Here is a 115,343-nt window from a genome sequence, read left to right as displayed (position 1 = left end):
CAGGTAAGAGCCTCCATCAGCCACCACTTTGACTGCTTCAACAAGCGCGTCGGCATCCATTTCCTTCAGCAGGTAGCCGCTTGCTCCAGTTTTCAAGGCATGTGTTACATAGTTCTCATCATCATGGATGGAAAGGATGATGACCTTTGCATCCGGATATCTTTCGACTAGCTGCTTTGTCGCTTCAACACCATTGGTTGTAGGCATGTTGATATCCATGATGATAACATCAGGATTATATTCCTCTACCAGACCTACAGCTTCAGTGCCATCATCGCCTTCAGCTACAACCTCGAAAGTTCTTTCAAAATCAAGTATTCGCTTTACCCCTTCTCTGAATAGCTGATGATCATCTATAATGACGATTTTTGTAGTCATTGTGTTACGCCTCCCTAAATCTCCTGTTATATTTATCTATTATTGATTAAAAGGAATTTGTATTAGCACGACCGTTCCGGTGCCTATTTTTGAATCAATCGTAATTTGCCCTTCCAGCAGCTCCACTCTTTCCTTCATGCCGATGATGCCGAAGGATTCATTTTTGCGCTGGTCTGGATTGAAGCCTTGGCCATTATCCTTGATGACAGCTGTAATGCCTGCCTTGGATAGCTCAAGCTTCACAATGATTTCTTTGCTCTTGGCATGTTTAAGTGCATTCTGTACAGACTCCTGTATCAGCCGGAACAAGGCAACCTCATAATTGGAAGGAAGCCTTCTGTCCTCTCCAATATTGATAAATTGAATTTTTGTATCCTTATGGTACTCTTCAATGGTCTGAAGATACTTCTTAAGAGTAGGAACAAGCCCGAGGTCATCAAGAGCCATCGGCCTGAGATCATAGATGATCCTCCTGACCTCATATAAAGCATTTCTGACCATCTTTTTCAGGCTCCGGATTTCGCCGAGCGCTTCGTCTCCGCCCCGCTCCCGGTATATCCGTTCGATAAGGTCGGAGCGCATCATCACATTGGCCATCATCTGGGCCGGCCCGTCATGGATTTCCCTTGAAAGGCGTTTGCGCTCTTCCTCCTGGGCTTCAATGATCTTCAGCCCAAAATCCTGCTTGAGCTTCGCGTCTTCCAGAACTTCGCCAACTTGCTTCAGATCGCTCATCATATAATTCATGACTACCGATATCTGTGAAACAAGCTTTTCTGCCCGTTCTATGGTCTCCGTGATGCCATGCAGCCTTCTTTCAATATCATCGCGGCGGTCCCTCAGCTGCTTCTCCTGCTGCCTGTTCATCGACAATTCCATTTGCAGCTGATGTGCCTTTTCATATGCTTCACGGACTTCAGACTCCGTGTAGTCCTTAAAATGCATGCTTACTTCTGAAAGCCGTTTTCTGGCAAACCTCGTCTGCCCTTCCAGCCTGTCCCCGTTATCTATTGTCTCTATAACTAATTGTTTAACTTCTTTAAGTTCTTCTGCTAAAGTTTCATAGTCCTGTCTGCACTTTTCCCCAATTCTGAATATCTCATCTTTACTATTGCCTACAGTGTCGATCATTTTTTCCAGAATTAGATCAAGAGTGATTGTGTCAATTTTTTTTCTTGTCATCTAAGTACCTCCATTGCCCAGTCAGCTTATGACTATACGCGCGGCATAACGATAGCATTGAAAGACAGATGTTTAAATCAAGCTATTGCCCAAGTACAGCGGCTAGGCATGAAGCTGGTCAAATGAAAACCCTTCCGGCATTCTGTCACTATTTTAGCGTGAAATAGAAAGATATACTATATTATACGTATGAAAACTATACCAAATACGCTAAAATTCGGTAAATAGACATAGCTTATGTAAGAAAACTGCGCCTAATATCCTACTTCCCAAAAAGCAATATTAGTATTTTATAATAGAAATAGAGTAGTTCAGTTTCTATTACACCGGAAATAGGCCCACTTAAATACTATTCTGCAATAGTTGAAAAGTAATTTTGAATAATGTTTATTATAACATGCAAAAAAGACGCCTATATTAAAGTTTTATTACAATCGGAATAAAAAGAAATTCAGCGGATATTGTCGAATTATAATAAGGGACAGGGCAATATAAAGGGAATATAGAGAATCTGCCGCAGAATATAAATAAGAGCAGAAAGGAAGCTAATATGCTGGAAAGATACTTAACAGTCAAGAGTGGCGGGGAACATGAACTGGTGATTCAAAAATCAAGATTTATCACCCATGTATCAAGGGCAGAATCAGAAGAAGAAGCTTTGGAGTATATCCAATCCATTAAAAAGAAGCATTGGGATGCAAACCATAATTGCTCGGCATATATGATTGGCGAGAATAACCTGATCCAAAAAGCGAATGATGATGGAGAACCGAGTGGAACAGCCGGGGTTCCTATCCTTGAAGTGCTAAAAAAGAAACATCTAAAAGACACTGTAGTGGTTGTAACACGCTATTTTGGGGGCATAAAATTAGGGGCTGGAGGGCTTATCAGGGCATATGGCAAATCTGCTTCTGAAGGGATAAATGAAACAGGCATCGTTGAACGCAAATTGATGAGAGTAATGAAGGCTCAAATTGATTATACCCTGCTAGGGAAAATTGAAAATGAACTCCGCTCCTCTGTATACCAGATTAAAGAGATTAATTATCTCGACAAGGTGGAAATAGCGGTTTTTGTCGAACAGGCGTCTGTAGAAGCCTACAAAGATTGGTTCATTGACCTCTCGAATGGCCAATGCCGGCTGGAGGAAGGAGACCTGCTTTACCTGGAGGAAGATGTTTCATGAATTGCGCTTAATTTTCATTTACGAAAATTGAAGTTTTCTGTAAAATAAACTATTGCATAGATATTTGGTACTAATCACAATAAAAAGTAGGGATATTACTATATGGCTAAATCTAGATCTATGAGGAGAAAGAAAAAGCTGCGCTTCTGGCGTGTCTTTGTCCTTATAATACTTTTAATTGTCTTGGGCGGCGGATCTTATTTCGCTTATGATATTTTGAGCAATGCAAAACAGGCCACTGATGATATATATCAGGAGCTCAACCCCGATAAGGTAGCCACCCACAGGGAAGAAGAAGTGCAGGTGACAAAGGATCCATTCAATGTCCTTCTCGTCGGACTCGAAACACAGGAAGGCGGAGCGCGTTCCGATGTATTAATGCTCGTAACCGTTAATCCGCAGACTGAAGATGTATACGTACTAAGCATCCCCCGGGATACAAGGCTCTATATCCCAGAGGTCGGATACAAAACAAAGATAACCCATTCATATGGAAATGGCGGAATAGAAACAACGATTAATGCCGTCCAGGATTTGCTTGATGTGCCGATTGATTATTATGTAACAACAAATTTTGATGGATTTGAGGATATTGTCGATACTCTCGGCGGTGTTACAGTTGATGTTCCTTTTACCTTTAAGGCACAGCTTACAGAAAGCCTGAAATGGAAAACTTATCATGAAGGTGAGATGGATCTGAACGGAAATGAAGCACTTGCCTATGTGAGGATGCGGAAGACAGATCCAAAAGGAGATATGGGGCGCAACGAGAGGCAGCAGCAGGTCATCAAGGAGATTGTCGATAAGGGGACTTCTTTCAGCTCTATTACAAAAATCGACGATATCATGGACGATCTTGGCAATAATGTCAAAACGAATATACCGCCGTCGAAGTTCGTCAGCTTTGTAAAGCTCTATTCTCAAATAAGAACTACGCCGATCGAGAATCTTTCCATTAAAGGATATGATGAATATATTAATGACGCCTATTACTATATTCCATATGAAGATTCCCTTGCAGAGTTAAGCAATACTTTGAACACTGCGCTGGATAGCAGCACTCCATATCAGAGCAGTTCAAACAGCTCCGATACAGCATCAGAATATAATAGCCAGCATTAATCCTGACCGGCTCTTCATGAGCCGGTTTTTTTGCACCTTCATATATTGGTACAAATTCCCTACCATTTTCCTAAATTCTATTTCCTTCTATGGGTTGGAAGATTTGACAATTTTCGATAGAATAGGATATGCACCAATATTTTGTCCATGGAGGTAAAAACGTGAAAAAAATAATTGCTTCTTCAGTTCTTGCCACTGCTGCTTTGTTTCCTATCCTCATGCAGGCTGAAGATGCTAAAGCTGCCAATCTTCCTGCTAGTATGTCTGTAGATCAAAAGGTAGATATCCGCAAAGGAGCTACTAGTTCTTATCCCCTAGTCACAAGCCTCTCTACCGGAAAGAACGTCACGGTAGTTGATGAGTTCACAAATGCCAACGGGGAACTCTGGTATCGTGTCGATCTTGGAGCTGAAAAAGGATGGGGCTTAGCCGCCCACTTCACTGCCCCTCAGTCCGGTTCAATAGAGAACGGAAAGATGGGTGTAATCAGCGGAGATAACGTCAACATCAGAAAAGGGGCCACCACTTCCTATGCAGTGGCTGCTCAGCTGTCCAAGGGGACCTCTGTCAAAGTAATTGACAGTTTTAAAAATGCCAATGGAGAGCTATGGTACAGAATTGAAGCTGGTACAGCAACAGGTTGGGTAATAAAGGATTATGTCTCGCCTGCTCCCGAAGTGAAACCTCCCCCTCCAGCAGTGGAAACCAAAACTGTCCAGGCTGATAATACGCCAGTAAGAAAAGGCGCAACAAATTCGTATGCTGCTGTTACATACCTTGCTAAGAATCAGCAAGTCAAAGTAATTGACAGCTTCACAAATGCCGCAGGAGAGAAATGGTTCCGAGTGGATTTAGGCTCAGTGAAAGGCTGGGTAGCCGAATCGGCTTTCAGCGCTGTAAAGCCGCCGAGTCCGTCTAATCCGGCACTTCCAGCCGTGGGAAGCTATGTATATAGCCAGGCGAGTGGAATAGATGTTAGAAAAGGGGCAACAGATTCCTATGCATCTGCTGCCAAGCTCACAATCAATCAAAAAGTAAAAGTAATAGATCAGTTTGTTCATAGCAGCGGGGATGCCTGGCTGAGAATTGAAGTCAGCTCTTCCCTTATGGGGTGGGTCCGGGCGGAATCCGTCAGCACTGAACAATCGCTAAATATTAATTTATATGTAAGTGTCGATGTAGCCAATCTGCGCAGCGGCCCTTCAACAAGCCATTCCGTTGTCGGCCAGGCTAAAAAAGGCGACAGCCTAAAAGGAATCGCAACAGCCACTGACTCATCCAATGCTGTCTGGTATAAAGCTTTGACCAGCTCGAACCAGACTGTTTGGGTACATCAATCCGTCGTATCAAAGCAGCAGCCTTCAGCACCTGCCCCTATCGGCGGCACAAAGATTGTAGGAACCAGGAATGCTGTCCTGTACTCCGGGGCCACTTACCAATATAAAGTGACAGAACGGCTTGCGTACAACAGCAAGGTCACAATCCTTGGTTCATTTGTCAATGCAAATGGAGAACAATGGCTCAATGTTAAGAGCTCTACTGGAAGAACCGGCTGGACTCCTGCACATGAGCTTGTATCATCATTGAATGATCATCAGTATGTTTTTGCCAAGAGCGGAGCTGTTCTGCGCAAGGGGGCAAATTCCAAATATGCGGTAAGCTCTTACCTGAAAGCCAACGAATCTCTGATTGTACTTGGAAGGCTGAACGGATGGCTCAACGCGGAAAACAGCAGCGGCAGCAGAGGATGGGTCCTTGAAAGCCAGACATCGACTGTTTCTTCAAAAGGCCTGTATGCCCCGTCTGTTACTTCTTCAGGAGCAGATACTTATTTAACGTGGCAGAAGCCGATGAGCTTTGACATTTCTTATTCTGTCCTTTCTTCCAACAGGCTTAAGCTGACTGGAGGCATGACAGATGTAGAACTTCCTTCAGGCAGCATCAAAGGCATCAAGTCTGTCGAAACCTTTGCTTCCGGTGCCCAGGAATCAGTGGTGCTTACCTTTGAGCCAGGCTATACATTTACATTAAGGGATTATAAAGACAAAGTATCGGTAAAAGTGATCCCCAACGGGCTTTTAGGCAAGAAAATCATTATTGATGCAGGACATGGCGGCAAAGATACTGGGGCTATCGGGCCTACAGGATTAAGAGAGAAGGACGTGAACCTGGGAACTGCGCTTCTTCTGAAGGCTGAACTGGAAAAATACGGTGCCATCCCTATCCTGACAAGAAGCACAGATATCTTCCTGGAGTTGTCTGAAAGGACTGCAATCGCAAACAAGTCTGATGCTGATGCATTCATTAGCATTCATGGAGATTCTTTCTCCTCGAGCTCCAGAGGATCAACTACTTATTACAACTCAACAGTCAATTTCAACGGTCCGCGAAGCAGGACGCTCGGGGAAGCTGTGCAAAAGAGCATGGTATCTTCACTGGGTACCTATAACCGCGGAGTTAAAGAGCAGAACTTCTATGTTAATAGAATGAATGAGCTGCCAAGCGTATTGGTAGAACTCGCTTTCCTATCCAATCCAAGCGAGGAAGCATTATTAAAAACTACTGCTTTCCGCACGAAAGCAGCTGTCGGGATCACTAAAGGGCTCGAACAATATTTTAATAACTTCTAAGCTATAAGTTTACGAGAATGATTGGGGCTACAGACCTGTACCCCCAATCATTTTTTAATAAACATACCAGGGGGTCAATGATGAAACATACAAAAAAAATAATAGCTGCCGGTGCTTTAACTATCGGTATAGGTACCGGGGCGGCCTTTTCTTCGCCAAAAGGAATAGATGCCGCAAGCAATGTTGTACTTGCGAGTGTTGATTGGGTCACTTCCCAGCTTAATCCTGTCAAGTCAAAGGTGAGTGAACTGGAAACGAAGTTGAATGCCCAGCAGCAGGAAATCAATGCGCTGAAAGCTCAGCTGGCACAGACCGGAACGCCTGTAACGCCGCCGCCTGCCACACAGCCGCCAGCATCTGGCCTGCCTTCTGCCGTTTATGCGAACAAGAGCAGTGTCAACATCCATTCCGGGGCTACTAGAGACTATAAGATCATTGCAGTAAAAACAAGCGGAAGCTCTCTCAAGGTCATTGATTCCTTCACTTCTTCCAGCGGTTTATGGTATCGTGTCGAGCTCTCTGCCTCTGTCAAGGGATGGGTTCACTCCAGCGACGTATCCACACAAAAGCCTTCTTCGTCTGTGCCAAGCCAGGTAGTTACAACAGGGGAAGTCAATCTGAGAAAAGGAGCTACAACCAGCTACTCGGTCATCCAGCTGCTTCCTAAGGGAGCTGTGGTAAATTACATTTCTGCTTTTACAAATGCCAAAGGCGAGAAATGGTACAATGTTGAAACCTCAGCAGGAGTGAAAGGCTGGATTATTGCGACTCATGGCGAGGTGAGGTAAAGTGAAAAAGCTTTTGGCAATCATTCTTGCTTTTTCGCTGTCAGGCTTTTCACAGGTCCCGGCAGCAAAAGCAGCTGAGGCTGTTAAATACTCTAATGAAGTAAAAGTTTCAGTGCAGCTGGCAGCCAGCCCCTCAATCACAACAAACGGGGATTATCAGCTTAAAAATAAGGATACCGGAGTTATCACAAGCATTCCGGCTCACACTTCTGTTTCATTTAAAAAGGATACCAAAGGCATTACGGCTTCTTTCGGCACTTTTACCCAATCTTCCGGCTCTGGCTTCAATCTTGAAGAAATAGCAGGAAGCGGAACATCAGTGGGAAAGTTGAGCAACGGAATTTCTTACAGGGGCAGCTTTTCCCTTGCGCCAAATGGAAGCAGTATACAAATAGTTAATTATCTTGATATGGAAGACTACCTGAAAGGAGTCGTTCCTAATGAAATGCCTGCTTCCTGGCATAAAGAGGCTTTAAAAGCACAGGCCATCGCTGCCAGGAGTTATGCGGCAAATATGATGATGCTGACAACTACAGCAACAAGCCAGGTTTACAGGGGCTATTCAGGCGAAGATGGGCGTTCCAATATTGCCATTCAGGAAACGGACGGACTTCTGGTAAAATACAATGGAAAGCCTATCCAGACTTTCTTTTTCTCGACTAGCGGCGGTAAAACGGCCAATGTCGGCGATGTCTGGAATTCTGACCAAAAGAACTTTCCTTATCTGGTTTCTGTAGATGATCCTTATGAAACTTCAGTTTACAAAAGCTGGTCTGAGACGTTTACTCCTTCTCAGATTCTGGCCTCATTTGGGTTTACAGGGAGCTCTGTCGTACTATATGATATCCAGCTCACTAAAACCGGGGCTAATGGCGAGGTCAGCGCAGTAACAGTAAAGACCTCTGCTGGCGATAAAACAGTCAAAGGAAACGAATCAGTGATCAGGAAGCTGTTCCCGCTGTCCAATTCCAGTGTCTATAATATGCTGTATTCCAACTGGTTTGACATCCAATTATCAGGCGGACAGCAGGCTTTATCGGTTCAGACTTCCACTGGTACTGAAACTGTTACAGACTTGAAGGGCCAGAGCGTTCAGACAGCCTCCGGGCAAATAGCTCTGGATGGCTCACCCGTTTCAATCCAGACTTCTGGAGGCATCGTTTCGAATGAAGGCAGCTCTGGGGTTACCTCCATCACGGTTACCGGAAAAGGATGGGGCCACCGGATCGGCATGAGTCAATATGGTGCAAAAGGATATGCAGAACGCGGCTGGACAGCCGAACAGATATTAACCCATTATTTTAAGGGAACCACGGTCTCGAAATAGAAAAAAGCCAATTCCACTCAGGAATTGGCTTTTTCTTTGGAAGCACCGGAAATTCTCGCAAGAAGCTCGTCAACGATGCTTTTCCACGAATATTCATCAATTGCCAGTCTGCGTCCATTGCTGCTCATGATTTCATATTGGTTTTCCGAAACATTCATGAGCTCTGAAACAGCAGCAGCTATCCCCTCCGGATTTTCAGGCGGGGCAATTCTGCCGCAATCATGTTCCTCCAGGATTGCCGCACTCTCTCCATCCCCACAATAAAGGACCGGAGTCCCTGTAGAAATCGCAGGGAAAATCTTTGAGGGCCTTGCTCCTTTGAATAGCTCTATGTTTCGCAGTGATACAACACTATAGTCAGCTATCGAGAACATAGTAGGCATTTCTGATACAGGAACAGACCCGTAAAACGTTACGTTATGAAGGCAGAGCTCTTCTTTTAGGGCAAGCAGTTTGTCTTTTTCCTGTCCGTCTCCTACAAACACGAAATGGGCATCAGGATCAGTTTCTTTCAAGATGCTTGCAGCACGGAGGACAGAGTCCAGTCCCTGTGCATAACCAAGGGCACCGGCATACATAAAGATCTTTTTGCCTGCTAAACCAAGTTCATTGAGCAGCTCCATGTTTTTGGGAAGAGGTATAAACGTGTCAGTATTTACCCCGTTAGGCAAAAGGAAGACATCTTCAGGTTTCTTCCCTTTATTGATCATATAATCGCGTATGCCTTCAGTGGCAGTAGCAATCTTCCATGACTTCTTGTACAGGAACCTTTCCAGCTTTTCGGCAAGCCTGATAAAGGATTTATTCTTTAATATTCCAAGCTCCACTGCTGACTCCGGCCATATGTCAGCCACATTGAATACAAATTTCGCCCGCTTCAGCTTGGCGCCGATATAACCTGTGATGCCAAGGAACAGCGGCGGTGAATTACAGATGATCACGTCTGTTGGCTTCGACTTGATAATTGAATAAAACGCACTGAAGGTAAAAGAAAAATAAGATGCAAGCCTTTTCCAGAAGCTCCCCTTTGGTGAAGGATAAATCCAGGAGCGGTGGACAGGGATGCCATCCCATTCTTCATACATATAAAATTTCCCTTTATACTCATCAGGAATGATTCCCCAGGGATGATGCGGGAAAGCCGTGAGAACTTCCACTTGGTGCCCGCGGCTGAGCAGCTCCTTGCTCACTTCATATACCCGTATTTGGGGAGCCCCGGTTTCAGGGGGGAAATGCTGACAAAGATAGATTACTTTCATGAACTTAACCCCATTATTTTCTTATGATTTGCTTAAGGTAACTCTCCAGCTTGTCCTTTAGATCCGGCCTCTTTAATGCATAATCAATCGAAGCCTGGAGGAAGCCGAATTTGTCGCCGACATCATAGCGGCTGCCTTGAAGGATGTAAGAATAAATTGATTCCGACTCCAGAAGCTTGTCAATGGCGTCGGTAAGCTGGATTTCACCCTTTTTATCAGGCTTGATGGTCTCCAGCATATCAAATATGGCCGGCGTCAGCAAATAGCGCCCGACTATGGCTTGCGTGGAAGGAGCTTCTTCCACTGCCGGCTTTTCTACAAGGCTTTTAACTTTATACAGCTGGCCGGACTGATCTGAATAATCGACGATTCCATACTTATTCACTTCAGACCGAGGGACCTCGTTGCAGCCCAGAATACTCGATTGTACAGTATTGTATTGATCAATCATCTGTTTGAGGGCAGGCACCTCACTGTCGACAATATCATCCCCCAGCAGGACAGCAAAAGGTTCATTGCCAATGAACTTTCTTGCACAAAGAACGGCATGCCCAAGACCGAGCGGCTCCTTCTGTCTGACATAGTGGATATCCACCAGATTTGAAATCTTTTCAACAACCTCGAGCATTTCTTCCTTGCCTGTCCGGTCCAGCAGCATCTCTAGCTCGACTGACTTGTCGAAATGGTCTTCAATTGCGCGTTTATTCCGTCCTGTTACAATGATGATATCTTCAATGCCCGACTCTACAGCTTCCTCAATAATGTATTGAATAGTTGGCTTGTCCACGATCGGCAGCATTTCCTTTGGCTGTGCTTTTGTTGCAGGCAGGAACCTTGTCCCCAGTCCTGCTGCAGGAATTACAGCTTTTTTTATCATGAATTCATCCCCTTTGACAGTGTCTCTTCATATAGTTTCAGCATACCATCGGCATTATCTGTCCAATTATAATTTTCCTTTACATGGACAATTCCGGCATCACCCATCTTGCGCCGCTCTTCAGGATTATCTATAAGCGCAAAGATTGCCTTAGCCAATTCTCCCGGATTTTCCTTCGGCACGACATAGCCTGTCCTGCCCTCGATTACCACCTCGGGAAGGCCCCCTACATTCGAAACAACCGCAGGGACACCGCAGGCCATTGATTCTACTGCCGCAACACCGAAGCTTTCGCTGTCTTCTGTTGAAGGAACTGCAAAGACATCAATTTTATTGATATACTCTGGTACAGCATCATTCGGTACTCTGCCAGTAAAAGTCGTGGCCGGAGAAATTCCAAGCTGTTCTGCCATCTCCTCATATTCTGCTCTTTGCGGACCATCTCCCACGATGAGCAGCTCTGTGTTCCGATTTTTTTTATGGATTTCAGCAAAAGCGGTGATGAGATCGCCTATTCCATATTTATCTGATAAAGCTTTAACTGTCCCAATCGTAATGGCATCAGGTGTGCGCAGCCCTTCAATGGGACGGAATTTCTTCATGTCGACTCCAAATGGCGTAACAAATACTTTTTTATTTGTATACTTATTCGTTTCCTTCGCCATAATATGGCTGGTGGAACAGATGACACTTGCTTTTTGGAGCGTGTAATCCACAATCTTTTTGTTGATGGATCCCTGCTGAGGGAATTGGAAAATATCCCTTCCCCAGACCGACACGTAAAATGGCTTAAAATCAGCAAGTGCACCGACGAGCCCATAGCTCGAAACATAATGGGCATGAAGGATATCGGGCTTAAATTGCCTGATCGCTTTCTTTACTGCGAACACGCTTGAAAAGTATGACAGTTTGCCTGGCAGTAGCTTTGGCAGGACAATTGTATCTATCTCCCGGGCATTCTCCTCGGAATAATGGTCCGGAAAGGTTGCCACCCTTACGTCAATCCCATTGTTCTTATAGTATAATGCCCATTTATGTGTATGGATGGAACGGCTGGGCGCCAAAATCAATACTCTCATAGTTCCTCCTTTACCAGCGTGTTCTTGACTTTTTCTACTCTTGCCAGCCAGGAATGCTTCTTCATAAAGCTATTCCTGATATTTTCCCTGAGGCTGTCCGACTGCTCAGCCATATTCTTTATAGCCTTTGCCATAGATTCAGGGTTATCTTCACAGATGATCCCATAGCCATCTGCTTCTATGATCTGCTTTTGCGCCTCGCAGTTTGTGGCAACAAGCGGAAGATCATTAGATAAGTACTCGACAAGCTTAACCGGTACTGAAAAGTCATTGTACGTGCTTTTATATCTTGGGATAAATGCGAAATCCATTTCTTTGTACAACTCATCCAGTGTCTCTCCGCTTATATGCTTGACCTGGACATTTTTCTTCATAATAAGCTCTTTTTTCTTTTCGGAAAGCTTTTCAAACTCATCTTCCCTGCAGACAATCGTCAGGTCAAGGATTTCCTGCTCACTGTTGGCAAGCTCCATAGCTTCGAGGAGAAGGAACAGCCCGTAGTCCTCATTATTAATCCCGCCGACATATAAGCCCTTTTTGACTCCTGGGCTGCGAACTGTACTGGTATCAGAACCTCTGTATTTGCCTCCGGGAGGAAGTGCGATCTTTTCCCTTGAAATGTCCACATAAGCGCCCATAGCATCACTCGGCAGAAAGATAGCCTGGCAATATTTGTCGTAAAACTTTTCTTCCATCCGGTATATTGTTTTCATGACGGCTTTTTTAATTCCCTTTAAAGGATATAGCTCATCAAATTTCCAATATACATCTCTGTAAAAAACGCCAACAGGAACTCGCCGGCTTTTAAGGAATTTCATCACCTTTGTATCGACAAAAGGCCTCTGAGGTTTGTGGCCAGGATCTGTAAGCCAAAATGGGATGGTCTGGTTCTCCATGTAACAGAACCAGATATCATCCAATTTCCCCTGCTGCTTCCATTCATCAAACATAGCATCTCTTTCGGCTGAAGTGCCTGACAGAAGGAGGATTTCTACTTTTTCTCTTTCCCCCCACTGTTTAAATGCCCGATGGATTTCTATAGGACGCAGCTTAGATCCGCTGTTGGCGTTTTCTGCAAGCCTGAATGGATAATATAGCAAAACTGATTTCATAAAGCTTCTCCTTATAATTGGTTGCCAGACTTCCTCTTTAGATAAAAGGAAGCGAGATCTTCCCTGAGTTTAATGAATAAGAGGATGCCGGCAAATAAGAATGTAATAAAGATCCAAATAGGATTAAAGAGAAAATCTGTAAATCCGCCAACCAATGTACGTGGAATATTGATTGAGAAATAAATGAACAGACATAAAAGTACCGGATTCTTAGGCAGCCTTATAAAGACAATGTACAGCAGCTGCACGAATATCCCTACGTACAAGGTGCCAAGGAAGATACCCATATAGCCAAAATTGGCATATGCTTCTGCAATATAAAGAGTATTCAGCACACCGCCGGTGCCATCTGCAACCCTTGCTGGGAATGCATTGGCCATTACAAGCCTTGCAGATCGGACCTGTTCCATATCAAACCAGCCAATCAGGATGGATGGAAGGCTGCTTCCATTCAAGAATGGAATGGACTCACCAAAAATATTCAAGTGCAGAAAGGTCGGAGCAATTTGCGCAAGGATGATCCTGCCAATTGGGCCGGACGAATAAGAGAAATAGGAACCCAGGTCATCGACACCCTGGATAAATATATACATAAGGATAACCAGGGTGCCACCGCTGATACCATAAAGGTAGATTTTCCATCTGTTCAGAACAAGAGTGCCGCTGTATATCCTTACAAAAATAAACATGATCGCGTAAAATATAATCGGCGATTTGGCCAGGTCATATACACTGATCAGTACGGCAAAAACAAACAAGGCCATAAACAAAAATATCCACTTTAGCTGCTTTGTTTTAGCTGCATATACATAGGAAATCAAAGAAAGTAAAGGCGTCAGGGCAATCGCGAATATATTTCGCACATATACATTTCCGCTAAAGTTGCGAGCTGCTTCTATCCTCAGTTTGCCAAGCTCCGAAAAATTGCCTTTCAGCAGCTCTATCAGCGGAACCTGGACTGTTTTCAGCAAGGTATACATGACAGCCAGCATGCAAATGACAGATAGTGCAAGAAAAATGAGATAAAATTCATTTTTCTTGCCGCTGGAAACAATCTTTATCGGTTTGCTTATATAAGCATTAAATTCTTTTTTTGCATCAAAACCGGCCAGCTTGCTGACGACATACATCGTAAGCGGCAGCATAATCATTACAAAAGATACAGCTCCAAAGCCGATCCATCTGTATGCATCATGGTCCAGCTTATTAATCATATAGTAATGATCGATATCCAAAGCAATCAGCAGGCTGCCGATATAGCAGGACACAAACAAAGAATAGTAAAAAATAAGCGAGTTTAAATTTGGCTTAAATAGCGACAGGCTTCCGGATATCCTGTAAAACAGGGATACAGAAATGAGTGTGACAGTCAGCCAAATCAAAATTGCGAGCATACATGGACACCTACTTTATCTTTTGCTGATCAGCTCAGCAATTTTTTCGGAAGCTTTTCCATCTCCAAAAACTTCTTTGTATTGCGGTTCCACCTTTTTATTGGCAGCTTCCACAATCTTGGCAGTATCTGTCCCTGTAAGGATATTGGCCTCCCCGGCAAGGGTTTCAACCCATTCAGTCTGTTCCCTGACGGTTACGCAAGGAACCTTCATGAAGTAGGCCTCTTTCTGGACGCCGCCAGAATCTGTAACGATTTTTTTGGAATTGGCCACTAATGTCAGCATATCCAGGTAGCCAACAGGATCGATAACTTTCAGGTTAGGGATATCTTCCAGGCTGATACCATAGGAAGCAAGCTTGTGCTTTGTCCGCGGATGGATTGGCCAAACTTTCATATCCTCTATTTGTGAGAAGGCTTCAAGGATGTTTTTCATATTGTCAATATCATCAGTGTTTTCTGCACGGTGTATGGTAATCAGGTGATAGCCTTTTTCGGTCAGGCTGTTCTCTGAAAGTATTGAAGATTTCTCTGCTGCCAATTCGCGATTATACAGCACAGCATCATACATAACATCACCGATATTAAAGACATTATGGGTAATGTTTTCATTCTTCAGGTTCTCAACAGCTGTATCGGTCGGGCAGAAAAGGAACTCAGAGACATGGTCGGTCATGATGCGGTTTACCTCTTCAGGCATCTTCTTATTGAAGCTTCTCAAGCCTGCCTCGATATGGATGACCGGTACATGGAGCTTAGCGGCAACCAGCGCACCCGCAAGTGTTGAATTCGTGTCCCCATACACCATCAGATAGTCTGGAGTCTCTTTTAATACAATCTCTTCAATCTTTGCAAGCATTTCGCCTGTCTGCTTTCCATGGTTTCCTGACCCTACACCTAATTGATAATGCGGCTTCGGGATGTGGAGCTCTTCAAAAAAGATATCAGACATATTGGCATCGTAGTGCTGTCCGGTATGGACAATGATTTCATCCATATGGCGGCTAAGTGCTCGCGAAACAGGGGCTGCTTTAATGAATTGGGGTCTGGCCCCAAGGATAGTAAGTACTTTCATCAGGAATCACCTTTCAGGCTTTTAATATAGTCTTTAACCAAAAACGAATTTATATTATAAGGCTGTGTATATTTTATCCTATCCTGCTTAAAGGAAAGTTCAGCTAAGTATTTGGGATAGCTTTCATAAATACCATACCATTCCATCGGTTCTGTATAATACTGCTGGTAAAGCTTCTTCTTGTTATACAGCTTCTTTGCGGTATGATAGAATGCTCCATACTTTTCCTTTAGGGAAGTTTCCTTCCCAGCGGGCTGGGCGGGCTTTGGAAAATAGTCAGGATACATGATATGAAGCGTATAGTCGTATAAATATTTTTTAAAACGCAGGCTCACAGGGACCTTGAGGAAGAAATCCATCAGGCGGTCGTCCCAAAGAGGGATTTCCCAGTCTTTCTGATAGTATTCATAAACCCTTACAGAGTTGATGATGAATTTCGCCTGCCTCTCCTTCCAGTCCCAGTATTCAAATAATGCGCTGGCCTCTTCATTCGACTGGTATGGCAGGCTCCCGAATGATTTTTTAATTTCTGCGACTATATCCGATCCGCTCTCTTTGATTCCACGTCCCATATCCCATAGTTTATGGTGCTTCTGGAGAATGAAATCCACCACATCATCCCGGGAAAACTGCCTGTCCTCCGTAATCTCATAGGCTAAGTGGCTTCCTGCTATGAAATCACCGGAGTGGCCTGGGACGAATACATATTGGTCATCATTTTCTTTGACAATTTGGGCTACTGCCGGCCAATCCTGCAAATGGGCCATGGAAGATCCATTAACAGCAAAGTCGACATAACTTTTCCATTCCTTGGATTGATACCACTTTTCCCATTTTTCTTTTTTATATTCAATGAAGGTCCATTCAAAACCAAGTTTGTCGGCTATATCTTTACTTACAAGCGACTCTTTATTTCCTCGCTTGCCATAGGTGAATGATTTGATATTCTTGACGCCGAACTCCTTGAGCAGAAGGGCGATGATTCTGGAGTCATATCCCCCGCTCAGGGGAAGGATAGGCGTTTTGCCTTGGATACGTTTGGAAAGATCCTCAAACACCGTATAGAAAAGGTCCTTCAACTCCAAGCTGAACTCTTCAAGAGTCTTGTTCTCCGGGTGGTGATAGTATTGATAATACTCTTCTTTTTCTACAGATCCACCCTCTGTTATTTTAACATAAGACCCTGCTTCCACCTGAAACAAATCGTTATAAAGAGTCCGGTCATTTGCAGTGAAACCTGTCAATATGAATTCTTTTACCGAAGTTTCATTATAGCTTCCCCCGTTATGGCCGGAAATCTTATCTGTGATCAGCCAGCTGTCCCCTTCTTTGGCATAAAATAAGGGAATGCTCCGTTTCCGGTCTGCAATGGCAACCATGCCATCTCCAGTGTTAAAGGCTATGGCAAATTCTCCTCTAAGTTCTGCCAGGTGCTCAAGGAAGAAGTTTGGAGCACTGCCGATATCCTTAAGGTTATCAGCAGTATAGACTATACCCTGATATTGTATATATCCGCCAAAATGAACGGTACCGGTGGGAAAATTCACTTCTTTAATTAAATGTTTATTATGAATGAGAATATGATGGTCCATTACGTGATCACCTATCTACTTATAAAGTTTCCTTCGCGCGTTTACCTCTCAAATCCTTATCCACACGTGACAGGAGCATGATGGCAATGTAAGCAAGCCATACATAGAGGATATAGATGGAGGGCAGGCCGCCTTCCTGAATATAGACAATGGCAAAAACAGATGCAAGTGCCGACATAAATAAAAATGCCATTTTCGCAAATGACACCGGTATAAAATACAGCTGCTGGCTTTTATAAAAGATATAAGTAATTGCTATCAGATAAGAAACCAAATAAGCTGCAACGCTGCCCCATATGGAGAAGGCCGGTATCAGCAAAAAGTTCAGCCCAATATTGATGACTGCTGCCATGCCAAAAGCATATGATATAAGCTTTGTTTTCTTGGTAAAGAAAATTCCCACCGAGATGATCATATAGTAGAAATTCAAAAATGTTGCTGCAGATAATACTGCCACATATTTATATGCTTCATGATATTTATCACTTAAAAGTGTAATGATCCACGGCATAAAGGTTGCCACAAAGAGAATGCCGAAACCGCCAACCAGCAGGATAGCATAATACAGTTTAGAAAATAGGACAGGACTGTCCTTTTTTTCTTTAAGCGACATGGAAAATGGCCTCCATGCCATCTGGACCCCGCTTGTCAGCAGAGTGATCAGGGTTGCAAATTTTATCGCTGTTCCGTAAATCCCCACTTCCCTGAAAGAAGAGAACTCTTTAAGGAAGAAAACATTTGCATTGACGATAACCCAAAATGCCAGCGATGCAGGAACAAGCGGAGCAGCATACTTCAGGATTTCCTTAAGTATATCTTTGTTGAACGAAACTTTAAGATACTGGATGCTTGGCTTCAAAAGCAGGAAGATGATAATAGCACCGCTTGCAATCCTGCCGTAAAGTATGCCCTCGACTGAAGGAGAAATAAACTTTAGGAAAGCATATGAAAGCAAAGCGATCAGCAGCATTTTAAGAATCGTGGTGATTACTACCTTCTTCGTAAAAAATTCATATCGCAGTACTGTCAATACAAGTGCAATCACCGTATCGAGCAGCAGCACACCTGCGGCTATGTACAGCAGGTAAAACAGGCTCGGATCATCGAGCATCACCTTAGAAAGCCATGGTCCTGCAGCCAGGACTACAAGCCCTGTAAGCATAACGACCATGAGTCTGAAGGCCATTACTGTCCTGACATACTGCAGCTTTTTCTTCTTATCTTCAGTATCAAAATAATAAAAAGCAAGAGCGGAATCAGTTCCAAAGATAACAATGAAAGTGAGCATTGAAGTGATCCGGTCCAAATAATCCAGTACTCCGTATTCTGCCGGATCAGGCAGAAAAGAAGTGTATATCGGCAGCATGATAAAAGCAATCAGCTTCGTTCCTACGTTCATAAATGCGTAAAGGAGCGAATCCGCTCCTAAACGCTTAATCTGGGCGAGCACCCTATAACAGCTCCCGGTCATCTACATTACGTACAAATTTTGCCGGGACGCCTTTAACAAGCGCCTTTGGCTCAGTATCTTTTGTCACCAATGCTCCGGCTGCTACGAAGGTCTCTTCTTCAATTGTAATTCCAGGAAGAATGATGGAGGCTCCGCCAACGCGGGCTCCTTTTTTCACTGTTGCACCCTTGATTTTATCAAAGCGCTCTTCTGTCCGGCCCATGAAGTTGTCATTGGTCGTCGTGACACAAGGAGCAATAAAGACTTGCTCCTCAAGGGTAGTATAGGCAGTGATATAAGAGTTGGATTGGATCTTTGTGCGGGTTCCAATCTTCACATAGTTTTCAACAGTAACTCCTCTGCCGACAATCACATAATCGCCAATTTCAACATTTTCCCTGACGCTTGCCAAATCAGCAATCAAAGTATTTGCTCCGATTACAGCTCCCCTGTAAATGACACAGTTTGCACCGATTGTCACTTCTTCGCCAATGGCAAGGGCAGGAATGTCGCCGCTCAATTTTACTGTGCTTGTTTTTGCCGGTTTTGGCGGCTTCCCAACCACCGCACCGTCTGCAATCGTTGTATTATCGCCAATAGTAGTACCTTCATGTATCGTTACCCTATTCCCGACGATTACGTTTTTTCCAATCTTGACGTCTTTCTCGATTACTGAAAAATAGCCAACCTTAACGGATGCATCCAGTGTTGCTGTAGAATCGATAAAATTCATAACAGATCTCCCTTTAGGTAGTGATTAAAGTTTAATGTATTTGTTTGGCTTCTCTACATCTTTCAGTGCATTGCGTGTATCAAAGATTACTTTGCTTTCCTTTGCAATGGCAGCATAATCAAAATCGCTGTGATCAGTCGTAACAAGGACAAGGTCAGCTTCATTAAGAAGTTCGTTAGTCATTTCAACCGTTTCAATTTTCTTGCTGCATGCTTTAAATGAAGATACATAAGGATCGACAACTTTATAATCAGCACCGTGATGCTCCAGCAGTTCAACAATTTTCAGCACTGGGGACTCACGCACATCGTCGATGTCTTTCTTATAAGCAACACCAAGGACTGCCACTTTGGCACCGCGAAGAGCTTTTCCATCTTCATTCAGGACTTGCATGGAACGTGTAATAACATACTCAGGCATGCTGTTATTGATTTCACCGGCTAGTTCAATCAGCCTTGTATGGTAGTTGTACTCACGAGCCTTCCAAGTCAGATAGAAAGGATCGATCGGAATGCAGTGCCCTCCAAGTCCTGGTCCAGGATAGAATGCCATGAATCCATAAGGCTTTGTTTTTGCAGCATCGATTACTTCCCATACATCAATCCCCATTTTTTCGCAGAGGATCGCCATTTCATTGGATAATGCAATATTGATATGACGGAACGTATTTTCAAAAATCTTTTCCATTTCTGCAATGGCAGGGCTTGATACTTCATGTACATCACCTTCAAGTACATTGCGGTAAAGTGATGCTGCCACTTTTGTACAATTTTCAGTGATTCCACCGACAACTTTCGGCGTATTTTTTGTTTTGAATTGCTTATTCCCCGGATCTACACGCTCAGGTGAGTAGGCGATGAAAACAGTTTCACCTGTTACCAGACCTTTTTCCTCAAGGGCCGGCTTCACAATCTCCTCAGTTGTGCCAGGATACGTAGTTGATTCAAGAACAACCAGCATGCCTTCATGTGCATACTTAGCGATTTCTTTTGAAGAACTTTCAACATAAGATGTATCCGGCTGCTGATAGATGTCAAGAGGAGTAGGCACACAGATGGCTGCAGCATCAACTTCCTGGATGCGTGCATAATCCGTTGTAGCAACGAGCTGGCCGCTCTTGATCATATCTGCCAGGTCCTGGTCCACTACATCACCGATATAGTTGATTCCCATATTAACCTGTTCAACCCTGGATGCCTGTACATCAAAACCGATGACCTTGTAGCCTGCTTTAGCTTTTTCAACAGCAAGCGGCAAGCCAACATAACCAAGGCCCACAACACCGATGACAGCTTCTTTATTTTCAATTTTATTAATTAAAGATTCATAAGAATTCATTATATTCTTCTCCTTTATTGAATAAAGACTTTTTTTCCGGTTTCAGCGGATTCTAAAATAGACAGTATTAATTTTACCGGAGCCAATCCATCTTCGCCAGTTACAATTGGGTTACGATTTTCTTGCACAGCCTGTACCATATCTTCGATGATCCACTGGTGGCCAGGTTTCCCGAAAGGATCTGCCTTCACCTGCTCCTTGGCTGCCTGGCTTTCTTCCTCACTCACACCCTCGATATCCCAAGTCTCGATAAAGTTCGCCGTCCTTCCGCTGACCTTTACAGACGCAGTTTCTCCGAAAATAGAAAGAGACTCCTCCAGGTTCTTTGGATAAATCGTAGTGGCTGCTTCAATAACGCCTAAAGCACCGTTTTTAAATTGCACTACTGCTGCTGCAACATCCTCTGTCTCGATTTTGCGCAGACGGGTTGCGGCCATTGCCTGTACAGACTCTACAGGGCCCATCAGCCAAAGCATAAGGTCAAGGTCATGGATTGCCTGGTTCATTAGCACTCCGCCGTCAAACTCTTTCGTCCCCCGCCATTCTGCCTGGTCAAAATAAGCCTGGTTCCGATTCCAGCGGACTGTTGCATTAGCGTGGCTAAGCTTTCCAAAAGCACCGGCATCCATCTGCTCCTTAAGAAGCTGGACAGCAGGACGGAAACGATTTGGATGGACAACCGCCAGCTTCACACCATTCTCCTTTGCATAGCCAATCATGTCGATAGAGTCCTGAAGCTTCAATGACATCGGCTTTTCAACGATGATATGCCTTTTATGGTCCGCAACGATTTTCGTCAATCGTGCATGCAGTCCGGAAGGTACACAGATGTTCACAACGTGGATCTCCGGATTTTCAGCAAGCATTTCGTTAAGGTCTGTATATTTTTTAACATTTTCTCTTTGTACTTCTTCAAGACGGCCGGGGTTTGTGTCACATACTGCGAACAAGTTTGCCCCTTCAGCGTTTTCAATGGCATCCATATGCTTTTTCGCAATATGGCCCATCCCTACAATGGCAAAGTTAATCATGATTGTAATATCTCCTTGCTTCGATAATATATTTCCAAAAGATAAGGAATACAAGGGTGAAAAGGACACCCAGGATTAAGCCTGCAATGGTCAGTTCAGTTCGGTTTGTGTCTGCCTGATTGACTTGATTAACGATTACTGATGGTTGTTCGAATACTGCTAGGTCGTTCGTCACTCGCTGTGCAGCTACTGTTGCCTCAGACAACTCATTTTGAGCGGCAGTATATCTCAGTGTTAAATCTTGATATTGAAATAACGGCAGGTCCCTCTCCAGGATCGGATCCATCGCCTGGATAGATTTCTCCAGCTTATCAGCTCTGGCTATGAGCCCATCACGGTATTCCTCCGTTACTTTTTTCCGGAATTCATAATCCTTAACCAGAGCGTTTTCAATTCTTTCTGACATAGCAGTAAGATCCTTTTGAAGCTCCTTGCGGTCATCCTGCTTTATTTTTATCTTCACGTAGCTGTCACTGGAAACGAAGACTTCAATTTCACCGTCTACACCTTCTCCAAAGTTCGCAACAATATTGTCAGGATTAGTTAATCCCTTCTGCTTAATGGAACCTGTAAAAACAGTCGCATTGCCTGTATATTTCGCATCTGTAGAAATAACATAGGAAGCAGCAAGTCCAAGCAAAGCGAAAATAATGGGAATAATCAGGAAAGACCATTTCTTTTTCCAGAAAAATAATAAATATTCATATAAAACAAACTTTTTTTGTTCTGCCAATCAGAGCACCCCTTCTTTCTTCAGTCCCGCATGAATGTATGTGTGTTTTTTTGAGCAAGTAAAGAAACGCCCCCTATCGGCGACGTTCCTTATATATTATTTGTTGAAGAATTGAGCAATCTTTTCTACTACATATTCCTGCTGCTCCGGCTTCAGCTCAGGGAACATCGGCAGTGAAAGTGCTTCTGCAGCTGCCTTCTCGGAAATAGGAAGGTCCCCTTCTTTATAGCCAAGGTTTTGGAATACAGGCTGGACATGCAGCGGCAGCGGATAATAAATCATGGTTGCCACCCCTTCATCCTTCAAGAAAGACTGCAGTTCATCACGCTTGTCCACCCGGATTGTGTATTGGTGGAATACATGGTAATTGCCTTCCTTCTCAACTGGAGTCGCCACAAGATCTCCAACTCTTTCATTCAGGAGCTTAGTATAATAAGCGGCTCTTTCCCTTCTCATTTCACTCCAGTCATTCAAGTGAGGGAATTTCACATTCAGCACTGCAGCCTGCAGTTCATCAAGGCGGCTGTTGTAGCCAAGAACATGATGGTAGTATTTAGGCTTGCTTCCATGAACACGGATAACCCTGCAGCTTTCAGCAATCTCATCATCATTTGTTACAATCATGCCTGCATCGCCATAGGCGCCAAGGTTTTTGGTCGGGAAGAAACTGTATGTTGCGGCTGTACCAAGCTCACCAACTGTCTTCCCATTATGTTTGGCACCAATTGCCTGGGCAGCATCTTCAATAACAGCAAGGCCATGCTTATCTGCGATTTCACGGATGCGCTCCATATCTGCCATTTGCCCATAAAGATGGACAGGAATGATAGCCTTTGTTTTATCTGTAATAGCTTCTTCGATTTTTGCAGGATCAATATTGAAAGTAACCGGGTCAATATCGACATAAACCGGCTTCCCTCCTGCTCGTACAATCGCTCCGCCTGTAGCAAAGAATGTGAAAGGAGTTGTAATAACCTCATCCCCGTCCTTTACACCTGCAGCCTGCAATGAAATATGTATGGCATCACTTCCATTACCGCATCCGATACCATGGGCAACATTGCTATATTCTGCTACATCTTTTTCGAGTTTTTTCACATTATCGCCAAGGATGAATCGGGAAGAGCTCATTACTTCATCGAGAACCTTCAGCATTTCATCTCTTAAGCCTTGGTATTGTTCACTTAGATCCAGCATAGGGATTTTCATAAAAGAATTCCTCCATTTTTGCGTTTGAAATACGAATTTTATTTTATCACAACGGAAGGCGAAATTAGACATAATTCGATATCCATTTATGACAAATTAAGAAAAAGAGCAAAGGCAATTGATCAGGCAGCATATTAAAAGCTTTTTTTCCTTATAAAAAGCCGTTTGCGGGTCGTCCACAAACGGCCTATTATTATTGTCTGCCAGTAACTTTACGGTATATCTTGATGACAGGCTTATACCTTTCATGCACAAGACCGATTGTTTCTGCCAGTATTTCCGTAATAAGCAGCAGTCCAAAGATGATCAGTAAACTGCCCCATAGCGTTTGTGTTGTGAATAGTATGGCACTTACGCTAAAAAGAATACCAAATCCGTAAATAGTCAGGACCGTTGTACGGTGTGACAAACCCAGCGCCAGCAGCCTGTGATGCAAATGGGACTTATCCGGCGAGGAAATCGGCCTTTTATTGACAATTCTTCTTAATATTGCATAAGCTGTATCGAAAATGGGAACACCTAAAATGATGATCGGGACAATGAAACTAAATAGAGTTACACTTTTATACAGGCCGAGCAGAGACAGGATGGATATGGAATATCCCAGGAACAGTGCTCCTGTATCCCCCATAAAAATTTTGGCCGGATGGAAATTATGGAACAGGAACCCAAGTGTGCTCGCAAGCAGGATCAGGGACATCATCAATATCATCGGCTTCCCTGCGATTCCCGCAAGAAGGGCAATCGTCGCTATGACGATTGACGATATACCGGCAGATAATCCATCAAGCCCATCAATTAAATTAATGGCATTGGTGATGGCTACAATCCAGATGACTGTAATCGGATAGGTCCAGAAGCTCAGATCAAATGTGCCGATAAACGGAATCGTCAATAAGTCAATCGTCAGTCCGCTTCCCACCACGGCAGCTGCAGCAAGCAATTGGCCTGCAAGCTTATATTTGGCTGAGAGCTCATATTTATCATCCAGGATCCCCACAACGATAATAATGATGGCACCAACTGAAATTCCAGTTATCTTCTCGTTATGAAGGCCACCGACGAAGTAGCCTGCAAGAACACCGATGAATATGGCGAGCCCTCCAAGACGCGGCATGATTCTGGAGTGGACTTTTCTCTGATTCGGTTTATCGACCGCCCCAATCATATGTGCAAATTTTATTACCAGCGGCGTAATCAATATTGAAACAGCAAAAGCAGCTATAAAAGCGGCTATATATTTAATATCCAAATGAATCCACCTTTTTAGAAGATTTATATGGTGCCTTAAATTTAATCAGAATCATCGTATCACATTTTATAAAGAATTCAATTATTTTCATTATCCTAAATATTCCGACGAGGCATTATTCCTTCTTTCTCTCTCATTATCACCCCAAACAGCCCTAAAGTCTCTATAAAATTTCGACCTCAAATGGAAATTCCCTCTAATATAGACGGCTAAACAAAAAAAAAGTTACAATCTCATAGATTATAAGGTATTATGTCAAAAATTAACTGAGGAATTGCCATAAAAATATATTATACTACATAATATGGTATAATTTAGCTAGAAATAAAGCTTAGGAGAGAGCAACATGATTTCATTAATGAAAAGGATATTTAATGAAGATTCCGCTGAACTCAAACGTCTATATAAACATGTGACTAATATAAACGGGCTTGAGAAAAAAATCAAAGCGCTGTCTGACAAAGAATTGAAAGAATCGACATCCTACCTCAAAGAAAAGCTCGCCGGCGGTGCAACTGTCGAAGACATAAAAGAAGAAGCTTTCGCCATCGTCCGGGAGGCTGCCAGACGGGTTCTGGGTTTAAGGCACTATGAAGTCCAGCTTTTAGGCGGACTTGTCATGCTCGAAGGTGGCATCGCCCAAATGCAGACCGGTGAAGGAAAAACTCTTGTAGCCACCCTTCCAAGTTACCTTAAGGCATTGGAAGGCAAAGGCGTCCATGTCATCACTGCCAATGAATACCTGGCTAAAAGGGACTTCGAGCAAATGGGCAAGGTATTTTCATTCCTTGGACTGGAAGCAGGCCTGAATATTTCGCAAATCAGCGAGCAGGAAAAACGGCAGGCTTATGAAGCAGATATCACTTATGGTACAGGCACAGAATTCGGCTTTGACTTCCTTCGCGATAATATGGTCTCCAATATAGAAGAGAAAGTCCAGCGTCCCCTTCACTATGCAATTGTGGATGAGATTGACAGCATCCTGATTGATGAAGCACGGACCCCGCTTATCATTGCAAGCAAATCTGATATAGCAACAGAGCTATTTTACATTACCTCTGAAGTCGTTAAAGACTTTAAAGCAGGTGTAGAGTATGACTTCTACCCTGAAACAAAACAGATCAATCTTACGGATGAAGGGGCCACAGCCTTCGAGAAGGCATTCGGCCTGGAAAATCTGTATGATGCAGAACACCGTGAACTTCTGCACAACATTATGCAAGCCCTCCGTGCACATGTAGTCATGAGAAAAGATGTCGACTATATAGTCAAAGGAGACGACATTCTCCTTGTTGACCAGTTCACAGGCCGCATCATGGAAGGCAGGACATTCAGCGACGGCCTTCACCAGGCCATTGAGGCAAAGGAAGGCGTAACCGTAAAGGAAGAAAACCAGACACAGGCATCAATAACTGTCCAGAACTATTTCAGGATGTATGCAACACTTTCCGGCATGACAGGCAGTGCCTTGCCTGCTAAGAAAGAGTTTTTTGAAACTTATTACCTTAAAGTTGTAGCGATACCGACCAATATGCCTAATGCCCGGATAGATCAAGATCCCCTCGTTTATGCAGATTACCGGTCCAAGGCAGCTAAGATCGTTTCTGAAGTGGACAGGCTCAATAAGCTGGGACGGCCTGTTTTAATCGGTACAACATCGATTGAGCAATCTGAAAAGCTGTCTAACCATTTGGCTGAAGCCGGAATACCACATCGGATCCTGAATGCGAAAACAGAAGAAGATGAAGCAAAAATCATATCTAAAGCCGGCCAGGAAAAGCAGGTGATGCTGTCCACCAATATGGCCGGGCGCGGAACCGACATCCTTCTCGAAGAAACGGTGAAGGAGCTGGGCGGCCTGCATATTATCGGGACAGAGCTGCATGAAAGTGCACGGATTGATATGCAGCTGAGGGGAAGATCCGGACGCCAGGGCGACCCGGGCTCCACTCAATTCATCATTTCCCTTGAGGATGACATTTTCAACAGCTATGACAAAGAAGAATATGATAAATGGAAAAAGAAGATCAAGACGGACAGCAGCGGCCTGGTCATCGCGCCGAATCCTGTTAAATTTGTAAACAAAGTGCAGGAAACAGTTGAGAGTTCCCACTTCTCTGCCCGGAACCACTTATTGAAGCTGGATGACGTTGTAGACCAGCAGCGCAAGATCATCTACAAAAAGCGGGATCATATACTGGAAGCAGGCAGCTTTAATGAAACGCTGAAAGAATCTCTGAAAAAGCATTTAGAAAGGCTGGTCGACCAGTACTGCCCTGAGAGCCAGCTGCCGGAAGATTGGGCCATCGGCGGCCTGTATGAAGAGCTGGCCATGATTCTGGGAGAAATCCCTTTCCCGGAAAACTCACTGGAAGGACTTGAAAAGAAAGAGATTCAAGCCAAACTGGACGAGCTGCTTGAAGAATACAATAAGGTTCTGGATTCACTGGAAGAGAATGCAGAATTCCAGAATCAGATCAAACTGATGATGCTTCAGACCCTGGACCGCTCCTGGGTTGTTCATATGGAGCTTATGGTTCAAATGCGTGAAGGCATCAATATCCGCGGCTACGGCCAGGAAGATCCGTACAGGCTTTATGAAATGGAAGGTTTCGATGAATTTATGCACTTCCTCGCAGAACTTGATGCAAAGTACAGCAGGCAGGCACAATATTGTATCAGGCAGTTTCTTGAAGAATAGAGTTTGAACAACAGGGAGGAGACGATTATGGGATTATTCAGCAAGAAAAAGAAACATACAGAACAAACGCCAGATGATGTCCCTGCTTTAGGCGGGCATGGCGGAGATCCAAACCCTAATGCCGAAGAAACGGGCATTAAAACGGCATTATCTTACCATCCGGAATGGGAGCTCACTCCCCAGGAAAAGTATGTGCTCCAATTTAATCACCAAAAGCTGCCCGGGCTTCAGCCCAACCAGCTTTCAATCAACGGGATCAATCTTTATGAATATGAAGACGGGTTCGTCGTTACAGCTTTTTTGCAGAGCACACTTCCCAAGCCGGTTTCTTTTGAGATCATGGATTTGGTCATTGTAGATGAAGAAGGCAATCCGCTGGCCCGGAAAAGCTTTGAAATGGATTTATTCGGAGAACTGCCTCCACAGACCTGCAGACCTTGGAGATTCCTTTTCAATAATGAAGACAAACTAGCAGAGGACATTCCTGCTAAAGGCTGGAAGCTCGTTTTTGAACTGAAGCAAAAGTCTCTTGCCGGCCTTGAACTTGATCTTGAAGAAAGCTGGAAAGAGTCGCTTGGTGAAGAACAAAAGAATAAATTGCAGGAGTTCGTCAAGAATCTTCCTCCTTTGAAGGAGGGTGAAGTGAACTTTATGGGCCTTGAGGCAAGGCAATCCGAAAACAGAAGCATCCCAGTGACCCTGCTGGTCCGTAATGCAAGCAACCGAAGCATCTTCCTTGAGCACCTCCCGCTTGCACTCGAAGATGCTTCAAATGAAATTGTTGCACAGGCAGGCTTTGCACTCAATAATCTTGAAGTGAAACCTCATACATGCAAACCATGGACATTTGTATTCCCTGAAGAAGCGATCAAAAAAGAGCAGATTGACCTCAGCAAATGGAAGGCATATGTGCCGAATCAATAAAAAAAGTCATTTCCCCTGGCGGGAAATGACTTTTTTATTGGCTGTGGGGTCAGACACCTACTTTGGAACTGTTTTTATAGAGGTTACGATCCATTCATTATTAATATAATCGATCGTTGCTACAAAATCATTTTTTCCATCCAAATCGCTATCCTGGAATTGTGTTATTTTATACTGACGCTTGTTTATTTTCTCGGTCTCATATGGTAAAAAGTCCCAAAACATCATCGGTGGCTCTGTATGATTTATATACACTCCGTCTGGTTGTTCATAAAATACATAGCCGTAATGGTAAGCTGCAAGTTCTTTTTTCATGACTCCATTAAATTCACTGAACAAGTCATCCAAGGTATTGTATGAAGTCAATTTATAATCCTCCGTCGTCTCACTTGTATAAATCTTTTCCTCAATGGACCTTATTTGAGAAAATATCTTTACAACATCCGGGCCTTTTACAGGAGTATCCTTCTCCTGCTGTTCCGGGGAATCTTTCTTAGGGGCTTCGACAGCCTTTATTTCCTTTTCTGCAGTGTCTTTCTCTTGTTCATTGCTTTCCTGAACAGCGGCCTTGCTATGATCCTCATTCTGCGGTTTATTCGGCGGCTCACTCGTATTAGGTTTTTCTATGTTTTTATCAGGGATCAAAGGATCAAACCCTTTTTGCTCTAAAATGGAGGCAGTAATTTTAAGCATTTCTTCCTTAGAAAGATTGCCTTCCTGTTCTACTGCCTGATAAAATCCCTCATCTTCCCATAGGATAAGTGAATGTTTATCAGTAAATTTATAGAAAGTCCCTGTCAGGCCGCTGGCAAGCTGGATTTCCTCAGTAACAGCCTTTTTATCTTTAACAGGATGCTTTTTTTGCATTTTATAAGCAAAAAACTCTGCCTTATTTAAGCTATTTTCATAAACATGTTCATAAAGTTCATCATCACCAGCATGTACATGCTTATGACTGTATGATTCCGGAATATATTTTGGCGGCACCAAAACGGGCTTTTTCTCTTCTGCTGCCTGCTGTTTTATATGAGCAGAATCAGTAGAAGGACTACCAGTGCCGTCTGAAATATAAGCAAAAATCCCTGCCGCCGATGCCACCGCGAAAGCTCCGCTTAAAAATATAGGGACCATCCTCTTTACTGGTGCCTGTTTATTTCTTTTACGGGTCGTTATTTCGTTTAACACTGTTCTCTTCATCTCATTTGTGAATTTGAATCCTTCTAACTCGCTTTCAAGCATTTGACTTTTGATCCTGCTCATTTCCTTTTCCATAAAAGTAGTCCTCCCCCCTGTCCTCAACGATATTTTTCAACAGCTTTTTCCCCTTGAGCATGCGGGATTTAACTGTATTTAAATTCAAGTCGCAGACTTCGCTGATTTCTTTCTGAGACAGCTCCCTGAAAAAGTAAAGGAATATGACCTCCCGATATTTAACAGGCAGCCTGAAAACAGCATCAACAAGCTCATTCCGTTCAGCTTCTTGGATATATTCGTTTTCAGCTCCTGATTGGCTCGATGTGAAAAATGAGGATATATAATCAGTCACATGAATTTTGCGGTTATACCAGCTTTTTAAGTAATCTTTGCAATGATTGACTGCCACCCTGTACATCCAAGTCTCCAAAGCTGATTCTTCTTTAAAGGAATCAAGCTTTTCATAACATTTTATAAATATCTCCTGTGCCAAATCCTCTGCTGTCTGCCTGTTTCGCACATAGGAGTAGGCAAGGTGAAGGACTTCTGTGCCATAGCGGTTCATCAGATCAGTAATGATCTCTTTTTTATTCACTTTTCTCCCCCTCCCGTAATAATTTACAGGAATATCAATACTTTGTTTATTTTACAAATTTTAGACGATCTTAAGGGAAGAAAAGTTTAAAAAGATTGTGGTAATTATAACCAGAAGGCCTGTCTTTTTAGAAAGACAGGCCTTTGGCTTATTTTAAATTTGAGGAGGCAATATATCCAACTTTATTGGTACCCTGAATTTGAACCTTATACCAAGTGAAAAGATTGAAACGGTTCGAATCTTCGAATATCCCGTCCTGGATAATGACCTTTGTTCCTGCAGGAAGTGATTCATAAGAGCCGCCTGTTGCTGGCTGCTGCCTGAAGTTACCTCCGCTTGTCAAAGACACAACATCACCCGCCTTGTACAGCTGTGTGGATTTTGTTTTGCTGACTGTCTGGTAAAGCATCTTTGTTTTAAAATCCATTAATCCGTTCGGGTAAGTAATCGATAGCTGTGATTCTGGAATCAGTGCCGGCTTGACCTGGGCATATTGCTCGATATTCGCATACACTTTTTCCTGATAGGTCTGTCCGGTGGTATGTGCTGGATCATTCCTTGATGACAGGCCGTTGTATGCTAGAATAGCAAAATACCAATTTTCGAGGATATTTTTTTCATTGTCATTGATGACCGGAATCCTGCTGCCTCCATAATTCCATTTCTCAAGAAGTATTTCTGCACCTACCTGGATATTGTAGCGTGTGTCGAATTTCAGCCTTTCTAAATCATAATCGGTTACAGCATCTCCTAAAGTTACCTGCATGATTCCAATGCCGCCGTCCGGAGAGATAAATGGAGTTCCGTCGTTATTAAACTGCTGGAAGTTTCCGTTCTCTGTTATTGCAATGCCTTTCAGCACTTCTGCAGGAATATTCTTCTTCAAAGCTTCCGTTGTTAGTGCAGCTTTAATTTCAGGTACAGACAACTCAACTTTTACAGGTACATCAGTTTCTCCCAGATCATATTCCTCTCCCAGCTGCTGTAGTCTGCTGTTCAATGCCGAGCGGTGCTCTTTATATTCTACTAAAGGAAGCAGTTGTTTTACTTCGTTGAAGTATTCTAAAGCGCTTGCCCTGTCGCCAGCTGCAAGAGCAGCTTCCATTTCATCAAGCTCCATTTTGACAGTAATGGCATTCTTAATGCTGTTGCGGACTGTTTCAGCACTATATTTGTAGTTGTTCCTGATCAGATCCCTCGTAGACTGTCCATATACTCGATCAAGGAGTACTCCCTGTTTCCTTATCTCTGAAGATAAAGAATGATAGGCAGCTTCAAGTTCTTCGTTTACTTTGTTTGATTTTATAAGAACTGAGAGTTGATTCTTCTTTTCTGTAATCTTCTCACCGGCTGTTATGGCGTCGATATAATACATGGCTCTATTTATATGAAGCTTCGATTCTTTTTCAAGTATACTTCTTAGTGACACTGCATTCGCAGGCTTGCTTGAATTAATCATAGCTAAAGCCTTTGCATTAGCGTCCTTAGCATCATTATACTGTTTCCATGGCCTTGTCTTGCCATCCCCGGACCCTTCAATTGAAATAGCCCATTTCAGCACGGTCGCCTTGTTTTTTGCATCAGTCATATAAGCGTTTAAGTTTGACGCTCCCAGGGTATTTTTTGGAATAAGAGAAAATGCCATCAATAACACTAGCATTCCAGCTATCAGCTTTTGCACTCTATTATTCAAAATAGTCTCCTCCTCAAAATAAAAGCCTCCAAAAAAGGAGGCATGAAATTTTTATAGTTCGTAGTAGTCAATATGCTCCGGCATATTGGTAATGTACATGCTGCTTCCGAGTCCATATTGGCCTCCGTACATTGTATCGTAAACATAAACGCGGTACTTTTCACCCGGCTTCAGAATCCTGACCATCTCTAGTTTATTGCTGCTGTTTCTCTTCCATAGATTAATAGGTTTCTTGATTTCCACTATGCCGATTTGGCCGCTCTTAACAGCAAGTCCGCGGAAATTCCCATCAGCATGAAGGGAAGCTGCTTTAGGAGCCTCCTGGACGTATCTTTTCGCACCCAGATATCTGCTCTTCCAGTAGTAAGGATCTTCAATGCTGCTGATTGAAATCCCTTTGGTGGCATCAGCATGGATAAACTGGCTGTCACCAATATATATACCTGAGTGGGATGGACCTGGTTTATATGTTTCAAAGAAAACAGCATCCCCCGGCTTCAAATCGCTTTTTTCAACAGGTGTGCCTGCAGAAAACTGATCTGAAGAAATCCTAGGAAGATCGACATTATATTGGCTGTATACATATCTTAAGAATCCGGAACAGTCAAAGCCTGAAGTTGTTGCCCCTCCATAAACATAAGGAATTCCTATTAAATTTTTGCTGTAGCTCACAATATCTTCGTTTAAACTGGATGCTTGTGCAGTTGCCGCCCCTGCAAAAATAGGCAAAACCAAACTTGCAGATAAAACTAATTTCGCTAATCTTCTCATATGTACCCCCAAAATGATAAAAATGCTGTCAATTTTTATCTCTCTGAAGGTAATTTTACCTTATTTTCTGTAATTTTCTTATTTCATTTATATTAAAAAAGCCCTCTAATATTTCATTTATATTACAAATGAATAGAATTAGAGGGTTCTTTTTCTCTATTTTGGAGTGAAGTAGTTTTGTGAATAGTAAGGAAGTCCTTCTTTATCCGTGAAAGCAACGCCAACCCCTAGGTTTCTCCATTTTGGATCAAGAATATTTTTTCTGTGTCCCAGAGAATTCAATAAAGCTTCATGTGCAAATATACTGCTATAATATCCCATTGCTATATTTTCCCCTGCAGCCGAATAGCGCACGCCTTCTTTTGTCATTCTCGTAAAAGGGGTTTCTCCCCGAAGGTTATTATGGGCAAAAAAATTATGCTCCGCCATATCCTGGCTGTGCTTGCGCGCAGAACGATCAGCAAGCATATCTCTAGTCACAGCTCCAAAGCCGTTCCTTACACGTATGCTATTGGTTAAATCAAACATGGTGCGTTCGAAAGCAAGCTGCAGGCTGACCGTAGGAGGACCGAAGAATCCTGTCTTTCTTTCTTCCATTTCCTGTTTCAGCATCTGGACTGCAGTTACCTTTCCTGCATTATGGACATCGTAAAATACTGTGGCTATGTTTCCTTTGATAGAAAAATAATCTTTCTCTGCAGTTTGTTCCAAATTGTAGCGGGTATATCCCTTAACAATATAGCTGATGGGACTTCCCAGACTATCCCTCGTATCAGCCTTCGAAGTGCCAATTGTAATACCTGAGCCGCTCTTTAGCTGTCCGGAATTAGTATAAAACCCTTCAACCTTATTAGATTTATCATAGGAAATGAGGATAAAGTTTTTATAGTTTTGGTGATACACATTCCACAGAGAACTATATTCATTGAGCTGCCTGTCCTTTTCCCTGCCTAATAGCCTTTCAACATCAGCCTTGGGAGTGCCGATCGTTATTCCGCTTACCGAAAAAACAGAAGCATCTTGGCAATTCAGCAGACTTAACTTGGCCTTTGAAGGAGTCTGGTAAAGGACACTGCTGTCCTTCTTAACAAATAACCCTCCTCCTAAACCATAATAGCCATTTTTGTAAGAGTAGACCCGATACTCTGCATCTTTTAAAAGCAATTTTGCCGGTTTTATGCTGCTGCTTAAAGTATAGCTTTGTACATTCTTTAAAATGGTCACTTTCCCGATTTGGCCCTGTTTCAGTTCAGTCTTTCCCCACATGACTCTATCAGGACAGCTTTCACTGGCAGAGGCTTGGAACTGGAACCCGAAAAAAGCGCAGGCGAATATGGCAGCCACGATTACTAGCCTTTTCAAATTAATCCCCCTATCATTTTTCTTTTTCTATAGACATCTTTTTGCTTATTGAAACATAACAATCACAGATTGTTCACTCAAGCGGCAAAAGTATGAACTTTCACAATGGAAGAAAACTATAACAAAAGACCTGACCCGGCTGAAGATAGTATCCTCAGCCATCAGGTCAGGCCCCTTTTTTACTTATGAGAAATCCGGCCAGTTCTTTTGATAAAGATCACCCTTAATTTGTTCAAGGGTTCTGTATCTGAACGGCATCATATCGCCAGAGTCCTTGTCCACATATTCCAGCGCAAGTTCCAGTGGGATAAGGTTAAATTGATCCTTTACTTCTGACAGGAAAAAAGCATCCTGTATTTTACCGCTCTTTTTAGAATCAATTAACAGAAATGCCGGGTAAAATGTGCCGTCTTTAGCTTCCAATATCGCTTTGGCGCTCAGGAACCCTTTCGGCTCTTTCTCAATGTTATCATTCGCTGTTTTATCCAAAGCCTTTTGAGCCCAGACCTGGCGCTTATAGCCTCCAATGATTTTGGGAGGTTCCTTCTCAAACTGCTTCCTGATTTCATCAATGTTATTTTGGCTTGGTCTTAATGACATTCTTTTCCCTCCAAAGAAAAAGGGTTCTGTAAATTAATATCTAATATAAAAAATATTATCGCTTGTAATAGAGTACCATAACCCCTTATACAAATCAAACCAATGAAAAAAGGGGTCAGACCCCTACTTTAGACCCACAAGTCACCCGGGGTGCTAAGTAAGGGGCCAGACCCTATTTGTATACTGCCTGAATCTGGTCTATATAGATAATTCCACCATTTTTATTAGAATCACTGACCTCCATGTAGCGTACTGGTGTGTCAATTGACAGCGGGAGTGCCAAACCTTGGGGAACCGCTGCTTCGACATACTTCCAGCCCGTCCAGTTTAGATCTTTAGTAAAATCAAGCTGGATTTCTTTATTCTTTCCGTCCTTCAGCTGCATTCTCAGCCAATGTCCCTTGCCATCGCCGTAAACCCACATTCCAATTTTCTTTGGATATCCCTTTATCTGGATCGGCTTGGCGGCATCAATATATGCACCTGAAGTTCCGGATGTACCATTAAAGTCATAAGCAAGCTTTGCAGCGTATTTTCCTGTCTTGCTTTGTGCGGCAGAGGACTCTGCACTCACACTTTTATAACGGGCACCAGAGGCTTTATAATTTCCAAACCCTGCTTCAAAGCCTTCAAGCAGGATTGGCTCAGGAGTGCCGACTGTCACATTGATTTTAGCTGATAATTTTCCATGGCTAACGGTAATGATCCCAGACCCATTTGTATTTCCTGCCTTAAACTCTCCATTTGTTATTGTTCCAATATTAGGTGACACGCTCCATTTAAAAGCAGAAGGGTCTGTCAGTACAGCCTTGCCCTTGTATATACCCTGAGGCATTATTTTGTACGAGTTATTTTTTTCAACAATTATATCTTTCTCCTGAACTAGCAGCTGGTCCAGAGTATTGATGATCTTGACTTTAACTTTTCCGGAGACCCCTCCAGCGGTCACAGTCATTTCGCTGCTGGCAGTATTCCCCAATGCTGTATAACTGCCATCAGCATTCTTCCTTAATGCCGGCGAAGTGAATGCCACTGGCTGTGGTACCGGAACAGCATTATAAAAGCGGTCCATTCCTTTAATAGTAAGACCCATATTGCTATGAGTATAATTCGCACCAGCAAACAGTGTAACTTCACCAGGTGATAGAATCAGCTGGTTGAGAGGGCCGTTTAAATATTTGCTGATAAACAGCAATGAATTAGAAACCGATCTTTCCCTGCCATCTGAAGGTTTGTTCTGAATCGTCACCTGGCTGTCTCCATATTCCCTGGAAACGAGAGTGGAAGAACCCCCTCCATCAAAAGTGAACGCATTGACAGCTCCTAAATCTTTCATTAGCGCTGCCACTTCCGACAGGCTTAGACCTACACTTTGTGAGGTACGACCATCAATAACAGCAGTAACGATGCTTCCATCTGCTTTAATGCCGATAGCAGATCTTGGATGAACGCCTGCAACGGTTTGCGGGATAACCTTTCCGTTTCTTACAAGATGATATCTTCCGCTGATGGCCTCTTCAACCTGGTTCCACTCAGCTGAATCAAATACCGCGCTTACCTCTACCTTATCTCCTGCCTTTATTGTCTGCAGGTATTGGCTGGCAAGATGATGCCCGGAAAGAATAAATTCTCCCTCATTCAGTTTCTGGTCCCCTGCACCCTGTATAACTTTTGTGACGGTACCAGTCAATACGCTATGCCCGTTCAGCTGCCCTGAATCAATTTTCACCACTGCTTCTGTTCCAAGTTCATTGGTTTTCGTAGAACTTGCAAAGAAAGGTGTATACAGGACAAGGTTGTTGGCAAGCCTCTTTCTATTTACAGAGTTAATCGTATATGGAGACCCGCCATTAATTTGGACCGATAACTTCAGGTCAGGGCTCCCGATCAAAGGCTTGCTGTCCTTGGTAACTCCAAATACAGCCAATTGAAGGAGCGGCGTCTGGCTTGTCGTTACAATATTGCCCTTATGTATCATCAAATCCACAGGGTGGCCATTGCTGTCAAAATAATCACCATTGATCCCTGCGACTACATGATTGTCCGGAGCCTGATTTCTGTTAGCCTGCTTGGAGACCTGTTCAAAACCAAACAGCTGATCGTTAGCCAAGGCTGTTTCCATTGCAATTTTTTCTGTTTTTCCATCATATTCAACTGCGTAGATCTTCTGTTTTCCGCGATTACTGTCAACAGCCAGTTCTGTCTGTGTAACTCCAGGTGCCAATGTTTTGGAGTTTTGGCTGGTGACCTTGCCAATTGACAGTTTTGTCACAGGCGCTGGAGCATTGCCTCCGCCTTCGGCTGCTTCAAGCTCAGCCAGTTTTCTTTTGGAAGGTGTCCGATAGTCGACATATCCTGCCATTTTCGTAATATAATATCCCCCGCCCAGTCCATACTGGCCTCCAAAGAGATTATCATACCTGTAGACCCGGTACTGCTCCCCAGGCTTTAATACTCTTTCATAAACGAGCTTATCTCCAACACGTTTCCAGAGATTAATAGGCTTTATGACTTTTATCTTTCCTATTTGCCCCTTTACCATAAGCAATCCGTCCCAATACACTTTATTGGTGCTTGCCTCGGCAGGCGAATGAATTCCCATAATCAGTGCAGCAGCTACAACTACATTAACAAACCATTTTTTCCGCATTATTCCTCTCCTTTTAAATATTACATTATCATTATATGACAAAATACCAACCATTTGGACATAAACTTCCAATTATCCCCTCTTATCCTACTAAAGTAGGGGTCAGACCCCAAAAAACGGCACCCTGGAAGGGTGCCGTTTTTTGGGGCTTCATTGCCACTTCATGCTTCTTATAAACTCATAAGTTCTTGGTGCTTTCCTTTTTAGAAGTTTGTTGGAGCTTTCGTCCAGATAATACATAGCGAAGGATTCAGCAAAAAATTCTTCTGCATAACCCGTGTAATAGTTTTCTTTAGGAAAAAGGTTTTCCTTTTCATTCTCCCATATGGACGTAAATACTTTACCGGATGATATCTGGTTTTTTACAATGCTATCCAAGGAATGAGCCAGTTCGTGAAGTTCAAGGTTAATCGATCCATGGCCAGCTCCTCTATGGCTGTAGCCGATTCTTATAGCAACGGTTTTAGTTCCCCCTATACCAGGTATGTCGTCCCAGGTTTTATTGGTTCCTTCCCACCCCCGGGGTGTGATACCTCTCAAATAGGCGAATTCACTGGTGTCTGTAATAGGTCCATTTGTTAAAAGAATAGAGATTTTATTCAGGTATACTTGCTGAAGTAGAGGTACAGGCAATGTCTCCAGGCGCTGAAGGATTTCATCTGCCTCTCCTTTGTCGTAGCTTCCCTGCGGCAGAGAAACTATCTGCTTGATGAGACAAGAGCTTTCGCATCCAAGCAGCATCCTCTTTTCCGCCGACGGTGTTTCATATTTAACTCTTTCCGGTATGTTTGTGATGTAAAGATTGCCTCCAAGGCCAAACTGGCCGCCATAAGCCGAATCCATCCGGTACACTCTATACCGTTCGCCCTTCTTTAGTATCCTTTCAAAAACAAGCCCGCTTTCAGATCTCTTCCACAAATTTATAGGTTCATTAACTGTCACTCTGCCAATCTGCCCCTTTTTTAACTCCATTCCATCCCATAGTACCGACGCGGAAGCATTTGAATCAGGAGAAACACAAAGCAGAAGTGCTAGAATTGCAAATGCAGCAATGAATTTTTTCATAATGATTTCTCCCTTCCTTTAAGTTCAATATTAATCTGTTTGCCGCTAAAAAGAAAGGGTCAGACCCCTACTAAAGTAGGGGTCTGACCCCACCTAATTCAACAATTTCTTAGAAGGTGTTTCGTACTTGATATGGTCCTTCATGTTAGTAACATAGTAGCCTGCTCCGACACCGTACTGGCCGCCGTATTTGGAATCATACGAATAGACTCTGTATACTTCTCCAGGTTTAAGAATGCGTACAAACTTAAGGGTTTCCCCTTCCCTTTTCCATAGATTGATGCTTTTATTGATTTTCAGTCTTCCAATTTGTCCGCTTTTAAGCTCCATTCCATCCCAATAAACCACTTTGCCCGGTTGCTTTTTTAAACTTATTAATTCCTCATATAGCGGACTTCCGTACTCTAAATCCGGCTGATCAGTCAAGATCGGTCCAACGTTTTCAGCATAGTGTCTGTATGTTCCTTCACTGTCCTTTGTAACCACAACATTTGTGAAAGTTCCAGCCCGCGTTTTTACTGTTTTTCCAATCTCGATTATCTTAACAGTTAGTGGGATGCCATTATAGTCTTCCTTCCATGTCTGTCCCAAAAAAATCGGATATTTTAATTCTTGAAAGGAAAATCTAGTGTCTATATTTTCAGCATATAGCCCATTCTCATCTTCTCTGTACATAATTTCAGATTCATGATCTCCGCCATAAGAGTAAATATTCTTCCAATACGCCTTATTCCCATCCTGCCTTAAGAAGGTCTGTTTGCTTCGGCCTTCATAATAGACATATTCATAGATCCGGCTTTTATCAGGCATAAAAGACGGCCCCTTTTTGTTATCAGCATGAGCATTGCTGCAGTTTAAAATATAGGCAAATAATAGAATAGGGATGATAAGGACATATTTTCTCACTTTTTTCTCCTCCAGATATATAGATTACTACTAATCTATTCTCTTCATGGAAGATTTATACTTTAATTTTCTTTAATTTCTTCATTTACTTTATTAACGAAAAGCAGGTAGTTTTCTAAAGAAGGATTAGGAAAATAGGAGAGGATTTTGTTGGTGGTTAGAATGGGGGAAGTGAAGTTATCTTTATAATAATGCAAGCTGCTCCATAGCGGATTATTGCTGTTTTCAATTAAATTGGCTTCCAAGGGATTCCTGTGTATATATTTGCTTGCCTCTAAGAAATAGGTTAACGAATCAATCAGTTTTCCAGTATATCGGCTTTCAAAAACATGCCCTGACACTTGGTGCCGAAATTTATAATAGATAGCATAACGGGTGTGGAGAAGCTTGATAATCTTTGAGGGAGAGTGTGAGACTGTTTCCAATAGCAAATGTATGTGATTCGTCATAAGGCAATATGAATGGATTTTACAAGGGTATCTATCTATTACTTTTTCTAGTTGATTTAAGTAAACTTTCCTGTCCTGCTCATCATAAAACAAAGGATGCTTTCTAACGCCCCTGCTAATTATATGATAGGTTGCCCCAGGGAACCAGACTCTTGGTTTTCTCGCCATGTTTTCACCTCAAATGAGGGTCTGACCCCTACTTTAGTAGGGGTCAGACCCTATTTATTATTTTATATTCACTTTCAGATTATACGGTGTAAGAGTCGCATTTCCAAATGTGTCACGCACTTTAATGTGGTAGGTGCCTTTTTTGAGATTGAACGCCATTACTTCTGTATCTCCGGCTGCATAGTGGTCGGCTGCAGCCAGCAGTTTCCCGTTCCTGTATAAGGATATAACACCGTCAGCTTCCATGCCTGTGACAAACTCCAGTGTGCCTGAAGCATCTTTATCAAGCTTCAGCTCATACCAGTCCTCATCGCCATACGGTACACCTGCATTTAAGTAGCCGGCTGCTTCCCAGGCTTTGTCGCTTTTCTTTTTGAGAGGAAGCGGCTTGGAAGGGATGTTGCCTTTGACGACCGATCCTTTATCTTCATCGGCTTTATTTACGGGTGCCAATGTAAGCTTATAAGGATTTAAAGAAAGCGGGAGGACTCCCTCGAAATATGCAGAAGCAAGAATGATATAGCTTTTCCCCTTTTCGGCTTTAAAGGAGCCATACGTGGTCCCATTCATTGAACCTTTTTCAAGGTATTGTGATCTCGCATATTCCTCATCGTCCAGTTTTCTATCCTTGTTTACATCCTCAATTACAGCCATATATCCAAAGTAGCTGCCAAACAGCTGTTTAGGGTATTTTGCTTTTAGCGCTTCCGAAGCAGTTTTCATTTCCATGGTCATAGCATAGATATCCGTTTTCTTTGGTTCAAAATAAAAGATATCCTGATCATTAGGCATGGAAAAATTGGCTTCGAATGCAGCAGATGGGAGGTCCTTAATATTTTCCAATTCATTGTTATTCTCATATTTGTCACCAGTATTAGAGACTAATAGCTTTGAATTAAACTGGTAGGGGTCAAAAGAAACTGAACCCGCCATATAATCTGTTGCTGCTTTTAGATAATATGTTTCACCTTTTTCCATTCCGGTATAAAGCTTTCCTTCCAATTTCCCCGGGTACCAGCTGTAATCCATATTGGTGCCGATCCAGCTTAGATAAGAATGCTCCTTGCCTTCCTTATCTTTATCAGTCTTAATTTGATAGATCTCCACTAGGGGCAGATTTGATTTATCATCAAAATTGAATTCATAGATGCCGGTTTCCTCCGGTGTGATACTATACCAGTCTTCATCTTCCATTGATTGAAGATAACCTGTTACAGCCTGTCCAATTCCTGAAGGCAATGCTCCGTCTTTGATAGTTTGCACATAATCAAACTCTTCGTCAGGGCTGTATTCCTCAAAAATAACTTCTCTTTGGGATTCTAATGTCCCGCCCATATCTTCTCCATCAGGCGGAAGCATTGGAAGGCCATCTTCATCAGGAGGAAGTACTTTCCCCTCTACTTTTATATTATAGGGAGTCAATGAAAATTCCGGTTTTTGTTCTTCATCCATCATTTCTTCATTCATAATAAAATCATAGATGCCGAAATAATTGACCGCCTCATTGGAAGCTTTCACTTTATATTCCATGTCTGGCCTTGCAATAAAGGATAAAGTTTCTCCCTCACTTTTTCCTTTTTTATTTGAATAATAAACAGGTTCCCCTTCTTCCTGACTCTTTGCTATTTCCTTCTTTAAGGATTCCTGTTCTTCTTTAGACATACCCTCTAGATCAATCATGTCTTTTCCAATTTCATAAACGCCGATACTTGTATCAACACCAGGGATAGCTGAAAGGCTGATCCTCACAAGCTGTTCTTCTTCAACAGAAAAAGAGTAAAAATCATCATCCTTCTCTTGACCTGCTGCCATCAGTGTATAATTTTTCCCTTTTGAGTCATATGGCAGCTGAATATCAATTGGCATTTCACTTGAAGACTCATCTTTGGGCAATTCTTTAAGTTTTTTCACATTCAAATTATAATTTGATAATCTTTTTCCTGAATCATCATAGCTTCCGTTTACATCCTTTACACCAAAAGAAAGTGTGCCGGAATGCGGTATATCGATAAATTTGCCCTCCTTCTTTCCTTCCCTCACCTTATTAACGTCCAGTTTCAATTTTCCCTCGGGAGAATTCAAGTAGATCATAAGCTTATAATCGTATTGGGAGGCACCATCCAATTCAAACTGGATCTTGTCACCTATTCTCACGTCCATTTGAAGCCACTTCTCTTCAAATGGTTTTGTAAAAGTGCCAGTAAATGCTGTATTGCCATTCAGCTCCACCTTTTCGGCTTTTTCTAATATTTCTTTCTCACTCCAGGCTTTACTGGACAAATCAGGTATTTTCTTCATATCGTACTGCAGTGCCCGAACAGGGTTTATCAACCCATTCCCATATTTTACATCAAACCCTTTATCGCCCAGATCATCTGCTGTATGTTCCAACACATATTCAACCTGCGAAGGGGTTAGATCGGGATATTTGGATAAGAGCAGGGAAACTGTTCCTGCTACCATAGGGGAGGCCATTGATGTACCGCTCATTTTAGTGAAGGTGGACTTTTTCTCATAATCATATAAGGTGCTGTATACCTCGTCACCGGGTGCTACTACATCTACTGAAGGGCCAAAGGTAGAGAAGTCCGAGAGATTCTTTTTGCTGTTGACAGAGCCTACACTTATAACTCCCTCGTACGCCGCAGGATAGCTCAAAGTGTCATCTCCAGTGTTTCCAGCAGCAGCTACAACGGTTACATTCTTTTCTAAAGCTTTATTTACAGCTTCTTCAATAACGGGAGATTTCATTGGTCCCCCCAGGCTCATATTAATAACCTTGGCTCCCTTTTCAACTGCATGCAGAATACCCTGGGCAATGGCAAAATCACTCGCTCCCCAGCCCCGGTCAAATACATCAATGGGCAGTATTTTGGCATTTGGATTAATACCGTAGCCTCCAATGCCATTATCTTTGGCTCCTGCAATGATGCCGGAAACATGGGTGCCATGGTAGTCGGGGCTTCCCTGGTTCATTGGATTTACTGTATTATATCCCGGCAGGAGTTTCCCTTTTAATTCAGGGTGGTTCATGTCCGTTCCCTGATCTATTACAGCAACAGTCACCTGTTTATTTCCTGCCAGCTTCTGGGCTTCCGCTGCTTTCAACTGGCCCAGATGATATTGTTCATTTACCTTAGGATCTGTTATGGCAAGCGGCTTATATAAAGCGCTTGGATTAACGGATTCAACTTGCTTAAAGCTGCTGTACTTATTCATGGCTTTATTGAGGTTCTTTTTATCTTTCACTTTTACGACAGCATAATTCAGTCCTGGAATTATCTTTACAAGAGTTCCTCCTGCAGCCCGGTGTTCAGTAGCGGTTAGCGGTTTCGAGTATTTAATGAGGATCGTATCTTCACTCAAAGCTGCTTGTTTCGTTTGTTCAAGCTTTTTTTGCAGCAACGGCGATTCTGCCTTGTAAGCAGCGACCCCCGCCTTTAAATTTAAGTCTGCACCAGCGTAAGCACTATTTACTGATGCAAATGGGCCCGCTGCAAGTACTAAACCTGCTGCTAATGATATGGCCTGTTTTTTTATTTTTTTCATCGAACTCCCCCTTTTTTAAGCACTAATTTAATAGTAACCACAATCACCTATTTATAGCAAACATTTCCATATATTAATTTAATTGTTAATTCGACAAAAAAAAGAGGAGGGTCAGACCCCTACTTTAGTAGGGGTCTGACCCTCCTCTTTTTTTACCATTTACTCAGCTTATCATTAATGAATTTCATATACTTTTCATCTTCCTGCAGCTCGAATATTGTTAGTGCTCTCTTCATATAATTCATTGCCTCAGGTATTTTCCCCATGAGTTCGCAGTTATAGCCTATGTGATAGTGCAGCTCGCCCAAAAGGTACAGATTATCCTTCTGAATACAGTTTCGAATGGCTTCCTTACAATAATTAGTGGATTCCCGGTACTTTTTTACTCTAGTAAAAGTACGGGCAATATTGTAGTATAAACGGATAAATATAGTGTGATCATTCACATAGGGAAGCAGCTGTAAATGCTCTTTGGCTGAAATGCAGACATCCATCGTCTTTTCATATTCCTTCTCTTCAAAATGGATAGCCCCTATGCTGAGCAAAATCTCAATTTCCCGTTCCGACCATGCCTTCGAATTTGCCTTAGTCATATATATTGCTTCTTCCAGCAGGCATAGTGCACCTGCTTTGTCGTGATTAACTGCATGTTCAACAATTCCTTTATGCCAGACAAGAAGCTGCATATTGCGGTTATTGTGAGAAAACAGCGGGTTTTTTTCTTCAATATGAATGATTTGTTTCATAGTATCATAGTCAGAATTCCTGCGCGCAAACTTTAGCTGATTGGCCACTTCCTGTACATAATCAATTCTCGGTGTCATGCCGATATCAAAAAAATAATTAACATCAACACCAAGCTTCTGAGAAATTAAATACAAGGTGGATGCAAATGGGTAAACATCGCCTTTTTCTATTTTACTGATTTGCGCCTGTGTACAAATACCCTCAGCCAGGTCTTCTTGGGACATCTCCATGAGCTTGCGCAATTCCCTGATCTTTTTGCCCACTGCTGAAAAGTCCATATTCATCCCCCTAAATATTCCTAGAATTATAATATTTTTTAATTGTATCTGTTATATATATGTTTTTAGCCTATAAACACGCGACAATAGCGAGAAACAGGAAAACACCTCTTTTAAAATTATGTTTTAATTAGATTAATCTTACTTATACATCAAGATTATCGCAAATTATACAAAGGAGGAAGTCAAATGAAAAGAAAACTATTTGGTTATTTACTTGTCTGCGGTTTAGTAGTCTGCTTTGGTTTTGTAGGAACTGCCAACCCATCAAACGGCGGTCCCGTCCAGACGCAAGAACTTCCGACAATCTACTAATTTCTAGTCCTTTCCGCTTGACCCCATTTTTTAGCTCCTTTAAAAAGGAGCTTTTTTTTATTGAAGAAAAAAAGCAGGAAGATTGCCTTCCTGCTTAACGTAAACCTATTCAGCTATTTCGGTAATATCAAGTGTGTAAATGGAAGGAGAGATCCACTCGTTCGGATCATCCTTGTAAAGGAGGACAGTATACTCGAATCCGTAAAAATCAAAGCTGATAAGTTCTGTCCCCTTATACTCAAGGGGCTTTTCAAGAGTATAGTATTCTTTTTCTATGTGGTCTCCCATATCAAAATGGACAGATAAGGTTTCTTTAAAACCATCTTCCGTGTTCATCCAGGCAATCATTGGCCCTTCAAAAAGGGGCTCAGCGATTTCGCTCAACTCTCTTGCCATGGTGATTATATCAGATTGCAAAGCATCCCTTGCATGAATAGGATTGATCTTTGGCAAATAATAATTAGCGTCCCCAAGATAGCCTATCATATTGTATATGTCTATCTCATCTTTTTGAATTTCTGCCTTTGCGGCATCAACAATGTCTTTGGCTGTGACAAACAATGAAACCTTTTCCTTCAAAACTTCAGCAGGCTTTTTATATTTTGCCAGAATGGCTTCCCTCGTTGATTTGCCATAGACCCTGTATAACAGGATTGCCTGCTTCCTGACTTCTGCTGAAACCTCATGATATGCATCATCCATACGGATCATATAAATTTCTTCACGAATTAAATAGTCAAGCTCTTTAGTAAGCGTTTCAATCTTTTTTCCGCCCGTAAGAGCATCAATAAAAGCAATGCTTCGATCAATATGGACTTTTACATTGGCATCCAAGCGCGCGTAATAATTTGCTCTTTTATCTTTTGGAAGCTTGCTTACTTCTGCCAAAGCGTTCTTATACGCAGATTTTGTGTTATTAAACAAAATCATATCCGGCATTGCCAGCTGTTTGTTGCTTTCTACAGATATCTGCCATTTAAGGGACCTGACCAACTCTTCTGCACGGGCTACAGCTTTTTCAGCTGGAGTCAATGAGGTTTGCCCGAAGGCATCGCCAGGGGATATTAAGGTGAATAATAAGACAAAAGAGATAATAAGGAATTTAAAGCTCTTCATTCTTCCTCCTGTATGACGGTATTTTAAACATAATATACAAAAAACAGGAAGAATATAATACAGGAATATTATTCCTCACCTTTAATTATTCTTCTGGGAATATGCCTACAGTTATATATACAGCACTAATTTGTACATCCTTTCGGTTTTAAGGGGAATAATTCCCGGTAAAAGGGGCACACAAGAAACGGGGTAATAATACTTTTCTGTTATCATCTATATAAAGAGCCGGAGGTGATCTGCATGGAACTTGATATGAAGATTCAGCCTATGTTCCTGGATGATGAATGCGCTATCGTGTTTTCCTTTTACTTCAAGAAGGCGGCACAAAAGATCGGCGAGGCAATAATCTACACATGTACCTGCAATTATACTCCTCTAGAAAAACAACATTTTGATCTTGTCCACAATGAGCTGCAAAATGGAGAAAAGGTAGCTTTTGTTGAAAGTTTTACCGTTGTCGAGGAATTCCGATCCGCTACTTATGAGAAAATAAGAGAATTTCTAAGTGTAATTGGCATCCAAAACTTCTATAGCAATGTAGACAAAAGGATGCTCTCAGCTTTGTGACCCCCTATATTTTATATAAAGAAGGAGATAAATCAGTATAATGATTTATCTCCTTCCTATCCTTTTCATCTCAACTATCCCAGGACTGAAGTTTACCTCTAATAAACTCATCGTATTTATTATCTTTTTGGAGCTCAAATATAATTAAAGCCCTCTCCATATAGTCTCTCGCTTTCTTAAAATCTTCCTGCAGTTCAAAATTATAGCCTAGATGATAATGCAGTTCTCCTAGCAGAAAAAGATTATCGCAATCCAAACAGTAGTCGATTCCGGAATGGCAGCTTGAAACGGACTTGGACAGCACTCCCATCCTTGTCCACGTTCTTGCCATGTTATAATGCAGTCTGATTTTAATAGTTTCATCTTTTATTATAGGCAGCATGTTCAAGTATTCCTCTGCTTTTTCATATAACTCCATCGCTTCATTTAAATGATTTTCCTCAAAAAGAATGATCCCCTTGCTTATTGAAATCTCGATTTCTCTCTCGGACCAGTTTTTTCCTTGAGTAAGTTCAATGGCCTTATCAAACCATTCAAGTGACCCCTCCATATCTTTATGAAGGTAATATTCATAAATACCTTTATGCCAAAGCAGCAGCTGCAGATATACCGGATTTTGTGTAAATAAAGGATTATTTTCTTCAGCCTTCACAATCTGCTTAATATCACTATATTTAAATACACGCCTTGCCAATTTTAGCTGCCGGGAGACTTCCTCTACATAATCCAGCCGGGGGGTTGTGCCTATATGCAGAAAATAATTAACATCTACCCCCAGCTTCTCCGCAATAAAATATAAAGTAGACGCATATGGATAGACATCGCCATTCTCAAGTTTACTGATTTGTGCCTGGGTACAGATTCCATCAGCTAGTTCCTTTTGAGATAAACGCTGTGTTTTTCTAAGCTCTTTAATTTTTGCACCAATAGCTGAGAAGTCCAAAGTTTCCACCGTCCAACAAATATTCTTATAGTTATTTTATATTATAATTCTTGGATTTTAAGGAAGGAAATAATAAGTATATATATATTTTCCTCTTTTATGAGCAAAATCAAGAATTTCCTAAATGTGTTTTAATATACATATAGCCTTTCAGTCCTATACCGGATTGTTTAAGGCAATTGTATTCGTTAGCCCAGTGTACGCATATTTGTGTACGCAATACTAAATCTCCACTTTCTAATCACCCTATTTATAATAGGGTGATCTTTTTTTTGCAAAAAAAATGGGGTCTGACCCCTACTTTAGTAGGGGTCAGACCCTAATTTGACGTAAGGCCTTTGAGGAAATAACGCAAAGCCTCACTTTTGCCTAGCTGTTTAAGGGAGTTTCTAGTGATTTCTCCAGGATGGGCAGGTGTAATAAACATGGGCCCTTCATTTTTCTCTACATCCTTGGCACGGACGACAACTAGCTCTCTATTTACAAGCCCTTCTGTTATCTGGACTGCTCCTTCCATCTTCTTCCCTTTGACAACTTTTCGTTTCTCAAGAAGCCCGTTTTCCATTACTGCCCATACATAATGCTGGGATCCTTCTTTAAAAATGGCTGTCTCAGGAACTGTAATGGCGTTCTTTATTTCTTCAGTAATTATTGATACACTTACATGCTTTCCCATGAAGAGCCCTTCTGATTCATTCAATGCAGCAGCATACGGATACTCACTATTCTTTTCAACTGAGATCTTTTCTTCTGGCAAGCTTCCTGCCTGCACCAGCATCCCTTCTATATTGTCCATATCAGGAACACTCACAGACACCTTCATGCCTTCTTCTATTTTATGACGATCTGCTTCCTCTATAACGCCCGTTACATTGGGTGCTGAAGAGCTTATAACGACTGCAGGATCACCAAGCTCATAATTGATGTCCTGTACAATCCCATCATTTTTACTCAGCACTGTGACTTTGCTGTCACGGCTGCTGATGGACTGAATTTGCCTTTCATACATGGATGCCTCTTCCATAAGCAATTCCTGCTGAAGTTCTTTGTCATATATATCCTTTTCAATATTATGGATAATATCAGCAGATGTGTTTTCCTCATCCTCGCCACTGAATTGAACAGTAGCTTTATAGGCAATCAGCTCGCTTATGTGGTCTCCTATGCTTTCTGCCTGCTGTTCGGTTTTTTCCTTTTCCGCTTCAAGCTTTTCAACTTCTGCCCATACATCATCTGCTGTGTATTCAAATAGCGGAGTTCCAGCTGTTACTGTTTCCTGTTCTTTCACCAGGAAATCCCCAAAGGTGCCAAGTGATTTATCAAAGTAATAGGGAGTAGATTCAGCTGGTGAAACCACTCCAGGAACGTCTACTTTCTGTATGATATCCTTTTTCGATGACTGATTAGTTTTGCTTATGTAAGCCGCCCGGTCTGCCTTGCTCCCGTCCTTCAGCAATAAATACATATTAACTGAAATGGCCAGGACACAGAGCAGGGCAAGCAATCTTTTTGTACGCCTTCCCATACCATCAACACCCTTATATTAGCTTCTCTATCTGAAGTTGGAAAAATACTGCAGAAACTGTCCAATACAGCAGATTAATTAAAATGACAACGATTAAAATCAGTTTTGGGCTTTTTTCAGTAATTGATTTTAACGCTTTATATTGAAAGATGATCACTGCAATGCTAAATATGGTAACCATTGAGAATAACTTAGTAAGAAATCCGTTTTCAAATATATATTGGCTGATTATCCCCAAAGAAAATGGAGAAGATTTGCCGCCTGTGCCAAATACTGCAGTTATAGGCAGAAGCAGGACTTTTTCAGCAAGAAAGATGACTGAAACAAATGCCTGGACAACTAATAGTTTTTTATATTCCACATCCATGAATATCCAAAAAAGCACAGCCTGCAGGAACAATATCAGGCATGTATAAATGATCCCCCAGCATGTCTGACCAATTATCGCAAAAAGCTTCTTCATCTCAAATTCAGCACTGCCGATACTTGTTATTTCCCTATGTAAAAATTCCATGCCCATACCCAAATAGCCATAGGCCGCAAAGATCATGGCACCTGCTAAAATCAGCAAAATAAGCCGCTTTACAAGCCCCCTTATCTCCTCTGCCTTCCCCAGCTGATAAAAAGCTCCAGAAGGATTGAGGATTCCCCTAACCAGCTGCACATAATATATCATTACATTTCCTCCAAACATTAGTTACACTTTCATTCTAACCTATCAATTGTAATAATTTCCACTATCCTCTCGAATGTTGGGGAATATAGTCAAATTTTCATAGAAAAGAGGGGTCAGACCCCCCTTAGAAATTATCATATAGCTGTTTCCGTTTATCGTAGGTGATGAAGAGACCTGCTCCGAGATCCAGGACGTTCCCATTGATGGCATAGACCCTGTATTGCTGGCCGTTCTTCAAAATTCTTACTGTTTCTCCCGACCGGTTGAACAAGTTGGTATCCCCGGTTATTTTAATGGTTCCCTTATAAAAAGAAACATCCTGGCTTTTAGCCACATAATATCCTCCGCCTACATAATATCGGGCATTATCAAAGCTATAGACCCTGATATTTTCACCGACAGATAGTTTTCTATGGAAAGAGCCATCCGGCTTGTATAAAGTTACATTCGTATTCTTGATGTACAGCCTGCCAATATAAACATTCATTTTCGCACTGTTGGCAGCAACGGTATAACCGCCGCCTAAATTATAGTTATTGCCAATGGTCCCAAAAATGCGGTAAGAATAGTTCTTGGGCAAGGTTTTGTGAACAGTGCCGTTTGGCGCAACTAACGGACGATCAGCTTTAAGGTATAATGAGGCTATCGGCAATTCGTAAGTAATGGAAGTATCCACATTTGGTATGGATAGATTGATTGAACTCATGTCATTGAAAATGGATAGAATTTTCTCTCCATATCCTGTTCCCGGAACTGCCCATCTGCCATTCAAATCAGTCCAATTAGGTGCAATGCCTCTGGTAACGAGATCAAATCGCGGATCGATCTTCTCGGTCACAAGCGGTTCTTTATTGGCATAAGCCTTCAAATGCTGAATTTGAGCACGCACTCCTTCTTCTGGTGTCTGAAAAAAGGCGCCTCTTGCTCCTCCACCTACAGCTCCGATCCCGGCATAATTGTTCTGCTCTGGAACAACATCATTTCCATATTTAAAATAGCCTGTCTCATGCAGAGACTGAGCAAATGCAATATCTCCCCTGATACCTTCAGCACGTCCAATGGCCAAAAACAAATCAGCCAGCCTGTATATATCAATCTCCATTAACCTGGGCACTGGATTTTTTAAAAGTACATAATCCCCCATTTGCTTTGCGGTCAGCACGGAATTACCCGTGATGCTCACTTTGCTGCTTGCTTCTGCTGTATGTAACGGCAAAAATGCTCCAAAGACTATTACGACTGCTAAAATCCCTGCTGTTAATTTCCTCATTTTCCTCTCCCTTTATATTATATAAAAATATTACTAGTTTACTATATATTGTAAGGTTAGCTTTGTCACCATTTTCAAACATATTCCATAATTAACCACAAAAAAAAAGAACCGTCAGCTTTACCGGTTCTTTTTTTGTCAACATCAAATCTTTAATTCTTTTCTATAAAACAGGCACAGCCACGCGATTGACGTAGTCTTTTAAATCCCCGATGGATTTGCACAGTACATCTGGCTCCTCATCAAAAGAAGTTGACTGGACCGAATCAAACCACTGGGCCGCTGCTGTCGCCACCTGTGCATGCCTTCCCGCAGCAATATCAGCTCTGCTGTCTCCTACAAAAATGACATCATTCCGTTCCAACCCTAAAAACTCCAAAGCTTTTAAGATTCCCTCTCCATCAGGCTTAGGTTTCAAAACTTCGTCACCGGCTATTGAAATATCAAAATGGTCTTCAATTTTCAGGCATTTCAAAGTTATATCCAGTCCCCGCCTGCTTTTTCCAGTAATGATACCAAGCTTCATATTTCGTTCCTTTAAAAATTCCAATAAACCCTTAATTTCTTCTATTAATTGAAAACTCCTGTTATGGCCTTTTTCGTAGAAGGAAAAATAATCTTCAATCGCATTTTGTATCTCATTTGTACTTTGAAGATTTCTTTCTATAATTTCATCTTCTGTTGGGCCAAACATTCCTATTATCTCTTTTTCAGTTATGTCTCTATCGTCATACTGCCTAAATACATACTTAAAAGCTTCAAAACAGATAGGCAGAGTATCTGCCAGAGTTCCATCAAAATCAAATAGAACAGCCTTTTTTCCCATTTGTCTCACACCTTCCTTTTATTACCATTATAATGATATTGCCGCCTTGTTTACAAGGAAGGCACCATCAATAAAAAAACTGCCTTTCGGCAGCTTTTTTTATCATTGTCCCATCAATTGAGCAAGCTTTTTCTTGGATGGCGTTTCATACCCTATATAGCCTTCCATATTCGTTACGTAATAGCCGCCGCCCAGGCCGTATTGGCCAAAGTATTTGTTGTCATAGCGGTAAACCCTGTATTGCTCCCCTACCTTTAATACTCGCACGAATGTAAGTTTGTCATTCGCATCGCGTTTCCACAGATTAATCGGCTGCTTCACCACTACTCTTCCGATCTGCCCTTTCTTCATGAGCAGGCCATCCCAATAAATCTTAGGAGCAGGCTTACTATCAACCGGCTTGTCCTCATTAAGCGGGGCAGAAACGACGCGCCCTTCCACTTTGGCATTTACCGTACCGATTTTCTGAATATAGTTAATTAATGCTTCATCTAGAGCCTGATACTCATTAAGGATCGGGCTGTCATTAAATGAAGTATATTCATCTCCGCCTGCTGCCATAAAGTCATTCGTAGCCACTACATACTCTTTATTCATATCAACGGCTTTGCCGTCGATTTTCATTGAATGCACACGGCTGCCGACAGGCTGCGAAGGGTCAATAGCAAAAGTTAAACCTGAAACATGTGGAAAAGCACCTTTTACATCAGGGTAGGCACTTACGCCATTCTCAATGCCTGCTTTGATTTGCGAACCTTTTAATTTCTTCGTCACAATATAATTACCAAAAGGCAGTACGGTAATAACATCACCTTTTGTTATATTCCCTGCATCGATGGAAGCACGAATCCCGCCTCCATTCGTAATTGCCATATCGGCCCCTGTTACATCAACCATGGCATCAGTAATGAGGTTCCCCAGGTTAGTTTCTCCCCCCCGGACCTGTTCACGTTCTCCATCCAGCTTGACGGCGGTTTTTCCAATCACTTGTGAAAGAATTTCTTCTTGAGCTGATTGAATCTTTTTAATTACTTCTTCAACTGCAGGATCTGGCACAATATCAGCTGTTTCTTCTTTTTTGATAAGCTTCGCTGTTTTGCTGACAATTTTTTTGCCATCAAAAGTCAATTCGACAGTTCCAAGATTTTTTGTATACTCACCTGCACTTACGATTAGTGTATCGTTTTCGCCCTTGAGTCCTTCAACAAGTACAGAATGGCTGTGGCCATCTACAATAAGGTCAATGCCTGGTGCTTCCTTGGCTACCTTGATTGATGTATCGGTACTTGACTCATCAATGCCAAGATGGGTTACAGCAATGATTGCATCGACATTTTGAGCTTTCAGCTCCTTAACCATTTCCCTTGCTTCAGCAGCAGGATCTGTAAATGTCAATCCCTCGACATTTTTAGGATGTGTTTTATAGTGAGTTTCAGGAGTAGATAGCCCGAAGATCCCCAGTTTGATTCCATCAACTTCCTTTATTTCATAAGGCTTAAGCAAGCGCGTTCCATCCTGCTTTTTGACATTGGCGCTTAAAACCGGGAACACTACTTTCTTTTCAAGTTCCAGCAGCCTTTGGTAGCCATAGTTAAAATCATGGTTACCTGCCGCCATTCCATCATAGCCAACTTTATTCATAATTTCCGCGATGCTGTCGCCTTTATTCAAGGTAGCAAAATTCGTTCCATGAAAAGTATCTCCCGCATCCAAAAGAAGTGTATTGGGATTTTCACTTTCAAACTTCTTTACCAGAGTAGAAATCTTTGCAAATCCCATGCCGTCATTGTCACTCTCAACCGCACGTCCGTGTGAATCATTTGTGTGCAAAATCGTGATTTTCTTTGTCCCTGCAGCAGACTCTTCTGCATTCGCTGACACCGCCGGACCAATGCCTGAACCAATGACAAAGGCTGCAGTCAGGACAGCAAATCCTTTTTTAAGAATGTTCATTTCCTACCTCCTAAAATTCTAAATATTTTTTATTATTCCAAAAGTAATTATACATAAAAAATGTAAAGCTGTGTTACATGTTTTGTAAATATGGGGTCAGACCCCTACTAAAGTAGGGGTCTGACCCCACCTTTCGACACGCTTAAAAATGCTGTCGTATTTACACTTTAATTATTTTAAATTTTCCGTAAACTTTATGTTAAGATATTGTAAACTTGAACATCAAGAGGGTGAAAGTCCGTTGAGTAAGTACTTTGCAAAATACAGATCTCTTATAATGGCTGCCTTTGTTATTGGATTTGTAACCGTTTTTTGGCTTATTAAGTCATTTTATTTTATCCATGAACTTGAACTGAATCCGCATAAGAAGTTTAATTTGCTTGCTGCTTCAGGAGTTGGTCTTATGTTAGGAAGCTTCCTATCCCTGAAGAGCAACCAAATAAAGTACCCTTTCTTCATACTGACCTATTTCCTATTGTCCCTTCTTTTGTATTCAGATGTTGTATATGAACGATACTACGATGCTATACTCCATATAGAGTTGCTGGGTCAGGCTGGCCAGCTTGGGGAAGTGATTGAATCTATCATTTCCTTGTTATATTGGAGTGATATATGGTATTGGGCCGATTTTCCCTTGCTTTTACTCCTGATTACTCTTCATCAAAGATATTCAGGCGCCCGGCTTAATACATTACTGGGTGCTGCCGTTGGGGTGGGAGGTATTGCCATACTGCTATTCTCCGCCTATTACCCATTAAAAGACACCTTCTCTGATCAGTATAAAACTTCATTGACTGGCGTGCTGCCCGCCCATATTTATGATATTTCCCAGACTTTTTTAAGTAAGGCCTTTGCAGAAGAAATAACGGAGAAAGAACTTACAAGGCTTGAGGAAATTAAGGACTATTTTAAAACAAGGCAAGACCAGCAAAAGGATTCACCTTATTTTAGCCAATTTAAAGGAAGAAATCTTATCATTATTCAAGCTGAGTCCCTCAATGATTTCCCAATCGGTTTGTCCGTTTATGGACAAGAAGTAACCCCTAATCTTAACAATCTGGTTGAAAGCAGCCACTATTATAATAATATTTATCTGCAAATCGGCAGAGGCAATACTTCCGATGCAGAATTTGTTGCCAACAATTCGTTATATCCAATGTCTGATCTGGGAATATATAAAACCTATCCAAATAACACTTACCGGTCATTGGGGAAAATCCTGCAAGAGGAAGGCTACTCAACAAGTGCCTCCCATGGAAATTCCAAGGAATTTTGGAATCGGGGGATGGCATATGCCAAACAAGGATATCAGGATTTTTATCATCGTAATCATTTTAAAATGAAAGAAGACGAAATTATCGAGCTAGGGATTTCCGATGAGAGCATATTCAAGCAGATGATTCCCATCTATAAGGAAAGCAAAAAGCCGTTTTATAGCTTCATCGTCAGTCTGACGAATCATCGACCTTTTAAACTCCCTTCCAAATACGAATATATGAACTTGCCTGGATCAATCGAAGGAACCAATACAGGCAATTATCTGCAGGCCGTACATTATTTTGATAAGTCCCTTGGAGTCTTCATTGAGGAATTGAAGAAAGAAGATATATGGGATGACACTATTTTTGCCGTTTATGGTGACCATTATGGTCCAATTCCAAAAGACCGTCCGGAATTAAAGAAAATTTTGGATATTGATTTTGACACAAAAGAGCAGTTCAATATTCCGCTCATCATTCACCATCCCGGGCAGACTGAAGGAGTACAGAACGAGTCAGTCGGAAGCCAGATAGATATTTATCCTACACTGAGCAGCTTGATTGGATTAGACCAACAGCTTGCACAAATGGGGAGAAGCCTTGATGCTCCCGTACCTGGATTTGCAGGCTTTTATTATGAAACTACTCCTTACACCTTCTATAGTGACAGTTTAGATTACCTGGCTTCCCATGATGGCAGATTTGAATCGGGCAAGTGCATTGATGCTGAAACAGGCGAACCAGTGGAACTAGCTGCCTGCAGGACGAACTATGATAGATTGAAACAGGAAGTGGATATTTCAAAGTTTCTATTGGAAAACGATTTAATAGGGGAAATTAAATAGGGTCAGACCCCTACTAAAGTAGGGGTCTGACCCTATTATTTTAATCACTGTCCGTTCAATGCTTTCAGCTTCGCTTTCGATGGAGTCTGATATTTGACGTAACCTTTCATATTGGTTACATAATGATCAGCTCCTAATCCGTACTGGCCGCCGTATTTATTATCATAACGATAAACACGGTATTGTTCGCCCGGCTTTAGAATACGGACAAATACAAGTTTGTCTCCTTCACGCTTCCACAGGTTGATCGGTTTTTCAATCGTTACTTTACCAATCTGGCCTTTTTTCATTAATAAGCCGTCCCAGAATACTTTGGATGCAGGATTAGGTGTTTCTGGTTTGGTTTCTGGCTTTTCATCCTTCATTGCAGGGATAGTAAGTTCATATTCAGCAAAGCCAGTATCCAGCGTGCTTAAATATTTGATACTACCATCTTTTGATAGATATTTCTGGGCATTCGGCGATGATTGGAATGATACTTTTACACCGTTTGCTCCTTTAATAGGTGCAAAGCTCCAGTTCTTGTCTGCAGTTGGATTTATCGTTTTTGTCTGGGCGATATAATCAATGATAGCCTGACGATTTTCATCAGGTGCTGCAAGTACGATTTCTTTGCTTGGCAGTTTTACGCCGCTGGCACGGTAATTATTCGTTGCCACAATAAATTCCATATTTGAAGTTACTGGCTTCCCATTAAACTTTAGGTTTTTGATTCTATTGGCATTAGCATTTGCAACATTCTGCGAAGAATCATATTTTGCCGGTTCAGTAACATCAATCTCATAAGTTACACCATCAATGATATCAAAATTGTAAGTTGGGAAATCCCCGTTGACTAGTTCTTGTGCTTCTGTCTTTTTAGGATCAATTTGTTTGAACTGGCCGGCTGACCACTCAAGCCACTCTTTCAAATCTGAGCCATTAACCTTAACAGCATGTACCGTATTAGGATACAGGTATAAATCAGAAACGTTTTTGACTGCAATTTCTCCTGGAGCTATATCAGTGTAATAGCTGGAGCCGTTCCGGCCGCCTGCTTTAAAAGGAGCGCCCGCAGATAATATAGGGAGGTCCTTGTATTTTGTATCTTTCAAAGCATTCTCTACATACCATTTTTGAGCATTGGTTACAATTTGCACAGAAGGATCATCTTGAACCAGAGCAAAGTAGCTGTTAATGGCCGCAGTAGTTTCCCCAACAGGTCCCCTCACATATTCAAGTGTCCCTTGGTGCTCAGCCTTAATTGCGTCTTCTACAGCTTTGCTGCTTTCAACTAAAGGCTTCTTATCTTTGTCTGCAATGGCGCGGAGTGTAGCAGCTGAATCCGTTACATCCCACTTTCCATCTTTCTTTTCTACAGTCAGGTCAATAACACCCAGGTTATCTCCCCATGAACCTGGCATTGTTACCGGCACGCCATTTATGGTGCCTTTTGCATTATCGAAGCCATTCCCATCCGCAAAATCAGCTTTCACACCTGCAGCTGCCGGGAATTTCTTATGCTGGTGACCAGTTAAAACAGCATCGATGCCTTCAACTTTAGTTAGATAATATGAAGCGTTTTCCTCGTTGCCTTCGTTAGCTGCAGTATCAATACCAGAATGCGATAACACAACAATGATATCAGCACCATCAGCCTTCATCTTTGGTACAAAAGTCTCTGCAGATTTTACAATGTCTTTAACAATGACCTTTCCCTCAAGGTTTGCTTTATCCCAAGTCATAATCTGCGGAGGTACAAAGCCAATGACACCTACTTTGATTGTATGAGTTTCCCCATCTTCATCAGTGACCTGTTTATCCATGATTTTATATGGAGTAAAATAGTTTTTATCGTTATCAGGGTTATTATCTTTATCATCATGGTAAACATTGGCGTTTACCAAATCAAATTCAGCATCATCATAAGATTCATCAAGCAAATCCAGTCCATAGTTAAACTCATGGTTTCCTACAGTGGCAGCATCATATTTCAATAGATTCAATGCCTTAATTGCAGGGTGCACTTCCCCCTCTTTTGTCGGCTTGATGCGTCCGGCATAATCGCCTAGGGGGCTTCCTTGAATAAGATCGCCGTTATCAAATAGTAAAGTATTCTTCTCTTCTTTACGTGCAGCTTCTATTAGAGTTGCAGTTTTAGAAAGGCCAAATTCATTAGTTTGTGCATCCTTGTAATAATCATAGTTTACAATATTCGTATGAATATCAGTTGTCTCCAAAATCCTCAGCTTTACAACATCATTATTCACTACATCTGCATAAGTAATAGCCGGTGCCGCCTGTGGAATAATCAACCCTAACGCCAGTGCAACCCCAGCCACTTTCTTCTTACTTGAATTTTTCACGCTAACTTCCCCCTAGTGATAATATTGCAACTATTTCATAATATCATAACATTTAAAATTGAAATATATATTTTTTGTAAAGGGTCAGACCCCTACTATAGACCTACATCCCAAACATTTGACTCAAGAAATTGCTATTATTATAAGCCGGTTTTTAATATAATGTGTTTATTGCTATATTTTGCAAGAGAAGGAGCTAAATCATGAATAATCGGAAGAAGAAAAAGGGCCGTACCTGGCTGAAGGTAACAGGAATTGTTTTTGGGCTGTTAATTATCGCGGGCGGTGCTTATGCTTATTCTATATATCATTCATTAACTAAAGCAGTGGATACAATGCACCAGCCAATAGAGAGAGAAAAGTCAGACAAGAGGGAGCAGGTTGTAACACTCGAAAAGAAGGAACCGTTTTCGGTGCTTATGCTTGGTGTGGATGAGCGTGATAATGATAAAGGCCGTTCAGATACCATGATTGTATTGACTGTAAACCCGGAAACAAAGTCTGCAAAAATGCTAAGCATCCCAAGGGACACCCGTACAGAAATTGTAGGACATGGAACGGTAGATAAAATTAATCATGCCTATGCCTTCGGCGGAATAGAAATGTCCATGAATACTGTTGAGAACTTCCTGGATATCCCAATTGATTATTATATGCAAATCAATATGGAAGGCTTTAAGGATATTGTTGATGCGGTGGGCGGAGTCACTGTTGAAAATGATCTGGATTTCACATCTGGAGAGGTACATTTCCCTGAAGGAAGCATCACTCTAAACGGAGAAAAAGCTCTTAAATTTTCACGGATGCGGTATGATGATCCACGGGGAGATTTTGGCCGGCAGCTAAGGCAGCGTCAGGTTATACAAGCGGTTATTAAAGAAGGGGCAAGTATCTCGTCTCTATCAAATTTTGATGAAATATTCTCTGCTTTGGGCAAGAATATCAAAACCAATTTAACATTTAGTGAAATGGTTGATATTCAAAAAGGCTATAAAGATGCCAGTAAAAATATTCAGCAAATGACTATTGAGGGACAGGGACAGAAAATTGATTCTATTTGGTACTTGATTGTCTCTGATGAAGAACAGGCACGTGTTCAGGAAGAATTGAGAGCACACCTGAATATAAATTAAAGGAGCCAATTAAGGCTCCTTTTTTATTCCGACAGCCGCTGGATCGTCTTCGCCAAAAGCAGCGTCCTTTCCGCAAGCGTCGGAATTTCTACATATTCATTTTCGCTGTGGGCATTGCCGCCGACAGGCCCGAGCCCATCCACTGTCGCAACGCCATTGGCAGAGGTGAAGCTGGCGTCAGATCCGCCGCCTGTCGCCGTATCGGAAACCTCAAGCCCAATTTCCTTGCCGACCTCCTGAATGACATGAAGAAGCGATTCATTCTGCTCATTCTTCTCCATCGGCGGGCGGCTGATTCTGCCCTTCACCTCCACCCTCGTGCCAGGAACATCGGTGTGGGAGCAGATTTCCTCAATTTTTTCCTGAAGGAATCTCGCCTGCTCCATATCGGTGATGCGGATGTCCACATGGGCGACAGCGCTTGGCGATACTGTATTGACGGCCGAACCGCCTTCGATCAGCCCGACATTGACGCTGATGCCTTTTTCATGATCGTTGAGCTCATGAAGCTGGATGATCTTGTGGGCCAGCTCCTCGATCGCGCTGCGCCCTTTTTCCGGCTCAATCCCCGAATGGGCAGCGCGCCCTTTGACGATCACCTTGTAGCGGCCGCCTCCCCTCCGTGAGGAAACGAGCGACCCGTCCTTCCTGGCAGGCTCCATGATCAGGGCATACTCCTTGCCCGCCGCCTGCCCGATGATCAGCTTCTTGGAAGCCGGCGAGCCGATTTCTTCATCTGTGTTCAGTACAATCAGGACATTTTCATATCCCTTTGTCCCGCTCGCTATCAATGCCTTCAAAGCATATAAAAGCTCAGCCTGGCTGGACTTCATATCCGCCACACCCGGTCCCAGCGCCCTGTTCCCCTCGATCCGGAACGGCCTTTTGGCTGCTGTCCCGTCAGGAAATACCGTATCCATATGGGCAACAAGGATGATCTTCGGATCAATGGCATTTTTGTGCCTGATGATCAGATTGTTGCCATACTTCTCCTGTTCGTCGACCTGGACCAGGAACCCGAGCCTTTCGTACTCTTCCTTCAGGATAGAGCCTACTCTATCTACCCCCTCTTTATTGTGGGAACCGCTGTCGATATTGACGAGCCTTTCGATCAGCTCCAGCATTTCCCCTTGCCTGCTTCGTATAAAAACCTCCACTTTTTACCCCTCCATAAAAATGAGCCGCAATTAAGCACTTTTGTTATGTATCGATTATACCTTACTATTTTGTTTATGTTTCACAATTGGAGAATGTTAACAAGATAAATTTGTCCGGTGATATTTTTCCTTTCTGGCGAATATCTTTTTATAACTTGTCTAAAAGGAGGCGGGCGAGATGAAAAAAAGAAGCAAATTCCCCATTAAGCTTATCGTGATTCTCATTGCCTGTGCGGCCCTCTTTTTCCTTATCCGGCTCGTCCTGCCTTCCGCAGAAAAGCGGGCCATCAGCACGGTGGATGAGTTTTATACATACGAGCAAAAAGGCGATTTTTCGGCTTCCTGGGAGCTTTTCCATCCCGACATGAAAAAGAAGTTTGACAAAGGCCCCTATATCCAGGACCGGGCCCACGTCTTTTTGAACCATTTCGGGGTCAATACCTTTTCCTATGAGCTTGGCAAGGCGGAGAAGCTTGAGAACTGGAGGATGGCAGATGGCGGGGAAACCTTTCCTAAGGTTTATAAAGTCACGGTTACCCAGATATACAAAGGGAAGTACGGAAATTTCAATTTAGTGCAGGATGTGTTTGCGGCCGAGATGGAGGATGGCTGGCGGATCCTTTGGGATTATAAGCAGAAATAAGAATTCTCCTGCAAAACCTTTCTTATTTAAGGATGGTTTTCTTCATTTTCTGATTAATTGGCATTTATTTCATTTTTTCTTATTTCCCATGATTTTTATACGAATTTTTTATAAAAAATATCATTTTTAAGATAAAAAAGTACTAAAAACGAAATTTTCCCTGATTCGCACACAATTTATTTCCCAACTATGCTGAACTTACCCGGGAATACCTGGCAGGCGCGCCGCCCGATAGGAAAGTCCGCATGGAAAACTTTGAACTGCTTGCAGAACAATACCAGCCGATGATCCGGAAGATCATCCGCACACTATCCATCTATAAAAATGAAGATGAATTCCTGCAGATTGGCCTGATTGCCCTTTGGGAAGCACATAAAAACTTCCGGCCGGAAAAAGGCGAGTTCACTAATTTTGCCTACACCACTATCAAAGGCAAGTTCCTGACAGAAATGACCCGAACCAATAGAGAGGCAGAACATAAGGTTTATGCGAAGGAAGAATTCTGGGAAAATATCGAGGGTGCTGATTCTAGAGTGCCGTTTGAGAAAAAACTGATCCTCTCATACTGCGGGGAGCTGACAGACAATCAGACAAAATGGGTGCTGTATACGGTGCTGGAGGACTTGACGGTCCCGGAAATTGCCGAAAGGGAAAGGGTTTCTTTATCTGCAGTCAAGGCATGGCGGAAAGGCGCTAAAGAGAGACTGAAAGGAAGCCGGGAAATATTTAGTTGAACTGTAACCTTTCTGTAACCATTTTTAACCAGACTATAACTATTTCATAGACAGGGAACTGTATAGTAGAGCTATACCAAGGTTTATCATCGTTTTACCCCATTTTTAAAGCCCGGCCTGCTGACTGGCATCAGCACGTCCGGCTCATTTTTTTTATGGTGACCGGCACCATAAACAAAAAAACAGCCGCAAAATAACGCGGCTGTTCACCTATCTCGCATCCCGAACCTGCATCGCCTTTTCCGGATAATCTGTCATGATGGTGTCCACCCCGAGGTCAAGCAGCTCACGCATCTGCTCTTCTTTATTGATCGTAAACACACGGACCGGAAACTGGTTGCGTTCCGCCTCCCTGCTTGCCTCCGCATAGGCAACCGGCGCATAGACGTGCAGTGCTGATGCACCGATTCCAGCAGCATACTTCCACGGCTCATACAGCACCTCCATGAACAGGATGGCCGTCTCAATTTCATGATCCAGCTGATGAACTCTCTTGAGGCTGTAATGATTAAAGGATGAAATAATCGCATTGGATTTATAATCATATTTCTCAAGCGTCTCAAGCACCTTTTCCTCAATGCCCTCATAAGGAACCACATCGCTCTTGATTTCCACGTTCAGCTTTATACCCGTTCCCTGGAGCAGCTCGAGCACCTCACCAAGCACTGGAATCCTCACTCCGGCAAAATCTTCCCTGAACCAAGAACCTGCATCCAGCTTCTTGAGCTCTTCAAGTGTCATATCCCTGACATGACCCTTGCCATCTGTCGTCCTGTCGACCTTCTCATCATGGATGACAATCAGCTCGCCGTCCCTGGAAAGATGGACATCCAGTTCAATGCCTTCGACTCCAAGCCTCACAGCTTCTTTAAAGGCAGGCATGGTATTTTCCGGATGTGTGCCCTTGCTGCCGCGGTGGGCGTAGATTTTAGTATGTTCCATACTGTGCACCTCGTTTCACTCAAATTAAAAGGGGCAGCCCCTTTATTATTTATAGCATACGAGCCATAAACATAGAGCGCTGCCCCTGCCGTTTTATTTCTTTGTTTTATTTGCGATTTCGATTGCCCTGTCTGTTCCTTCTGCCGCCTGATCAAGCGCTTCCTGAGGGGCTGTGCCCTGATACAGATTTTCAAGCGCTGTTACTACCTGCTGGCGTGATTCCGGGAATACAGAAATCAGTGCGCCCTGTGTCGCTACAGATGGTTTTGTCTGCTGCAGCTGGTCTACTGTTACCTTGAACTGCGGATATTTTTCCCATTCCTGCTTAACGATATCTTCCTCATATGCTGCCGGGTTGATGGCAAAATAGCCTGTTCCGATATGCCATTTCGCCTGTGCTTCAGGTGAAGCCAGGTATTTCATGAATTCCCAGCCGGCTTCCTGCTGCTTTTCAGCAATGCCTTTAGACATCCATAGTGACGCTCCGCCAATCGCAACACCCTGTCTTTCGACTTCATCCGGATATGGGATGAAAGCTACCCCTACATCGAATGGGGAATTGTTGATGGCTGCAGAGACGCCTGCAGAGGAATCCATATACATGGCCACTTTTCCTGTCTGGAATGCTGCGCGGATATCATCCCAGTTGGTGCCGTAGTTGCCGAATGTGCCGGCCTTATTCATTTCATCAAGGAAGTTGAAAACTCTCAAGCCTTCCTCTCCATTGAACACAGACTTTGTTGCGTCGCCTGCGCGGCCATTCTCTTCATTCACATAAAGGCCGCCCTGTGTCGCAACCAGCTGTTCAAAGAACCAGCCGTAAGTAAGCATAGAGAACCCGTAGCGCTCTCCTTTTTTGGTCAGCTTTTCCGCCGCTGCCTTCACTTCATTAAAGGTTTCTGGCGCTTTTTCAGGATCAAGGCCAGCTTCTTTAAAAGCATCTTTGTTGTAAATCATAACCGGTGTAGAAGAGTTGAACGGCATGGAATACAGCTTATCGTCCACCGTGTAATAATTGAGGATGTTTTCCTCGAGCTGTGAGACATCATAATTATCTTTATCAATGAATGTCTGCATCGGCTCAATAAAGCCGCTGTCGATCATATACTTCGTCCCTACTTCAAAAACCTGAGTAATCGCTGGTGCATCTTTAGTGCCGCCTACACTGCGGAGCTTTGTCAGAAGTTCCTCATAAGAACCCTGGAATTCAGCTTTTACTGAATATTTATCCTGTGAACTGTTAAAGTCCGCGACAATGCTGTCCAGAGTTTCCTGACCTGCACCTGACATGGCATGCCAGAAGGTGATTTCAGTCTTGCCGTCCTCAGTCTCTCCTCCGGAACCGCTGCTGCTGCTGCTCCCTTCTCCAGAAGAGCTTTCATTGTTCGAGCACGCCGACATAAGCAGCAAACTGAAAATTGCTGTAAACATAAAGAACCACTTTAACCCTTTTTTCATTCCTGCACCCCTCTTTTTCATATTGTATATATGGCTGCCGGATAAGCCTGCAAATGCATGCCTCCGGCAGTAAAACCCTATTTGATTGCTCCCTGAGTCAATCCTTTTTGAAGCTGCTTCTGCCCCAGGAACAAAAGCAAAAGTGTCGGGATAATGACAACAATGACACCCGCCATCACGACTCCCCATTCTGTTGCCACTTCCTGCGATTGCAGCTGCTTGAGCCCGATCTGGACAGTCCTTACCTGGTCGTTGGTCGTCACAAGGAGCGGCCATAGATACATATTCCATGTTGTCAGAAATCCATAGGCCCCGAGAGTGACAAGGCTGGTTTTGGAAACCGGCAGGATGACCCGCCAGAAGAAGGCAAATCTGCTGAGTCCTGCAACCTGGGAAGCTTCATGGAGCTCCTTCGGGATGGTTTTAAAATGCTGACGCAGCAGGAAAGTGCCAAATGCCAGTGCAAAGAACGGCATTGTCATCCCCTGATAAGTATTGATCCAATCCAGCCTCTGGATCGTAAAGAAGTTCGGGATCATGGTCGCTTCCCAAGGAATCATCATGGTTGAAATGAACAGGAAAAAGATAAAATCCCTTCCTTTGAAAGGAATGAACACAAACGCATATGCCGCCATGCTGCAGACCACCAATTGGCCGAGCATGACACTGAATGACACGACAAAACTATTGATTAGATATTTCATGAGCGGAAGCCGCTCGAATACTTTTACATAATTGTCAAAATGAAAGGCCTTAGGGAAAAATTTGCCCTGCATGATTTCTCCGCCAGTCATGAAAGAGATCATGAATGCGTAAAGGACTGGGAAAAACAGCAGAAAAGCAGCCAGAACAAGCAGGATATACAATAATATTTTTCTCGGCATACTCATGCTCATTGATAATGCACCTTCTTTTCCCCAAGCTTGAATTGCAGGATGGTGACAATCAGGATGCATATGAACAGGAAGACTGCCTGTGCGCTTGCTGTCCCGAATTGATAGTTGATGAATGCTTCCCTGTAGATGGAATATACAATCAGATTGGTCGCCTGCGACGGCCCGCCTTTTGTTAAAATATCAACCTGCCCGAACGTCTGGAAAGCATTGATCAGCGAGATGGTGATGATAAAGAACAAAGTCGGCGACAGCATTGGTATCGTAATCCTGCGAAGCTGGTACCAGTAGCCGGCCCCATCAATCTTTGCACTCTCGTATAAATATTCGTCGATATTCTGCAGGCCGCCCAAAAGAATAAGAAAAGAAAATCCGGTATTCAGCCAGATGGTCGAGATGGCTACGGAAATCAAAGCCCAATCCGGGTCCAAAAGCCACTGCACCTGCGGGAGATGCAGCACGCTTAACAGGCGGTTGAACATACCTACGCTCGGATGGAACAGGAAAAGCCATACTACCGATGAAGCCGCTACCGATATTCCCATCGTCGAGGAATAGATCGTCCGGAAAAAACCGATGCCCCGCAGCTTCTCGTTTGCAATCAAAGCCAGGAATAAAGAGATGATGATCCCGGCCGGAACGGTGTATAACACGAACAGTATCGTAGCTTTCACACTGTTTCGGAATGCCTCTGATTCCAGCAGATAAGCATAGTTTTCCATCCCGACAAAAAGGGAAGCCGCCCCGTGCTGGTCTGTTAAAAAGAAGCTTAAATAGATCGTCCGGAACATCGGATAAAAAATAAAGACTGAAAACAGCAAGATGGAAGGAAAAAGATATAAAAGGGCAGTACGCGCATTCAGGGACCGTTTCCATAAGCCAGGCTTCAAGCCTGGAGCTGATGCTTGCCTGACAGGGCTGCTTACTTCTGCCTTCATAGCAGCACCTCCTTTTCAATCACATGGTTCTCAATATCTGTTGGTGTTTTGATAATCTGCTTTGTCTCATAATCAAAAAAACAAAGTGAGTCATAGCTGATTGCAATCGGCACAATATCGCCAACCTGGATCCGCCACTGGCCGTTCCACTTGGCCAGCCATTCGCTCCCCCCCAGTTTAAAGGAAAAGATCGTTTCATTGCCCAGCACTTCCACATTGATGACTTCCACCTGAATTTTTTCTTCTGCAGGTGTTTCCTTTGAAGCGGCCTTCAGGTGCTCAGGCCTGACGCCGACAATGACGCGATCCCCTGACAGGAGTCCACGGTCTTCTGCCGGTACATTTATCGCTGCATCTTCTCCGAGAGCGACGGCTGCCCCTGTCCCTGATACTCTGCCTTCTGCGATATTCATTGGCGGAGAACCGATAAAGGTTGCAACAAATGGATTTGCGGGATTATTATAAATATCAATTGGCTTTCCGATCTGCTGGATCTTCCCATCATGGAGGATCATAATGCGGTCTCCCATCGTCATAGCCTCAACCTGGTCATGTGTCACATATATCATGGTGATTCCAAGCCGCCGCTGGATTTGCCTGATTTCCGAGCGCATATGGGCCCTGAGCTTCGCATCCAGATTGGAAAGCGGCTCATCCATCAGGCAAATCGGGGCCTGGTTGACGATCGCCCTTGCCAGTGCCACCCTCTGACGCTGCCCTCCGGAAAGCTCTCTCGGCTTCCGTTTCAGGTATTCCGATAAACCAAGCATAGCTGCCACATCTTCACACCGTTTTTTCCGCTCAGTCTTTGGCACCTTTTTAACATGCAGACCAAAAATAATATTCTCTTCCACCGAAAGATGCGGATACAGGGCATAGTTCTGGAAAACCATTGAAATATCCCGTTTGCTTGGCGGCAGCAGATTCGCTTCCTTCCCGCCGATTTCCAGTACGCCTCCCGTAATTTCCTCAAGCCCGGCAATCATACGGAGCATCGTACTTTTCCCGCATCCGGACGGCCCGACAAGCACAAAGAATTCTCCAGGCTCAATTGTGACATTGATATTGGTGATCACATCCGTCTTTTTATCATAAGACTTGGATACATCAATCAATTCGACTTTTTTCATCTTTCCATTCCTTTCTTGATGCTCTTAGTTAAACGCTTACATTTTTATCCTGCTTGCGAAAATCTTCTGTCAGCGGACTATGATCCAGCTGGACCTGCTTTACCCCCTCAAGACTGCATAGTTTTTCATATAATGAAAGAATATTTTTCCGGGAAGATATTTTGATTCTGATATCAAGGGATATATAGCCCTCCTCCAGGAAGTAATATTCGTCTGCCATTGTGATCGCTTCAATGAAGGCGCTCTCATTTTTCAGTACCTTATTCAGCTTCCCAAGCACCTTTGCTTCTTCCGAAACAGTCAATGTAAAGACAAAGAACTTGTATGGAGTCAGGAACTTAAACTCCAGGCTTCTCAGCACAAATACATTCAAAAGTACAATGCCTGTGGTTATGTAGGCAGGAAGGTAGAAGCCGCTTCCAACACTGAGCCCGATTGCCGCGACCACCCACAGAGTCGCCGCCGTTGTAATGCCGGAAACACTATTATTGGAGTGCTTCAAAATGGCTCCTGTCCCAAGGAATCCTATTCCGCTGATAACACCATGAGCCAGCCTCGCTGGGTCGAACCGGGCATTAACATGGTCGATCGTTTCATTGAAACCGTAAATGGATAGAATCATCATTAAAGCAGAGCCGACAGAAACGAGAAGATGGGTCTTAAATCCAGCCTGCTTGTTTCTTAAATCTCTTTCCCATCCTATCAGGCCCCCGAGAAGAGCAGCCAGAAACAGCCTTTCAATAATGGTTAAAGCCGATATGGTTATCGTTATAGTCATCCCTCCTTCCCCATCCAAATAAAAAGAGGCCACAAATATGCTTAGATAAAATCCCCTAAGCAAACTATGTGAGCCTCCAGCATCTCCATCACAAAATATTAACTTAGTAATATCTTACATTTATAAACAGATAATTGTCAAACTATTTTTTATATTAAGTTAATTCCTATAAATCCCATGGGTTTATTTTACACAAATTTGCCGTTATGCTATAAAAAGAAGAAAACCGTTTATACTGGCTATATTCAATGAGGATTTTTTTAAAGCAGGTGACAGTTCATGCCAATAAAGTTTGTAATCATATTTATACTCCTCTTTTCCATAGCTGGATGCTCCTCATCAAAGGGAAACTTCACTGCTCCCTCAGACAGCTTTATTGTCATCGGCCACCGCGGTGCCTCGGCCTATGCCCCGGAGCATACGATTGCTTCCTATGAAATGGCCGCTCAGCTTGGAGCAGATTATATTGAAATCGACCTGCAGATGACGAAGGACGGCAAGCTTGCCGCCATGCATGACCAAACAGTTGACCGTACGACGGATAAGTCAGGTGCCGTCCGGTCCTTTACATTGGAGGAGCTGCAGCAGCTTGATGCTGGTTCCTGGTTCAACCGCGAGCATCCCGGCTATGCCGACCCGGCATACAGCCGCCTGAAGGTCCCTTCTTTGGAGGATATCTTTCAGCATTTCGGAAGCAGTGTGAACTATTATATTGAAACTAAGTCTCCTGATTTATATCCCGGAATGGAGGAAGAACTTTTAAGGCTATTGCATGATTATGGCCTGATAGGCAGCAAAAAGGAAACTGCCCGCGTAATCATCCAATCTTTCAGCAGCAAAAGCCTGAAAAGGATTCACCGGGAAGAACCTGGCATCCCTCTTATCCAGCTGATTTCCTACAAAGAACAGGCTGTGCTGACAGACGATGATATCAAAAGGTGGCAGAAGTACGCAGCCGGCATCGGCCCGAATTATAATATGATTGATGAAGAGTATGTAAAGAAGGCGCGGAAAAACGGACTGCTTGTACACCCCTATACGATTAATAAGCAGAATGAAATGAAAGAAGGTGTCGCTTGGGGAATAACTGGAGCGTTCACAGACTTCTCGGATACGTTGACAGAGGTTATTAGTAATCACAATGGCAAAGAATAATCTGTATAAACCTAAAAAAACTTCCCGGCCGGGAAGTTTTTTATATTTTCTTTTCGACATACCCTTATTGCTTTTATCCACTAATCTCCGTAATTTTGGATACTCTCCGGCAATCAGACAAATATTTCTCAGGAAATAAGAAAATAGTCCGTGAATAGAGTCGTTTCTTGTCAATATTTCTTTTGTTTCATTTACAATAAATGGCGGTATAAAGATAATAAGAATTTAGGGAAATATTATAGAGAAAAGGTCTTGCTGTTACATTGTTGGTTTACTCATCTAGCTGCCGCAGAAAATTCGTTTTTTTATCAATCAAAAAACACAAGGAGTGGTACTAATGAAAATCAAAGCAGGAAGCTGGGCCATGCTATCCCCACAGGACAAGTTTCTTCTACTGAAAATTATCAGTGAACGTTCTAAACATACAGATCATGAATAAGCCATAAAAATAGCTTAGAAACCGGGAGCGGCTTCTAAGCTATTTTCATTTCACTTATTCTTTCAAGATGCTGTAGCTCTTTTCTATGCCGCTTTATTTTTGTTATAGATATCGAATGCGACTGCAGCCAGGAGGACGAGCCCTTTTATCGCCTGCTGCCAGTCAATTCCAAGCCCGAGGATTGACATCCCGTTATTCATGACGCCCATGACAAGCCCTCCGACAATTGCACCGCCTACTGTTCCAATTCCACCATAGGCAGATGCTCCCCCGATGAAACATGCTGCAATGGCATCAAGCTCAAAAAGGTTTCCTGCTTTTGGCGTCGCTGCATTCAGGCGTGCTGCAAAGATGAGGCCTGACAGTGCAGAAAGGACGCCCATATTGACAAATACCAGGAAGGTAACCTTTTTCGTTTTGATTCCGGATAATCCTGCGGCTTTTTCGTTGCCCCCGATCGCATATACATGCCGGCCAATCACCGTCTTTTTCATAATAAAAGAATAGAGAAGGACAAGTGCGAATAGAATGACCAGAATAGTAGGCACTCCCTCATATGTAGCCAGGACATATGTAAATACATTGATAAGGATGACAAAACCGGTCAGTTTAGCGAAGAATAGTCCATTTGATGAAATCTCAAAGCTATACTTCATTTGGTTTTTCCTGTTTCTCAGCTCAAAAAGGACAAATACAATGGACAATACAGCCCCAATTACCAGTGTAAAGATATGGAGAGCGGCATTTTCTCCCCCTATTACATCCGGGATGAAGCCTGAGCTCATGGCCTGGAAGGATTCCGGAAATGGTGCAAGCGATTGGCCTTTCAGCACGAGCATGGTCAGTCCCCTGAAAAGGAGCATGCCTGCCAGCGTTACGATAAAGGCCGGTATTTTCACATAGGCGATCCAAAACCCCTGCCATGCACCTATTAAAGCGCCAAGCACCAAGGAAAGGAAAACAGCAAGATAGGTCGGGACATTTAAATCGATGATTAAAATGGCTGAAATGGCTCCGACGAAGGCTGCTATCGAACCTACCGACAAGTCGATATGGCCAGTAATGATAACCAGCACCATGCCAATGGCCAGTACTAGAATATAGCTGTTCTGCAGTATAAGATTGGTAATATTCAGCGGCCTGAGAAGGATTCCGTCCGTCAGAACCTGGAATAGAAGCATGATCAGCACCAATGCAAAGAACATTCCGTACTGCCTCACATTGCTTTTGATTAATGATCCGGCTCCCAAAACCTTTGGCCCTTCATTATTTAGTGGCGTATTCGTGTTCACCGTTCTTCCCCCTTGCTTTTGTCATATATCTCATGATACTTTCCTGATTGGCTTCACTTTTATCAAGCTCACCTGTGATTTGACCTTCATTCATCACATAGATGCGGTCACACATGCCAAGCAGCTCCGGCAGCTCCGAGGATATAAGAAGGATGCCTTTTCCGTCGGCTGCCAGCTGATTAATAATCGTATATATCTCATATTTTGCACCAACATCGATTCCCCTTGTAGGTTCATCTAGGATCAGAATATCCGGCTCGGAAAAGATCCATTTACTGAGGACAACTTTTTGCTGGTTCCCACCGCTTAGATTATTCGTTTTCTGCAGTACGCTTGGTGTCTTGATATTCATTTTCCGGCGGAACCCCTCTGCCTCCTTATATTCCGCATGGTCCTGTATGACCAGGTTCCGGGAAATTTTGTTCAGGCTCGCAAGGGATATATTTGATTTGATGTCATCAATTAAAACCAGGCCGTAATTCTTCCGGTCCTCAGTTACATATGCCAAGCCATTCTTAATGGCACTGGAGATATCTTTAAGCTGGATTTCCTTGCCGTCTTTAAATAGGCTGCCGCTGATGTTTTTTCCATATGATTTTCCGAATATGCTCATGGCCAGCTCTGTCCGGCCCGCTCCCATCAGCCCGGCAATTCCGACAATTTCTCCCCGCCTTATGCTGAGGCTTGCCTGGTCGATAACCTTTCGCTCAGCATGGAGGGGATGGTAGACCTCCCAATCTTTTACCTCAAACATAACTTCCCCTATTTCCGGTTCACGGGCAGGATAGCGGTTCGTTAAATCCCGGCCTACCATGCCTTTTATGATCCGGTCTTCTGAGATGCCGTCTTCTTTCACATCCAGCGTCTCGATCGTCTGTCCATCCCGGAGGATTGTGATAGAGTCTGAGATGCTTGTTACCTCGTTCAGCTTATGTGAGATGATAATAGAGGAAATTCCCTGCTTCTTAAATTCCAGGAGCAGCCTGAGCAGATTCTCGCTGTCTCTTTCATTTAAGGCAGCGGTAGGCTCATCAAGAATAAGCAGCTTCACTTCTTTTGAAAGCGCCTTGGCTATCTCGACAAGCTGCTGTTTGCCGACACCGATATTTGAAACCAATGCATGCGGGGACTCAGACAATCCAACCTTCCGAAGAAGCTCAAGCGTCTTGACAGTCGTTTCATTCCAATTGATGATTCCCTTTTTGGCCTGTTCATTCCCAAGAAAGATGTTTTCCGCAATGCTAAGCTCCGGAATAAGCGCCAGCTCCTGGTGAATGATGACAATTCCTTTATTTTCACTTTGCTTAATATCTTTAAATTCGCATACATTCCCTTTAAATAGAATGTCTCCTGTATACGTCCCATGCGGATATACACCGCTCAGCACCTTCATAAGCGTGGACTTGCCGGCTCCGTTCTCGCCGCACAGTGCATGAATTTCCCCATCTGCGACCTGAAGGTTTACCTGATCCAATGCTTTAACACCTGGAAATTCCTTTGTGATATTCCTCATTTCCAAAATATACTCCGGCATCCTTTCGTCAGCTCCCTTCAAATGCAATGGATGATTCAGCCCAGCTGAATCATCCATTGCATGTTATTACTTAAGCTCGTCTTCCTTATAATATCCGCTGTCTACCAGTACTTCTTCATAATTGGACTGATCAACAGAAACTGGTTCAAGGAGATAAGCAGGCACAACTTTTTCACCGTTGTCATATGTTTCAGTGTCATTTACTTCTGCTTCTTCTCCCTCAAGGACAGCCTCTGCCATTTCAACAGCTTTCTTCGCAAGCTCGCGTGTATCTTTAAACACAGTCTGTGTCTGCTCTCCCGCAATGATGGATTTGACAGAAGCAAGCTCTGCATCCTGCCCTGTAACCACCGGCAGAGGCTTACTTCCGTCTCCATAGCCGACGCCCTTCAAGGAAGACAGGATTCCGATGCTGATGCCATCATATGGCGACAGGACAGCGTCCACTCTGTCACTTGAATAATTGGAGCTTAATAGATTATCCATTCTGGACTGGGCTGTTGCACCGTCCCATCTTAAAGTGGCTGCCTGCTCAAATGCTGTCTGACCGCTTTTGACAACCAGCTTTCCGGAGTCGATATAAGGCTGGAGAACTGACATAGCGCCATCAAAAAAGAAATAGGCGTTATTATCATCCGGAGACCCGGCAAACAATTCGATGTTGAATGGCCCTTTCCCATCCTTCAAACCAAGCTTTTCTTCAATATAAGAGCCCTGAAGCACACCTACCTTGAAGTTATCAAAAGTTGCATAATAGCTTACATGTTCAGTCTTTTTGATCAATCTGTCATACGAGATTACACTGATATCCTGCTTAGCCGCTTTATCAAGGACGTTTGTCAGTGATTCACCATCAATTGAAGCGATTACAAGAATGTTGACGCCCTTTGTAATCATATTCTCGATCTGGGACACCTGGTTTTCCACAACATCTTCCGCATATTGCAGGTCAACCTTATAACCAAGCTTCTCAAACTCATCCTTCATATACTTGCCATCACTGACCCATCTTTCAGAGGATTTAGTAGGCATTGCAATTCCGACAAAACCTTTTTCATCTCCTCCTGCACCGCTGCTGGAGCAGGCAGACATGGAGAAAACAAGAATTAACAGGAACATAGCTGATAATAGCTTTTTCATTTAAATGACCCCTCTCTTCCTAATCTTAAATATGCTCAAAGCCATTTAAGGCTTTAGAGTCAGCAGTGTAAAAAACAACCAACCATCAGCAACCGCTTTCATTTTCAGTAAGTATGTACGTACAACAGAGAAATTCATAGTTAGATAATAGTTTTCCAAGCGTAAGTCATGAACAGTTTTTAATGTTTTTCAAGGTCCTTAATTGTACGTACAATTATTATATTCAAAACACTATACGTCCGTAATATTAATTTACAGAATTATCAAAACACTAATTTCTATTTGTAGTAGTTAATCCCCTCAGGTGCAGAGAATTCGTCCTGTTCAATGACTGCTGTAACTTGAGTGTTGCTGCTTCATGGAATCAATCACGGTTCGGCCTGAGAAGGAAATGCTTCCAGTATCATGAGTATCGTGAAGCTGTATCCACCCTTTTCTAAATAGGAGAACATGGATCTTTGCCTGAGGCGCCCAACCATACTTGCTTTTATAAAGGACACTAAAGCAGCTGGTGGAAATTGAGCCCTTGATATTCATCAACACGTCTTTGACACGCTGTTCTGTAATATCCTGTATCACCTCCGTAAAATCTGCCCGCAATGCCTTTCCGTACTCACATTCTCCCCGTAAACGTTTCCAATTTCATAAAAAAGCAGTAGCAGGTTTTCTACTAGCACTTTCTCTTTCAGTCTTTCAAGCATCTATCACTCTCAGACCATTGTTTGTAAATCATTATATAATTGTACGTACAAATTTACCAGTGTTTTTAGAAAATTTTTAATATTACTTCAACAAAATACCTCCTAAGACTTTAATTGCTAGAATAAAAGTTTACTTGTACGCACAAAGAAACCTGTTCATAAAATGAACAGGTTCTTGATTAAAACTCTCTTTTTAACTCAGCTGTTGAACTTCTGATAATTAGTTCCGGCTCATATTCGACGCCTTTTTCAATCGAATCAACAACCATCCTGGCAGCGAGCCGCCCCATTTCTGTTTGCGGATGAGTCAAACTGGTGAATTTCACTTCCGAAACAGATGCCAGATGAGAGTTATCAAACCCGACAAGCGACACATCTTCCGGGACTCTTAATGACTGCTCCCTTGCCACATCCAGGATATTCAAAGCAATCTGATCATTATAGCAAAAGAAAGCGGTCGGGGGCTCCCTATCCTTTAAAAGCTACCGGGCAGCCTCCTGCGGTTTGGCATTTTTATCTTCTGTAGTATATGTCACAATTGTACCTGGATGAATGGGGATATTATAATGCCGGTGCGCACGCATGAATCCCTTCATCCTGTTAACCCCCTGCATATCATCGACCTTGAAGATGCCGCTGATTTTCTTATGTCCAAGCTGGATAAGATGCTCAGCGGCCATAAAACCGCCTCTTTCATCATCAACCGTAATGCTTGCAGGCTGAAGTTCAGAGTATAGGGCATTGATCATAACGTACGGAATTTTGTTTTTCTCAATATTCAAATACGTGTTGAGGTTAGGGTTATGCAGAGCACTTTTGGTAGGCTCGACAATAAGGCCGTCCAGCTTTTTGCCGAGCATATTTTCGAGGCACTTGCGCTCTCTCCCGATATCATGATTTGTACTTGCGAGAAGCAGATTATATCCTTTTTCACTTAGATATGACTCTATGCCTCTAATGATGGAGGGAAAAATATAATCAGAAATAGATGTGGTTATAATGCCGATGGTCCGGTCAATCTGGCCTTTTTTTCCGCTCTGATCCTTACAGAAGGTCCCTCTCCCCTGGTGCCTGTAAAGCCAGCCCTCATGAACCAGTTCACTCATAGCCTGCCTGATCGTATGCCTGCTGACAGCAAATCGCTCGGCCATCTCATGTTCAGATTGGATCCTCTCATCCGGCTTAATTTTGCCTTCCCGTATCCAAGATTGAATTTCTTCTTTAACCTGTTTATATTTCGCCATTCATCCACCAGCCTGCAAAAGTATTTATAATCTATATCATACAATAGGATAGAGTAAATTTGTACGGACTATGTGAATATTGGGAGTGACAGGCACCTCCCGGATTTTGTCGAATATATAGTGTTTGAAAAAAATTGCGGTTTGTTTAGAGGCCATAACAGATTGCTTACCGCCCGATGGATCAATAAAGGGGATGAGAGATTTTCATGGCTTCAAATAGTGCTTTGTGATTTCTTCCCAAATCGTCTTCCCAGTCTGTGCTTTCATTGGTGTCAATGTCTGGCCGAATACCATCCTGTATCCGGCAGCCTGCCGGATGTCCGCTGCCGGCATTGGGAAAGACAATACATCAAAATCATGAAGCCTCATATAAAATTCCTCATCCAAGTGGAGTTCATGCTCATCTCCATGATCGGCCGCCTGGACAATGCCAGTCGCCACTCCGCGTGCAATGATCCCCCTCTTGTTGCTATATAAAAACACAAGATCCCCTTCCTGCAGCTTCTTGATTTTTTCCTTCCACGGCGAAAAATATGCGGCACACTTCGCATTGGCCAGCATATCCCTCTCATCACTGCCATTCGGACATCCAGAACGGTTTGTGTTGATCAAATAGGCTTTTTGCGTCATGGTCTCACGTCCTTAATGTTGTGTTTTTATTATTTTTACCCGTTTTCGGAGGTTATAAAAGGGAGTCGAGTTTTTAGAGGAGAGGGCTTTGAGGGGTAATCGTTTAGGGATACATGCCCCCTCTCTTTCATATATCCCGTCAGGCTCTTCGTAATACATGACTCACCCTCTAAACACTCACTCATGTATCTCATCAGGCTCTTCGTATACATGACTCATCCTCTAAACACTCACTCATTTATCCCAACACGCTCCCATGCGAGGCACCATCCCCCGTAAAACACAAAAACACCGCCGCATCACAAGCGGCGGTGCCTGGCACCAGATTAGTACATCAAATAATCCTTACGTACTTTATTAAAGTCTTTAAGCTCATCCTCCCATTGCGATTCAATCCAGTCGACGGATTTGCCTTCTTCAATGGCGTCGCGAACCCAGCCGTTTCCGACAAGAAGGTCGAAGAAGGAGATGCCTTTGCTGTCTTCTGCACGGAATGCAAACTCTACCGGATACAGATCATGGATGCTTTTGACGATATGCAGTCCGGTTTTAACCGTTTCAAATTCATCACGGTCTGTGATGTGGATCTGAATGCCATGGGACAGTTTGCCGGCATGCTTGGAGATTGACGGTGTGAAGGATGCTGCCCGGAAGCTGACACCCTTCAGATTCAGGCTGTTGAGCTGCTGTGCCAGATTGTCGGCATTGATGAACGGTGCTCCGATAAGCTCGAATGGCTTGGTCGTTCCCCTGCCTTCCGATACGTTGGTGCCTTCGATCAAGGCAGCTCCCGGATATACTAGGGCGGTATCCAATGTCGGCATATTCGGTGATGGCATGACGAATTGGAGGCCCGTTTCGTCATAAAGCATATCCCGCTTCCAGCCCTTCATTTTGACAACTGTCAGGTCTGCGCCGATACCGAATTCCTCATTGAACAGCTTGGCGAGCTCGCCGACAGTCATCCCGTGACGGAGCGGGATTTCGTAATTACCGACAAAGGATTTATACGGTGTTTCCAAAACTGGCCCTTCCACCTCAGTGCCGCCAAGCGGATTCGGGCGGTCAAGGACGATGAATGGGATATTGTTTTCTTTTGCTGCTTCCATTGCATAGGCCATGGTGTAGATATAGGTGTAAAAGCGGGTTCCGACATCCTGGATGTCAAACAGCAGGACATCGACGTTTTCCAGCATTTCCGGGGTTGGCTTTTTGGTTGCCCCATAGAGACTGTATACGGGAAGACCCGTTTTTTCATCCGTATAAAACTCGACATATTCCCCGGCCTGCGCGCTTCCCCTTACACCATGCTCAGGTCCGTACAGGGCTGTAAGCTCTACTTCGGGATCATTATGAAGCAAATCTACAATACTATTAAGCTCCTGATCGACGCCGGTTGGATTGGTGATCAGGCCGACTCGCTTTCCTTCTATCAGTTCCTTCTGATCATCGAGCAGCACCTCTATGCCCAGCTCGAACTTCTTGCCTTTCTTATCTCTTCCTTTATGCTTCCCATTATCCGCAAAAGCAGCGGCAGACAGGGCGGAAAGTACAAGAATCAATGACAGCATAATAATCAAGCGTTTTTTCAAAATAATCCCTCCCTGGTTTGGCGAAAAGCCCCGGTGCCTTGCTCAAACAGCAGGCACCGGAACCCTTCTCTTTAAACGACTACAACAGAAAGCCTTTCGCCTTAGTAGCTCAAGCCGTGGCCGTATTCATACAAAGTTCCGCCCTCAAGCGAAGGAATTGTCACTGGAAGCTTTCCTGCTGGCGCGAACTCTCCGAAAATCGCACCTGCAGTTGCTTCAAAGCTTGCCGGGCGGAATCCGTACTGCGCAAGATAGGCATCTGTGCCTGGCACGGCCATGATGTCATAAGGATTGCGGATGGCTACCGTGATGACTGGTGCATCTGTTTCGCTGATCAGCTTGTTGATCATTTTCATTTGTGCGCTGTCAGGCGAGCGGCCGGAAACATTATACGTGTAGGAGCCGACGATGACTGCCTTTGCTTTTTTCGCTTTTTCCAGCTGTTCTGCCGTGAGGCTGTAGTCAGCTGATGCTATGATTTCTGTATTAGCGTGGCGTGCTTTTACTGCTTTCCCCAGATCATTGATATAGGTGCTGCCGATAACGAGGATAGAATCACTGTCTGCCGCTGATAGCGGAAGAGCTCCTTCATTTTTCACAAGGGTGATTGATTTCTGTGCTGCTTCCTTTTCAATCGCTTTATGTTCGGCAGAGCCTACGACATTAAGGGCATTGGCAATCTTATCGTTCAGGTCCTCCGGTGTTTCTTCTTTGATGATTCCCCGCTTGAGCTTCAAAGTCAGAATTCGCTTAACAGAAGCTTCGACCCGTTTTTCCGAAATTTCTCCTGACTTAACAGCAGCCAGCAGCCCTTCAGCGACTGCTTCGAGTCCGACCGGCATCAGGACAATGTCTGTTCCTGCTTTGACGGAGCGGATCGCTGCGTCAACAGGCCCAAAGTGCTCTGCGATGGCATTCATGTTCATCGCATCTGTTGTAATGACTCCCTCATAGCCCATTTCCTCCCTCATCAGCTCTGTGAGCACTTTGTAGGAAAGGGTTGCCGGGAGGGCAATTTCTTCACCTGTTTTTTGTGAAATTACTTTTGTATCATCGATTTTCGGGAAGGTGACATGTGCCGTCATGATGGCATCAATGCCTGCTTCCATCCCCTTCTGGAATGGATACAGCTCCACTTCCTTCAATCGCTCTTTATCATGCGGGACCTCAGGCAATCCAAGGTGGGAATCGACTGCTGTGTCGCCGTGGCCAGGGAAGTGCTTCGCTGTTGCCGCGACGCCTGCAGACTGCAGCCCCTTTGTATAAGCTACCCCCATCTCAGCTACAAGCTCAGGGTTTTCCCCGAAAGAGCGGACGCCGATGACAGGATTGTCCGGGTTGTTATTCACATCCATGACAGGCGCGAAGTTGGTGTTGATGCCGAGGGCAGCAAGCTCTTCACCAATGGCTTTCCCCACCTTTTCGGCAGTTTCAGGGGAACGGGCGGCACCAAGGGCCATGTTGCCCGGCATATCAGTTCCCGACTGCAGGCGGGTGACAATGCCTCCCTCCTGGTCGATTGTCATCAGGAGCCCGTATTTTTCTGATGCTTCCTGGTATTGTGAGACCAGCTTCGTTGTCTGCTCGGTTGTCACGACATTCTCGCGGAAAAGAATGACGCCGCCGAGATGGTATTTTTTCACAAGCGCTTCAATTTCCGGCTGGATTTCTGTTACGTTCTGGCCTTTCCAGGTCCGGAAATCCGGCATAAGCATTTGCCCGACTTTTTCTTCAAGCTTCATTGCTTTGACAGCATCATCGACCAGCTGATAACGCTTTGATTTTTCCTTGCGGATTTCTGCCTGAAACCCGGATTTGCGATTTTTTGCGTCAATGGCGATCCGGTCTTTATTTTTTCCATCTGTTACGGTAATAAAAGTACGGCCATTTTTTCCTGACAGTGTTACAGTTCCGTCATCAGATACCCTGGCGACCGTTTTATTGGAGGAGTTCCAGTCAAGATTCTTGGAGACTCCTAGAAAATGCCCTTCCTTATAGACATGCAGTGCTTTAAGCTGCAATGTTTTTCCGCTGAACTGCGTCTCGGATTCCGGCAGGTTCTGCAGGAGGACGAGATCCTTCACCTTATTTTTGCCGGCTGCCGCTGCAGGCTGAAGCCAGGCGGAGAACCCAAGGATCAGAACCAGAAAAGTCATTACAATCGTTTTGAGCTTTTTCAAAGCCATTCCTCCTCAACATTTAATAGCTGCGTTTTTGCCATTCTTCACTCGCAAACTCAGGCTTTATGTCTTTACCTTTCTCAGGAGAGATTTTTATATTATCCAGGTACCAGCCTCTGCCGTTGACGGTTGCATCGGTTTTATAGCGGAAGCGAATAAGCTTAGTATCTGCAGGAAGCTCAGCTTTAACCGTGCTCCAGCTTTCGCTGTTTCCGGTAAAAGATTTGACTTCAGTCCAATTTGTGCCGTCTGCTGAGATTTCCAGATAGCCATAATCGCTGTTTTCCTCAATCCGGTGCCAGGTTTCAAAAGAGAGAACCGCCTGTGAATGCAGATCGACTTCAGCTGTCAGGCTTTTTTCTGTATTATCGCCATAGCCCGAGAACCAGGCCGGCTGCTTGCCAGGGATGCTGACCGGAATGCTGTCTGCCACCTGTCTTGCAAATGCCCTTCTTGCTCCATTCGTTGAAACGGTGTTCCTTGTCGGATGGACCCGGTTGGTCAGCAGGATGGCAATGGTGTCATTTTTCTGGGAGATGACAACTGAAGTGCCTGTGTAGCCTGTGTGGCTGAGTGAATCTTTATCTGTCAGCGCATCGCCGAGCCAGCCCTGGTTCAGCTCCCAGCCTAGTCCGTGGTCATCGCCTGGAAACTGCGGGATCTGATTTTCCGTAAGAGTCCTGACTGTTTCTTTTTTCAGGATGCGCTTTCCGCCATAGGTACCTTCATTTACATACATATGTGCAAACTTCGCCAGGTCTCCAGCTGTGGAAAAGACACCGGCATGACCGGCGACGCCATCAAGCGACCAGGCATTTTCATCATGAACCTCTCCCCAGACAAGGCCGCGCCCAAGGGCAGGCTGATATTCAGTGGCTGCTATCCTGTCCTTCAGACTTTCGGGAGGGTTATACATGGTATCCTTCATGCCAAGAGGCTTGGTAATATGGTCTCTCACATATTCATCCAGGCGCTTGCCTGACAGTTTTTCAATAAGGGCTCCGAGGGCAATCATGTTGAGGTCGCTGTATGTATAAGTGCTCCCCGGTTCATTGGCAAGCGGATATTGCAGAGCGATTGAGATACGGTCTTCGCGGCTGTTCCCTTGTGAATAGAGAGGAATCCAAGCCGTGAATCCAGAAGTATGGGTCATCAGCTGCCTGATGGTCACCTCTTCCTTGCCGCCGGCTGCAAACTCAGGCAGATAATCAGCCACCGGATCATCAAGATTGAAGAGGCCTTTTTCATACAGCTGCATCGCGGCTGTTGTTGTAAAGATTTTGCTGATGGAAGCAAGGTCAAAGATGGTGTCCTTCGCCATGGAGATAGGCTGATCGGCTTCTGTCAATCCGTCATCTTTGTACTGATAAGCCATGCCATAGGCTTCATGCTTGACGATATGGCCGCGCCGGGCCACAAGCGCCACTGCACCGGGCATCACCCTGGAATCAATCATCTCCTCCATGATTCCATCGATTTCATTGAGCGGGCCTTCAACCATGCCTGCACCCCTGGCAGATCCCGGATGAAGCACCGGCGATGATTTTCCCGGATGATCCCATGGAAATGGAACAGGAGGCATAAACTTTGAAGAACTCATTTCCGGATCCCCCGCTTTTTCTTTTGCTTCAGGACTGTCGCTTGCCATAACTGCAGGAGCCACAGCGCTTAGGCTCAGGATGGCAGCCAATGTCACTTTCACAGACTTATTCTTCATCTTATTCCTCCTTTTATCATCTCTGAACACGAACCGGACTTTCTCCTTCCCTCCCCTTAATTTAAAAATTCAAATAATTACATCTTTAGGTTAGCGAAATAAGTGTATAGATGTCTATACCAAAGAGGACCTAGTCAATGCTGATTCGATGTCAGAACTGTGACTTTAAGCATGGACAGATAGGAGGATTTGTTCGACAAAATTGCAGGTTAAAGAGCGCCGGTGCGGCTCTTAATAAAGCAGGACACCTTACCTGCTGCACTATTTCAAAAAAACACGCCCCTGTTTGTCAGGGACGTGATCAGCTTCTAATTTTCTAGCCTTTTATTTCAAGCAGTTTTTGACGCAGTTCATTTTCCATGGAAGCCAGGTCACTTTCAGCCTGGCGCCGCTTATTGCGGCCCTCCTCCTGGATGCGGAGTGTTTCTTCCAGGGTGGAGATGAGGTTTTCCTGGGTTTTCTTGAGCGTTTCAATGTCAACTAGGCCGCGCTCATTTTCCTTGGCAGTTTCAATGGTATTGGTTTTCAGCATTTCCGCGTTTTTCAAGAGCAGCTCGTTTGTTGTTTTTGAGACCTGCTTCTGGGCTTCAACCGCATGGCGCTGACGGATAAGGGTCAGGGCAATCGCCACCTGGTTTTTCCACAAAGGAATGGCGGTGTTGATGGATGCCTGGATTTTTTCGACAAGGGCCTGGTTGGTGTTTTGGATCAGGCGGATCTGCGGGGCGGATTGGATCGTAATTTCCCGGCTCAGCTTCAGATCGTAAAGCCTCTTGTCCAGCCTGTCCGCAAACTGAAGCATATCATTGACTTCCTGAAACTTCATCTGGTCGCCTGATGCCTCCGCTTCCTTCCTCAACTGCGGGATTGTCTGCTCATGAAGCTCCTCGAGCTTGATCTCGCCCGCTGCAATATAGACATTGAGCGCATGGAAATATTCCTTGTTCGTATCATATAATTTCTCCAGCATATGGATGTCGGATAAAAGGACATTTTTGCTGCGGTCCAGCTTTACGCTGATCCGGTCAATCTGCGCTCCTGTTTTTTGATATTTGGAGAGGATCTCCTGGACAGAATCGGAGATTTTTCCGAACATGCGTGAAAACAGCGACTGCTTGCCCTGCTTCAGTTCATCCGGATTCATATCATTGAGGCGCTTCATCAGGTCATTGATGATATCACCGACCTCTCCGATATCCTTTTTCTGGACATGCTCGAGCATGCTGTGCGAGAAGGTGAGCAGCTTCGTCTGCGCCTGAGTCCCATAAGCAATCATGGCCTGGTGGTTGCGCGGGTCGATCTGCTCGGCAATCTGATAAGCCCGGGCGCGGTTTTCCTCCGGGATCACGTCTATGAGCTTCACCGGTTTCTCTTCTTTCGCTAGCTCCAGGGCAGGTCCGCCATTCATGTCGCCGAACGGGTCGGCAAGGATATCATCCATTAGACTGCTCGTCTTTTTCGTTAATGATGGATTTTGTTCGCTCATTTCAGCCTCCTGCTTTCTTCAGGTAATCGATTTTCCTTCCACGTTTTAATCGAGTTTTTTGCCACGTCTATTTCAAAATTAAGATTATCAATATCATCGGAAATCACTTCGTACAAATCCTTCTCAACCGTCTGGGAGAGTTCATTGATGGTCCTTCGGGTTTCCAGCAGCGACTGGTCGATTTCAAGGTTCTTCTTCGGCTGGGTGGAAAGGAAAACATATTTCTCGGTCATTTCCACCAGAGAATCAAGATGGGAAAAATAAAACCGCTCCGCCTGGTAAAAACGCTTCGGCTCTTTCTTCGTCAGCCTGTAAATCTTCCGTGTGATCCTCATCAGTTCAATCCGCTGCTTCAAAGAAGGAAGATGGCGGATCGCAAACAATGATTTGTGCAGGCGGGAAATTTTCTTTTTCCCTTCTGCAAGGTTTGTCTTGATATACTTGTATTCCCTCCGCGTCAGCCCGTGCTTCCTGAGGAAACGGACACGCCCGATCTGGAATGCGGCCAGATATACTAACGCAGCTGCTCCGCCAGCTATCAGCCCGGATAAGAAAAACGTCTGGTCAAATCCGAAATAGCTGACCGTCCAGACCGACCCGGCGAACGGGACAGCCAGTACTGTGCCTATAAGAAACGAAACAATCCGGTTCATTTGTATCGACTCCTGACATAAAATCCTGCTTTATCTACTCATACGGTTTAAGACAGAATAGGTTTCACCCAATCTTTCCCACTGACAGAAAAAGTAAGATTATCTTATTTAATTCAACAATACACGATAAAACTCCTCTTTTCCATAGACCAGGACTGTAAATAGGGGTAGGGCTAGAGGCGTAGACGGTGACACCTTTCTCCAGAAAAATGCTGACTTCGTCGAAAAGCTTTTGCGCATAAAAAAAGTGTTAAACCAAAAGATTTAACACTACAGGCATATTATGTATAGTCAACCGCTGTCCCTTGTTAATTATCTCCCTGCTCTTCACTGTGGGCTGAGCTCCAATATAGGTGAGTGCCATTGATGAAGCTATGGATTTCCTCTATTGAAATCCCGCTGCTCTTTGCTTCTAAGATCAATTCAAGCCAATCCCTATCAACCTTTTCCGGCAACCCCATCTCAACTTCTCCTATTTGCGGCAGCCCGGCCGTCATAGCTTTTATAAAACCTTAGACCCGCGGCTTTGCGCCCTTACTTTTCAATAAGTTTGCATTTCACAAAATGTATAGCTGGGTATTTCTACCCGTATGATGGATGAGGCTAAACCTTTTTCAAACAACAATTAATGACAGGCACCCGCCGAAAATTGTCGAACTTCTGCAGAAGAAACCTTTAACTTCCCGTCTGCCTTCCGGCTGTTTAAGAGCCTGTCACTAATTCTTAAAACTTGAACGCAAGGAGTTGTTTCCTCTTGTTTTCGAGTTTGTTTTTGAGTTCCTGATAGTTTTTGGTTTGCTGATCAAGGCTTTCTTTCCGTTTTTCCAGCATTCGCTGGACTTCCACAGGACTGGGTCCGCCCTGGATGCTTCGGATTTTGACGAAGTATTCCGGTGAGATGATTTTTTTCCACTCTTCTTCTTTGAGGGCCACTGAAACGAAGCCGGAAATCATTTCATTGATTTGGTCGATTTTCCATTCATACAGCTCCTTGCCTTCCTTTACGGTCCTTTTGCTGATATAGCTGGCGATGGAGTGGGCCTTGCGGAAGGAGATGCTGTAATCCCTTGATAAGGTGTCAGCCAGTTCGGTTATGGTGATGCATGACCGGTTTGCCATTTCCTCTGCATGGTCTTTGTTGACCTTGAGCGTCCGTATAACGGCATGCATCAGCTTCATGACCCTGTTGGCATTGCCAAAGGAGCGGTACAGATGTGGCTGGAGGTCATCTTCTGTATCGACGATGTCACCGAACGGAGTGTTGTGAACCATATTCATCGCAGCCAGGGCGTCCCCATAGGCACTGCTCGCGATTGATCGGGAATGTTCAATGCTGACTGGATTCCGTTTCTGCGGCATGATACTGCTGCACTGGACATAAGGATCGGCTACGTAAAAGGTGCCGAACTCCCTTGTCACATGCTGAAGGAAATCCTGTATCCACCGTCCGGTATTGACCATGCAGGTCATCAGAGCAGATGCCGTTTCCAGCAGATAGTCGGCGCCGCCAATGCAGTCATAGGAATTTTCGATTAGTCCATTGAAACCTAAGAGCTCACAGGTCCGTTTCCTGGAAATCGGAAAGCCGGTTGTTGTCAGGGCTGCAGCTCCCAGGGCAGAACGGTTCACTGTCTCATAGGCAGACCAAAGCCTGTCAATATCCCGCTGCAGAATATCATAGACGGCCAGCAAATAATGCCCAAGGGTGGTCGGCTGGGCCGGCTGGGTATGCGTGTAGGCGGTCATATATGTTTCCTTGTGTTCCTCTGCCTGATCAAGCAGAGCATCGCCCAGCTGATAAGCACTGCCGAGCAGCTGGATAAAATGCTTGCGGAGGACGAGCCGGTACATGGCAATTCCCATATCATTGCGGCTTCTGCCAATATGGATCTTCCCGGCGAGCTCGGGACCGATCTCCTCGCCTATTTTCGCCTCCATCATGAAAAACAGATCCTCGAATTGCGGTTCATAAAGAAGGGTGCCAATATCAGTCGTCTCTGCGACCAGATTGATTCCGGCCAGCATCACCTCCGCTTCTCCTTTATCAATAATCCCCTGCTCAGCCAGCATGATGACATGGGCGCGGTGGATGTCGAACATCACCTGGAATAAATAGTCCCGCTGGTCATTGAATACCGGCATCAGCAGTTCTTCGATATACGTTTTGCCTGGGAAAGAGGTGCCTTCACTCTGGATAAACGCTTCAAGCTTATTCATCATTTCAACTCCAATTTTTTAAGACAATGATTGTTCTGCCTTCACTCCAAAGAATCTATTGGAAATGAACAGAACTATGGCAATCAGGGCAATTTGAATCATTCCGTAAGCAGCGGCCTGCCCCATGTTGAACATCCGCAGCTGGTTCATGATTTCAATGGATATCGGGCGGTTGGAAATGGTATATAACAGCACTGAGGTCGGGAATTCCCCTACCGACTCTACAAAGGCAAGCAATGTACCGGCAAGGACACCTGGCATGATGATTGGCAGGATCACCTTGCGGAAAGTATAAAACCATTTGGCGCCAAGGCTCCGCGATGCCTCCTCAATGGAGTCATCAAGCTGCTCCAATACCGCGTTCGTCGACCGGACGACAAGCGGGATATGCCTGATAAAATAAGCCAGAGGCAGAATCCAGAACGTTCCGACGAGGATGTTTCCGAAAGAAAAGATATTCGGTTCATTAAACGCAAACACCAGATTCATTCCGATAACAGTTGCCGGAAGCGCCCATGGGATCATCACAAGAATATCTACCAAGTTTTTCCCGTAGAACTTTCTTTTAACCAGCACATAGGATGTCAGGACACCGAATACAAGATTTCCGGCTGTTGCAATCACTGATAAGAGCAAGCTGTTTTGCAGCGGCTTGAAGATGTTCGGATCCTGGAACAGAAGGCGGTAATTTTCAAAGTTGAATACAGAAGGATAGGTCTGCCATGTCCAGGTCCCATCCGGCACGAGCGACAGCAGCAGGATCGTGAAATGGGGCAGCAGCAAGATAATAACGCCGATAATGCCTGCTGCCACAAGCAGCCACTTCATGACCGGGTTCTTCACTTCACTCCTGTGGGCCCCGATTCCTTTTGATGCCATCCGGTAATCCTTTCTGTTCTGGTACCAGCGCATAAATAGCAGGAACGAGATTGAAACAATCGATAGAATGACAGATTGTGTTGCAGCCACTTCCATATCGCCATTAATTTTAGAAAAATAGATTTGCAGACTCAGCACCCGGAAGCCCCCTGCCAGGAGGAATGGCGCACTGAAGGAAGCCATGGAAATCATAAACACAAGCAGTGACGCCGCTACGATGGCTGGCGTGAGCAGCGGAAAGGTGACCTTCCAGAACACTTTTACGCGGCTTGCTCCGAGATTATAAGCTGCCTCCTCGAGGGAAGGGTCGATTTTATTGATGGCAGAGGAGACGGTCATATAAAAGTAAACATACATCGTATAAGCATGGACAATCAGGATGCCGGAAACCCCTCCAATTTTAAAGGGCACATCCTTCAATCCGAGAAGGTCCTTTATGGCATTGGGCACGAGCCCTGATTCCCCGTATAAAAACATGAATGCCATAACACCGACAAGGGAAGGCAGCACGATGGGCATGATGGCAGCTGTCGAGAAAAAGCTCCGCCCCGGGAAATCGTAGCGGTTAAAAATGAATGCCAGCGGAATTCCGATCAGGGCGCTGACCAGCACGCTCAAGAGAGATATATAAACAGAATTCCATAAGGCTTCCAAATTTGTTTTGGACTCCTGTGTAAAGAAATCCTCATAGTTTGCAAAAGTAAAAGATCCATTCAGCTGCAAGCTTTCCATTAAAGTCCTTATTGACGGATATAAGACATAGGCAATAAGCACAAGCAATACAGGTATGAGAAGCAGGATTGTGAATCTCGTATCACGGTTTTTGATCATACATCATCACCGGCTTTAGGAATGATTCTGATTTGTTCTGCCGGGAGCTCCATCCATATTTCCTTTCCAGGCTGATAGCTTGCTGACAAACGGTTGTTAAGGACATTGGCGGTCAGCAGGAAGCCTTCTGCTTCAATTGTGAGATGGATGACAGAACCGAGGAACTCGACCTCTTTGATGCTCCCTTTTAAAATATTGAGACCTTCAGAAAGCTGGTCATGGATACGTATGGCCTCTGGCCGGATGGATAAGGCAACTTCCCCGCTGTATGCAGGATTATAGTTAAACCTTGTATTTGCGGCTTCTAATTTTTTGCTGTCTCCAATGGTAATATGGACGGTATTTTCATCTGCTTTGTCTACAACAGCAGGCAGCAAATTGATTTCCCCGATGAAGCTGGCCACAAAATCATTGGCCGGTTCATTATAGATTTCAGCTGGCGTCCCAACCTGATGGCACACGCCAAAATTGAAAACGGCGATGCGGTTGCTCATTGACAGGGCCTCTGCCTGGTCATGCGTGACATATATGGTGGTAATATTGTATTCCTTCTGCAGCCTCAGGATCTCGCTCCTCATTTCATCCCGGAGCTTAGCATCGAGATTGCTCAATGGTTCATCCAACAGCAGGATCTCCGGTTCAATGACAAGGGCCCGGGCAAGGGCAACGCGCTGCTGCTGGCCACCGCTCAGCTGGCTTACTTGACGTTCCGCGTATTTTTCCAGCCGCACCTTCTGGAGAACCTCCTGGACACGCTTCTTCACTTCGGCAGAAGACATCTTCCGCACCCGAAGGCCGAAAGCAACATTTTCAAACACTGTCATATGAGGAAAAAGGGCATAGTTTTGAAAAACCATGCCCGTATTTCTTTTTTCAGGAGGTACACGCGTCATATCTTTATCCCCAAAACGGATGACGCCCTTAGTCGGATAATAAAATCCGGCAATCATGCGCAATGTCGTCGTTTTCCCGCATCCGCTCGGGCCGAGGAAGGTAAAGAATTCACCATCCTGTATTTCGAGGTCAAGATGATCGACTGCGACTACCTTTCCAAAGGCTTTTTGGACTTTATCTATGTTTATCGACGCCATACCTTACACTTCCTTATTCTTTAATTTCTTTCTCTCCGCTCTTGATGTTTTCATCCCAATGCTTCATCCAGGCATCACTTTGCTCCTGGAATACCTTCCAGTCTATGTCCATGCTCTTAATCTCTGTTTCTGTGATCCACTCAGGCAGTCCTTCAATATCATTGCGGGTAGGGATCCGGTAGAATTCCTCTGCCAGGATCTTGGCTGCTTCAGGTGTATTGACAAATTCATAAAATGCCTCAGCTGCCTTTGGGTGCGGTGCATCGTTTACAACAGCAATCCCTTCGGTCAGAACCGGTGTACCGCTTTCCGGCACAATGAATTCAAATGGATAGTTTTTATTTTCCTTCAGCATAACAACATCCGGCATTGCCCAGACAGACAGGGAACCTTCTCCTTTTGCCACCTTGTTGTACATCATTTCCGGATTGGCTGCATACTCCTTCGTATTGGCATCAAGCTTCTCAAGCCACTCATAGCCGGCAGCTGTATCGCCTGAATCCTTGAAATCACGGTAGATCATAGCAGAAAAAATGGTCCTCATCGTTCCTGAAGCAAGCGGATAGCGGATGATGATTTCGTCCTTCCATTTAGGATCGAGAAGCTCATCCCAGTCTTTTGGCGCTTCATCCGCAGACAGCTCCTTGCTGTTGTACATGATGACCTCCGGCGTCTGGCTTGTGCCTGACCAATTCCAGTCCGGATCATGGAAGCCTTCATCAAGGCTGGCTGCATAAGATGGCTCATAAGGCGCCAGCAGCCCCTCATCTTTTGCCTGGTCGAAGTTCACTGAAGGCGCCCCCCACCAGACATCTGCCTGTGGATTATTTTTCTCAGAACGCACCCGGTCAAGGATTTCCTGGGAGCCCATGTCCAGCCATTCCATATCAATCCCGTATTTCTCTTCGAATTGCGTCTCGAATTTTGAGAGGATATCCTTCCCATGCGGAGAATAGACAACAATTTTTCCCTCAAGGTCCTTGCCCTCCCCGGAAGGCTTTTCTGAACTGGATCCCTGCTCCGATCCGCTGCAGGCGGACATCAGCAGGCTCGCTGAAAGAGTCAGAGCTGTAATTATGGATACCTTTTTCTTGTTTTGCATTGCATTTCCCCCTCTTTTTTTAATAACTGACCATACTGTCATGCTCCCGCAAAAATAGTGAAACAGCTCCAAGGACACCAGCGCTTTCGCCCAAATGGGCTGTTTTCAGCTCCACTGAGCTGGGCAAATACTGGTTCACTATTTCACGCACCCTGGGTAAAATATAATCTGCTGATTTCAGCACACCACCTCCCAAAATGATGGCTTCCGGGTTCAGCAGGCTGGCTGCATTCACTACCCCGTAGGCCAAATGTTCAATTGCCTGGTCCACAACTGTTTTGGCTGCTTCGTCCCCTTTTTTGGCAAGGATAAAAGCCGTTTCGCCTGATAGCTCTGTTTCCTTGGCCTGTTCATGGTGCGGATGATCGGGATTTTTCCGTACCAATTCTGTCAGCCTTTTGCCAATCGACATGCCGCCTGCCACGCTTTCCAGATAGCCGTAGCGGTGGAAGATTGGCTTGAATTCATTTTTCATATCATTTTTGTCTGTTACTATATAGCCCATTTCTCCTGCTGCACCGGATGCTCCTCTGTAAAGCTGATTATTAATGATAATGCCGCTTCCGATTCCAGTGCCGACGGCCATGAAAAGGACATTCTTCTTATTCCTGGCATTGCCGAGCCATTGCTCCCCAACCGCCGCTGCATTGACATCATTGTCCACGTGGATGGGGAAGGGAAAATACCGCTTCGCTTCTGTAATGAATGGATAGCGGACCCAGTTGAGGCTTGGGGCTTCGAATACGACGCCGGTCTCAGTATCAGTGATTCCGGGCACTCCGGCTCCAAGGCCCAGTATCTGATCCTGTTTGATGCCGCTTTTTTGCAGCATGCAATCCACTTCTTTAGCAATTTGCTTCAATAGGCTGCTTTCCAGATACTGAGCTGTTTTAAAGCTGCTTGTATTAATGATATTTCCGCTTAAATCACATATGACGGTTTTCACCTTTGTACCGCCAATATCCGTCCCGATTACATATGCTGCTTTCTCGTTGAAAAACAGCTGGATCGGGCGACGCCCCCCTTGTGAAGATGCCTCGCCGATTCCCTTTTCTTCAATCCAGTTTTCCTGCAGCAGTTCATCAACTAAGAGCGATACGGTTGGTTTGCTTAATTGCAGCTTCGCAGCGATTTCCGCCCTTGAGATAGGAGAACTTTCCTGGATGCAGCGCAGGACGTTTTTCTTATTGGTTTGTTTCATGTACATCGCTGTTCCATTTACCTTCATCAAATCACGGCCTTAATTTTTTTAGTTAGTAAATTTAACTAATTAACATAAACTATAAATCATGAAGGAAGCGTTTTCAACATTTAATTCAAAATTTTATAAATATTTTAATTATTCCTAGGTCAAAAGTAATTTTCTGAATAGACAGATATTTACTTCAAGAGGCGAATATGATATTCATTAACTAAGGTTATGCTGTCTACAGTTAGTTAGGTGGACTTACTAACCTAGTGATCTACATGGGGAGGAGGATTTGTGTTTTCACAATCGTTAACAATGAAAATGAAAGGGGTTGCATGAATTGAGAAAATGTTGGATGGGTTTGCTGTCTTTATTGCTCGTTCTATCACTCGCGCCAATAGCCGGTTCTGCTTCAGAAACCGCAGCCAAACATGATAAGGATTTATGGAGCGCTGTAAAACCTCTGGAAACAACCGTTTCATTTTTGAACATTGGGGCCCACCCTGATGATGAGCGCAGTGACTTTCTTGCCTATCTGTCACGCGGACTTGGAGTAAAGACTTCAAGCCTGATCGCCAACCGCGGGGAAGGCGGGCAGAATGAAATCGGAAATGAGCTTGGAAATGCCCTCGGGATTATCCGGTCGCGGGAAATGATCGAAGCAGCCAAGATTACCGGAGTGAAAGCCTATCATCTCAGTGAAACCACCTCAGACCCCATCTATGACTTCGGCTTCTCCAAAACTCCGGAAGAAACACTTGAAAAATGGGGAGAAGATCTGACATACGAAAGACTGATCCGCTTTATCCGTACTTACCAGCCTGATATCCTCATGCCATCCTTCAGAAATGACCATACACAGCATGGCCATCACAGGGCCATGGAAATTTTAAGCGAAAGGGCCTTCAAGGATGCAGCGGACCCTAAGGTTTATCCAAAGCAGCTTAAGGAAGGGCTTCATGTCTGGCAGGTCAAGAAGCTTTATCTCCCTGCCGAATCAAAGGAAACTGCCGATGCTTCCATTGAAATCGGCATGTATGACCCAGTTTATGCTATGACCTATCCTCAGCTTGGCGAGGAATCCCGCTATATGCATAAAAGCCAGGGAATGGGCAACGATATCCCTGCTGCCCCAAGGCAGACAAATCTTGAGCTGCTGGATTCCGCGGTTGATACAGGCGGCAGCTCAGATCTTTTCGCAGGTGTTCCATATGATTTCAAGGAGTGGGCAGCCCAGCTTCCTAAAAAAGAAAAAGCTCTTCAAGTGCATTATGTTCAGCTGCAGAAAGAGCTTGATGCAATCATTGCCTCCTATCCGGATGCAGAACATATTTTTTCAAAAACACAAAAGGCTTTAAAAGCTGTCAGAAGCCTGGAGAAGAAAACCGGCAAGGCAAAATTGGACAGCAGCCTGAAGGCAGATCTTCTGCATAAGCTTCAAGTGAAGGAAGAACAGCTGCAGGAGCTCAGCTTTGAGGCTTCCGGACTGGAAGCAGACATTTCTGCAGATTCTTCTCTCCTGGTAAAGGGACAGAAATTCAATGTGAAGGTTACCCTTCGCAATAAAGGTGCAGCAGCCCTGGAAAAAGCCTCTGTGGTGCTCAACCTTCCTAAAGGCTGGAAATCTGAAGGCAGCGGAAAAGCAGCCAGCCTTGCTCGCGGGGCCTCAGCCACATTCAACTTTAAGGCTGAAGTGCCAAAGGACGCCGATTATTACCACGCTTATCAGGAGGACAGCATCACCGCCTCGATTTCTTATAAAAGCAAAGGCTCGGCTGTAGAACAGGTGAAAGGACTTGAGGAAACTGCTGCGGTTCTCCCGGATATTGCTCTGACTTTATCCCCCGAGGACATTATTGTAAATACATCCGACGTCCAAGAAGAAATACCAGTAGAGGTTAAAGTGAAAAATTACCGTCCAGGAAAAGCAGAGGCCTCTGTAGCTTTAAATGTGCCTAAAGGCTGGACTGTAACCCCAAAAGCAGCGAAGGTCAGCTTCTCAAAGCAGGCGGAGGAAAAAGCCGTACAATTTACCTTGTCTCCTCCTTCTAATATCAAGGCCGGGGATTTCTCCATTGAAGCCACAGCCAAATCAGGCGGCAAGGAATTCTCATCAGCCATCCAGGAAATCAGCTATGACCATATCGGAAACTTCTATTATCAGTATGATGCTAAAGTGAATGGCGTTGCCTTTGAGCTCCTCAAGCCGGAAGGGCTGAAGGTAGGCTATATCGACAGCGGCTTTGATAAAGTGGCCGATTATTTAACCAATGCCGGCTTTGATATCACTCAGCTGTCGGAGGCCGATCTGGCTTCTGGTGACTTGAGCAAATATGACACGATTGTTGTCGGCATCCGCGCCTATCTGTCGCGTGAAGATTTAAAGGCCAATAATGAGAGGCTTCATAAGTACGTAGAGGACGGCGGACATCTGGTGGTTCAGTATCACAAGCCAAACGACGGATGGGATTCTGAAGCAACTGCTCCTTTCCCGTTAACGATTGGAAACCCATCCATTGAGTGGCGGGTGACTGATGAGGATGCCAAGGTGGAAATGCTGCAGCCGGAATCTCCGCTGTTCAACTATCCAAACAAAATCACTGATGCCGACTGGGATGGATGGGTGCAGGAACGGGGACTGTATTTCCCGATGAAATGGGATGATCAGTATGAGACCTTTGTCCGTATGGCCGATCCGAACGAAGAAGCATTTGACGGCGGCATCCTGATGGCTAAGCATGGCAAAGGCACCTATCTGTATTCGAGCCTTGTCTTTTACCGTCAGATCCAGGGCCAGGTGCCTGGAGGGTATAGAATCTTCGCCAACCTGATCAGCTATGGAGCTGACCACCAGGAATAGAAAAAGAGAGTGAAGGGATGTATTCCTTCACTCTCTTTTTTTGCTACACAACTGCCGCATGTTTTTCGCTATATGATGACAGCTGGTGATCCAGCTTTCTGCCCGCAGCCATCAGGTTGGCCAGGCATTCCTTCCGGAGGCTGTCTGTACAGATGAAATTAAATTTCAGCTCATGCTCAAGCTGGGAGATGCTCGCTGATAGATTTTTCCCGCTCTCTGCAGCCTTTCTCAGCTGCTCCTCAAAAAACTCCGGTGTACCAAAAAAACTCATGTTTCTCCATCCTTTCCTTTCAGTAACTGCGCCAAAAGGTTCGGCCGATTAGCTCTGAAAGTACTAAGAATAAGATTCAAAGCTATTCCACGTATTACCCTGGCAGCCCGACGATCATAGCTTGCGCCTTAGACTCGCGGCTTTGCGTCCCTACTTTTCAATAAGTTTGCCTTTTTCAATTTTCATACTATTATCATATTACTTTTATCCTGTATTTTCAAATTTTTTTTTACATATTTTGAGTTTTTTCTAGTTTCTTATAAAAAGTGAATCAAATTGCCCATCTCTTGTTAATTCATTTTCTTTTACACCGATAATAAGAATACTCTAGAAAAAATTTCCGTCTCTTTAAGGATTAATTGGAGGACTTCATGACAATTTCCAGCAGAGGGGTAAGCTATCATATGCAGCAATCCTCCAAGGCGGGGGCAGAAACTATAGTGTTTGCTCACGGATTAGGAATGGATAGCAGTATTTGGAGCCGTATTATTCCCCATCTTACAGATGATTTTCACGTACTGACTTTTGATTTCACTGGCCATGGCTCAAGCAAGAAAATAGAGGGAAGTGCATCATGGGAGTCACTTTTAGAAGATTTCAGATCAATAGCAGATGCTGAAGGTTTATCCGGGTTTCATTTTGCCGGGCAGGGAATGGGTGTCCACCTAGGGATCCGATGGGCAGAAAGATATCCTTCCAGCCTCTCCTCTTTTATTGTTTTTACTACCAGTATCTTGTATCCAGCCGAATATTATCAATCTGTTTATAATACTGCTTCAAACCTGGCAGACCAAATGATCCCGAAACTGATTAGCAATATGGATGAAGAAAGTTGTACACTGATAAAGAATTCTTTAGGGAAATTGGACTTTCTTTCATATCTTGAATTGCATGATATGCTTTCAAAAACAAAATCATTTACGCTTTTTAACAGGATGACGATCCCCGTTCTGCTTTTAGCTGCAGAATATGATGATATCTCCCCGCCTTCTTTAGTATTTTTGGGCGGTGAAATAACAAACCGAAAACAGAGATTTCTAATTCCTGAAGCCTCACACCTCATCCAGTTGGATCAGCCTGCTTTAACAGCAGAAAAATGCATATCATTTTTATCAGGACTTTCCGGTGCTGCAATTCCGCGGTCAGGGAATATTAATCCCTTTCTTACAGAATTGATAAGATATATTGACAAGAGCCCGCTTCCAGGCCCGCTTTTTCCGGAGAAGAAACTGGAATTAAAGATCCTTGATGAATTTAAATTACTGGCAGACCAAAAAGAAATAAAAGGAAAATGGAACCAGAGAAAAGCCAAAGAATTGTTAACGTATCTATGCCTGTTTGGCTCCGCTTCAAGAGAGATGCTGGCTGACGTATTCTGGCCAGAGCTTCCGCAATCCAACTCGCAGAATCAGCTCCGGGTCAGCCTGACACACTTGCGAAAGATTTTTCAAGGCAGCGGAATACCAGATGTAATTAAAGTCGAGAATAATCATGTTTCCATCGATGCCAAAATAGAGCTCGATTCCCTTCAGCTCGACTCACAGCTCAAGGATGCACTCGAAAGCAATGATTGGACAAGAACTGTGCAATTAAAGGAAAAAATGATAAAACAGGTACCCGTAAAGTTTCTGCCGCAATTCAAGGCAAAATGGGCTGAAGAATATAGAAACTCACTTAACCTGAATTTCCTTAGACTATTAACCAAGACATATAAGCAGCATTTACATCTTAGAGAAATAACAGAAGCTTTGACAGATATGGAACTGATATTGAAGATTACTTCTGACAAATCAAAAATCCACCAGGAAATAAAGGAATTGTATGAGAAAATTGGATTTACAGCGCAGTATAACACAGTCTAATACCTTTCAGTATTTACCTAAAAAAATAGTAATTAAGTCATAAGCAGTCCAGTTTTCGTGGAGGACACTGTAAATGGCAGATGAGTCAGCGTATAAACTTGGTTGTTTATGTTGTTTTATCAATATTGATAAGATAGCAACACTAAAATAGCATAGCAATTAGCATCCCAAATAACACTTGGCAATAACTATCTTTAAAGTGCAATTTAGGGTGCTATTTTACTGCTATTAGAATGTGATTTAAATCTTCTCCAAGAAAACTATATAGCAAATAATTGCTCTTAGCGGATACAACAGAGGGGACGCTGATGAGTGAGTACCCAGTAATGGAATAATAAAGGGACAGTTTACTTTTAAATGCAGATCAGAAGTGGTTTTGGAAAAAAAGTAAAGTAAATTTCCCCCTATATATCTCAGTTAGAAGGGGACCTGGTTTCATTGTGTAAGAATGCAAACGTTTAGAGGGAAACCGCCTATTCAACTATTCAGCGATTGGGTGCGTTAATTGAATAAGAACAAAACTTTTAAATTAAAAAAGCCTGGGATATCCCAAGCTTTTTTTGTTAGATAATTGTATTGTTAATTCTTCCCATGCTTTTCATTTACGAAAACGTAATTATTTTGGCTGTATTTTATATTTCTCCACATTATCTGAACTACTTAATTAAGTCACTGGCTTTCTTTTATTCTTCTACTTTAAATTTTCCCAGCAGGCCATCCAGGTTTACAGCAGCTTTATTAAGATCCACAGACTCAACCTTCACCATGTCCATATCTTCTGTCTGCTGATCGATGTTCGAGATAAGTTCCATCAATCGCTCAGTAACCACCTGGAACTGGCTAGAAAGATCCTCGATGCTGGCTGCCACTTCCTCGCTTCCCGCTGCCATCTGTTCGCTCACAGCGGAAATTTCCTGGATTCTCCCATTTGTATTATCAACAGAACCTAAGATATTCTCAAAAGATTGAACTACTGCATCTATTGAATACTTTCCGCTGCTTACATCCTGGTTGGTCTTTGTCATGGCAGCAGATGTTGCATCTGCATCCGTTTGGATTTGCTGTATGATTTCAGAAATATTGGATGCTGACTGGTTAGTTTGGCTTGCCAGGTTGCCTACTTCCTGCGCGACCACAGCAAAGCCCTTTCCATGCTCACCTGCACGTGCCGCTTCAATGCTGGCATTTAGCGCCAGCAGGTTGGTTTGCCCTGCAATATCGGATATATCCTTAATAATGACTGCAATTTTTTTAGAACCTTCTATGAAACCGTTTATAGCATGCTCCAGCTGATTGAATGATTGGTCGATGCCATTCATTTTCTCAGCAGCATCCAGCACCTGCTGCTTTCCTGAGGTAGCAAGGTTTGCCGTTTCAGATGAAGCCTGATTGACCAGGCTGGAAGTTTCTGCTGTGTTTCCCACACCGACAGCCATTTCATCCATCGTTACTGCGACTTCCTTAGTGGATTGCAGCTGAAGATCAACTGTTTTTTGAAAATCACTGATTTGAGCTTTTATTTCTTGTAAACTGGCATTTGTTGCAATGATCTTCTGTTCCAGTACGCTTGAAGATTGTGATACGGTACCCCCTGTTTGCTTGACTCCGGCAAGCAGCTCCTGCAGACCGTTTCTCATATGCTCCAGGGGCGGGAAAATGCTCCTCAGCGGACCCAGGAGCTTAATGTCAGCCGGACGTGATAAATCCCCTTGGCTTACTCGTTCAACAAACCTCTGAATTTCGTTAAAAGGTTTTGCGTAGGAAGTAAAATTGATGAAGCCTGAAAGAACAAATCCAACAATGATAAGCAGCTGAAGGACCAAGGACTCTGCAGACAGAAAAGATTTGTTGAATATAAGTGAATAAACACCAATAATTATTACACCCGAAATTACAGCCTGTATAATGACATTAACCATATAAATCATTATTTTCTTTACAATATCATTCTTTTTCTGCCCCATTTTTCTCCCCTATTCCCTTATAAAATATAATCCTTAATAAGTATATCGGAATAGCAGTGGAAAAATTTAGGCCAGCGAAAAAAAATCTAGTGATCGACACCTTTGTATTCTTAAGCATAAAAAAAAACGGCTCTCAAAACAGAGGCCGCTCCAATCATATCTATTCATTTTTCTTAACCACCAGCTTCAGCTTTTCTGTAATCTCTTCCATCAGCTCGGCCACAGTGAGCTTCTGCTCTTCCTGCGCCTTGTCCAAGGCATATTGGAGCACTTGGACAAATTGTTCATCTTTAGCCATTCTGTCACCTTATAGTCCTTCTTTAAAAAGATGGTTTAATCATAGAATTTTTGTAATAAATTGTATATCAGTATTTTTATAGAAACATTTGATCTCTGTTCCTTATACAGCCATTCTATCAGGACAAAGTAACAGAAAGATGTAAAATACATAGAAGTTTCTTTACAATTTTTCGGCTGCTGCAACAATCCGCCAAGTATTCTGTCCAAAGCAGCCGGCAGATCCTTGTGCTGCAAGCTGTTTGGATAATTTAACCTTAACGCAATTGGAACAAAGAACCTGGCACCTCAGTCTCACCTGCATTAAAGTGTGACAAGGGACTGCCCTCCCTGCAGCGCCGGAATCTTCCGTACGATTTCTCTGCCAATTTCAATAGAGGCTGTGGCTGCCGGTGACGGGGCATTGCAGACATGAATGCTGCTTTTTCCGTTAACGATGAAAAAGTCATCAACAAGGCTGCCGTCGCTTTGGAGTGCCTGGGCGCGGACACCGGCTTCTGCCGGGACAAGGTCGTCCTCCTGGATATCCGGCATCAGCTGCTGGACGTTCTCTACAAACTTTTTCTTGCTGAAAGAACGAACCATTTCATCGAGCCCTTCCTTCATATATTTAGAAGCAATCTTCCAGAAGCCAGGATAGCCCATGACTTCGGCAAAATCCCTCAGGTGAAAGTCGGTCTTTTTATAGCCTTCCCGCTTTAGGCTCAGCACCGCATTGGGGCCGACATCGACAGCCCCGCCGATCATCCTGGTGAAGTGGACGCCCAGGAATGGGAAATTCGGATTTGGGACCGGATAGATCAGATTATTGACGAGCCCCTTTTTTTCTTCCTTCAGCTTGTAATATTCGCCGCGGAAAGGAACGATTTTCAGGTCGACATGGTACCCTGCAAGTCTTGCGATCCGGTCGCTCTGCAATCCGGCGCAATTGATCAGATACCTTCCCTTTACTGTTTCCCTGTCTGTCTCAACCGCCACTTCATCCTTCAGCTCTGTGATGCTCCTCACTTCATTGGAAAGCTTGATTTCCCCGCCATGCCGGCGGATGATCTCGCCCATCTTCTCTGAAACCTTCCCATAGTTGACGATTCCGGCCATCGGAACATGAATGGCTTCCAGCCCGTTTACATACGGTTCTTTCTCTTTCAGCTCTTCCCTCGTCAGCTTCCGGACCGCCAGCTCGTTCTGCAGGCCGCGCTGATAAAGATCTTCAAGCAATGGCAGCTCCCTCTCATTCGAAGCCACAATCACTTTTCCGCAGATATCATGGTCGATGTTATGAGTCTCACAAAACTCGGCCATTGAACGGTTGCCCTGCCTGGCAAACCTGGCCTTATAGCTGCCCGGCTTATAATAGATGCCTGAGTGGATTACTCCGCTGTTATGGCCGGTCTGATGGGCGGCAACCTTCTTTTCCTTTTCAAGAAGGATCACCTTTGCATCAGGATTTTTTTCATATATAGCCATGCCGACTGAAAGGCCGACGATTCCTGCGCCTACAATAATATAATCGTACATTCCGCCACACCTTTCCTAGTTAATGCCGCAGGCTTCCGCCAGCAGTTCGACAAGATGGAGGACCCTTACCTGCCCCTGGAGCCCTTCCCGCTCTACTCCAAGCAGCATCTGCAGATGGCAGCCCGGATTCGTGCTAATGATCAAATCAGGTCCCGCCTTCTGGACATTCCCCATCTTCCTGTCCAAAATCTCCATTGACTCCTCATAGTGCACAATATTATAAATGCCGGCCGAGCCGCAGCACATATCCATCTCCGGAAATGGCCTGTAGTCCAATCCGGGAACCTTATGGATCAGGCTGACAGGCTCACTCGCAACCCGCTGGACATTTTTCAGGTGGCAGGACGGCTGATAGACTGCCTTACCCCTGATTTCCTGCCGGAAAGGAAGCTCCAGCCTGTCGAGGAGGACACTGATATCCTTGCATTTAGCGGCAAAAGCTTTGGCCCTCTCATGCCAGCTGCTGTCCGCTTCAAACAAATGATGATATTCCACAAGGGCGGCACCACAGCCGCCAATACTGTTAATCACATAATCAACTTCATATTTTTCAAAGGCCGCAATATTCCTTTTTGCCAGCTCCACCGTCTTCTCGCGCTCGCCGCTATGCTGATGGAGCGCCCCGCAGCAGGTCTGCTCATCAATAAAAACAACCTCACAGCCGGCTGCTGCCAAAAGCTTCATGCTCAAATCATTCACCTTGGAAAAAACAGCATCCATCACACAGCCGGCAAAAAAACCGATCCTGTACTTAGGCTTGGCCTCCCCATACCGAAGCACATGCTGCCTGCGTCTCCCGCCTTCTGCTTTAGGCATCACCTTTTCCAGATTCCGCATTGATTCAGGCAGCAGGTGCAGCAGCTTCATTTCCCTTAAAAGCACATCTGCTTTAAGAGTCTGATAGATTTTCAGGCCGGATCCCATGAATTTCAGCATCGGCCTGTTCGGGAATATGTAGTCGAAGACAAGCTTTTTGAGTGCTTTTTCCTTAAAAGCTTCCTTGCCCTTCCGATGCTCTGATACCGCATCAAGAGCCGATTCCAAAATGCGCCCATATTGAACATTGGTCGGGCAGGCAGGCTCACAGGCCCGGCAGCCGAGGCACAGCTCCATCGGCCCGGCCATATCTTCGATCGAGATCCGGCCCTCTGCCGCCATCTTGACCAAATTGATTCTCCCTCTCGGCGAGTGGGTTTCTTTTTCCATCGTTGTATAAGTCGGACAGGAAGGGAGGCAATAGCCGCATTGCACACAGCTGAAGGTTTCGGCATAAGCGAGCTTCTCGAGGACATTGGTCTGTTCAGCCATTATGCAGCACTAGCCTTTGTCCTGGCTCAGGGAAAATCTTTCCCGGGTTCATGATATTATTTGGGTCCCATGCCTCTTTAATCCGCTTCATCATATCCAACCCTGCCTTCCCAAGCTCCATTTCCATAAATGGCGACTTCATGACACCGATGCCGTGCTCGCCTGACAGCGTACCTCCAAGCTCCACCGCCGCTTTAAAAATTTCTTCCACCGCCTGCTCCACCCTTTTCATCTCCTCGCTGTCCCGCTGGTCAGCTATGATATTCGGATGGAGATTGCCATCGCCTGCATGTCCGAAGACTACAAGATGGATCCCAAACCGGTCCCGGATCTCCTTCAGCCTCGCAAACATATCAGGTATTTTGCTGCGGGGGACGGTGGCATCCTCGGATATCTTCGTCGGCTTAATGCGGACGATGGCAGGGGACACCAGCTTTCTTGCCCGCCACAGCTCCTGTTCCTCTGCCTTGTTTCCGGCTATTCTAACATCAGATGCGCCGGTTGCCGTACACATCTCGCGCACAACCTTCATTTCTTCTTCAATCGCCAGCGGGTGGCCATCAAGCTCCAATAGCAATACAGCTTCGGCATCAAGCGGCAGTCCAAGCGGCTCATATTGCTCCACCGCCAGCACAGAGGCCTGATCCATGATTTCCATTTTGGAAGGAAGGATACCTGAGGTCAGCACCTTTGAAATTGCCCGGCCGGAACTAACGAGATCTTGGAAGCTGATGAGCGCCGTCTTTGTAGCCGCAGGCTTCGGAATCAGCTTCAGCACCGCTTCTGTAATGATGCCAAGCGTACCTTCCGAGCCGACGATCAGCTTGGTCAGGTCATAGCCTGTTACGTTCTTTACCGTCCTGCCGCCTGTCCGGATGATTTCACCCTCGGGTGTCACAAATTCAAGCCCGATGACATAATCCTTGGTCACCCCGTATTTCAAGCCGCGCGGACCGCCGGAATTCTCGGCCAGATTGCCGCCGATGGTCGAGACATGGGCGCTGCTCGGATCAGGCGGGTACATTAGCCCGAACTTGCCGGCTTCATCATTAATCATTGACGTCAGCACTCCTGGGGACACAACAGCCACCATATCATCAGGGAAGATCTCAAGCTTATCGTTCCACAGTGAAAAATCGAGCACAATCCCGCCGCGCACAGCAAGCGGGCCGCCGCTCAGGGAGGTTCCCCTTCCACGCGGATACAATGGGACCTTATATTCATTCGCAAGCCTGACGATGCCCGCTGTTTCTTCTGCTGTCACCGGCTGCAGAACCAGGTCAGGCCTGTAGGTGCCGAACGAGGCATCGTAGGAAAAGCTGAACAAATCTGCTTCTTCTTCAAGCACCCTCTTCGGGCTGCCCATCAGCTCTTTCAGCTTTTGCAGGCAATCAAAAGGGATATCTGCCATGATGATCCTCCTTTCCTCTATTCCATATGCTCGCTCAGCGGCTCAATCCGCTTGTCTCCGAGCTTAATGCGGGCATTGATCAGATGGCGCTTCATAAAATAGGCCGCCGCCTTATCATTCCCTTCCATAATCGCTTCATAGATTTTCAGATGCTCCTCATAGACTTGCTTTCTCTTTCTGGCTCTTCCGATATTCTGCTTCAGGGAAAAATTGAGCGAACGCTGGTAAAGCTCCCGCAGACTTTCAACCGATTGCAGCAGGAACGGATTATGGGATGCCTTCACGATTTCATGGTGAAACTGAAAATCTGCTTCCGACCCGATGGATTGGTCATCCTCCATTTTTGCTGCAAAAGCATCAAGTGCATCCTTTATTTTCTCCACTTCTTCTGATGAAGCCCTCAAAGCGGCAAATGCGGCTGCCTCAGTTTCCACAACCGTCCTCATCTCCAGCAGGTCATACACCTGGTCAATCGATATCATTTCAAACGTGACTGAATCCAGCATGTTCGCCAGATTGACTTCACGGACATAGCTGCCGCCGCCCTGCCTTGACTCCACAAGCCCGCCTGCCTCAAGCACCCTTAAAGCCTCCCTGATCGGCGAACGGCTGACCCCGAACATTTTTGCCAGCTCATTCTCTGACGGCAGCTTGCTGTCTGCCGGGAATTCCTTATCCTTAATCATCCTTTTCAGCTCATCCAATATTTGCGCTGAAACCTTCTTTCTTTCAATCGGAGTTATCATGTAAGCGCTCCCTTTTTTTAATAAAAAAATAGATCGATAGAATTAACTTGTAATACAAGTATACAACAAACTGATTCTTAATCAAATAAAAGTTCGACAATTCAAAAAATAATTGCCCGTGCCTGACACCGTCCGTGGACAAATGTCCATTTCCGGTGCCTGGCACGGGCAGTTTTTTGTTTATGCGGGTACTCCAAATGAGCTGTTCTTTTTAATCCTGATAAGGTGGAAGATGACGGCAGCCGAGCAGATGGCCAGGCCGGTGATATCTGTCATCAAGCCAGGCTTGATCAGCAGGAGTGCACCTGCCAGGAAGAAGATCCTTTCAACGAGTGACAGCTTTCCGAACAGATAGTTCCCGAGAGAGCTGGCCAGGGCGTAAATGCCGATCGTGCTTGTAATTACAACCAGGATCACAGACAGAGCAGATACCGTCTCCCCTTCGGCTGATGGCTGCAGCAGAAGGATCGGGTTATAGGCAATCATAAACGGGATGATGAATCCCGGAAGCGAAATCCGGAGCGCTTCCCACGACGTTTTCATAGCATTCGCGCCTGCCAGCCCTGCCGCTGTGTAAGAGGCAAGAGCCACCGGCGGCGTTATATTCGATAATGCGCCGAACCAGAAAACAAAGAAGTGGGCTGCGATCGGATTGACGCCTGCTTCAACAAGGGCAGGAGCGGCTGTTACTGCTACGACGATATATAGCGCTGTGGATGGCAGCCCCATGCTCAGCACGATGCAAGTCAGCATAACCACAATCAGGATGAGCCATAAAGCTCCTCCAGTCAGTTCAACAATATTGTAGGCAAGTGTAGATCCGACCCCTGTCATCGTTACTACGCAGATGATGATGCCGATGGCGGCACAGGCGATGCCGACCTGGATTGTTCCTTTTCCGCCTTCAATGAACGCTTCAATGGTCTTTTTAAATGTGATCCTCGAAGACTTATCGCGTGTCAGCCAGCTTGCTACAATGACAGAGCCGATGCCCGCGAAACCGGCAAACAATGCCGTTTTCCCGGCAAGCAGTGTTCCAATAACAACAATGATCGGGATAAGCAGGACACCGCGGTCCTTTAATATCTGCACCACGTTCGGGATGTTTTCCTTTGAAATACCCTTAAGGCCCTGCTTCTTTGCTTCAAGGTCAATGGCAAAAATGAGCGCTATATAATAGAGAAAGCTCGGAATGATGGCAGCAAGAATGACCGTTGTATATGAAATGCCAAGGAATCCGGCCATGATGAAGGCCGCTGCCCCCATGATCGGCGGCATGATCATTCCGCCCGTAGACGCAGCTGCCTCAACAGCTCCGGCAAATTTTGGCTTCAGGCCGATCGACTTCATCAACGGAATGGTAAAAGCGCCGGTAGTGGCTACATTGGCAACCGCCGAGCCGCTCAGAGAGCCTGTCAAAGCACTTGAAATGACGGCAACCTGTGCAGGTCCGCCCCTCTTCCTTCCGGCAATCGCAAGTGCCAGATCATTGAAAAGCTGGGTCGCGCCGCTTACAGAAAGGAATGCGCCAAACAGGATGAACATGACAATAAAGGTCGAGGCCGTAGAAAGAGTCAATCCCAGGACGCCTTCTGTAGTCATATACAGGCGATACAGCAGACGCTCCAAAGAGAATCCTGCATGCCCGAAGATCCATGGAAAATAGGTGCCAAATAAAGCATAGACGATAGCAATGAGGCAGAGCACCGGGATGAATATCCCGACCGCCCGCCTTGCAGCTTCAAGCAGCACAATGATCGTGATTCCTGCGAAGATATAATCCACCATGATCGGCTGTGATCCGCGGTCCACGTGGATGGTTGTATAATTCAGCAGCAGATAGCCGAGCCCTGCTGCTGCAAGCAGTATAAAAAGATAGTCTGCCGGGCCAAACCGGTCTTTCCTTGACTTTTCACCTGCCGGATAAAAGAAGAAGGTAAGAATCAGCAGCAAACCCAGGAAAATCAGGTTCCGGTAGATTTCCTGGATATTGGACAAACCGTTTGTATAGATGGCAAATACAGAAAACAGGACGGCGACGGCAGCGGCAACCTTCCGGTAAGGACCGGAGAGCGAGCGCACACCGCCGCCAGCCTCCTTATCCAATGCCGCCGGTGCAGCAGTAGTCGATTCAGGTTTCGTCATGGTCATTCCTCCATTTCACATTTATTTTGCTTCAGGCGGTATTAATTCCTCCGGTATATCCGCGCCCGCTTCTTTAAAATACCGGTAAGCACCGGCATGGAGCGGCACTGTGACCCCATCCAAAGCCGTTTCAAGCGTCATATTTTTCGCAGAGCTGTGCACTTCATACATTTCATCCAGGTTTTCATATAAAGTCTTTGTCAAAAGATAGATGGTATCCTCATCCATTTCCCTGGTCGTCGACAGCAGATTAGGCTGGGCAATCGTCTGGATGTCCTTATCTACACGAGGGTACGTGCCTGCTGGAATGGTAAATCGGTACCAGCTGTTTGAAACCGCATTGATCTTCTCCAGCTGCTCATCTGTCACTTCAAGAACGGATGCTTTCACATTGCTCGCATACATATCCGTCACAGCGGAAATCGGGATGCCCGCCGGCAGCGATCCCCCATCAAGGCGTCCGTCGCGCATCGCGGAAACAGTATCGCTGTATCCAAGATACTCAGGAGAAATATTCTTTTTCGTCAGATTCATGCCTTCCATCATGACAAGAGTCGACTGCTCTGTACCGCTTGCCTGCGGTCCGACAGAGAAGCTTGTCCCATCGATATCTTCAATGGTGCCGGTCTTTACCTTATTGTCCATCAGCACAAAATGTTCGACATTCGGCCAAAGCATGGCGATTGTGCGCAAATCCTTATAGCGCTTGCCTTTAAACGTGTCCTGACCCTCATAGGCCTGGGTAGAAATCAAGCCCTGCAGAATAGCGAGCTGTGCTTCCCCATCCCGAAGTAATTCAATATTTTCAATCGAACCTGCGGAAGACTGGCCGCTCGCCTGCACTTTCTCATCCTTCAAATGGCTGCTCCAGACATTCGCCATCCCAACCCCGATCGGATAATAGGTCCCGCCCGTCGAAGCCGTTGCAACGGAAACAAAGGTCTTGTCCTTATTGCCCTCTGCGGTTCGTACTCCCACTACAGCCGCAGCCGCCAGGATGACTATAGAAATAATCGCTTTCCATTTTCTGCTCACCAACAAACATCAGCCTCCTCAATATGTAAGCGCTTCAAAACTTGTATTACAAGTATACAATATTACAAGAATTATTCAAAGAAAATTCACAAAATTAAATAAGTGGCACCCGGCTGTACCAGGCACCACTATCCGAAAAATTTTCCCAACTTTATGCAATTGTAACTTTTTACCTATTATTGTATGATGGACCAAAGACCCACACACCCTCTAAAACCGCAACCTTCTATTAATCAAACGTTTGATTAATAGAATATTCTTACACTTATTCCCCTTTGCTGGTATACTATTCCTACGGGAAAAGTAGGAGGTAAAAGCATGAGAACCGGAGCGCTTATCAAGTATTACCGGACAAAGAAAGGGATGACCCAGAGGGAATTGGCCCAAGGTGTCTGCTCCATCTCCCACCTTAGCAAGATAGAAAACAACTCCAAAGAAGCCCATGATGGCACGATCGACTTATTGCTGAACAAGCTTGGCATCACTTTACAGCAGGCAGAAGATAAGCAGGAACAGTTCGGGAGTATGATCGAGGATTTTATCACCAAGCTGATCTACTATCAAAAGGAACAGGCAGAAGCAGCATTCCAAACCCTGTCTAAAGCAGAAGAGCTGATCACCTTTACTCCTTACATAAACTACTATTCTCTCTGGAAATACCGCTATCTTATCTTCGTCGGAGATATAAATGGAGCAGCGGCTCAGAGAGAGCATCTAGGCAAGATAAAAAAGAATTTTTCCCAACATGAAACCTATTTATACAGCTACTTTAATGCGTTATCTTTAATACAGACAGGTCAGCTGGAAAAAGCAGACAATATCCTCAGCACCCTGATTGAGGATAAAGTGAAGGAAAGCGCCATCGGAGCCGGGGATTTGTTTTACCATTACGGACTTGTCAAAAGCATGAAGGAAGAGTCAGGGGCAGCCGTCCACTATGGAAAGAAAGCACTGGGACATTTTTCAGACCAGTTCAATTTCAAGCGGATTCTGCACACCCTGATGCTGCTGGGCATCAATTATACCCACGCAGGCATTTATCATGAGGCAGCCGAGTGCTTCAGGCATCTGCTCAGGAACATTGAAGCGCTGAAGATCGAGACAGCCCTGCTGCCGCAGATTTACCATAATATGGGCTATCTGTACAGAAGGACCAATGACCTGAAGAAGGCATCATTGTATTACAAAAAAAGCCTGGCCCTTCATCCGGTTGAGTCGTCCAACTATTTGATCAGTCTGTATTCATATGCCGAGACTCTTCACAAACTCGGCGACAATGACAGCAGAAAGCATTTTGAAAAACTGAAACTGCTTGCACAGAAAGCCAGCTCCAGAAAGTATGAGCTGATGTCCCATTATCACCTCACCAGTTTTGCAGATGAAAGCAAGGCTATAGAGTTTTTGCAGGAAAGGCTCCTGCCTTTTCTTGAAAAGACCGATGAGCACGAGAATGAGCTGGAGGAATTCTATCAGGTGCTTGCAAGGCATCTGATTCATCATGGCGAGTACGAAAAGGCAATTCAATATATCTCAAAGTACAGGGAGGAATTACAGTAAAATGAAGAAAAAATATCTGTTTCTGCTGATTGCCGCTTTGGGTTTGCTGGTTCATTACGGTGATGCAGCTCCCCCGGACGCTAAAAGCTCCTTTGCTGCATCTGAAAATCCTGATGATCGTCCCATTCAGCCTCCTTTGAAGGAAGACAGCTGATACCCCCTCTACTATCTTCCCCACGCATATCCCTCAAGTCACAGGAAAAGAGCTGCTTCTCACTGGAAGCAGCTCTTCTTCTGATTGAAGAACTAACCGGTATTCGGCTTTTAATAGACCCCTACATTGTCCCAGGCAGTTCTGACTGCATTATAAGCAGAGCTTCCGCTTCCATATAAATCTGCGGCAGACTGCAGGAGCGCTGCGCGTGCATAGCTGAAATTGCTCGTCGGTGTCAGATAGACAGTCAGGGCACGGTAGTAGATTTTTTCGGCCTGGGCCTTGCCGATGCTGCTGATTGTATAGTAGGCAGCTTTATTCGGGATTCCGCTGTTGATATGGACGCCTCCATTATCGGAGCTTGTGTTCACATACTGGTTCATATGCTCAGGCTGCCCGTACAATGTCGGGTTGGACATGCTGCGGAGGGCATCGCCGGAACGGCCAGGGGTGTACACATCCTCACCCATCAGGAAGTCGCCTGGATCAAGGAAATATCCAAACACATCGGAGAAGGACTCGTTCAGAGCACCAGACTGATACTGGTACTGCAGATTGGCCGTCCTTTCAGTGACCGCGTGGGTGATTTCATGGGCCACTACATCAAGGGCTCCAGAGAGAGAGGTAAATTGGGAGCCATCACCGTCTCCATACACCATCTGCGAACCGTTCCAGAACGCATTATTATAGCGTGATCCGTAATGGACCGTTGATCGGATGGTTGCCCCATTATTGTCAAAGCTGTTGCGGTTATGTGTGTTTTTAAAATAATCATAGACCTTTCCGGCGTAATAATGTGCATCCACATCCGCCCTTTGATTGGTCGCAGTCCATGCATTATTGCTGTCGGCGGAACGCGAGCCTGGCAGGGAGGATCCGTTATTGGCAGTGAAGGTTTCAATGACTCCATTCATTGGCTTTGTAACATCATATAAGTAATAAGTTCCGCCTGAAGAATAAGTATTCAATGTTTTGGAGCCGCCGGTCACGCCTGTGCCTGTCCCGGTTGCAGCCGCATCAGCCACAGCATTATAAGCTTCGACAATATGGCCGTTCTTCGCGTCGACAAAGATCTGCCAGTTCGCCCCATACGGCTCAATGAACTGCAGCTGGACCTTGTAAGCGAGCGTATACTCCCCGTCCTTTTCATGGATCACAAGGTCATTTTTCACATGCGTATTTTTCACTTCACTCTTTTTGCCGGCTTTCTGGAGGTCAGCAGGCACAGCCTGGTCGCTGCCTTTTGTATCCTCTTCTGTCAGATTGATATTTTTCCAGGCAAGATCAACCGCTTCTTTTTTGCTGATTGAAGCTTTTGTGTCTGTCACCTTTTCGGAAGCATCTTCATATAATTGCCCGGTCGCTGCCGTTACGTCATTATTTTTATCCGTGTGCACCCGGAAAATCGCTCCCTCTACCGGCACCCCATTGATAGACTGAGAGAATTTATAATGCTTCATGCCAAGATCATCTGTCTGGGTCTCCAGTAAAGTCAGCTCCTTTGCAGGGTCCACTTTAAAGAGATCTTTATTTTCCTGGATGAATTGCTTGACCTCATTTTGATTGTTAATCTTCTTTTTTGAGAGCTTCCCTGCTATGAACTTGGGGGCATGCTTGCCTTTTTCCGCCTGCTTCTGCTTAAGCTCCATCTGGTTCTGGATTTTTTCTGAAGGAGATAGACCGAATGCAGTGGCTGCCGGAAATGCGGCACTGAAGGCTAAAGAAGTTCCGAGTACGATTGCTGTTAACTTTTTTGGCATAAAATTATCCCCTTTTCAGCTATTATTTAGGACCAGCTAATCCATTGCTACACGTGTTAGGGATAATTCTATTCTCGAAAATGCCTGCCAGCAATCAATCAATGTACCCAGCTGGGGAATTCTCTTCAACTTGATAGAAAAACTAAAAAAGCAGCAAAAAGTTTCCCAAATAAAATAATAGAAATGATGCAAAAAAGGCTGCTTTTTGAGCCTTTTATAATCCCCTTTAACCATAAAGAAACCTAATTACATATTTTCCCGCGATTTGATCTATCATTTTTTCCCCATATTTATTAATAATCCCCCCCTAAATATTAGTAATAGACATTAAATTGATTGGGTACTTAGCTCTGAGAAAAAACCAAATTATACTAATTTATTTGTTGATACTTATTTAGCCGGGAAATTGAACATGTATGCATCAAAGCACTTATTAATAAATAAGAGTGTCCAAACAAAAAAAAGAGCCTTATAGAGGCTCATCTGTCAGTTTGCATATACTTTAATTTTTACCGTTTTGCTGCCCCACTGCAGGGCCTGCTGGCGGTTTGGAATGAACACATCAATCTTATTGCCTTTTACAGAGGAACCTTTGTCAGCAGCGACAGCTTCTCCATAGCCGGGTACATACACTTTTGTACCGAGCGGGATAATCTTCGGATCTACTGAAATTACCTTAAGGCCGGAATTTTTCTTTAAATTTAAACCTGTGGCGGTGATGCCGCTGCAGCCTTTGCAGCTGGCAGTATAAGCAGTGGCTTTCACAGTGATTTCTTTATAAGTAGCTTTTTTGGCAGGTGCAGGAGCCTTGGCCGATTTTACAGAAGAGGCGGGGGCAGAGGCTGCAATTGCCAGCTTTTGGTTTATTTTAATTGTATCTGAACTAAGCTTATTCCAAGTCTTGATTTGCTGAACTGTGACATGATGCTTTTTTGCGATTGCCCAAAGCGTGTCACCTTTCTTAACTTGATATGTATTTCCAGAGGCAAAAGTGGCGGTTGAAAATCCAAAGGACAAAACAATAGATGCTGTAAGTGCTAATAGTATTTTTTTCAAACCGATTCTCCTTTAACTTCTTTCATAGGAACATGTTAACAGTTAAAGGTAACAGGAATATTTCAATAGATTGCTAATTGTGTTACAAAATATGATGCTGAAGTGTGTTTTTGTAATATAACAGATCGAGCCGCTTAAGGCCCAGATGCGCAAAAAAAGCCGAGACAGCCAAGGCTAAGGCGGTAACGGCTTTAACTAGTCTATTCTAATTCCTTCAGCTTTGCTTTGGATGGAGTTTGATAGCTTACATACCCTTCCATATCTGTAACATAATATCCTCCTCCTAATCCATACTGGCCCCCAAAGTGATCATCGTATCGGTAAACCCTATATGGAACTCCTGCTGCCAGCACACGGGCAAACACCAGCTTGCCGCCTTCTCTTTTCCAAAGATTAATAGGCTTCTTAATAGTGACTTTTCCAATCTGCCCTTTCTTCATCAGTAAACCATCCCAATATACTTCCTTGCCCTGCTTCTCTTTCCCCGGGCCAATGCTGCCTTCCTTGATCCACTTTGCAACATCATGAATCAGCTCTTGTGCTACATTTCCGGGCTTCATATATTCAGTTATCCCATTAGGCTCCCCGTTAAAGTCAGCAAGCATATGGAACATATTTGGATATGACTTGAATTCAGTGTTTTCAACATTTTTAAGTTCCCGCTGAAGTGCCTCATATTCAGACAATGGCACCTGTATATCTTTTTCCCCTTGAAGAAAAAGCATGGGGACATCCTGCGTTTTGGCTAAATCCGCTGGCTTATAATCCCTCAGGCTGAACCACCAGTAAGGATTCTGCAGCATGAATCCTGGCGGAACCATGGTTTCTGTATACTTTGGATCTTCCAGGAGTTTAAATTGCTTTGTATAAAATTCCAGCTCCTTCTCCATGGTTTGTACTTGATTTTCAGGTGCTTTCATTTCCTTTGCCCGCGCCACAGACTCTTTCATCTGCCATATCAGCAAATCCTGAAACTTGCTTGCTGGCCCAGCTGCATTAATGACGCCTTTTATATCGCCTTTTTTATCATTTTCTATTATTAGGGGTGATGCATAGGCTCCCTGGCTGTGGCCAAAGATGAAGATCTGTTTTTTATTCACTGCCGTTAAAGATTTCAACCTCTCAACTGCAAGATTGGCATCGAGAACAGTCTCCTCCTGAAGAGAGAATTTTGGATCCATTGCAGATTTAACCGCATGCACCCTGGTCCTTTTATCATAACGGAGAACAGCAATTCCTTCATTGGCCAGCCCGGCAGCTATATCCCGAAAAGGTTTAAAGTTATACATGGTCTCATCCTTATCGTGGGCTCCTGACCCATGGACAAGAACCACAGTCGGAAAAGGTCCTTTTCCTTTTGGAACCGTCAGTAAGCCTGGGAGTGCGAACTTGCCGCTTCCGATCACGATTTCCTTTTCAGTATAGTTTTGTTGGTCATAGTTGGGAACAGGAACATTTGACGGCTGTATCGGATCAAATAAAAAGTCATCGATGTTTCCTTCTTTATCAAGACGAATAACGATATTATAGGCACCATTTTCTGCTTCTGCAGAGAAAGTGACATTCGTATGGACCCCATTATCTTCGATTTCCTTAAATCTGGTCTCCTTTATTCTGCCAAATGGCGCGAGGAGTCCTGTCCAGAGCTGCTGTAAGACTTCACTCGAAAGGGATTCTTTAAGATTGCTCCCAAGCAGTGCCTGTGCATTGTTCCACTTGCCTGAATCAGTCAGAGCAAGGAATTCCTTTGCCCTCTCTTTATGGCTATCCTGCTGATCTGCCTGGGCATATACTGGTCCACCCAAGAGCAATGCGCCTTCCGAAACAGCCCCCAGACTGATCATTCCTGCTAAAATCCACTTCCCATAAGATTGCAGTTTCATTATTTTCCTCCTTCTCTTTTTTCCTGCAATTCTTATACGTATAAGAAAGATGAAAAGTTCAAAAATAGATAATTTTACCACCAACAATTATTGGTAATTTACTAGTTATATTTGTTATCTTTTTAATAGATGGAAAAAGGAGGGAATAGAATGAAAAGAAGAATGATGATGCTATTTTGTCTTTTAGCACTTTCACTCACTGCTCTCAACGGCCAAGCCTCTGCTGCACCTGTCATGTGGGGAAAAACAGAGTTAAAAAAAGGCCAGCTCGGTAAAGTGACAGTCATAAAGGAGGTTATGCTGTTTCAGTTAAAGAAATCATATATTGAACCTGTCAGGATGCTTAAGCCTGGCGAAGAATTCCGTGTTTATAACACAAAAACTATCCGTTTTATTCCGTTATATGGACTGGGCGGCAGCATGTATGTCATTCAAAATGATAGAAATAACAATGACAGCTATATTAAATATGAGACTCCTTCTAAAAGGAAGCTCGCATTATTGAATAATGCTTCCCAAAGTCCTGTTATGTGGGGCAATATGGAACTGAAAAAAGGGCAGGTCGGAAGAGTCACCACAGTGGAATCCGGATTTTCCATCTATAAATATGAAGATGGTAAAATGGTGCCTGCAAGATATGTAGAAAAGGGAGAAACATTTCGGGTATACGGCATTGTTAAAGAGGGGAATACAACCAATTATGCTCTTGGCGGGAACTTGTATGCATATAGAAGCAGCATTCGAAAAGATGGAAGTGAATATATGCAGAAAAATTTAAAATACGAGACTCCTTCTAAAGAAAAACTCGACCTGGTAAACCAGTGAATACCCTCTGGGACAAAAAACGGACCGGCAGCTTCATTATGCTGCCGGTCAGTTTTGCAAATCCGGTTGCTAACCCGTTCTTCTAATTACCCGCTTCTGCTCCGCTCAGCCCATTACCAAACATATATTCCAGTCCTTCCTCAAAACCCCGGCCCCATAAATTTGTATCATGCCCGCCGTTTAAAATCCTGAGTTCTGCCGGACTGCCTGGGACCTCCTCCCACTTTTCAAAGGATCGGTTAAAAAGGTTGGAGCGGTGAAGTTGCTGATAGAGGGTGACTGCCTGAACTTCCATATTGTATTTCCAGGAGTCTTCAGGCAGATCTTCCTTTTCGCTGACATGGTTCCAGTCATCATCGCCGGCATAAATATAGATCGGTACTTCATAAGGCTGCTTGCCATATTCTTCAAGTGCTGCAGGATAGTTAAGTGCATCCCAGAGAGCAGGGTTAAACGGCTCCCCGAACGAGCCCCTTTCGACAGCGCCTGATGTTGCAGGTGCCTCATCATGCTGGAGGGCCGGACTCAGCAATGAGGCAGCGGCAAATTTATCCGGATAGGTCAGAGCATATCTTAAAGCGCCATATCCTCCCATGGAGTAGCCGACAAGGCCGCGCCCTTCCCGCGACGCAATAGTTTTGTATGTCTGGTCGATTTCATTTACCAGATCCGAGACCACTGCTGTTTCAACTGCACCATATTTCTCAGAATCAACCCAATAGCTGTTCCCTGTAATCGGCGCAACAGCAATGACAGGGCTGATTTCTTTGCTTTCGATCTTCTTATCCAGGATAGGCCAGAATTTATTCCAGCTCTTTTCGTCTCCCCAGCTTCCATGCAAAAGATATAAAACGGGGTATTGCTTATTATCTTCAGCATCGTAGCCTGGCGGCAGATAAACCTGATAAGGAAGGGAACCGCCGCCATCTCCAGCATCTACTCCAAGGATTTTGGACGTGACGGTTCCTTTCCTTGTGGATATATATTGAGAAGCATCATAAACGGGTGAAAATTCCATTGCTTCCGGCTTCCCAAATAGATATTTCAGCCCCTCTTCGAAGCCCTTCAGCCAGACATCCAGCCCATGCCCGCCATTGATGATCCTGAGTTCCGCAGGATTGGCCGGCACATCCTCCCACTTCTCAAGGTCGGCAGCAAAAAGGTTTTTCCTGTGCAGCTCCTGATAAAGCTGGACAGCCTGGACTTCCATATTATATTTGTAGGCATCTGCCGGAAGGTCTTCCTTCTCGCTCAAATGGTTCCAGTCATCATCCCCTGAGACGATGTAGATTGGAAGGCGATGCGGCTGTTTCACATAAGAGTCAATGCCTGTCGGGTAATTTTTGCTGGTCCAGATTCCCGGATCATATGGTTCTCCAAAGCTTCCTCTTTCCACGGCTCCTGAAGTAGCCGGCGGTTCAGCTTTCTGGATGGCCGGGCTGAGAAGCACAGTACCAGCGAATAAATCCGGATAGGTCAGGCTGTATCTCAATGCCCCATATCCGCCCATCGAATAACCGGAAATATAGCGGCCTGTACGGTCCTTTTTCGTATTATACTTTTTATCCATCCATGGAATAAGGTCCTGGATAACGGCTGATTCATAATGGCCATACTTTTTGGAGTCGACCCAGTAGCTGTTTCCGGTGGATGGGACAACAGCGATGACCGGGTCGATCACCCCTTTTTCAATCATTTCATCAAGCTTAGGCCAAAACTCATCCCAGCTGTTTTCATTTCCATTGCTTCCATGGAGAAGATAAAGGACCGGA

General features: G+C 44.2%; 90 protein-coding genes, 1 pseudogene and 2 riboswitches (2 of these 93 cut by a window edge). Of the genes and pseudogenes, 19 read left to right on the top strand and 72 right to left on the bottom strand.

Annotated features, from left to right (window positions below):
- Together ABU165_RS07305 and ABU165_RS07300 are read right to left on the bottom strand one after the other, a co-directional pair.
- Nucleotides 1-378, bottom strand: partial view of a response regulator gene (locus ABU165_RS07305; protein ID WP_318059942.1) — the 5' portion only. It extends 306 nt beyond the left edge of the window; the window shows 378 of its 684 coding nt (coding positions 1-378); the start codon lies at nucleotides 376-378; its stop codon lies beyond the left edge, outside the window.
- Nucleotides 379-417: 39 nt separating this feature from the next.
- Nucleotides 418-1,560 carry a sensor histidine kinase gene (locus ABU165_RS07300; RefSeq protein WP_148949687.1) on the bottom strand — a complete coding sequence of 381 codons (1,143 nt, stop codon included), beginning with the start codon at nucleotides 1,558-1,560 and terminating at the stop codon, nucleotides 418-420.
- Between the two features lie 550 nt (nucleotides 1,561-2,110).
- Here ABU165_RS07300 and ABU165_RS07295 point away from each other — a divergent pair.
- From ABU165_RS07295 to ABU165_RS07275, 5 genes are all read left to right on the top strand, one after another.
- The gene (locus ABU165_RS07295) at nucleotides 2,111-2,746 is read left to right on the top strand and encodes a YigZ family protein (protein WP_318059941.1); all 636 of its coding nucleotides are present in this window, start codon (nucleotides 2,111-2,113) and stop codon (nucleotides 2,744-2,746) included.
- Nucleotides 2,747-2,848: 102 nt separating this feature from the next.
- Nucleotides 2,849-3,868 (top strand): LCP family protein, encoded by a 1,020-nt coding sequence (locus ABU165_RS07290; protein WP_318059940.1) that lies wholly within the window; start codon nucleotides 2,849-2,851, stop codon nucleotides 3,866-3,868.
- Nucleotides 3,869-4,029: 161 nt separating this feature from the next.
- Nucleotides 4,030-6,498, top strand: a complete 2,469-nt coding sequence (locus ABU165_RS07285; RefSeq protein ID WP_318059939.1) for an N-acetylmuramoyl-L-alanine amidase family protein — start codon at nucleotides 4,030-4,032, stop codon at nucleotides 6,496-6,498.
- A gap of 80 nt (nucleotides 6,499-6,578) precedes the next feature.
- Nucleotides 6,579-7,286 (top strand): SH3 domain-containing protein, encoded by a 708-nt coding sequence (locus ABU165_RS07280; protein WP_353762637.1) that lies wholly within the window; start codon nucleotides 6,579-6,581, stop codon nucleotides 7,284-7,286.
- A 1-nt stretch (nucleotide 7,287) separates the two neighbouring features.
- Nucleotides 7,288-8,613 (top strand): SpoIID/LytB domain-containing protein, encoded by a 1,326-nt coding sequence (locus ABU165_RS07275; RefSeq protein WP_318059937.1) that lies wholly within the window; start codon nucleotides 7,288-7,290, stop codon nucleotides 8,611-8,613.
- A 17-nt stretch (nucleotides 8,614-8,630) separates the two neighbouring features.
- On the opposite strand, the gene ABU165_RS07270 is transcribed toward ABU165_RS07275, so the two are convergent.
- The 14 genes from ABU165_RS07270 to ABU165_RS07205 form a co-directional block, all read right to left on the bottom strand.
- A complete protein-coding gene (locus ABU165_RS07270; protein ID WP_318059936.1) occupies nucleotides 8,631-9,872 on the bottom strand; it encodes a glycosyltransferase family 4 protein in 1,242 nt (413 codons plus the stop codon).
- A gap of 13 nt (nucleotides 9,873-9,885) precedes the next feature.
- Entirely contained in the window at nucleotides 9,886-10,749 is an 864-nt protein-coding gene (gene galU / locus ABU165_RS07265; protein ID WP_318059935.1) for a UTP--glucose-1-phosphate uridylyltransferase GalU, read from the bottom strand.
- The gene (locus ABU165_RS07260; protein WP_318059934.1) at nucleotides 10,746-11,828 is read right to left on the bottom strand and encodes a glycosyltransferase; all 1,083 of its coding nucleotides are present in this window, start codon (nucleotides 11,826-11,828) and stop codon (nucleotides 10,746-10,748) included. The genes galU and ABU165_RS07260 overlap by 4 nt, the downstream gene beginning before the upstream one ends.
- Nucleotides 11,825-12,940: a glycosyltransferase gene (locus tag ABU165_RS07255; protein WP_318059933.1), complete on the bottom strand. Its 1,116-nt coding sequence runs from the start codon at nucleotides 12,938-12,940 to the stop codon at nucleotides 11,825-11,827. The genes ABU165_RS07260 and ABU165_RS07255 overlap by 4 nt, the downstream gene beginning before the upstream one ends.
- Nucleotides 12,941-12,951: 11 nt before the next feature.
- Complete coding sequence (locus tag ABU165_RS07250) at nucleotides 12,952-14,334, bottom strand: O-antigen polymerase (RefSeq protein ID WP_318059932.1); 1,383 nt, start codon at nucleotides 14,332-14,334, stop codon at nucleotides 12,952-12,954.
- A 15-nt stretch (nucleotides 14,335-14,349) separates the two neighbouring features.
- Nucleotides 14,350-15,408 carry a non-hydrolyzing UDP-N-acetylglucosamine 2-epimerase gene (gene wecB / locus ABU165_RS07245; RefSeq protein WP_318059931.1) on the bottom strand — a complete coding sequence of 353 codons (1,059 nt, stop codon included), beginning with the start codon at nucleotides 15,406-15,408 and terminating at the stop codon, nucleotides 14,350-14,352.
- Entirely contained in the window at nucleotides 15,408-17,000 is a 1,593-nt protein-coding gene (locus tag ABU165_RS07240) for an asparagine synthase-related protein (protein WP_318059930.1), read from the bottom strand. Before ABU165_RS07240 ends, wecB begins: the two co-directional genes overlap by 1 nt.
- 19 nt (nucleotides 17,001-17,019) lie before the next feature.
- Entirely contained in the window at nucleotides 17,020-18,450 is a 1,431-nt protein-coding gene (locus ABU165_RS07235) for a lipopolysaccharide biosynthesis protein (protein WP_318059929.1), read from the bottom strand.
- 1 nt (nucleotide 18,451) lies between these two features.
- On the bottom strand, nucleotides 18,452-19,183 hold the full coding sequence (locus tag ABU165_RS07230; RefSeq protein ID WP_148949699.1) for an N-acetyltransferase: 732 nt from the start codon (nucleotides 19,181-19,183) through the stop codon (nucleotides 18,452-18,454).
- Between the two features lie 24 nt (nucleotides 19,184-19,207).
- Nucleotides 19,208-20,521, bottom strand: coding sequence for a nucleotide sugar dehydrogenase (locus ABU165_RS07225; RefSeq protein WP_101549311.1), 1,314 nt, complete (start codon nucleotides 20,519-20,521; stop codon nucleotides 19,208-19,210).
- 14 nt (nucleotides 20,522-20,535) lie between these two features.
- Complete coding sequence (locus ABU165_RS07220) at nucleotides 20,536-21,552, bottom strand: Gfo/Idh/MocA family protein (protein ID WP_253618458.1); 1,017 nt, start codon at nucleotides 21,550-21,552, stop codon at nucleotides 20,536-20,538.
- On the bottom strand, nucleotides 21,545-22,285 hold the full coding sequence (locus ABU165_RS07215) for a GumC domain-containing protein (RefSeq protein WP_318059928.1): 741 nt from the start codon (nucleotides 22,283-22,285) through the stop codon (nucleotides 21,545-21,547). Before ABU165_RS07215 ends, ABU165_RS07220 begins: the two co-directional genes overlap by 8 nt.
- Nucleotides 22,286-22,381: 96 nt before the next feature.
- A complete protein-coding gene (locus ABU165_RS07210) occupies nucleotides 22,382-23,494 on the bottom strand; it encodes a DegT/DnrJ/EryC1/StrS family aminotransferase (RefSeq protein WP_148949702.1) in 1,113 nt (370 codons plus the stop codon).
- A 193-nt stretch (nucleotides 23,495-23,687) separates the two neighbouring features.
- Nucleotides 23,688-24,746 carry a glycosyltransferase family 4 protein gene (locus tag ABU165_RS07205; RefSeq protein WP_318059926.1) on the bottom strand — a complete coding sequence of 353 codons (1,059 nt, stop codon included), beginning with the start codon at nucleotides 24,744-24,746 and terminating at the stop codon, nucleotides 23,688-23,690.
- 346 nt (nucleotides 24,747-25,092) lie between these two features.
- On the opposite strand from ABU165_RS07205, the gene secA2 reads away from it, so the two are divergent.
- Nucleotides 25,093-27,447 (top strand): accessory Sec system translocase SecA2, encoded by a 2,355-nt coding sequence (gene secA2 / locus ABU165_RS07200; protein WP_318059925.1) that lies wholly within the window; start codon nucleotides 25,093-25,095, stop codon nucleotides 27,445-27,447.
- Between the two features lie 27 nt (nucleotides 27,448-27,474).
- The gene (locus ABU165_RS07195) at nucleotides 27,475-28,371 is read left to right on the top strand and encodes an accessory Sec system S-layer assembly protein (RefSeq protein ID WP_318059924.1); all 897 of its coding nucleotides are present in this window, start codon (nucleotides 27,475-27,477) and stop codon (nucleotides 28,369-28,371) included.
- A 57-nt stretch (nucleotides 28,372-28,428) separates the two neighbouring features.
- On the opposite strand, the gene ABU165_RS07190 is transcribed toward ABU165_RS07195, so the two are convergent.
- The 12 genes from ABU165_RS07190 to ABU165_RS07135 form a co-directional block, all read right to left on the bottom strand.
- Nucleotides 28,429-29,643: a DUF4367 domain-containing protein gene (locus ABU165_RS07190; protein WP_318059923.1), complete on the bottom strand. Its 1,215-nt coding sequence runs from the start codon at nucleotides 29,641-29,643 to the stop codon at nucleotides 28,429-28,431.
- The gene (locus tag ABU165_RS07185) at nucleotides 29,603-30,160 is read right to left on the bottom strand and encodes a sigma-70 family RNA polymerase sigma factor (RefSeq protein WP_101549295.1); all 558 of its coding nucleotides are present in this window, start codon (nucleotides 30,158-30,160) and stop codon (nucleotides 29,603-29,605) included. Before ABU165_RS07185 ends, ABU165_RS07190 begins: the two co-directional genes overlap by 41 nt.
- Before the next feature lie 148 nt (nucleotides 30,161-30,308).
- Entirely contained in the window at nucleotides 30,309-31,853 is a 1,545-nt protein-coding gene (locus tag ABU165_RS07180) for a hypothetical protein (RefSeq protein WP_318059922.1), read from the bottom strand.
- Nucleotides 31,854-31,904: 51 nt separating this feature from the next.
- Complete coding sequence (locus ABU165_RS07175) at nucleotides 31,905-32,624, bottom strand: C40 family peptidase (protein WP_318059921.1); 720 nt, start codon at nucleotides 32,622-32,624, stop codon at nucleotides 31,905-31,907.
- 156 nt (nucleotides 32,625-32,780) lie between these two features.
- Nucleotides 32,781-33,986, bottom strand: a complete 1,206-nt coding sequence (locus ABU165_RS07170) for a CAP domain-containing protein (protein WP_318059920.1) — start codon at nucleotides 33,984-33,986, stop codon at nucleotides 32,781-32,783.
- Between the two features lie 183 nt (nucleotides 33,987-34,169).
- Nucleotides 34,170-34,586: a hypothetical protein gene (locus tag ABU165_RS07165; protein ID WP_180827290.1), complete on the bottom strand. Its 417-nt coding sequence runs from the start codon at nucleotides 34,584-34,586 to the stop codon at nucleotides 34,170-34,172.
- Nucleotides 34,587-34,758: 172 nt separating this feature from the next.
- Nucleotides 34,759-37,236, bottom strand: a complete 2,478-nt coding sequence (locus tag ABU165_RS07160; RefSeq protein WP_318059919.1) for a phosphodiester glycosidase family protein — start codon at nucleotides 37,234-37,236, stop codon at nucleotides 34,759-34,761.
- A gap of 150 nt (nucleotides 37,237-37,386) precedes the next feature.
- Complete coding sequence (locus ABU165_RS07155) at nucleotides 37,387-38,301, bottom strand: anthrax toxin lethal factor-related metalloendopeptidase (protein WP_318059918.1); 915 nt, start codon at nucleotides 38,299-38,301, stop codon at nucleotides 37,387-37,389.
- A 93-nt stretch (nucleotides 38,302-38,394) separates the two neighbouring features.
- Nucleotides 38,395-39,111 carry an alpha-amylase gene (locus ABU165_RS25175; protein ID WP_396349960.1) on the bottom strand — a complete coding sequence of 239 codons (717 nt, stop codon included), beginning with the start codon at nucleotides 39,109-39,111 and terminating at the stop codon, nucleotides 38,395-38,397.
- Between the two features lie 158 nt (nucleotides 39,112-39,269).
- The gene (locus ABU165_RS07145) at nucleotides 39,270-39,824 is read right to left on the bottom strand and encodes a transposase (protein ID WP_318059917.1); all 555 of its coding nucleotides are present in this window, start codon (nucleotides 39,822-39,824) and stop codon (nucleotides 39,270-39,272) included.
- A 57-nt stretch (nucleotides 39,825-39,881) separates the two neighbouring features.
- Nucleotides 39,882-43,373, bottom strand: coding sequence for a S8 family peptidase (locus tag ABU165_RS07140; RefSeq protein WP_318059915.1), 3,492 nt, complete (start codon nucleotides 43,371-43,373; stop codon nucleotides 39,882-39,884).
- Nucleotides 43,374-43,525: 152 nt separating this feature from the next.
- Complete coding sequence (locus ABU165_RS07135) at nucleotides 43,526-44,398, bottom strand: helix-turn-helix transcriptional regulator (RefSeq protein ID WP_101549280.1); 873 nt, start codon at nucleotides 44,396-44,398, stop codon at nucleotides 43,526-43,528.
- Between the two features lie 189 nt (nucleotides 44,399-44,587).
- On the opposite strand from ABU165_RS07135, the gene ABU165_RS07130 reads away from it, so the two are divergent.
- Nucleotides 44,588-44,713, top strand: a complete 126-nt coding sequence (locus ABU165_RS07130) for a hypothetical protein (protein WP_257964205.1) — start codon at nucleotides 44,588-44,590, stop codon at nucleotides 44,711-44,713.
- 105 nt (nucleotides 44,714-44,818) lie between these two features.
- Here ABU165_RS07130 and ABU165_RS07125 read toward each other — a convergent pair whose 3' ends face one another.
- Nucleotides 44,819-45,829 carry a hypothetical protein gene (locus tag ABU165_RS07125; protein ID WP_318059914.1) on the bottom strand — a complete coding sequence of 337 codons (1,011 nt, stop codon included), beginning with the start codon at nucleotides 45,827-45,829 and terminating at the stop codon, nucleotides 44,819-44,821.
- A 243-nt stretch (nucleotides 45,830-46,072) separates the two neighbouring features.
- On the opposite strand from ABU165_RS07125, the gene ABU165_RS07120 reads away from it, so the two are divergent.
- Nucleotides 46,073-46,399, top strand: coding sequence for a hypothetical protein (locus tag ABU165_RS07120; protein WP_101549276.1), 327 nt, complete (start codon nucleotides 46,073-46,075; stop codon nucleotides 46,397-46,399).
- A 70-nt stretch (nucleotides 46,400-46,469) separates the two neighbouring features.
- Here ABU165_RS07120 and ABU165_RS07115 read toward each other — a convergent pair whose 3' ends face one another.
- The 6 genes from ABU165_RS07115 to ABU165_RS07090 form a co-directional block, all read right to left on the bottom strand.
- Nucleotides 46,470-47,351 carry a helix-turn-helix domain-containing protein gene (locus tag ABU165_RS07115; RefSeq protein ID WP_318059913.1) on the bottom strand — a complete coding sequence of 294 codons (882 nt, stop codon included), beginning with the start codon at nucleotides 47,349-47,351 and terminating at the stop codon, nucleotides 46,470-46,472.
- Nucleotides 47,352-47,661: 310 nt separating this feature from the next.
- Nucleotides 47,662-48,867 carry an efflux RND transporter periplasmic adaptor subunit gene (locus ABU165_RS07110; RefSeq protein WP_318059912.1) on the bottom strand — a complete coding sequence of 402 codons (1,206 nt, stop codon included), beginning with the start codon at nucleotides 48,865-48,867 and terminating at the stop codon, nucleotides 47,662-47,664.
- Nucleotides 48,868-48,880: 13 nt separating this feature from the next.
- Nucleotides 48,881-49,543 carry a hypothetical protein gene (locus ABU165_RS07105; protein WP_318059911.1) on the bottom strand — a complete coding sequence of 221 codons (663 nt, stop codon included), beginning with the start codon at nucleotides 49,541-49,543 and terminating at the stop codon, nucleotides 48,881-48,883.
- A gap of 124 nt (nucleotides 49,544-49,667) precedes the next feature.
- Nucleotides 49,668-50,813 (bottom strand): glucosaminidase domain-containing protein, encoded by a 1,146-nt coding sequence (locus ABU165_RS07100; protein WP_318059910.1) that lies wholly within the window; start codon nucleotides 50,811-50,813, stop codon nucleotides 49,668-49,670.
- A 163-nt stretch (nucleotides 50,814-50,976) separates the two neighbouring features.
- Complete coding sequence (locus tag ABU165_RS07095) at nucleotides 50,977-51,639, bottom strand: HAD family hydrolase (protein ID WP_318059909.1); 663 nt, start codon at nucleotides 51,637-51,639, stop codon at nucleotides 50,977-50,979.
- 102 nt (nucleotides 51,640-51,741) lie between these two features.
- Nucleotides 51,742-53,592, bottom strand: coding sequence for a bifunctional metallophosphatase/5'-nucleotidase (locus ABU165_RS07090; RefSeq protein WP_318059908.1), 1,851 nt, complete (start codon nucleotides 53,590-53,592; stop codon nucleotides 51,742-51,744).
- Between the two features lie 403 nt (nucleotides 53,593-53,995).
- Between ABU165_RS07090 and ABU165_RS07085 the strand changes: the two genes are divergently transcribed.
- Entirely contained in the window at nucleotides 53,996-55,696 is a 1,701-nt protein-coding gene (locus ABU165_RS07085; RefSeq protein WP_318059907.1) for an LTA synthase family protein, read from the top strand.
- 44 nt (nucleotides 55,697-55,740) lie between these two features.
- Here ABU165_RS07085 and ABU165_RS07080 read toward each other — a convergent pair whose 3' ends face one another.
- Nucleotides 55,741-58,041 (bottom strand): bifunctional 2',3'-cyclic-nucleotide 2'-phosphodiesterase/3'-nucleotidase, encoded by a 2,301-nt coding sequence (locus tag ABU165_RS07080; RefSeq protein ID WP_318059906.1) that lies wholly within the window; start codon nucleotides 58,039-58,041, stop codon nucleotides 55,741-55,743.
- Nucleotides 58,042-58,244: 203 nt separating this feature from the next.
- Between ABU165_RS07080 and tagU the strand changes: the two genes are divergently transcribed.
- Nucleotides 58,245-59,174, top strand: a complete 930-nt coding sequence (gene tagU, locus ABU165_RS07075; RefSeq protein WP_318059905.1) for a polyisoprenyl-teichoic acid--peptidoglycan teichoic acid transferase TagU — start codon at nucleotides 58,245-58,247, stop codon at nucleotides 59,172-59,174.
- Nucleotides 59,175-59,197: 23 nt separating this feature from the next.
- Here the strand turns inward: tagU and ABU165_RS07070 are convergent, their stop codons facing one another.
- Nucleotides 59,198-60,331, bottom strand: coding sequence for a M20 family metallopeptidase (locus ABU165_RS07070; RefSeq protein ID WP_224949532.1), 1,134 nt, complete (start codon nucleotides 60,329-60,331; stop codon nucleotides 59,198-59,200).
- A gap of 178 nt (nucleotides 60,332-60,509) precedes the next feature.
- On the opposite strand from ABU165_RS07070, the gene ABU165_RS07065 reads away from it, so the two are divergent.
- Together ABU165_RS07065 and ABU165_RS07060 are read left to right on the top strand one after the other, a co-directional pair.
- Nucleotides 60,510-60,974, top strand: coding sequence for a hypothetical protein (locus ABU165_RS07065; protein WP_318059904.1), 465 nt, complete (start codon nucleotides 60,510-60,512; stop codon nucleotides 60,972-60,974).
- 245 nt (nucleotides 60,975-61,219) lie between these two features.
- Nucleotides 61,220-61,708: a sigma-70 family RNA polymerase sigma factor gene (locus ABU165_RS07060; RefSeq protein ID WP_318059903.1), complete on the top strand. Its 489-nt coding sequence runs from the start codon at nucleotides 61,220-61,222 to the stop codon at nucleotides 61,706-61,708.
- A gap of 210 nt (nucleotides 61,709-61,918) precedes the next feature.
- Here ABU165_RS07060 and ABU165_RS07055 read toward each other — a convergent pair whose 3' ends face one another.
- The 6 genes from ABU165_RS07055 to ABU165_RS07030 form a co-directional block, all read right to left on the bottom strand.
- The gene (locus ABU165_RS07055) at nucleotides 61,919-62,650 is read right to left on the bottom strand and encodes a glycerophosphodiester phosphodiesterase (protein WP_318059902.1); all 732 of its coding nucleotides are present in this window, start codon (nucleotides 62,648-62,650) and stop codon (nucleotides 61,919-61,921) included.
- Between the two features lie 93 nt (nucleotides 62,651-62,743).
- Nucleotides 62,744-64,108 (bottom strand): ABC transporter substrate-binding protein, encoded by a 1,365-nt coding sequence (locus ABU165_RS07050; protein ID WP_318059901.1) that lies wholly within the window; start codon nucleotides 64,106-64,108, stop codon nucleotides 62,744-62,746.
- Between the two features lie 77 nt (nucleotides 64,109-64,185).
- Nucleotides 64,186-64,998, bottom strand: coding sequence for a carbohydrate ABC transporter permease (locus ABU165_RS07045; protein ID WP_318059995.1), 813 nt, complete (start codon nucleotides 64,996-64,998; stop codon nucleotides 64,186-64,188).
- Between the two features lie 2 nt (nucleotides 64,999-65,000).
- Nucleotides 65,001-65,939, bottom strand: coding sequence for a carbohydrate ABC transporter permease (locus tag ABU165_RS07040; protein ID WP_094768614.1), 939 nt, complete (start codon nucleotides 65,937-65,939; stop codon nucleotides 65,001-65,003).
- Entirely contained in the window at nucleotides 65,936-67,069 is a 1,134-nt protein-coding gene (locus tag ABU165_RS07035) for an ABC transporter ATP-binding protein (RefSeq protein ID WP_101549246.1), read from the bottom strand. Before ABU165_RS07035 ends, ABU165_RS07040 begins: the two co-directional genes overlap by 4 nt.
- A 28-nt stretch (nucleotides 67,070-67,097) precedes the next feature.
- Nucleotides 67,098-67,847 (bottom strand): MgtC/SapB family protein, encoded by a 750-nt coding sequence (locus tag ABU165_RS07030; RefSeq protein ID WP_318059900.1) that lies wholly within the window; start codon nucleotides 67,845-67,847, stop codon nucleotides 67,098-67,100.
- A gap of 279 nt (nucleotides 67,848-68,126) precedes the next feature.
- On the opposite strand from ABU165_RS07030, the gene ABU165_RS07025 reads away from it, so the two are divergent.
- Nucleotides 68,127-69,002: a glycerophosphodiester phosphodiesterase gene (locus tag ABU165_RS07025; RefSeq protein WP_248137880.1), complete on the top strand. Its 876-nt coding sequence runs from the start codon at nucleotides 68,127-68,129 to the stop codon at nucleotides 69,000-69,002.
- A 522-nt stretch (nucleotides 69,003-69,524) separates the two neighbouring features.
- Here the strand turns inward: ABU165_RS07025 and mmsB are convergent.
- From mmsB to ABU165_RS06945, 16 genes and pseudogenes are all read right to left on the bottom strand, one after another.
- Entirely contained in the window at nucleotides 69,525-70,646 is a 1,122-nt protein-coding gene (mmsB, locus tag ABU165_RS07020) for a multiple monosaccharide ABC transporter permease (protein ID WP_094768690.1), read from the bottom strand.
- Nucleotides 70,647-70,707: 61 nt separating this feature from the next.
- On the bottom strand, nucleotides 70,708-72,267 hold the full coding sequence (gene mmsA, locus ABU165_RS07015) for a multiple monosaccharide ABC transporter ATP-binding protein (protein ID WP_094768691.1): 1,560 nt from the start codon (nucleotides 72,265-72,267) through the stop codon (nucleotides 70,708-70,710).
- A 66-nt stretch (nucleotides 72,268-72,333) separates the two neighbouring features.
- A complete protein-coding gene (chvE, locus tag ABU165_RS07010) occupies nucleotides 72,334-73,407 on the bottom strand; it encodes a multiple monosaccharide ABC transporter substrate-binding protein (protein WP_094768617.1) in 1,074 nt (357 codons plus the stop codon).
- Nucleotides 73,408-74,287: 880 nt separating this feature from the next.
- Nucleotides 74,288-75,352, bottom strand: a pseudogene (locus tag ABU165_RS07005) (substrate-binding domain-containing protein).
- A gap of 204 nt (nucleotides 75,353-75,556) precedes the next feature.
- Nucleotides 75,557-75,982, bottom strand: a complete 426-nt coding sequence (locus ABU165_RS07000) for a hypothetical protein (protein WP_094768619.1) — start codon at nucleotides 75,980-75,982, stop codon at nucleotides 75,557-75,559.
- A gap of 326 nt (nucleotides 75,983-76,308) precedes the next feature.
- Nucleotides 76,309-77,553 (bottom strand): exo-beta-N-acetylmuramidase NamZ family protein, encoded by a 1,245-nt coding sequence (locus tag ABU165_RS06995; protein WP_396349967.1) that lies wholly within the window; start codon nucleotides 77,551-77,553, stop codon nucleotides 76,309-76,311.
- A gap of 122 nt (nucleotides 77,554-77,675) precedes the next feature.
- The gene (locus ABU165_RS06990; protein ID WP_094768621.1) at nucleotides 77,676-79,760 is read right to left on the bottom strand and encodes a glycoside hydrolase family 3 protein; all 2,085 of its coding nucleotides are present in this window, start codon (nucleotides 79,758-79,760) and stop codon (nucleotides 77,676-77,678) included.
- Between the two features lie 13 nt (nucleotides 79,761-79,773).
- Nucleotides 79,774-81,471, bottom strand: a complete 1,698-nt coding sequence (locus tag ABU165_RS06985) for a serine hydrolase domain-containing protein (protein ID WP_022544419.1) — start codon at nucleotides 81,469-81,471, stop codon at nucleotides 79,774-79,776.
- A gap of 316 nt (nucleotides 81,472-81,787) precedes the next feature.
- Complete coding sequence (locus ABU165_RS06980; protein ID WP_094768623.1) at nucleotides 81,788-82,957, bottom strand: toxic anion resistance protein; 1,170 nt, start codon at nucleotides 82,955-82,957, stop codon at nucleotides 81,788-81,790.
- The gene (locus ABU165_RS06975; protein WP_094768624.1) at nucleotides 82,954-83,610 is read right to left on the bottom strand and encodes a 5-bromo-4-chloroindolyl phosphate hydrolysis family protein; all 657 of its coding nucleotides are present in this window, start codon (nucleotides 83,608-83,610) and stop codon (nucleotides 82,954-82,956) included. The genes ABU165_RS06980 and ABU165_RS06975 overlap by 4 nt, the downstream gene beginning before the upstream one ends.
- A gap of 308 nt (nucleotides 83,611-83,918) precedes the next feature.
- On the bottom strand, nucleotides 83,919-84,071 hold the full coding sequence (locus ABU165_RS06970; RefSeq protein WP_101549236.1) for an anti-repressor SinI family protein: 153 nt from the start codon (nucleotides 84,069-84,071) through the stop codon (nucleotides 83,919-83,921).
- 16 nt (nucleotides 84,072-84,087) lie between these two features.
- Nucleotides 84,088-84,175: riboswitch (cyclic di-GMP riboswitch) on the bottom strand.
- 158 nt (nucleotides 84,176-84,333) lie between these two features.
- Complete coding sequence (gene argH / locus ABU165_RS06965) at nucleotides 84,334-85,827, bottom strand: argininosuccinate lyase (RefSeq protein WP_353762627.1); 1,494 nt, start codon at nucleotides 85,825-85,827, stop codon at nucleotides 84,334-84,336.
- Nucleotides 85,828-85,845: 18 nt separating this feature from the next.
- Complete coding sequence (locus ABU165_RS06960; RefSeq protein ID WP_318059896.1) at nucleotides 85,846-87,537, bottom strand: ABC transporter permease; 1,692 nt, start codon at nucleotides 87,535-87,537, stop codon at nucleotides 85,846-85,848.
- Complete coding sequence (locus ABU165_RS06955; RefSeq protein ID WP_318059895.1) at nucleotides 87,534-88,628, bottom strand: ABC transporter ATP-binding protein; 1,095 nt, start codon at nucleotides 88,626-88,628, stop codon at nucleotides 87,534-87,536. Before ABU165_RS06955 ends, ABU165_RS06960 begins: the two co-directional genes overlap by 4 nt.
- 13 nt (nucleotides 88,629-88,641) lie before the next feature.
- Entirely contained in the window at nucleotides 88,642-89,730 is a 1,089-nt protein-coding gene (locus ABU165_RS06950; protein ID WP_094768628.1) for an extracellular solute-binding protein, read from the bottom strand.
- Between the two features lie 19 nt (nucleotides 89,731-89,749).
- The gene (locus ABU165_RS06945) at nucleotides 89,750-90,958 is read right to left on the bottom strand and encodes an ROK family transcriptional regulator (protein ID WP_318059894.1); all 1,209 of its coding nucleotides are present in this window, start codon (nucleotides 90,956-90,958) and stop codon (nucleotides 89,750-89,752) included.
- A gap of 301 nt (nucleotides 90,959-91,259) precedes the next feature.
- Between ABU165_RS06945 and ABU165_RS06940 the strand changes: the two genes are divergently transcribed.
- Nucleotides 91,260-93,779 carry an NEW3 domain-containing protein gene (locus ABU165_RS06940; protein WP_318059893.1) on the top strand — a complete coding sequence of 840 codons (2,520 nt, stop codon included), beginning with the start codon at nucleotides 91,260-91,262 and terminating at the stop codon, nucleotides 93,777-93,779.
- Nucleotides 93,780-93,822: 43 nt separating this feature from the next.
- Here the strand turns inward: ABU165_RS06940 and ABU165_RS06935 are convergent, their stop codons facing one another.
- Entirely contained in the window at nucleotides 93,823-94,050 is a 228-nt protein-coding gene (locus tag ABU165_RS06935) for a hypothetical protein (RefSeq protein WP_129613262.1), read from the bottom strand.
- A 98-nt stretch (nucleotides 94,051-94,148) separates the two neighbouring features.
- A riboswitch (cyclic di-GMP riboswitch) is annotated at nucleotides 94,149-94,231 on the bottom strand.
- A gap of 190 nt (nucleotides 94,232-94,421) precedes the next feature.
- On the opposite strand from ABU165_RS06935, the gene ABU165_RS06930 reads away from it, so the two are divergent.
- Nucleotides 94,422-95,912, top strand: a complete 1,491-nt coding sequence (locus ABU165_RS06930) for an alpha/beta hydrolase (protein WP_094768631.1) — start codon at nucleotides 94,422-94,424, stop codon at nucleotides 95,910-95,912.
- A gap of 683 nt (nucleotides 95,913-96,595) precedes the next feature.
- Here the strand turns inward: ABU165_RS06930 and ABU165_RS06925 are convergent.
- The 8 genes from ABU165_RS06925 to ABU165_RS06890 form a co-directional block, all read right to left on the bottom strand.
- A complete protein-coding gene (locus tag ABU165_RS06925; protein ID WP_094768632.1) occupies nucleotides 96,596-97,876 on the bottom strand; it encodes a methyl-accepting chemotaxis protein in 1,281 nt (426 codons plus the stop codon).
- Between the two features lie 160 nt (nucleotides 97,877-98,036).
- Nucleotides 98,037-98,174 carry a YwzD family small protein gene (locus tag ABU165_RS06920; protein WP_248137889.1) on the bottom strand — a complete coding sequence of 46 codons (138 nt, stop codon included), beginning with the start codon at nucleotides 98,172-98,174 and terminating at the stop codon, nucleotides 98,037-98,039.
- A gap of 302 nt (nucleotides 98,175-98,476) precedes the next feature.
- On the bottom strand, nucleotides 98,477-99,691 hold the full coding sequence (lhgO, locus tag ABU165_RS06915) for an L-2-hydroxyglutarate oxidase (protein ID WP_318059892.1): 1,215 nt from the start codon (nucleotides 99,689-99,691) through the stop codon (nucleotides 98,477-98,479).
- 15 nt (nucleotides 99,692-99,706) lie between these two features.
- Nucleotides 99,707-100,999, bottom strand: a complete 1,293-nt coding sequence (locus ABU165_RS06910; protein WP_318059891.1) for a (Fe-S)-binding protein — start codon at nucleotides 100,997-100,999, stop codon at nucleotides 99,707-99,709.
- Entirely contained in the window at nucleotides 100,992-102,410 is a 1,419-nt protein-coding gene (locus ABU165_RS06905; protein ID WP_318059890.1) for an FAD-binding oxidoreductase, read from the bottom strand. The genes ABU165_RS06910 and ABU165_RS06905 overlap by 8 nt, the downstream gene beginning before the upstream one ends.
- 17 nt (nucleotides 102,411-102,427) lie before the next feature.
- The gene (locus ABU165_RS06900) at nucleotides 102,428-103,156 is read right to left on the bottom strand and encodes a FadR/GntR family transcriptional regulator (RefSeq protein WP_101549222.1); all 729 of its coding nucleotides are present in this window, start codon (nucleotides 103,154-103,156) and stop codon (nucleotides 102,428-102,430) included.
- A gap of 180 nt (nucleotides 103,157-103,336) precedes the next feature.
- Nucleotides 103,337-105,301 carry a TRAP transporter permease gene (locus tag ABU165_RS06895; RefSeq protein WP_318059889.1) on the bottom strand — a complete coding sequence of 655 codons (1,965 nt, stop codon included), beginning with the start codon at nucleotides 105,299-105,301 and terminating at the stop codon, nucleotides 103,337-103,339.
- Between the two features lie 21 nt (nucleotides 105,302-105,322).
- Nucleotides 105,323-106,339, bottom strand: coding sequence for a TAXI family TRAP transporter solute-binding subunit (locus ABU165_RS06890; protein ID WP_318059993.1), 1,017 nt, complete (start codon nucleotides 106,337-106,339; stop codon nucleotides 105,323-105,325).
- Between the two features lie 315 nt (nucleotides 106,340-106,654).
- On the opposite strand from ABU165_RS06890, the gene ABU165_RS06885 reads away from it, so the two are divergent.
- Both ABU165_RS06885 and ABU165_RS06880 read left to right on the top strand, forming a co-directional pair.
- A complete protein-coding gene (locus ABU165_RS06885; protein WP_101549218.1) occupies nucleotides 106,655-107,893 on the top strand; it encodes a helix-turn-helix domain-containing protein in 1,239 nt (412 codons plus the stop codon).
- 1 nt (nucleotide 107,894) lies between these two features.
- Nucleotides 107,895-108,047, top strand: coding sequence for a hypothetical protein (locus ABU165_RS06880; protein WP_009792924.1), 153 nt, complete (start codon nucleotides 107,895-107,897; stop codon nucleotides 108,045-108,047).
- A gap of 110 nt (nucleotides 108,048-108,157) precedes the next feature.
- Here ABU165_RS06880 and ABU165_RS06875 read toward each other — a convergent pair whose 3' ends face one another.
- From ABU165_RS06875 to ABU165_RS06865, 3 genes are all read right to left on the bottom strand, one after another.
- Nucleotides 108,158-109,807: a M4 family metallopeptidase gene (locus tag ABU165_RS06875; protein ID WP_318059888.1), complete on the bottom strand. Its 1,650-nt coding sequence runs from the start codon at nucleotides 109,805-109,807 to the stop codon at nucleotides 108,158-108,160.
- 486 nt (nucleotides 109,808-110,293) lie between these two features.
- Entirely contained in the window at nucleotides 110,294-110,863 is a 570-nt protein-coding gene (locus tag ABU165_RS06870) for a 3D domain-containing protein (protein ID WP_318059887.1), read from the bottom strand.
- Nucleotides 110,864-111,063: 200 nt separating this feature from the next.
- The gene (locus ABU165_RS06865; protein WP_318059886.1) at nucleotides 111,064-112,746 is read right to left on the bottom strand and encodes an alpha/beta hydrolase; all 1,683 of its coding nucleotides are present in this window, start codon (nucleotides 112,744-112,746) and stop codon (nucleotides 111,064-111,066) included.
- Nucleotides 112,747-112,896: 150 nt separating this feature from the next.
- Between ABU165_RS06865 and ABU165_RS06860 the strand changes: the two genes are divergently transcribed.
- Entirely contained in the window at nucleotides 112,897-113,571 is a 675-nt protein-coding gene (locus ABU165_RS06860) for a hypothetical protein (protein WP_318059885.1), read from the top strand.
- An 82-nt stretch (nucleotides 113,572-113,653) separates the two neighbouring features.
- On the opposite strand, the gene ABU165_RS06855 is transcribed toward ABU165_RS06860, so the two are convergent.
- A protein-coding gene (locus ABU165_RS06855) for an alpha/beta hydrolase (RefSeq protein ID WP_318059884.1) crosses the window boundary here: on the bottom strand, nucleotides 113,654-115,343 show its 3' portion. 218 nt of this gene lie beyond the right edge of the window; only the last 1,690 of its 1,908 coding nucleotides appear in the window; its start codon lies beyond the right edge, outside the window; its stop codon occupies nucleotides 113,654-113,656.

It is taken from the genome of Cytobacillus sp. T106, from assembly GCF_040492155.1.
GTDB lineage: Bacteria > Bacillota > Bacilli > Bacillales > Cytobacillaceae > Bacillus_AB > Bacillus_AB infantis.
Note: the sequence above shows the minus strand (reverse complement) of the source record. Positions and strands in the feature narration are given on the sequence as shown.

Coding starts and splice junctions, on each gene's coding strand:
- ABU165_RS07135 (WP_101549280.1), bottom strand. CDS start 44,398: ATGGACTTTTCAGCAGTGGGCAAAAAGATCAGGGAATTGCGCAAGCTC.
- ABU165_RS07210 (WP_148949702.1), bottom strand. CDS start 23,494: ATGAAAATCCCTATGCTGGATCTAAGTGAACAATACCAAGGCTTAAGA.
- lhgO (WP_318059892.1), bottom strand. CDS start 99,691: ATGTACGATTATATTATTGTAGGCGCAGGAATCGTCGGCCTTTCAGTC.
- ABU165_RS07230 (WP_148949699.1), bottom strand. CDS start 19,183: ATGAATTTTATCGATTCTACAGCAACACTGGATGCATCCGTTAAGGTT.
- ABU165_RS07250 (WP_318059932.1), bottom strand. CDS start 14,334: ATGCTCGCAATTTTGATTTGGCTGACTGTCACACTCATTTCTGTATCC.
- ABU165_RS06885 (WP_101549218.1), top strand. CDS start 106,655: ATGAGAACCGGAGCGCTTATCAAGTATTACCGGACAAAGAAAGGGATG.
- ABU165_RS07175 (WP_318059921.1), bottom strand. CDS start 32,624: ATGAGAAGATTAGCGAAATTAGTTTTATCTGCAAGTTTGGTTTTGCCT.
- ABU165_RS07065 (WP_318059904.1), top strand. CDS start 60,510: ATGAAAAAAAGAAGCAAATTCCCCATTAAGCTTATCGTGATTCTCATT.
- ABU165_RS07060 (WP_318059903.1), top strand. CDS start 61,220: ATGGAAAACTTTGAACTGCTTGCAGAACAATACCAGCCGATGATCCGG.
- ABU165_RS07120 (WP_101549276.1), top strand. CDS start 46,073: ATGGAACTTGATATGAAGATTCAGCCTATGTTCCTGGATGATGAATGC.
- ABU165_RS06935 (WP_129613262.1), bottom strand. CDS start 94,050: ATGAGTTTTTTTGGTACACCGGAGTTTTTTGAGGAGCAGCTGAGAAAG.
- ABU165_RS06995 (WP_396349967.1), bottom strand. CDS start 77,553: ATGCTGTCATTGATTCTTGTACTTTCCGCCCTGTCTGCCGCTGCTTTT.
- ABU165_RS06930 (WP_094768631.1), top strand. CDS start 94,422: ATGACAATTTCCAGCAGAGGGGTAAGCTATCATATGCAGCAATCCTCC.
- ABU165_RS06925 (WP_094768632.1), bottom strand. CDS start 97,876: ATGGGGCAGAAAAAGAATGATATTGTAAAGAAAATAATGATTTATATG.
- ABU165_RS07220 (WP_253618458.1), bottom strand. CDS start 21,552: ATGATTAACTTTGCCATTGTAGGGATGGGCCATATTGCGAAAAAGCAT.
- ABU165_RS07165 (WP_180827290.1), bottom strand. CDS start 34,586: ATGTCATTAAGACCAAGCCAAAATAACATTGATGAAATCAGGAAGCAG.
- ABU165_RS06990 (WP_094768621.1), bottom strand. CDS start 79,760: ATGGCTTTGAAAAAGCTCAAAACGATTGTAATGACTTTTCTGGTTCTG.
- ABU165_RS06920 (WP_248137889.1), bottom strand. CDS start 98,174: ATGGCTAAAGATGAACAATTTGTCCAAGTGCTCCAATATGCCTTGGAC.
- ABU165_RS07095 (WP_318059909.1), bottom strand. CDS start 51,639: ATGGGAAAAAAGGCTGTTCTATTTGATTTTGATGGAACTCTGGCAGAT.
- chvE (WP_094768617.1), bottom strand. CDS start 73,407: ATGAAAAAGCTATTATCAGCTATGTTCCTGTTAATTCTTGTTTTCTCC.
- ABU165_RS06910 (WP_318059891.1), bottom strand. CDS start 100,999: ATGGCTGAACAGACCAATGTCCTCGAGAAGCTCGCTTATGCCGAAACC.
- ABU165_RS07240 (WP_318059930.1), bottom strand. CDS start 17,000: ATGGACCATCATATTCTCATTCATAATAAACATTTAATTAAAGAAGTG.
- secA2 (WP_318059925.1), top strand. CDS start 25,093: ATGATTTCATTAATGAAAAGGATATTTAATGAAGATTCCGCTGAACTC.
- ABU165_RS07145 (WP_318059917.1), bottom strand. CDS start 39,824: ATGGCGAGAAAACCAAGAGTCTGGTTCCCTGGGGCAACCTATCATATA.
- ABU165_RS25175 (WP_396349960.1), bottom strand. CDS start 39,111: ATGCCTGATAAAAGCCGGATCTATGAATATGTCTATTATGAAGGCCGA.
- ABU165_RS07000 (WP_094768619.1), bottom strand. CDS start 75,982: ATGACGCAAAAAGCCTATTTGATCAACACAAACCGTTCTGGATGTCCG.
- ABU165_RS07130 (WP_257964205.1), top strand. CDS start 44,588: ATGAAAAGAAAACTATTTGGTTATTTACTTGTCTGCGGTTTAGTAGTC.
- ABU165_RS06875 (WP_318059888.1), bottom strand. CDS start 109,807: ATGCCAAAAAAGTTAACAGCAATCGTACTCGGAACTTCTTTAGCCTTC.
- ABU165_RS07155 (WP_318059918.1), bottom strand. CDS start 38,301: ATGAAAAAATTCATTGCTGCATTTGCAATTCTAGCACTTCTGCTTTGT.
- ABU165_RS07260 (WP_318059934.1), bottom strand. CDS start 11,828: ATGAGAGTATTGATTTTGGCGCCCAGCCGTTCCATCCATACACATAAA.
- ABU165_RS06905 (WP_318059890.1), bottom strand. CDS start 102,410: ATGGCAGATATCCCTTTTGATTGCCTGCAAAAGCTGAAAGAGCTGATG.
- ABU165_RS07110 (WP_318059912.1), bottom strand. CDS start 48,867: ATGGGAAGGCGTACAAAAAGATTGCTTGCCCTGCTCTGTGTCCTGGCC.
- ABU165_RS07100 (WP_318059910.1), bottom strand. CDS start 50,813: ATGAGGAAATTAACAGCAGGGATTTTAGCAGTCGTAATAGTCTTTGGA.
- ABU165_RS07030 (WP_318059900.1), bottom strand. CDS start 67,847: ATGACTATAACGATAACCATATCGGCTTTAACCATTATTGAAAGGCTG.
- ABU165_RS06860 (WP_318059885.1), top strand. CDS start 112,897: ATGAAAAGAAGAATGATGATGCTATTTTGTCTTTTAGCACTTTCACTC.
- ABU165_RS07270 (WP_318059936.1), bottom strand. CDS start 9,872: ATGAAAGTAATCTATCTTTGTCAGCATTTCCCCCCTGAAACCGGGGCT.
- ABU165_RS07290 (WP_318059940.1), top strand. CDS start 2,849: ATGGCTAAATCTAGATCTATGAGGAGAAAGAAAAAGCTGCGCTTCTGG.
- ABU165_RS07090 (WP_318059908.1), bottom strand. CDS start 53,592: ATGAACATTCTTAAAAAAGGATTTGCTGTCCTGACTGCAGCCTTTGTC.
- argH (WP_353762627.1), bottom strand. CDS start 85,827: ATGAATAAGCTTGAAGCGTTTATCCAGAGTGAAGGCACCTCTTTCCCA.
- tagU (WP_318059905.1), top strand. CDS start 58,245: ATGAATAATCGGAAGAAGAAAAAGGGCCGTACCTGGCTGAAGGTAACA.
- ABU165_RS07295 (WP_318059941.1), top strand. CDS start 2,111: ATGCTGGAAAGATACTTAACAGTCAAGAGTGGCGGGGAACATGAACTG.
- ABU165_RS06950 (WP_094768628.1), bottom strand. CDS start 89,730: ATGCAAAACAAGAAAAAGGTATCCATAATTACAGCTCTGACTCTTTCA.
- ABU165_RS07125 (WP_318059914.1), bottom strand. CDS start 45,829: ATGAAGAGCTTTAAATTCCTTATTATCTCTTTTGTCTTATTATTCACC.
- ABU165_RS07025 (WP_248137880.1), top strand. CDS start 68,127: ATGCCAATAAAGTTTGTAATCATATTTATACTCCTCTTTTCCATAGCT.
- ABU165_RS07105 (WP_318059911.1), bottom strand. CDS start 49,543: ATGATATATTATGTGCAGCTGGTTAGGGGAATCCTCAATCCTTCTGGA.
- ABU165_RS06985 (WP_022544419.1), bottom strand. CDS start 81,471: ATGAAGAATAAGTCTGTGAAAGTGACATTGGCTGCCATCCTGAGCCTA.
- ABU165_RS07035 (WP_101549246.1), bottom strand. CDS start 67,069: ATGAAAAAAGTCGAATTGATTGATGTATCCAAGTCTTATGATAAAAAG.
- ABU165_RS07140 (WP_318059915.1), bottom strand. CDS start 43,373: ATGAAAAAAATAAAAAAACAGGCCATATCATTAGCAGCAGGTTTAGTA.
- ABU165_RS07300 (WP_148949687.1), bottom strand. CDS start 1,560: ATGACAAGAAAAAAAATTGACACAATCACTCTTGATCTAATTCTGGAA.
- ABU165_RS06955 (WP_318059895.1), bottom strand. CDS start 88,628: ATGGCGTCGATAAACATAGATAAAGTCCAAAAAGCCTTTGGAAAGGTA.
- ABU165_RS06975 (WP_094768624.1), bottom strand. CDS start 83,610: ATGAACCGGATTGTTTCGTTTCTTATAGGCACAGTACTGGCTGTCCCG.
- ABU165_RS07040 (WP_094768614.1), bottom strand. CDS start 65,939: ATGAAGGCAGAAGTAAGCAGCCCTGTCAGGCAAGCATCAGCTCCAGGC.
- ABU165_RS07280 (WP_353762637.1), top strand. CDS start 6,579: ATGAAACATACAAAAAAAATAATAGCTGCCGGTGCTTTAACTATCGGT.
- ABU165_RS06900 (WP_101549222.1), bottom strand. CDS start 103,156: ATGATAACTCCGATTGAAAGAAAGAAGGTTTCAGCGCAAATATTGGAT.
- ABU165_RS06895 (WP_318059889.1), bottom strand. CDS start 105,301: ATGACGAAACCTGAATCGACTACTGCTGCACCGGCGGCATTGGATAAG.
- ABU165_RS07225 (WP_101549311.1), bottom strand. CDS start 20,521: ATGAATTCTTATGAATCTTTAATTAATAAAATTGAAAATAAAGAAGCT.
- ABU165_RS07190 (WP_318059923.1), bottom strand. CDS start 29,643: ATGGAAAAGGAAATGAGCAGGATCAAAAGTCAAATGCTTGAAAGCGAG.
- ABU165_RS06865 (WP_318059886.1), bottom strand. CDS start 112,746: ATGAAACTGCAATCTTATGGGAAGTGGATTTTAGCAGGAATGATCAGT.
- mmsB (WP_094768690.1), bottom strand. CDS start 70,646: ATGTTCTTTGCATTGGTGCTGATCATGCTTCTATTCCAGGTTCTGACG.
- ABU165_RS06880 (WP_009792924.1), top strand. CDS start 107,895: ATGAAGAAAAAATATCTGTTTCTGCTGATTGCCGCTTTGGGTTTGCTG.
- ABU165_RS07055 (WP_318059902.1), bottom strand. CDS start 62,650: ATGGAACATACTAAAATCTACGCCCACCGCGGCAGCAAGGGCACACAT.
- galU (WP_318059935.1), bottom strand. CDS start 10,749: ATGATAAAAAAAGCTGTAATTCCTGCAGCAGGACTGGGGACAAGGTTC.
- ABU165_RS06970 (WP_101549236.1), bottom strand. CDS start 84,071: ATGGGGTTGCCGGAAAAGGTTGATAGGGATTGGCTTGAATTGATCTTA.
- ABU165_RS07255 (WP_318059933.1), bottom strand. CDS start 12,940: ATGAAATCAGTTTTGCTATATTATCCATTCAGGCTTGCAGAAAACGCC.
- ABU165_RS07195 (WP_318059924.1), top strand. CDS start 27,475: ATGGGATTATTCAGCAAGAAAAAGAAACATACAGAACAAACGCCAGAT.
- ABU165_RS07085 (WP_318059907.1), top strand. CDS start 53,996: ATGTTAGGAAGCTTCCTATCCCTGAAGAGCAACCAAATAAAGTACCCT.
- ABU165_RS07050 (WP_318059901.1), bottom strand. CDS start 64,108: ATGAAAAAAGGGTTAAAGTGGTTCTTTATGTTTACAGCAATTTTCAGT.
- ABU165_RS06960 (WP_318059896.1), bottom strand. CDS start 87,537: ATGATCAAAAACCGTGATACGAGATTCACAATCCTGCTTCTCATACCT.
- ABU165_RS07160 (WP_318059919.1), bottom strand. CDS start 37,236: ATGCGGAAAAAATGGTTTGTTAATGTAGTTGTAGCTGCTGCACTGATT.
- ABU165_RS06980 (WP_094768623.1), bottom strand. CDS start 82,957: ATGAGCGAACAAAATCCATCATTAACGAAAAAGACGAGCAGTCTAATG.
- ABU165_RS06945 (WP_318059894.1), bottom strand. CDS start 90,958: ATGAAGGTAAATGGAACAGCGATGTACATGAAACAAACCAATAAGAAA.
- mmsA (WP_094768691.1), bottom strand. CDS start 72,267: ATGCCGGAGTATATTTTGGAAATGAGGAATATCACAAAGGAATTTCCA.
- wecB (WP_318059931.1), bottom strand. CDS start 15,408: ATGAAAGTACTTACTATCCTTGGGGCCAGACCCCAATTCATTAAAGCA.
- ABU165_RS07045 (WP_318059995.1), bottom strand. CDS start 64,998: ATGAGTATGCCGAGAAAAATATTATTGTATATCCTGCTTGTTCTGGCT.